Origin of the sequence: Cupriavidus sp. HMR-1 (assembly GCF_000319775.1) — a bacterium.
Taxonomy (GTDB): domain Bacteria; phylum Pseudomonadota; class Gammaproteobacteria; order Burkholderiales; family Burkholderiaceae; genus Cupriavidus; species Cupriavidus metallidurans.
Genome location: NZ_ANKP01000029.1, coordinates 1 through 97,423, shown reverse-complemented (window position 1 = coordinate 97,423; position 97,423 = coordinate 1). Strand labels below are relative to the sequence as shown.

Sequence of the window (97,423 nt, the reverse complement as noted above, 5' to 3'; positions counted from 1 at the left end):
GCCGCCGCCGCGCGCGCCGCGGAGGTCGTGAGCGAGGAATGGGGCAATGGCCTGATCCGCAGCTGGAACACCGCGGGCTGGTTCGACCTGCCGCGCCGCCTGGGCAACCTGCTGGCTCCGCTGATCGGCGCCGGCAATGACGAGGTAGTGGTCACCGACACGACATCGATCAACCTGTTCAAGGTGCTGGCGGCCGCGCTGCGCGTGCAGCGCCTGCGCGATCCGGCCCGGCGCGTGATCGTGTCCGAAGCCAGCAACTTCCCGACCGATCTCTATATCGCCCAGGGCCTGGCCGATCTGCTGCAGCAAGGCTACGAGGTCCGGCTGGTCAACAGCCCGGACGAGATCGACGCCGCCGTAGGCGCAGACACCGCGGTGCTGATGCTCACGCATGTCAACTACAAGACCGGCGAGATGCTCGACATGGCCGGCCTGACCGAGCTGGCGCACGCACGCGGCGTGCTGACCGTTTGGGATCTGGCCCATTCGGCCGGCGCCGTGCCCGTGGCGCTCAACGTGGCCAAGGCCGATTACGCGATCGGCTGCACCTACAAGTACCTCAACGGCGGCCCGGGCTCCCCGGCTTTCGTCTGGGTAGCACCCGCGCTGCGCGACCAGTTCTGGCAGCCGCTGTCGGGCTGGTGGGGCCACGGCGCGCCGTTCGCGATGTCGCCGCAGTACGAACCGGCGCAGGGCATCGGCCGCTTCCTGTGCGGCACGCAGCCGATGACGTCACTGGCCATGGTCGAATGCGGCCTGGATATCTTCGCGCAGACCAGCATGACCGTGCTGCGCGCCAAGTCGCTGAAGCTGACCGATCTGTTTATCGATCTGGTCGAGGCCCGCTGCGCCACGCACCCGCTCTCATTGGTCACACCGCGCGACCACACGAAACGCGGCAGCCAGGTCAGCTTTGCGCACCCCGACGCCTACGCGCTGGTGGCCGCGCTGATCGAGCGCGGCGTCATCGGCGACTATCGCGAGCCGGGCATCGCGCGATTCGGCTTCACGCCGCTCTACACGAGCTTTACTGAAGTGTGGGACGCCGTCGAGATCATCCGCGACGTGCTCGACAGCGGCGTCTATCGTGACGCGCGCTTTGCCGTGCGGACGGCGGTGACCTGAGCGGGAGTCGATCATGAGCGAATTCAAGGGATGCCCGATGGGGCACGGAACCGCCCCGCAAAACGGTGATGGCGGTGATAGCGGCGATGGCTGGCACGGCGCGCAGATGGATTTCGCGCGCGACATGAGCTATGGGGACTACCTGGGCCTGGACCAGATCCTGAGCGCCCAGCATCCGCTGTCTCCGGATCACAACGAGATGCTGTTCATCGTCCAGCACCAGACCACCGAACTCTGGATGAAGCTGATGCTGCACGAGCTGCGTGCAGCGCGTGACGGCGTCAAGTCCGATCAGCTCCAGCCGGCATTCAAGATGCTGGCGCGCGTCTCGCGCATCATGGATCAGCTTGTGCAGGCGTGGAATGTGCTGGCGACGATGACGCCGCCCGAGTACTCGGCGATGCGGCCGTACCTGGGGGCGTCGTCCGGCTTCCAGTCATACCAGTATCGCGAGATCGAGTTCATCCTCGGCAACAAGAACGCAGCCATGCTGCGTCCGCACGCGCATCGGCCCGAACATCTCGAACTGGTGGAGACCGCGCTGCATACGCCGTCGATGTACGACGAGGCCATCCGGCTGATGGCACGGCGCGGCTTCCAGATTGACCCCGAGGTCGTGGAACGTGACTGGACCCAGCCGACGCAGTACAACGCATCGGTGGAAGCGGCCTGGCTCGAGGTCTACCGCAACCCGTCGGCCCACTGGGAGCTCTACGAACTCGGCGAGAAGTTTGTCGATCTGGAAGACGCGTTCCGGCAATGGCGCTTCCGCCACGTGACCACGGTCGAGCGCGTGATCGGATTCAAGCGCGGCACCGGCGGGACCGAAGGCGTCAGCTATCTGCGCAGGATGCTGGACGTGGTGCTGTTTCCGGAACTGTGGAAACTGCGGACAGACTTGTAATGCCCGCTGGTTTGCTCCCCTCCCCCCAATTCATGGGCGAGGGGAGCGCATAGCGGCGGCACTCAGACTTGTCGCCCTGCCGGGTCCGACAGCCGCGTGGCCAACGCCTGCAACGCAGGCGCCAGCTTCTCCCGAAACACCTCCTCGCCGACGGCGCCATACGATGCGCTGCAGCTGAGCATGTGCAAATCCTTCTCCCCCACCGGACGAAACGCCACCGCGCACGCGTGAATGGCGGGATGCCAGTCACGGAACGACGCCGCATAGCCGTCGCGCTCCGCCGTCGCCAATGCAGCGCGCGTCAGTGCTTCCTGTGCCTTCCATTGTTCCGGGAACGCCTGCGCGAACTCGGCCAGCACGCGATCGCGCCGGGCCTGCGGCAGTGCAGCCAGATAAGCCCGCCCCATCGAACTCGATACCAGCGACAGGCGCGATCCCACGCCCAGGCCGAGCATCGCGCCCGCGTCGTTCCGGATCGACTCCAGGTAGATGACTTCCAGCCGCTCGCGCTTGCCCAGCGACACCGACACGCCGTGCTGCTGCGCGAATGCCAGCATGTGCGGACGCGCCAGCGCCACCACGCCGGAGGCCGACAGGTACGAGAACCCGAGTGCCAGCACGCCGGCATCGAGCGCATACTTGCCCAGGCTGTCGTCATAGCGAAGGTAGCCAAGCTGCACCAGCGTGCCGGCCAGGCGGCTGACCGTCGCCTTCGGGAAGCCGGTGCGGCGCACGAAATCCTGATTGCCGAGCATGGTCTCGCCCGTGCGGAAACAGCGCAGCAGCTCCAGTCCGCGCGCCAGCGCAGTAACGAAGTTCGGATCGCTTTCGCGTTCACGCGGGGCCGGCTCTGCGGCTGGCGCGACGGAATTGGATGAAATGTCCAAGGCGAAACTCCAGATGGGGTTGGTCGATTGCCGAACGCAAATCTCCGGGGCGCGAGATTTCCCCTGTTGCGCCGCGGATCGGTTCGGCTATACTAGCTCATCGGAACAAGGTTCCGCAATGCGGAACCAAAGAAATTCCACCCGATTCCCACTTCGTGTCGTTTTTCCCGGATTGTGTGAAGGCTCCAGGCCTTCCTCGCCACATCAAAGAAGGAGACCTCCATGGCTGCCAACGCCGAATTCAACTGGGCTGACCCGCTGTTGCTCGACCAGCAACTGACCGCCGACGAACGCATGGTGCGTGACGCCGCCGCGGCTTACTGCCAGGACAAGCTGATGCCGCGCGTGCTGCAGTCCTTCCGCAACGAGAAGACCGATGTGGAGATCTTCCGCGAGATGGGCGAACTGGGCCTGCTCGGCCCGACCATCCCCGAGCAGTACGGCGGCCCCGGCCTGAACTACGTCAGCTACGGCCTGATCGCGCGTGAAGTGGAGCGCGTGGATTCGGGCTACCGTTCGATGATGAGCGTGCAGTCGTCGCTGGTCATGGTCCCGATCTACGAATTCGGCACCGAAGCCCAGAAGCAGAAGTACCTGCCCAAGCTGGCCACCGGCGAGTGGATCGGCTGCTTCGGCCTGACCGAACCGAATCATGGCTCGGACCCGGGCTCGATGGTCACGCGCGCCAAGAAGGTGGCTGGCGGCTACGAGCTGACCGGCGCCAAGATGTGGATCACCAACTCGCCGATCGCCGACGTGTTCGTGGTGTGGGCCAAGCTGATGGGCGACGATGGCAAGGAAGCCATCCGCGGCTTCATCCTGGAAAAGGGCTGGAAGGGTCTGTCGGCCCCGGCCATCCACGGCAAGGTTGGCCTGCGCACGTCGATTACCGGTGAAATCGTGCTGGACCAGGTATTCGTGCCGGAAGAGAACATCATGCCGGGCGTCAGCGGCCTGAAGGGTCCGTTCACCTGCCTGAACTCGGCCCGATATGGCATTGCCTGGGGTGCGCTCGGTGCTGCCGAATTCTGCTGGCATACCGCACGCCAGTACACGCTGGACCGCAAGCAGTTCGGCCGCCCGCTGGCCGCCACCCAGTTGGTGCAGAAGAAGCTGGCCGACATGCAGACCGAAATCACGCTGGGCCTGCAAGGCTGCCTGCGCCTGGGCCGCATGAAGGACGAAGGCACCGCCGCGGTGGAAATCACCTCGATCATGAAGCGCAACTCGTGCGGCAAGTCGCTCGACATCGCCCGCGTGGCGCGTGACATGCTCGGCGGCAACGGCATTTCCGACGAGTTCGGCGTGATCCGCCACGTGGTCAACCTCGAGGTGGTCAACACCTACGAAGGCACGCACGACATCCACGCGCTGATCCTGGGTCGCGCGCAAACCGGCCTCCAGGCATTCTTCTGAAGCCGGAAGCATGAAAAAAGCCCGGTCTTGAGTCATCAAGCCGGGCGGAAGCACACTACCAAGGAGACGACGGGCGAGCCCGCCGTTTTACGACATCATTCGAACGGTCAGTGGCACTGAACCGGGCCCGGGGGCAAACCCCGGGCCCGGTTTTTTCACTTGTTGGGCTGCGGCGTCAGACGCAGGTACGGACGTACGGCCTTGTAACCCTTCGGGAATTTCTGGCGGATGACCTCTTCGTCCTTCAGCGAGGGCACGATCACCACATCGTCGCCGTCCTGCCAGTTGCCCGGCGTGGCCACGCTGTGATTGTCGGTGAGCTGCAGCGAATCGATGACGCGCAGGATCTCGTTGAAGTTGCGGCCGGTGCTGGCCGGGTATGTAATGATCAGGCGGACCTTCTTCTTCGGGTCGATGACGAACAGGGAACGCACCGTCAGGGTTTCGTTGGCGTTCGGGTGAATCATGTCGTACAGCTCGGACACCTTGCGGTCGCCATCGGCCAGGATCGGGAAATTGACCGAGGTCGACTGGGTGTCGTTGATGTCCTGGATCCAGCCGTGATGCGATTCCACACTATCCACCGACAGGGCGATCGCCTTGACGTTGCGCTTTGCGAATTCCTCTTTCAGCCGGGCGGTCAGGCCCAGCTCGGTCGTGCACACCGGGGTGTAGTCCGCCGGGTGCGAAAACAGGACACCCCAGCCATCGCCGAGCCAATCATGGAAGCGGATACGGCCTTCGCTCGATTCCTGTTCAAAATCCGGTGCGATATCGCCAAGACGCAGTGCCATCGGGGGTCTCCTGAAACAACAGTAAATAAACGTAAGGAACGACGTGTAAACACAGGGAACCGAGCTTAGTTGGATTGCCTTCCAACCCAAACGAATATAAAGTCACTACAAAATCACTCGAAGTCATAAAGACTTGTGGTGACCACGCTTTGACGTCCCCTGCCTTGGCGCGCTACGGCCGAAACGGGGGCGTGGCAAGTGACAGCAGCATGGATTTGCGGATTCAGGCTTGAAACGATGGCAGGCCGCCACATATGCTACTTGGACGACAAGAAACGCCACAAGCCAGGGCTGGCAAGGCAAAATGTCACCACTTGAACCAACCGCCCGCAAACAGGAGAAACTAATGAGCGATGTCAAGACCGTTCTGTCCGATGCCGAGGAACTGCTGAAGCAAGCGGCCTCGACCACCGGGGAAAAAGCTGCCGAACTGCGCGAGCGTGGCATGGGCCTGCTGAAGCAAGCCAAGGAAAAGGCCCAGGATCTGCAAGACGCCGTGGTCACCAAGAGCAAGGCCGCCGCACGCGCCACCGACGACTACGTGCATGACCACCCGTGGCGCGCCGTGGGCGTGGCAGCCGGCGTGGGCCTGCTGATCGGTCTGCTGCTGAACCGCAAGTAATACCCATCGCAGCACGGCGTCCTGGCCGCGCATCTGCGCCGGACGCCCTGGTCTGAGGCCCGGTCCGCGGCACCGCCCGCCGCACCGGGACCTTTCCATTGCAGATGCCGCCACTGCGAGCGCATCGATCCTTCGCCGGAGCCGCATGAGCGAATCCCCTTCCCCCAAGTTCCTGGAGTCCGTTCGCAACCTCGCCAGTTCCGTGGTGTCGATGCTCCAGACGCGCCTGGAACTGGCCAGTGTGGAATTGGCCGAGGAGCGCGGCCGGCTGATGAAGGTTGCGCTGCTGGCGTGCTTCGGACTTGTCTTCTTCAGCATGGCGCTGATGACGTTCACGCTGCTGGTCGCCATCGTATTCTGGGAAACCTACCGCTGGCAGGCCCTCGGCATCATCATCCTGGCCTACCTCGCCTGCGCCGCGATCTGCCTGTTGCTGGCGCGCCGCATGGTCCGACGCGCGCCGCCGCTGTTCGAAGCCACGCTGGCCGAGCTCGATAAAGACAGGGAGATGCTGCGCCGATGACCACGCCCGCCGACGATTCGACCAACCCGGGCCAGCGCCACGAGCATGCGCGTCCAGTCCGATTCTCCAAGGAAGTCCGGCTGCCGCTGGAGATCCGCAAGGAACTGCTGATCACCCGCGCGGCGCTGGAACGCTACGACGCCGTGCAGGCGCTGCACAACGTCAAGGGTGGCGTGCGCCGGATGACCAGCCTCGGCAACTGGCTGCCAAACCTGACCCACACACCTGGCTGGCTCAAGCTGCTGGGTCTGACGCGCGAATATCCGATGGTCAGCACGGCGATCACGCTGGCGTTACCGCTGCTGCGGCGCACACCGATCGGCCGTGTCGCCTGGAAGGTCTCGAAGCTTGGGGTCGTGGCCGGCGCCGGCTATTGGGCCATCAAGACCTGGCAGTCCGTGCGGGGCGTACCGGCGAATGCTGGTGCATCAAAAGCGTCCACCCCGACTGCACCGACCGCACCGACCGAGGTCGTCGACACCGGCTTCCGCGATCCGCTGGTGAAATCCCCACCGGCAACCTCCACCCCACCCCAATCCTGACTAGCTGACCTCCACGCGATTCCGTCCGGCACGCTTGGCCCGATAGCAGGCCACATCGGCGGCGCCGAGCGCGTCTTCCGTGCTGGAGGTCCGCTCATCGAGCCGGATCAGCCCCACGCTGACGGCGACCGAGAACACGTGCCCCCGACAGGTAAAGCGGAACGCAGCAATCGCCTGACGCAAGGATTCCGCCACCCGTTCGCCATCACTCGGCGAGCAGTGTTCGAGCAGCACCGCGAATTCGTCACCACCCAACCGCGCCAGCGTATCGCTACGGCGTAGCTGCTGGCGCATGAGATCGGCGATCTGGCAGAGCAGTTCGTCCCCGGCGGCATGGCCACACGTATCGTTGACAGCCTTGAACCGATCCAGATCGAGGTACATCAGCGTGTGCGTGCAGCCCTCCTGCCGGGCCCGTGCAATTGCCGTTTCGAGCCTGCGCTCGAACTCGGGCCGATTCACCAGACCGGTCAATGGATCATGGCTGGCTTCATAGGCCAGCTGGGCCGCGTGCGCGCGTTCCAGGCTGACGTCGTGGAGCACGACCACCACGCCAATGGCTTGCCCAACCTTGTCCCGGATCAGCGCCACGGAGGGCTTGACGACCACTCTCGCCGAAGACTCGCCCGCCGAACGCCGGCTCAGGACCGTGACGGTCTGGCTCGGCCACGTCCCGGCCAGCGCGCGTGGCACCAGATCGGTAACCAGATCGCACGTGACTTCATCGGTCAGCGGACAAACCTGAGGCAGGAAGCAACCGGCGGCTTCAGCCTCGGTCCAGCCCGTCATCGCCTCGGCCACCGGGTTGAGCGATTCGATCCGTCCCCAGACATCGGTCGTGATCACTGCCTCGCCAATTGCCTGAAGCGTGACCTGCGCCCGCTCCTTCTCCGCATGCAATTGCGCCTCGAAGCGCTTCCGGTCCGAGATGTCGCTGAGCGAGCCTGCCATGCGCACGGCCTTGCCAACCGCGCTGCGCACCATGCGGCCCCGCGCCCGCGTCCAAAGATATCCCCCCGCCTTCTTCCGTAGTCGCAGTTCGATGTCGTACGGCGTGCCCTCGCGCATGTGCCCCGACAGGCGGCGCCCCAGTTCGGTGACGTCGTCGGGATGGGTCAGCGCCATCAGGGTCTCGACCGCGTGCGGGAGTTCGGTGGCGCGATAGCCGAGCATTTCCGCGCACCGAGGGGAAAAATAGAGTTCTCCGCGATGCGGATGCCAGTCCCACAGGCCATCGTTGCTACCGGCCACCGCTAGTTGCAGGCGTTCCTCGCTAGTCGCAAGTGCGGCGCGTAGCTGCCGCTCCTTGATCATCATGCTGCGTGACACCCACGTGACCCACGCAAGCAACGCCACCGCCACCGCAATCGAGCTCCACGTCAGCAGTGCGCGCACGCGCCGCGAAGCTCTGCCGAGTGTCGAGGAGAACGCCGCCTCCTGGGGTGTCAGCCGATTGTCGATATCGACGATCTCGCGCTGGATAGGCGCCACACAGCGAGCATCGCAGTCGCCAGCACGAAAGCGCTCGCGCAATGTCCGGGACAGCGTGTCGAGCCGGGCGATATCGACATCGGCCGTCGCCCAGATCTCGATAGCTTCGTCAATCTCCGCGACATCGCGGAACGTGCGGTAGAGCCGGATCATTCCGGAAATGTCGTCGGTATGATTGCCGCCGATCAGCAGCCCTTCGACGGCCCGCGTATGGTCATAGCGCGGATGCTTTTCCAGTTCGATACGCGCCTGACGATCGCCAAGCGGCACGGCGATGGCGGCAAGGTATGCGTCGTAATCGGTATCGAGCTGGCTGCGCGAATAGTTGAGCAGGTGCAGGACCGCGGCCTTCTGTCCCTTGGTCCAGAGGCTTTCCCCGGCGACGAAGCTGCGCGCGGCGGATAGCACGTCCACGCTGGCAACGCAGAACAAGGCCAGCGCCACAACCACCGGAACGAACGGCCAGATGAGGTTCGATACGTGCTCACCGACCGGCAGGCTACCCTCACCAGCTCGCTGCATTGGAGACTTCCCGTGCCGGACGTTCCGGCACCATCAAACGACTACGTCGCGCCAGATGTGGCGCAGCGTAGTCATTGTCAGCGAGCCCGCCCGGGGTGTCTCTAACTCAGACTGGGTAATTGAAACGGTTCAACCGGCACGTCAGCCCATCAAGACGATCAACAGCATGACGCCATTGACGACGGCGAGCGCGCCGAGGACGAACGCCGCATGTGACACGTGGTGCAACCGGTCGGCCAGCAACCGAACCGATGTTGGCGCCACGTTGCGGCCCCTGCCGTGTGCCAGTACCCAGGCGCACATGCAGAGAACGGCCACCGGCAGGATCAGCCAGGCGAGCACCCAGGGCGGAACGTCACGCGCCGCACGTGCCGGGACGGCAGATGTCGCAATCGTCACAGGCTCGCTGCGGACAGGAGGCGAGAGCGCCGGGGGCGGCGCCGTCGACGCGACGGACAATGCCTTGATCGCTGGCGACAACATCGGGGCCGGCGCGGGTGTGGGTGCAAGTGCAGGTGCAGGTGCAGGTGCAGGTGCAGGTGCAGGTGCAGGTGCGATAGTCGGCGGACGGTTCGCCGTCGAAGCCATGGTTCGCGCGGTCACGGGATGCTCGACAGGTCGCCTCGCAGGCATTCGCCGCCAGTCCGCGAACACCTCGTCGACGCACGTGACCGTCTCGCAGCCATTGCGCTTCCTGCGCCAGGCCGCAAGATCGGCCGTGCTCAGCGTGCCCGCATGCAGCATCCGCTGCTGGTCCGCGTAGATGCGTTCGTAGGCAACATTGAGCATCGCGTACTCGCAGATCAGCCGCTCGCCTGACGCCAGCCGGGCAGCCGGGCGCGCGCAGTAACTGACCGACGGATCGACACATCGGACGGTACTGGCCTGATAGTTCGGCGGACAAACGATCTCGGACGCCCGCGCGCTGCTGATGGCTGCGAGGCCCAGGGCAAGAAGAATGGCCAGCCGGCGTGCAAGCCGCTTCATGACATCCTCTCATCGGTCCTTCGCCATGTTGCGTGCGACGACCAGCCTGGAGATATCCGGATTAAATACCATGATCGACTGCGCGCCAAAGCCCGAGACGCTGCCACGCAAGTTGCGCGCAATCGGCGCAACGATCACTTGTGACGCGGCCTGCCCAGCAAGCTCCCGGCCATCGTTGACACACGGACGCCTATCACGCCTATCACGCCCATCACGCCCATCACGCCCATTACGCCCATTACGCCCGAAGCCCCATCATCGGCGATGCAATCGGACTCGCACCCCATTGCCCGAGCGGACAGTGACGCGCCCTACCACCTTGGGCACGTGCATGGGGTCCGCATCCACCCGATAACGACGCACGATGCTGGCCAGGATCAGCACGGCTTCCTGCGTCGCATAAGCCGCGCCGATGCAAACACGTGGCCCCTTGCTGAAGGGGATATAGGCGCACTTTGCCGAGGCCTTTCCGGCTTCCGTTTCGAAACGTTCCGGCGCAAAGTCGTCGGGGCGTTCCCACAGCGTCCGGTGCCGATGCAGCAGCCACGGCGAGATCAGGATCGGCGACCCCGCCTTGACGTCCTTCTTGCGTATGCACTGCGATTGCGTGGCTTCACGTACGAAGAAGCCGACCGGCGGATACAGCCGCAGCGTCTCGCGAAACACGTTCCCCAGCGCAGGCAGGTCCTTGATATCTCCGGCCACAAACTCCCGATCGCCGACCACTGCCTCGATCTCCGCCACGATCTTGTCTTGCAGATGCGGGCATTGCGACAGCAGATAGAGCGCCCATGTCAGCGCGCTGGCCGATGTCTCGTGGCCGGCAAGGAACAGCGTGCAGACCTGATCCACCAGTTCCTCGTACGAGAGACTGTCACCCGTGACCAGGTCCACCGCATCCATCATTCCGGAGAGAATGTCCTGACGGTCCGAGAGCTTCCCTTCGTCCCTTTCAGCCATTCGCCGCGCGATGATGCCGGAGAGAATTGCACGAATCTTCCGCGCCGCGCGTCGGCTGCCCCAGGTCGACAGCACCGGCGGCAGCCGGTAGATCATCAGGATCATCGCCCGCTGTGCATGATGCTGGAACTCGAGGAACGCGTCGTAGATCTCCTGCGCCGTGGAGGCCTCGAGGTTGTCGGAAAGGATCGTGCGAAAGATGATGTCGGCGGTAACGTAGCTCATCTCGCCATCGACTTCATGGCTGCGCCCGTCCGCCACCGCGTCCAGACGCTGCAGCATCGACGCCGCCGCGTCCGCCATCAGCGAGAACACCAGCTTCAGACGGGCCTGCGCGAACGCCGGCTCCACCAGTCGGCGCTGGCGTTCCCACTCATCGCCGTTGGTCGTGAAAATGCTTGACCCCAGCAGCGGTTCCAATGCCCGTTGCATCAGCTCGTGCTTGGGATACTGGTGGGTATCGCCCAGAATGCGGCGCACCCAGTCAGCATCGTTGACCATGAAGATATCCATGCCGGGCTGCGATATCTTGCCCATCTTCATCGAGTAGCTGCGCTCGAAGAGCACATCGATCCACGAATTCCAGCCACGCAGGAAACGCAGAATGAACGAACTCTTGCGCACATGCGGCTTGGGATACGGCGGCTGGAAACTCATGACGTCGGGTTCAGCTTCAGAAAGTCAGAATGGTTGGATGCGGCTAGGACCAGCCGTCATGCGAAAGTAGTCGTACTCGTTCGGCAACGCGCTCGCCATCAGGTACTGAAAATGCATGCGCTGACGATTGAGCTTCATCCGCGCATAGGTACGCTTGTCGAACATCTTGAACGGGCGCACCACCTGGGCAGTTGGACGGCCACCGCCGCGGATGCCCGAGACATCGAGCGGATTCGCCTGCGAGAAGCACAGGGCGTCTGCCCTGGCATTCATGTCGAGCCACGACATCGCCCGCTCGTCGGCAAGGCGACCCAGATCGTGGTGGAACGGCTTCGCCGTCGGCATCAGGCTCAGCAGCGGAATGCACTGCCCCAGCGTGACAAGCGTGATCCTGCCGCGTTGTTCGTCCGACAACAGCGCCGTCAGCCGGGCCGCGATGGATACCGCCAGGATCGACCCGACGCTGTGGCCCACAAGCAGGACCTCGTCCGACGGTGACGCTTGCTGGTCCAGACGAATCCATTCGGCCAGCGCATCCACTCTCGCCATGACGTCGATGGGTTCCCGCGCGCCCCATGCCTGCACAAAGCAGTAGGTCCGCAATAGCCAGAACACCGCCAGCCGGTTGGCCAGCGCGATGCCGCCCGCGCCCAGCGCCGCGCCGGCGGCAATGCCACCCGCCCACGCCCATCCGGATGCAAGTCCTATCACACCAAGCAAGCTGCCGACGCCGACGCCGCAAGCGATCGCGAGCAATAACAACAGAGCAAGATAAGCCATTGGATACACCGCGCTGAAGTACGGCCCGCGAAACGTTTTCTTCAGCCGGCCCAGCGCGCCGCAGCGGATGTAGTACCCGTAGTCCCGTACCGCCGCCATGATCACGCGCAGCAGGCTCCCCTGCCAGTGGCGGCGCACCAGATCGTCCCAGTGCAGGTAGTGGTAGGTCGTCTCCACGTCGTGCCCGTCCCAACGGCTATCCACATTCCAGGCGCTAACCAGAGGATCGAGCTTCGCACGTTGGCCCACCGAGATCGACGCCCCGTCATGATGCGTGGCCTGCTTGGCCGACTCTTCGCGATACAGGCGGTGATAGTAGCCAGCGCCACGTGGGTCGAAGCCGGCGACGTAATACACCTTGCGGCGCGTGACATCCTTCGGAATCGTTGCCGACGCGGTATGTTTCGCTTTGGTCGTCTGGTTCATTGCGTCCGCTCATGCAGCTTCTTCTTCAGTACCAGATCCACCACGGCCTGCTCGCGCTTGTTGGCACGCCGACAATGGTCCTTCTGAAAAAGATCGGTGACCCAGATGATGGCGCGAGCCCACCAGCGATGCTGCGCGCGCCAGGCGTGGGACGATACCGACTCCCATGCATAGCCGTTGAACAGCGTGGCATTGACGAACTGATCGAGCGCCCTCACGCCAGCGCGGCCACGCTCCGTCTTGCCGAAGAATCCGACATAGACGATCAGCAGATAGCCAACAACCGCGAGCGGCACGATAAAAGTCATCAGCAGGAATCCAGCGATGCGTTCTCTCATATGACAAACATTGAATCTCGATGATCGGTATCGCGCTCGTCATCCAACCACCAGCTCCGCAACGAAACTGATCGTGGTCGTGATATCCCAGGGGCGGCCGCTGTAGGCGTCCGCCAGAATCAGCATCGTCATGCAGACGATACGGGCCGGTGCCGATGCGGCTAATCGCCAACGCTTGTTCTCCAGTGCCGGCAGCAGCGCATCGTCCGCATAGAACGACGAATTGATCTGTGAATTGCGCACCAGGTAGTTGCGGAAGCGCGTGAAGACGCTCATATCCACTGCACCGGGGTTATTCCAGAAGGCACCCAGGGAACCCTGGAACGTCAGGCCGCGCTTGGCATAAAAGCAGCGTCCCAGCGCAATGACGGGCACGCGATGGAACAGCGCCTGCAGCCCGCTGGTGGAGTTGACTGTGACCAGACCCAGGCAGCGATGCAGCAACGACGGCAGATGCGCATCGTGGATATACACGACGCGGTCGGTCACGCCATACTGCACTGCGGATGCCGCGACCACCTTGCCGTAGTCGGTATGCCCGCGGTCCATCGGGTGATGCTTCACCACCAGCAGGCTATCGGCAGGCGCATCCGCGGAAAACGATTGAATGGTCCACTCGATGAACTCTTCCATGCGCCGCCACGGGCTGTGCATGCGGATCTGACTGTCGTTGTGAACCTGCAGGGCGACCATGAAGAAATGCGGATGATCGCTATTCAGCAAGCGCTGGCGAACGCCACGCTCCTGCCACCGGTAGGCGTGCTTCCGGTACCACGCACGCGTCCATAACGCCAGTTCATGCAGGCCGAACGGCTTGTGATGCCGATAGTCCGGGTAGCGGCGCGCGCCGAGCATACCGCCGACGAAATACCAGAAGGAGTACAGCGCCATGTTGCGGAACGCATGTGCGAACCGACGCGGCCTGGTCGGCAGCGTCGTGGCGGGAAGCTCTTCCATCGTGACGGCGGACAGCGGTGAATCGGCATTGACGCCTCCCCGCTCCAGCGTGATGTAGTCCGGACGCACGTAGCCTTCCTCGAACACCCAGAATGGCATCCCAAGGGACTGGGCCACGCGAGCGGCGATGCGATGCTGTCGACGACCGGAGCCGAACACGACGATGGCTTCGATTCGACGTTCGGCCAGCAGCCGGCGCAGCGTAGCCTCCCAGATCACCATCGGATCGGTGAAGCGCACGATATCGCCACTGCGATAGAAAAGATCGTCGCCACCATTGAAGTTCACCTTCACCACCTGACTGCCACGGCCAGTCAGGTAATCACGCAGGCGCGCGAAGAACGGACCATTCGGCCCCTGGAGCAATAACACGCGGCGATAGCAAGCCAGCCGGTCAAACGGCGCGCCCCCGCCGACGCGCTGAAGCTCGGAGGCAACGCTGCCCCCTTGCTGCGGCACGACGGCTGGTTCTCTTCCGTAGATTGCGGACTTCCCGTCCAATGACGAAATCATGCTCGCCTCGAATTCTTGTGGTAACTGGTATGTTCTTGTTTTCTGGATCGTCGCCCGTCAGTCGGGTCTTGGATTGGCGAGCCCCCTGGCCGCTGGTCTCGCCCATCGCCGCAAAAGCGGCTGCATGAGCGTTCGCAGTAGCCGCCCACCGGTCCTCTGGCGTTCGTGCTTCCATGTCAGCAGGTCCGCGATCACCTGCTCCGGCGATGCAAAGCCTGCACCCGGGTAGCGCGACACGTAGCGCGGATACAGAATCAGCGCACCCGCAACCAGTGCTTCCAGCGTCAAGACGCGCTGACGGCGCGGATTGACGCAGCGATCATCGGTCAGGCCCCATCCCGCGTAGAACGGCATCCCATGCGTGGTCACCGGCTTGCCACGCAGCAGCGCCTCGAATCCGGCAAGCGAGGTGAGGACATGCAGCCTGTCCACTGACTCGATCAACTGGTGCATGGGATAGTCGGACACCAGCTCGTCGCACAGCGTGCCAAGCCCCAACTCCGCATCGCGGCTGCCGCGAAGGCCCGCCATCACATCCGGATGAGGCTTGTAGACGATGTAGGCATCCGGCGCTTCCCGACGGGCCGCTTCAAGCAACGCCCGATTGGTGTGAATGCCCGGCGCGCCGAAACGCAGCGATGCGTCGCTTTCCACCTGCCCCACCACCAGCACAACGTCCCCCACGTGCGCGGGCCGTTGCCACGTGCCACCGCCGACGTTGTACTTGGTGATGCCAGTCCGCACGATGGCGTCGCGTAGCCGTGCCGCGCGCGCCAGCGTTGCGGCATCGAACGACGTCTCCGCCAGCAACCGCTCCAGCACCGAGGGCTGCGTCGCGTCGTAGTAGATGCCGACGTCGTCGAACACCCATGACACCGGACGCACGAGTTGCGCGCCCAGGCCAACGGAACGGAGGAATCCGTCCTCGACCGTGACGACGGACCAGTCCGCACGCGGGCAAGGCAGTTGTCCCCTGCCCCAGCGCAGCACGGTCGCCTGTGGCGGAATCGTGCGTTCACGGCGATGAAAGCGAACGGTGTGACCCTGGAGGAATTGCCGGAGGATGGGACGCTTCCATCGGGAGAAGCCGATGGCGTGCACATGTGCGGGCAACTGTTGCCGCGTGCGACGCTGAAGTGCCAGATACTCGATCGCATCCTCGGCATCGCAACGCTGCCCGGTGTGCGGCGATACATATCGCGTGTAGCGCACCAGCGCGGCAAAGGCCAGTTGCGGCAGGGAAACCGGGATTCGGCGCTCTGGCGCGCGCAGGGCGTCCTGCGTCAGTCCCCATCCCGCATAGAACGGCATGCCGAACGTGTGCACCGGCTTGCCGTGCAGCAAGGCCTCGAAGCCCACCTGCGACGTGACCACGAACACGGCGGTTGCCTGCCGAAGCAGCGGGACGACATGAACATCTTCTTGCAGACGCAGCACGTCCCGATACTCGCCACGATCGAGCATGGCGCCGACATAGCCCTGCTTGCGCCCCAACTTGACCTCCGGGTGCTCCTTGACCACAACCTTGCAGCCGGGATACAGCCGCATCGCCGCATCGAGCATCGTCCGGAAACTCTCCGCATCCGCATAACCGTATTGCACGGAGGCATCGTTCGCGGTCTGGTCGATCACGAGCACGTAGGGCGTATCGGTCGTATCAGCCAATTGCGCCGGGTCCGGAGCGTAGTTGTACTTCGATACCCCAGCCGCACGCCATTGCGCGATCAATCGCAGCGCACGTTCGTTTTCCTCCGCGGAAAGCGGCGCGGCGATCATCGACTCCAGACGTGACGGCGTCGTGGCGTCATAGAAGATGCCGAGGTCGTCGACCACGAGCGAGCAGGTCGGCGACGAAGCACCGGGATGCATCGAGCGGAGGAAACCATCTTCAAGGCAGAGCATGCGTTCGATGCCGCGCGCGCGCGCGAACGCCCACGCCTTGCGCGCGGTCGGACGCCGCCCCCAGGCGGCAACGCCTGTCAGCCCCTCAGCCGTGCGCCGCACGGACGAAACCCTGACTACGTTCTCGCCCAGCAGCGTCTGCAGATGCTCGATGCCAAGTATCCCGCGGGAAAGGATACCGATGGCACCGTCACACGGCCGGCTCATCGGCGCCAAGGTCGTGGATCTGAAGAATGCCGACCACGCGGCCCACATCGTTGTTCACCACCAGACCACCGATGCGTGCGGCATGTATGCGCGCCTCGGCGTCCGCGAAGCGCTCATCAGGCGACGCCACCTTCGGATCGACGGACATGATGTCCCTGGCCAGGATCGACCGGTAGTCACGATCGGAATCGAACGCACGGCGGATATCGCCATCGGTAATGATGCCCAGCAACGCTTCACCCTGCATCACGAGCGCCATACCCAGACGGCCACGGTTGACCACATGCACCACGTCGCGGAACGTCGCGTCGGCTGCGCAGACCGGGAGGTTCTCCTTGTGCATGACATCGGCCACGCGCGTCAGTAATCGGCGCCCCAGACTACCGCCCGGATGGAACCGCGCGAAGTCCTCGGGCTGGAAGTTGCGCTTCATCGAGAGCACCACGGCCAGCGCATCGCCCATGACCAGCGCCGCCGTCGTCGAACTGGTTGGCGCCAGGTTGTTGTTGCAGGCCTCTTTTTCGACTGAAACGTCGAGCACGACATCCGCGTGTCGTCCGAGCGTCGAATCCGGACGCCCTGTCATGGCGATCACAGGATTCTTCTGATACTCGAGGAACGGCAGGATACGAATCAGTTCCTCGGTTTCGCCGCTGTTCGAGATCATCAACACCACGTCGATCGGCTTGATCATGCCGAGATCGCCGTGGAACGCTTCGCCCGGATGCACCGAGAATGCCGGCGTACCCGTCGACGCCATCGTCGCCGCGATCTTCTTCCCGATCAGCCCGGACTTTCCCATTCCCACCACGACCACCCGGCCGCGTGCGCCCAACACGATGTCGATGGCGGCTTCGAACGCTGCACCGATGCGACTGGACATGCGATCCAGCGCCTGAATCTCCGTGGCAACGACATTGCGTGCCAGCGAGATGACCCCTTCCATGACTTCTTCTCCTGCTCTTCTTTTCGCTGCTTGTAATTGTTCTGCTTGTCTTTGTTCTACTCGCCCCACGACAACCGGCCCCTTCATGCCGGAATGCCCGCCTCTGTCATCCAGAGGACTGCTTCAGTCGATGACCAGCGGCGTGAACGACTTGACAAGGTCGTCCACCGCCTTGACCTGCGCGAGGAACGGCTCCAGCTTGTCCAGCGGCAACGCGCTCGGACCATCGCACTTCGCGTTGTCCGGGTCCGGATGCGCTTCCAGGAACAGACCGGCAAGACCCACCGCCATGCCGGCGCGCGCCAGATCCACCACCTGCTGCCGCCGGCCGCCCGACGCCGCACCGCCCGGGTCGCGCTGCTGCAGCGCGTGAGTGACGTCGAAGATGATCGGCAAATTGTTCGTCACACGCTTCATGACGCCAAAGCCAAGCATGTCGACCACGAGGTTGTCGTAGCCGAAACAGGTGCCGCGATCGCACAGCATCAACTGATCGTTACCCGCCTCCTTGAACTTCTCAACGATGTTCAGGACTTGCGACGGGCTCAGGAACTGCGGCTTCTTGATGTTGATCGGCTTGCCCGTCTTGGCCAGCGCGACGACAAGATCGGTCTGCCGCGCCAGGAACGCCGGCAACTGGAGCACGTCAACCACCTCGGCCACCGGCGCCGCTTGCCACGGCTCATGGACATCGGTGATCACCGGCACCCCGAACGCCGCCTTGACGGCCTCGAAGATCTTCATGCCCTCTTCCAGCCCAGGCCCTCGATAGGAATGGATCGAGGAACGGTTGGCCTTGTCGAAGCTGGCCTTGAAAACGTAGGGAATGCCGAGCTTCTGCGTCACGCGCACGTATTCCTCGCACGCCCGCATGGCGAGATCGCGCGATTCGAGAACGTTGATGCCGCCGAAGAGGGTGAAGGGGGCGGTGTTGCTGCTTCTCGGTAGATTGGACATTAATTTCTCTTCATCGACTGCTGCTTGGAACGCCAGGATTATGCAAACTACGTATTCAATGCCCCATCACGGGCAATTTTGGCCAGTGCTCGTTCATTTGGAGAGAAACGCGAGATACGTCGAAAGGCGCACAAACACTCATGCAACTGGAAAACAGATTCAAAGTCATTTATATAGAATCCATGCCGATCATCATCAACGGAAGAGATGCTCATCCATCGATTCCTTATGTCAGCCTTAATGAGACACTTAATATTTTCCACATCGAGCACATTTCGACCGTGAATTAAATGAATCGCTGAATCTCGGTAGTTATCAGGCATCCAATCATCCAGATTGATACATTCTTTCAATCTCGAAATTGTATTTCTCAATGCCGGCCAGCAGTACTCTTTTGTCACCTCAAAATTTATCTGAGGATTGGATGCAATTACATTGCAGTTCAATCGCACACCATGTAAAAGTGCACCATATCCAGCCATTGATGATCCAAAAAATGTGACATTCTTTGGATCAAAGAGACTGATGCAATGGTCAAACAGTTCCTCATACGAGCATCTGCCATTGGCGCCCAAGTAGTAACTATTATCAGGGTCAGTTACAAATAACAGACTTGCGCTCTTGTGTTTTCGTAGGGCGTCTATAGCAAAATAGCGATCTCCATTATTGTGGGTAGCCATCACAATAATTAGCCCTTTATCCGCCAAAACTTCTCCGTCGTCACTCAACAACGGCCAGAATACATAGCGCCGTCCGTTGAATTCACACTCCTCAATAGCACCCCATTGAGTAAAATAACGTGAGCCCATTATTACCCCAAAAAAACTGATTCTTGCCTAGGAATCCGTAGAACGGAAGATTCTCAGAAATCTTGAGTCTTTGAGGAACTGAATAGGATCTTTGCGCAACTTTCTGAGTTTCCGTGAGCGCAAAGCTTGCCGTATCGGATTTTGTGGAATATCCATTGCTCCGATTGGCTTCTTCATTTCCACTTTATTAACAAATGCAATACTCGTCTTTTCTTCCGCTTTGATAGTCGATCCTGCCTTCTGCCAATTGATCCGCCGCCCTACTGCATTGATCAATGGCTTCAGTCCAATTGAAGCATCGAGAGATTCCGTCGACTTCAGCAATATCTCTGCCACATTTATTTGACGGTCCTTGAATGCCCTCATTAATGCACGACGATGCTCAACATCACAGCTAAGCTCAGTCCGCCATCTGCCAGCAAGGTTACCGTCGTCGCAACAGATCGCGACACCTTTGTTATCTATAAGTGATCTTCCGAGCGCATAGATATTAATCGGATAGTCGAGCGCTTGCAGAAGAACAGTGGAGTTCAATCCAATGACAGCACCGGCTTCTCGCAGAGCATCCTCAATAGGCCTATCCGAATCCAAAGATACTCGCTCATTGAGGAATTTATCAATGTAGCCAACATTTCCATCTAATGGGTGCGGACGGATAATTACTTCCCAGTCCTGTGGAATTTGCGATAGAACATGACGCAGGAAATTCTCGTTTCCCTTAAAATTTGGAGAATTCACGATCAAGTTCGTGTCATTCTCGAGTTGCATTGTTACGAGCGCAACTTTCGGCAAGACAATCGTTTTTTTTACATTAGTGGGAAGTTCATAACCACATAGGGATCTAAAACCTAGAGTCGCCAGACGGGAAGCACCATTTGTGCCAACCTCGTCAAAGTAAATATTCCCTTTCTGCGGAAACCAACCCAATTCAGTATAGACAATGGGAATTCCTAACGCCTTTACTTTATTCAGCGCACCCTGATAGCGGGGATGCAGTCCGTTGTGAAAAATCAGAAAATCAGGTTTGAAGTTCTGAATATTCTTAATGAGTCGATCCGTATGCTTGATCCAATCGTAGACCGCGTATGCTTTATCCTCAATATCGAAGGCCTGATCGAAAAGGCGACGGTGCCCCTTCTCCCTTAGGCAAACATAGCGACGATCCATATCCAATGCGCGAGCCACCGGCTCCCACATCTCTTGAATATGCTCATTACTTATGCTGAAACCGAGAAAACGCCGGCCACGCAGTCTACTAACGTCAATAGACTTCGGCACCGTCACATTCACGCTTCTCCTAAAATCGAGTGCCATCCATTGGCGATGCTGAGTCAAACGATCAATAACGGAACCCATCCCGTTCCTAAAGTCTGCCCGAAGTGAATCCAGGGCACGACGAAAATCACTCCGCTCTGGATAAGGGAAGTCCTTCTCCAGTACGTTGATCACACTTTCGCTTATAGCATCGACATCTTCAAAATCAAATGCATTTAACAATGGAGGTGGCGCTATTTCGGCATTCCCCCCTACATTCCAGCAATGAACAATAGTGCCTGCTGCCAACGCTTCTAAGATGACCATAGAGCAATTTTCGAATTTGCTCAGCATCAACAGGGCCTTCGCTCGTCCCACATAATCCAACCGCTCAGGGCCTTCGATGTGCTCGTGGCATTCGACTTGACACTTGATTGCACGACTCAGGACAAACTGTGAGGATCCACGGCCAATCAGCACCACCTTAACGTGCTCAGGCAATCTCTCCAGAATCGGATTAATGTAGGCTACTCCCTTCAGCTCCTGGAAGCGACCTAGAAATACTACGTCCAGATCTTTTTGTTCGGCACCGCGCATTGGGATCGAATCATCAACCGGATTCTTGAATACCGCTCCACTTCGGGGGTTGAATTCTGGGCTTAAATGTTCCAGCAATGCATGTGACGGCGATGAAACGAGCGTCGCCTTGTACATAACCCGCAGTTCGTTCGAGAAGGCGTCCTGATTCACGTCATGCCCGTCATATTTCTGCGCAATTGCAAGCGGACAATGAAGCCGAATATGGGTTTTGTACTGCCGCGGCAGGAGTAAAGTTGATGCCTTTGCCTCCGGAGCTTCGATAATTACGTCCTCATAGCCGTAGCGCGAAAGAACGTACTCTCGGACCGCAATCCGAAATTGAGCGGGGCTCAGGTTTTCGCTGTTTTGAAAATAATCACACTGAATTCCGATCTGCTGTAGCTGCGGAATTAGAGCTCTCGTGTAATTATCAATTCCACTTGAGCCGCCAGACAAAGGATTAATCAGGAGATATTTCATGCAGTTCACCCGTTTTGTTATAGCCCGAGGACAACCTTGGCACTAATCGCAATCTGATAAAGAATCTGGAACACGTCCTTGGCGAACTGGCGCGTCTTGAAATCGATTTTCGGCAACACCATGATTTCATCGCCCGGATAAACTGTGCCGTCCTTCTTGCCGTCCGAGAAACTGCCGTCGCGATGCGCGATGATGATTCGCGACGTATCGGCGTTCTGTGAGAAGCCGCCAGCCTGCTGAATCAGGTCGTCCAGATCCATGCGCCCGTCGAAGGCGATGGCATTCGGGAAGAGCACCTCCCCGCTCACCAGCACGAGCCCATCCTTGACCGGCACACGCAGGACGTCGCCGTTTTCAAGCAACAGGTCATCCCGCGCGGCGGATTTCGAGATCAGGGTCTGGCCGGACGCTTCAATCTTCTTGGCGCGTTCCACCCACTGCAGCACCAGCGCGGCTTCTTCCTTGCGCAGTTGGGCCTCTTCGGCGGTGCCCGAACGGGCGGTCAGCACGCTCGACTCCAGGCTCTTCAGGGTGGTGGCCAGCAATGTCTGCTGGCGATCCTTCACGCTCAGACGGAACAGCTGAATGCTTGCGGCATCCGATTCCGGCGTGAATTGCACCTGCTTCAGCAGTTGCCCCATGCGGCTGCCATAGGGCAACACGAACTCTTGCGGGCCAGTGTGCTCCCCCTCGACGCGCACCGTGATCGTGCCGGGACGTTTGTCGGCTGTGAAATCAATCTCGTCGCCGTCATGCAGCACGATCTGATGACCTTCGGAGATCCGGAAGTACTCGACGTTCTTCACCGTTCCGGTATTGCGGACCACCCGCACGTTGGTGGCCGACGGCAAGGGCCTGGCTAGCCGAACGAACTGGTCGAGACGGGCGATATCGCCCATGAACTCGAAGCGCTTTGCGTTCTCGGCCAAGCCGCTCACCTTTACGGTTTTCTTGCGGGCCTGCACGAAGATCACGTCGCCGTTGTTGAGTTGCCGTGCCGTGAGGTCCCCCTTGAGCAGGAAGTCGTAGAGATTCACGACGTCCAGCGTCTGGTTGGCCCGCTTGATCGCAACGTCCAGGAACGATCCACGATCCGGGTCGATGCCGCCCGCCTGATCGAGATAGCGCAGCACGCTGTCGCTCGATGTGCCGTCGTACATGCCAGGGCGACGCACGGCGCCGGTCACGTACACCCGCACCGGCTGCGCGGCCAGCAGGCTGGCGTAGATCGATACCTTGCTGGCAAACGCGCGGCGCAGTGCATTGCCGACGGCGGTCTGCAGGTTGCCGTTGGTCGTGCCCTGGACGTGGAAGGGGCCAACCTCGGGCAGCAGGATGTTGCCGCCGGCATCCACCACAAGCACGGTGTCAAGGTTGTAGCCGTTCCACATGCGCAGCTGGATGCGGTCCCCGACCGAAATCACATGGCTTGGATTGAAGAGCGCCGAGCTGTCTCGACTGAACGCCCCCGTGAACAGTTGCGCGCCAAAGGCGTCGCTCGCCATATTGGCCGCGTAGTCATTGTTCTGCGGCGCGTTGGCCGGCGCTGCCGTGTCCAGGCGGGCGGGCACCACCGGCGCGGCGGCAGGCACCGCAGGCACTCCGCCGCTGACCGGCATTCCTGTCAGCAACGTGCCACCTTGCGCTGCCAGGGCGGCGTATTCCATTTGTCCGACACCGAGCGAGCGCGACGAAGTCTGCGCGTGTACCGGCATGATTGCGAGGCTGGCGGCAACCGCGCCAGTGGCGATGATTCTTCTGAGCATGTCAGTCTCGGTGGTCGCGGATGATGGCGCTCAGCAGTTGCACTACACCTGCCAGCATTGAGGTCGCCAGCACGAACACCACAATGTTGTAGAGCCGTCGGGGCTGGAGCGGGTACTCCGGCCGGGTCGGGCTCTGCACCACGGCAACGTTCTTGAGTTTGCGGGTAGCTTCGATACGCGCCTTTTCAAGGGCGCCGATGGCCGTCTTGTAGATGTCGAACGCGAATTCGGCTGCCGCCTGCAGGCGATCGTGCTCTTCGACCACGCGGTTCAGGCCACGTCCCTTGGTCGACACCATCCGGCCATGCTGCTCGGCAATCTGCCGCTCCACGGCGGCGATCTGCGCATCCAGGTGCTGGATGGTCGGCGACTGTGCCGTGTAGATTTCCTTGAGGGAGTTCCGCTTGACGTTGAGCTCGGCAAGCGTGGCTTCCGCGTTTGCCACCACGCCGGAGAGGCTTTCGACTTCGCCACGCGGCGACACCAGACCGTTGGCGTTCTGGTAGGCCACCAGCGCCTGACGCGCCGCTTTCAGCCGCTCGCCCTGGTCGTGCACCTGTTTCTCGATGTAGACCACCTGCTCGCTGGCGATGCGATGGGTCATCTCGTTCATGAAGCGCTCGCCTTCGGACACCAGTTCCTGGGCGATGTCGTGGGCCATGTCAGCGCTGAATCCCTCGACCCGGATCACCAACACGCGCGCGAAGTCATCGTAATCGACGCTCACGCGTTTAAGGTAGTAATCATGAAAGCGCTCCAGCGAAGCATCCTCAAACCACAGCCGCGACAACGGGTCACGATGGCTATCCGCGTAGTGCTTGCGCAGGCCGAGACGCGCGTCCAGCTTCTTGAGCATGTCCACGGAGAGCAGGTATTCGCGCAGCAACAACAGGTCCTGCGGCGCGGAGGACGTGCCGGTCAACAGCGACGTGAAGTCAGAAGCGCTAGCGCCCACGCCATCGCTGCGCTCCACCACGACGCGCGCTTCAGACACATAGCGGTCGGAGGCAATTACGCTCCAGTACACAACAGCCAACAGGCAGGCGCCGAAGGCCAACTGCCAAATGCGGTTCAGGCGCGTAATGCGGCCAACCTGGCCGACCGCGCCCGACGTAATCGTCTTCATCATCCCGAAATACTTCCCCTGTACTCCCGCAGAGCCTCCTCGACGGAATCGAACCAATGCGCGCGGCCCTGATGCAGCCAGACCGCCGATTGGCAGAAATTTTTCAACGTGGATTCGCTGTGCGAAACCATGACCAGGCCCGCTCGCCCGACAAGGTCCTCGAAGGCCTTCTGGGACTTGCGCTTGAACGCCGCGTCGCCCACCGACGTCAGTTCGTCGACCAGATAGGTGTCGAAGTCGAAAGCGAGCGACAGCGCGAAGGCGAGTCGCGACCGCATACCCGACGAGTAGGTCTTCACCGGGTCATCAAAGGCGTCGTTGAGTTCGGAGAACTCGCGCACGAACTCAAGCTTCTCGTTCAGTTCGTCCCTGACGCCGTGAATGCGGCAGACGAACTTGGTGTTCTGCCGTCCGCTGAGCGACCCCTGGAATCCACCACTCAACCCAAGCGGCCAGGACACGCGGCAATTGCGGACAATCTTTCCGCCGTTTGGCTGATCGATGCCGCCCACCAGGCGCAGCAGCGTCGATTTGCCCGCGCCGTTAGCACCGATCAGCGCCACCCGGCTATGCCGGGCGATCTTGAGCGACACGCCCTTGAGCACCCACTTCGAGCCATGTGAGGTGCGATAGCGCTTGTGAACGTCGGAGACCTCGATCATTGCGCCGTCAGCCTTGTCGCGTATCGCACGTGCAAGGCCAGCCCCAGGAACATCGTCGACAAAGCACAAAAGCCCAGGTAACCCAGACTGATCTGTGTTGCGCCGTGATACGCGGCGAACCATCCAATGCGCATTGCTTCCACGCCATGCGTGATCGGATTGGCGAGCACCGTGTCACGCATCCCGCCTTGCGGCAGGTTCGACACCGAGTACATGACGGCGGACAGGAAATATAGCGGCGTGAACAGAAGCCGGACGATCTTGCCGACCTCGGGCAATAGCGTCTCGACCACCGAGAGAATCAGCCCGAGACCGAGTCCGAACGTCCAGAGCAGGCCACCCGCACCGATGACCAGCAACGGATTCGAGGGCCGTATGTCGATGTCGAACAGCGCCAGCGCAGTCAACAGAATCGCGCCAACGATGAGGTACAGGAATGCCTCGACAGCGGCGCGCACCAGCACAGTGTCCACGGGCCGCACCTGCCGGTAGGAGAACAGCGCAGCGTTCGCCTGAATCGCATCCATGCCGCGCTGCGCGATATTCCGCACCAGGAAAAAGCTCCACACACCAACCAGCACGAACACCTCGATATTGGCGCCCCGAACCACGGCATGTCTCAGCACGCCGATCACCACCATCAGAAAAACGAGGTGTGCCGCCGGTTCGAGCAGGATCCACAGCCACGCGGAACGACCAGCCGCCAGGCGGCCGTTCGCCTCGCGCAGGAACAGCGCCTGCCAGACGGAAAAAGCAACGGAGAAGTCGGTGCGGACCGATGTCCGGTTCATTGTTCGTATTTTTGTGTTGTGTTCACCAGTGATGCGGCTTCACCAAAGGCGAAGCAACGCCGAGCGGACGCCTGACTCCCCGGGGACGAGGAGGTCGGCACAGGACGCGCCCATCGCAGCAGAAAGCGCGCGAAGGCTGATGATCAGAAACCGGGTGAGAGAACGGAGGAACAGACAGGAGCCGGTCCTAGCCACGCCTAGAATGGCAGGCAGGCTCCAGCAAGGAGCAGCGCGCTCCTTTTGACGTGCCTACTTCATTTGGCCATGGCAGCAGCCTGCCTGACCGGCAAAGACTACGGACTTCCAATCGCTTTTTCCAATGCACACGACAGTCCTGTCTAGACAGGACTGTCCCAAGCAACTTCCCAATTCCTCAAGTTTCCTGAACGATCCGAGACTTGATGGCTATATCCACTACGACAACGGCCGCAATGCTAATGCACGAATTGATTAAAGTGCAACAAAAACTGACAATTTGACATATCCCCCATATGAGGCTTGACACCTCTCTTCCGCATACATGGCAGTGATCGCGATTTGCGATTATGTTGATGAATCAACGAAATTCAGGCAATGAATTCCGACGCTGCCACTGATTACCAAGGAACATCAGGCAATACCGGCGATAATGCGAATTTATAATGAGGGTATTGCGCGCACCTTTACGGGGGAACAGATGAACAACCAGAGCGCTCATCATTATTTAAGTCATTGATTCTTATAGAATAAATCCGCATAAATGGCCAATGTACCGGCGGAATATTCGCTAAGAAATGGCGACATTGGACACAGCGATGAAGAATAGGCCACAGCCGCTCTGGAGCGAGTCCGCTCCTCGTCATGGATTATCTTGATGTCAAGCCGTTCCCGACCTGGAAATTACGTTTTATCGACCATCAAACGATGCCGGAGAATAACCGGGACGGCCATCGTATTCACTGTACTCAGGGCGTCGCCCTGCAATCTGTACTTATGAGATGGAGAACACGTAGCACAGGGAGCCCGATTAATTACCCCCCATTGCGGGGGTATAAAAACAAAAAGGGCCTGTGACTTTCGCCACAGGCCCTTCGTAATACTGGTGGGTCGTGCGTGACTCGAACACGCGACCAACGGATTAAAAGTCCGCTGCTCTACCGACTGAGCTAACGACCCGCAAAAACTGAATCGGCGATTATAGGGATACTCCTACTGACTGTCAAGCATGACGGCTCGCCCGGCGCTTTAGGCCATGCGTTCGAGCCGCCAGATCTGGTACTTGAACGCCAGCACTGCCCCGACGATGATCGCGGCGAAAGCGATGAACGAGCCGACTGCCAGCGTCGACACACCCGACAGCCCCTGCCCCACGGTGCAGCCCAGCGCCGTGACGCCGCCTGCCCCCATCAGGATGCCTCCGACCATATGGTTGGCCACGTCCTCGGCATTGCCGAATCCCTCCCAGCGGAACGTGCGCGAGGCCAACGCATAGGCTGCCGCGCCAGCGATTACGCCGAACACGCTGACAATGCCGATCGTCAGCACCTTGCTCTTGTCGCTGAACATCATCAGCCAGTCCAGGGTGTACGCATACGGCGCCACGAAGCTCAGGCTTTCCATGCGACCGCTGTTGCTGGCCACGAACAGCTCTTCGAGCGTGTTCGGGTCCTCGGACACATAGCCGATATGTCCCGATACGTACCACATGCCAACGATGATCAACCCAACCGCCAGCCCGCCCAGCAGGTTGTCGAACGTGCGAAAGCCGTTGCCGAGCAGCGCCCAGATAACCAGCACGGCGCCGATCACCACACCCAGCGCCAGTTGCAACGTGCCGCGCGCCAGGCCGGTGCCATGCGCGATAAGCGACGGCAGATCCTGCGTCGCCGGCAGTGTGACAGCCACGGTATCGACCGTGCTCACTCGCACCACGCCGAACAGGCCACGCAACGTCATATAGGCCGAGAGCCCCAGGAAGGCGAACACCACCAGCGACTTCAGGTTGCCGGCACCAATCCGTACAAGCGTCTTGCTGCCGCAGCCCGACGCCAGCACCATGCCGAAGCCGAACATCAAGCCGCCCACTGCCGCAGACAGCCAGCCGAGCCTGGCCGAGGTGTAAATCGTCTTGGTCGGGTCGATCAGGCCAGCCCAGGCCAGCACGCCAGTGCCGATCATTGCCACGCCAATGGCCATGATCCACATACGCATCCGGCTCCAGTCACCGATGTTGACGATGTCGGAGACGGCGCCCATCGTGCAGAAATGCGTGCGCTGCAGGATCGCGCCAAACAGGAAGGTCAGAACGAAAGTGCTCAGCAGCACGGTGCGCGTAAGCGCTGGGATATCGATATCGGGCATGTCGGACCGGGGGTGGCTCGTGGATTTCTGTCTGGAGGGGGCACTCTGGCGGCGCCCCTCTCTTCTTCAATCAGTTGGAGGTCTGGTAACGGGTCGGGTCGGGCACGCCGGCGGCCTCGAACCCTGCCCGGCGAATCCGGCACGAATCGCATACGCCGCACGCGCGGCCATCGTCATCTGCCTTGTAGCACGAGACGGTCAAGCCGTAGTCGACGCCGAGCTTCACGCCCGCGAGAATGATCTCGGCCTTGGTCATGTCGATGATCGGCGCATGCACGTGAAAACGATCGCCTTCTACGCCAGCCTTCGTAGCCAGGTTGGCCAGCGCCTCATAGGCGGCGACATATTCGGGCCGGCAGTCCGGATAGCCGGAGTAGTCGACGGCATTCGCGCCGAAAAACAGGTCGCGTCCGCCAATTGCCTCGGCCCAGCCAAGCGCCAGCGACAGCATAATCGTATTGCGCGCCGGCACGTAAGTGATCGGAATTCCGCCTGCGGTGCCGTCGGTGGGCACGTCTAGCGCGTCATCGGTCAGAGCTGACCCCCCGAAACGGCGCAGGTCGAGGTCGATGATTTCGTGGCGCTTCGCGCCGAGTTCGGCCGCCACGCGTTTGGCCGCTTCAAGCTCGGATGAATGGCGCTGGCCATAGCGCATGGACAGCGCATAGGTTTCGAAGCCGGCCGCGTTGGCCATGGCGAGGACGGTGGCGGAATCAAGGCCGCCGGAGAGCAGAACGATGGCGCGTTTGGTCATGATGATTGCGCGCGGAACAAGCGCGCTGTAATACGCCCGGATTGGGCGAAGCGCGTATTTTAGCGCGGTGGCCGGATCAGCAGGATCAGGCACGGCTGATGGCCTGAATCCCACGGCAATTGATAAGCGCCAGCCCAAAGAAAAAGGCCCGCTCGCGCGGACCCTTTCCTGGACTACATACCGGTATCGGTTACTTCAGCGTCTTCAGCCGGTTGCTCGCGGCCTGGGCGCCTTCAGTCCCCGGATATTTCGCCACCACGGCTTCCAGTGTCTTCTTGGCTGCGGCCTTCTGGCCAGATTCGAACTGGTTGTTGGCGATGGCGATCATGGCGTCCGGCGCCTTAGGGTGCGTCGGGAAGTTCTTCACCATGGTATCCAGCACGTAGGTCGACCCCTTGTAGTCGCGCTGCGCGTAGAGCGAATTGCCGAGCCAGAACTGCGCCAGCGGCAAGTACGGGCTTTGCGGATACTTCTTCGCAAACGCCGAGAAGGCATTGCCCGCGCCCTTGAAGTCGCCCGACTGGAACTGCTTCAGCGCTGCGTCGTACTCCGGCTTCTCGGTCGGTTGGGCGATGCCCTCGCGCCCTTCCACGGTCACCTGCTGCGGCTCGAATTTCTTCAGGCGCGCATCCAGGTCAGCGTAGTAATCCTTCTGCTGCTTCTGCAGCGTATCCACCGTGTTTTGCAGCACTTCATTCTGACCGCGCAGTCGGGCAACCTCCTGGCGCAGACCTTCGAGCTGGTTCTGCGCGTCGAGCAGGGTCCGGCTGTTCTGGTCGATACGCTGGGATGCCGTGGCCTGGAAACCGTTGAACTGGTCCCGGATCTGGATCACCGCACGGCGCGCCTCGTCGTCGTCAAAGACGCCGGCGTGCGCGGGAATGGCTGCCAGCAGGCCACCGCCGGATACAGCGGCCAGCCATAGCAGCGTGGAAACGCGAGCATTCATGAAGAATTATCCGTGGATCAGTAAACGATATCGGCGCGACGGTTCTCGGCCCACGAGGCATCATCGTGCCCGGTTGCCTTCGGCTTTTCCTTGCCCAGGCTCACAGCTTCCATCTGCGAGTCAGGCACGCCCATCGCAGCCAGCGAACGGCGCACGGCTTCGGCACGCTTCTGGCCCAGTGCCAGGTTGTACTCGCTGGTGCCACGCTCGTCGGTGTTGCCCTGGATCAGGATCTTGCGGCTCTTGTTGCTGCCCAGGTACTGCGAGTGGGCTTGCAGCATGCCTTGGTAGTCCTGCTTCACCGAGTAGCTGTCGAAATCGAAGTACACGCTGCGCTTGGCCAGCGGGCCGTTCGGGTCGTTCAGCGGGTCACGCGAAACATCAACCGGCGCCACATTGCGTGCGTCGGTGGTCGCGCCGGTGCCGGCGCCGGACTTCGATGCGTCGTCGAGCTTCACACCCGAGCTGCAGGCGCCCAGAGCCAGCAGAGCAGCAATGGCGAGCGATTTGGTCATCATTTGGGACATGGCGAGAGACTCCTCTTTTTTACTGCATGAAAGGCCCCCAGGACGGCTCTCGAACAGCGCCGGACTGGAGAGACAGAACCTGCTTGGTGCGTCCGTCCGTGGAGACTGCCGCCAGTACGGAGCGGCCGCCCACGCGGGTGGCATAGAGAATGTACTTGCCGTTGGCCGCGAAGCTCGGGGATTCATCGTTGGTCGTATCGGTGAGCGACGTCACATCACCGTTCGACAGGTCCTGTAGTTGCAGCCTGAAGCCACCGCTGCGCGAAATGTAGGCCAGGTACTTGCCGTCCGGCGAGATACGCGGGCTGACGTTGTAGCTGCCCTTGAAGGTCACGCGCTGCGCTGCGCCGGATTCCTCGCCAGACGCCGGCATACGGTAGATCTGCGGCGCGCCGCCGCGATCGCTGGTGAAATAAATGCTGCGGCCATCCGGGGAGAACTGCGGCTCCGTATCGATGGCGCTGCTGCGGGTCAGGCGACGCAGGCCTGAGCCATCGGCGTTGACCTGGTAGATCTGCGTGTTGCCGTCGCGGGAGAGCGACACGGCCAGATGCTGGCCATCGGGCGACCAGGACGGCGCGCTGTTATTGCCCTTCTGATTCGACACCACAACACGCTTGCCCGTCGCCAGGTCATGCACGTAGACCACCGGTTTCCTGGCTTCGAACGAGACATAGGCCACGCGGCGGCCATCGGGCGACCACGCGGGGGAGATGATCGGTTCGGTGCTGGTCAGCGCGATCTGGGCGTTCTGGCCATCCGAATCGGAGATCAGAAGCTGGTAGCGATTGCCCACCTTCGACACATACGACAGGCGCGTGGCAAACACGCCGCGCTCGCCGAGCAGCTTCTCGTAGATGTAGTCGGCGATCTTGTGCGCGGTCACGCGGAGCTGGCCCTGCGTGACGGTGAATGCCAGACCGCCAAGGCTCTGCCCCTTGGCGGTGTCATACAGGCGGAAACGCACCTCGTACTGGCCATTGCTGGTCGGCGTCACGCTGCCGGCCACGAACGCATCAGCACCTTTCGCCTTCCAGCTGCCCAGGTCCACCTGGGCCGATTCGGCCACGGTGGCACCTGCGGGGTCGACGTTGCGGAAGCGTCCGCTGTTCGTCAGGTCGCTGCGGATGATGGCGGTGAGGTTCTGCGGGGCCTGGGCCTCGCCCTGGAAGTTGGCGGTCGCTACCGGGAACTGGTTCGAGCCGACTCCGGTGATCTCTACGTTCAGTTGCGCGTGCGCCGCGCCCGCCGACATCAATGCCACAGCCAGCCACGCCATCAAGGCATGGCGGCTCTGGTCGCGGGTGGGATTGGCGTTCTGGCGTCGGGATAGCCAGTTGGGGGCCCAAAGCTTTCGCATGCTGCTCCTCAGTCGATTTCAGGTTTCATCGTTGCGGCGGCACAGCAAACACGGCGAGACGGGCGACATGCGGCTTGGCATGGCCCCACAAGCGTACGTATTGCACGCTGCCGGCCGCGTCAGGCAACCATTCATGGTAGCGGTGGGACCTAACGCCCACGATGAAGGTTGCATTATGTTGCAAAACATGGCGCTATCGACACGGTTCGCCCGCTCAATCCTTCGGTTTGAACGTAATCGTGAAGTTTGCGGGTGCCTTGCCGTCCTCATCGCGCGGCAGCGGATCGGAGCGCTGCACTGCACGCAGCACGGCGTTGTCCCAGTCCGAGTTACCGCTCGACTTGGTCAGCCGCGCCGACAGCAGCGAACCATCCGGCGCCAGCGAGACCGACACCACGGCTGCGGGATTGCCCTCGACATCGCCACCAAAAATGATGTTCGGCTTCACACGGCGACGCACGCGGTCAGAGTAGCCCGGCGAGGCCTTGCCTCCCGAACCGGCGCCCGAACCTGCGGCGCTGCCGACTCCACCGCCGGAAGAAACGCCGCCACCGGCCATTGCCTGCAGGCGGGCCAGTTCGCTCTTGCGCTGGGCATTGGCCGCGGCGTCACGCTTGGCCTTGGCATCGGCGTCGGCCTTGGCCTTGGCTTTTTGCTCGGCATCGGCCTTCGCCTTGGCATCCGCGTCAGCCTTGGCCTTCGCCTTCTGATCAGCCTCTGCCTTCGCCTTGGCGTCCGCGGCTTCCTTGCGTTCCTGGTCGGCCTTCTTCTTCGCGTCTTCCTTGCGCTGCGCCTCGAGTTGCTGCTGACGCAGGTCTTCCTTGCGCTGGGCTTCCTTCTTTTCCTGGTCTTTCTTTTCCTGTTCCTTTTTCGCCTGGTCCTTGCGCTCCTGCTCCTTGCGCGCGGCCTCCTGCTTCGCCGCTTCGCGCTCGGCGGCCTCTTCGGCCTGCTTGCGCTTCTGGCGTTCCAGGGCGATATCGGCCGCTTCCTCGACCTTGCTGCGCACGGCAGGCTCGGGCGGCGTGGGACGCGGCTGCTCCACCGGGCGCGGCGGAGGCGGTGGTGCAGGCGCGACGTCCGGCACCTCTTCCCAAAGCTCCGCCTCGGCTCCCACCGGCGTGCTGCTCTGCCAGTGCACACCGTAGTACAGCACGATACCGAGCAGCAGATGCATCACCAGCGCCAGCAGGAACGAGCGAAGCGTGCCACGTTCCTTGACTGGCTGGTACGGATAGGCGGCGGCTTCCACCGCGCGCGCGGGCCGTTGATGCGGATGACGGGACGAAAGGCTGGCCACTTTGAGTTGCGACGTTGAGGCGCTTACTTGGACTTCACCATCAGGCCGACGCGCTTGACGCCATCGGCCTTCAACACGGACATCACGTCGAGCACGGCTTCGTACTTGACGGAGCGGTCGGCGGCAATCACCACCGGCTGGTCCGGATTTTCATTCTGACGCTGGTGCACGAAATCGATCAGGCCACGCTTGTCGAGCTTGCGCTCGAACGCGTTGCCGGCGTTGTCCTTGCCACGCGCGGTCAGCTCGCCGTCCTCGTGCACGGTGACGATGATCGGCGGCGTCTGTTGCTGCGGCGTGGCATTGGCCACTGACGGCAGGTCCACCACGGCCGGGTTCACGATTGGTGCTGCCACCATGAAGATAACGAGCAGCACGAGCATCACGTCGATATACGGCACGACGTTGATTTCCGCACTGGCCCGACGGCGTGATCCGCCGCGGCGCTGAATGGCTGCCATGACTGGTGCTCCCCCGCTCTCGGTTTAACGCGTCTGGCGCTGAAGGATGTTCAGGAATTCTTCCATGAAGCTTTCGAACCGGATGGCCAGACGGTCGATTTCCGTGGCATACCGGTTGTAGGCGATCACGGCCGGGATAGCTGCAAACAGGCCGATCGCGGTGGCCACGAGTGCCTCGGCGATACCGGGCGCCACCGATGCAAGCGTTGCCTGCTGCACATTCGACAGACCGCGGAATGCGTTCATGATCCCCCAGACCGTGCCGAACAGGCCGATATAAGGGCTGACCGAACCGACCGACGCCAGGAACGGCAGGTGCGATTCGAGCACGTCCATTTCACGCTGGTACGCGGCGCGCATCGCGCGGCGGGCGGCGTCGAGCAGCGCGCCGGCCTCGTTGCCACGCTCGCGTGCCTTCAGGAACTCGCCCATGCCCGATTCGAAGATCCGCTCCAGGGCGCCGGTGTTGTGACGATTGTTGACCGCACTGTTATAGAGCGCCTGCAGGTCGCCGCCTGCCCAGAAATCGCGCTCGAAGCCCTCGGTCTGCGTGCGCGCGGCGCGCAGTGCCAGGTGCTTGCGGAAAATGTAGGTCCACGAGAACAGGGACATCACCAGCAGCAGGGCCATGACGGCCTGTGCCAGCAGACTGGCGTGAAGTACCAGCGAAATGATCGACAGGTCTTGCGTGACGGTCACTGGATTCATCGAGCGTTTTTGATAGTGGCGAGAACAGGGGCAGGAATTGGGGTCGGCCGGAACGTGCTTTTATCGACACATCCGACTCGAATTTGGCCGGCGGCCAGCATCAGCTCGCCACGCCAGGCTTCCTGGGCAAATTGGACCGACGCCGGTCCGACGCGTTCGATATGCGTACGGATCTCGAGCTGGTCGTCCAGCCGGGCGGGCGCATTGTATTCCACAGTCGTGCTGCGGACGATGAAGACCACGCCGGACGAATCCGCGAGGCTCTGCTGTTCGACGCCGAGCGAGCGCAGCCATTCGGTCCTGGCCCGCTCGAAGAATTTGAGGTAGTTGGCGTAGAACACCACGCCGCCTGCGTCGGTATCTTCCCAATACACGCGCAGCGGCCATACGAAATTTGGCATGGCGGGCATTGTAACGGAGTGCACTGGTAAACCCGTGTGTGACTTTGCAACAGCAAGTTGCGAGCCAATCCTCGCCAGGCCTTGCCGGATCAGGGCCGGGCGCGCATCCGGGCCGGCCGTCGTCTTGCAGCAAGCCGCTTGCTCGCGTAAACTCTGCGGCAACCATTCCACCTTGCGCGACTGGCGAAGTCAGTGGGTACTACCACGAGGAAGCGCAAGTTCATTGGGCGTGATATTCGATGCGCCTGCCGCTCGCCTGGGCAGCGAATGGGAAGCAGGGTGCGCCCTGCACCGGCTGGTCGCGTTTTCGCGCCCCCGGTGCTGGACGCCAGTGCCTTCCCCGCGCGCCCTAATACGCGAAAATTCCGCAATACAGAGTAGCGTCGACAGGCATCCGGTTTCCGTACCGGCCGTGCCATCCGCTCTCCCTTTTAAACAGACGAGTCACGCCATGTTTGAACGTAGCCGCTTCACGATCGAGCAAATCGACCCCGAAGTCTTTGCCGCAATCCAGAAAGAAAACCAGCGTCAGGAAGATCACATCGAACTGATCGCTTCCGAGAACTACACCTCGCCGGCCGTGATGGCCGCCCAGGGTTCGCAGCTCACCAACAAGTACGCCGAAGGCTATCCCGGCAAGCGCTACTACGGCGGTTGCGAGTACGTGGACGTGGTGGAGCAGCTCGCCATTGACCGCGTGAAGCAACTGTTTGGCGCCGAAGCCGCCAACGTGCAGCCGAACTCGGGCTCGCAGGCCAACCAGGGCGTGTTCTTCGCCATGCTCAAGCCGGGCGACACGATCATGGGCATGAGCCTGGCCGAAGGCGGTCACCTGACCCACGGCATGGCGCTGAACATGAGCGGCAAGTGGTTCAACGTGGTCAGCTACGGCCTGAACGCGCAGGAAGACATCGACTACGACGCGCTGGAAAAGCTGGCCCACGAGAAGAAGCCGAAGCTGATCATCGCCGGCGCATCGGCTTTCGCGCTGCGCATCGACTTCGAACGCATCGCCAAGGTTGCCAAGGCAGTTGGCGCCTACTTCATGGTGGATATGGCCCACTACGCCGGCCTGATCGCCGCCGGTGTGTACCCGAACCCGGTGCCACACGCCGACTTCGTGACCACCACCACCCACAAGAGCCTGCGCGGCCCGCGCGGCGGCGTGATCCTGATGAAGGCCGAGCATGAGAAGGCCATCAACTCGGCCATCTTCCCGGGCATCCAGGGTGGCCCGCTGATGCACGTGATCGCCGGCAAGGCCGTAGCCTTCAAGGAAGCGCTGCAGCCGGACTTCAAGGCGTATCAGGAACAGGTGGTCAAGAACGCCGCCGCACTGGCCGAAACGCTGATCGCCCGCGGTCTGCGCATCGTGTCGGGCCGTACGGAAAGCCACGTGATGCTGGTTGACCTGCGCGCCAAGAAGATCACCGGCAAGGAAGCCGAGAAGATCCTCGGCGACGCCCATATCACGGTGAACAAGAACGCGATCCCGAACGATCCGGAAAAGCCGTTCGTCACCTCGGGCATCCGCCTGGGCTCGCCGGCCATGACCACGCGCGGCTTCAAGGAAGAAGAAGCCCGCCAGGTGGCCAACCTGCTCGCCGACGTGCTGGACAACCCGCACGACGAGGCCAACATCGCCGCCGTGCGCGAACAGGTTGCCGCACTGACCCGTCGCTTCCCGGTCTACGGCTGATTCGCCAGTCGATCGCGCTATAGTTAGCGCACACGAACGGCGCTGTCACCTCTATGGTGACAGCGCCGTTTCAACAACCGCAGGACCGCAACAGAAATCGAAGATGCAAAATGCGGTCAGGCTCTTACATTCAGGTGGTCAGGCATGAAATGCCCCTTCTGCGGTCATTCCAGCACCCAGGTTCTTGACAGCCGCGTCTCGGAAGATGGCGATACCGTGCGCCGCCGACGCCGCTGCGAAGCCTGCGACCGCCGCTTCACCACCTACGAGCGGATCGAGCTGTTCTTTCCCGCCATCGTCAAGAAAAATGGCTCGCGCGTGGACTACGCGCGCGCCAAGCTCAAGGATTCGATGCGGCTGGCACTGCGCAAGCGGCCAGTTTCCGCCGAGGCCATCGACGAAGCGATCACTCGCATCGAAGAAAAACTGCTGGCTCTGGGCGAGAAGGAAATCCCGAGCAGCCAGGTCGGCGAGCTGGTCATGCGCGAGCTTCGCAAGCTCGACAAGATCGCCTATATCCGCTTTGCATCCGTGTATCGCAGCTTCGAGGACGTTTCCGAATTCCGGGACATGCTCGACGAATTCTCGTCATCCACCCCGCGAAAGGGGTAGGAAGGACCGCAGAAGCGCTGTCTCATCACCACTTGCTGCTCTTGGGTAGAGCGAGGCAAGCGAGCGCGCTTGCAGGTCCGCCTCACGGCCTGTGTGCAACCCGGACCTCGAAAGCCAGACTTGCGTGATGTCACGCCCCTGACGACTCTGGCACTGACTCGGATGTTTCCGGGCTCGACTCGGAAACACACTGACACCAATCCTCCACAGCCAGACACGTCCTGACACCATCCCCGCCGTTATCGTGGCCTTCCGTTCCAATCGAACCGATACGCCATGGTTGCCCGCCTTCACCCCCGTTCCCCTTCATTGACTTCGTGCCGAGGTCACGTCCTGTTCGAGGCATTGCTGAGCCTGGCCGTCATCGGCCTCGGCGCGATACCGCTGGGGATGCTCGGCACGGTCTGCCTGCGCTGGACCGGTGAACAGGAACACCTGACCACCGCCCTGATGCGGGCCGCTGAACTGGCCGAAGCAAGTGCAATGGCACTGCAGCCACCCGGCAACGACGCGCTCCCGATCCCGCTTTGCGGATTGGCCGGGCAGCAAGAGCGTTGCGTGCCAGACAAACGCCTCGCGATCGCGACCATCGAGAGCCGTTCTCCGACGGATGCAGCCGGAATTGACACCATGCCTACCCGGCTGGCATTGTGGGTAGCACCATGAGGCCAAGATCGCAGCAACACGGCTTCACCTTGGTGGGCATGATGATCGGTGTCGCGCTTGGCACGATTGCAATGCTCGCTGCGCTGACCATGTGGCAGGTCATGCGGGACGCCTATGCCAGTGTGGCAGACGGGATCGAGATCGAAGAGCGCGGTCAGCGCGCATTGGCCATCATCGCGCATGCGATCCGGCATGCGGGCTGGATTCCCACGCAGGTTGCGCTGGAGCCCGCACACCCTGCCCCACAGGGGCCGCTTGAAGGCCATGACGATTGTGGTGCGCCGTCGATCGATGACGGGCTGGAATGTGGGCGACGCGGCGTCCGTGGCAGCGATGCACTGCTGGTGCGATTTTCCGGCAGCGGCCGGGCAACCGACCCAAGCCTGGCCGACGGCACGATGACTGACTGCAGTGGCTACGCGCTGCCTGCAAAAACAGTTGGCGACGGCATCGCGCCGCCAGCACACCATGCCGCGACCAACGTCTTCTATATCGGCAACGGTAGCGATGGCGTTCCCCAGTTGCTGTGCCGTTACCCGCGCCGCAGCGACAACCGCGCGCAGGCACACGCCTACACATCCGGCACCCTTGTGCGCGGCGTCGAGTCGATGCAATTGCGTTTCGGCATGGTCGATGAGGGCGATGGCCAGGGCGAGAGTGATCGCGTCCCCGCTCTGCTCGACGCTCAAGACGTGGCGCGACAGCGACAACTCGCCTGGCATCACGTGCGAGCGGTACAGGTCACGCTCGTCGTCCAGGGACACCGCCCGACTGTCAGTCGCGCGCCGAGACAACGAACCTTCACCACGACCGTTCGTCTACGCAATCCGTCTCCATGCCGGGAAGCCCTATGCTGAACCTCCGCCCACATTCCGGTGCGGCGCTACTGGCATTCCTCTCCAGCCTGCTACTGATGATGGGTAGCATCGGCGCCGCCGCCGCGCACCTGCTGTTTGCCGGGCGAAGCATGACGAGCCAGTGGCTGGACCGCGAGATCGCCTTCCGCGCGGCCGAGGTGGCGCTGCTCGACGCGGAAGCAGATCTGATCGCCGCCATCGCGGACGTCGGCGGCGGGCGACTGGCGTCATGGCCAACGCCCGGAACGTGTGGGACGGGAGCACAACGCGGACTGTGCATGGCCGATGGCGACATGACGGCATGGATGCCATGGCTCGAGGGCAATTTGCCCGCAGATCTCGGCATCGAAACCGGCACGTTCACGCGTATCACCATGCCAATCCTGCCCGCCGATGTCATCGGAGCGACCACGGCACCTCGTTACGTGATCGAACCCCTTGATGATCGAACCGGCCTGACAGCCGACGCCTGGCCGCGCTTTCGCATCACGGCGCTAGGCTTTGGGCGCGACACCGGCGTCCGGGCTCTGCTCCAGACGGAGTTTCAGCCGTGATGCGCCATCGCACATGCTTCGACGGCATCGTCATCCTTGCACTTTGGCTGAGCATGACCGCCCCCAGCCATGGCTCCACGACCGGTCAGCTTCCGCTCAGCTACCGCATCTCGGCAGGCAGTTTTCCATGGACCGGCCGGCTCCATGCAATCGTCTTCCGCACCGCGCGCATCCACACTTCCACCGTGCTCACGAAATGGGAGGCGGGCGCCGAGCTTGACCTGCGCGATACCGCCTCGCGCAGGCTATACCTCGGTGGCGATCGTCTCGTGCCATTCCATTGGCGCTCCATCGACGCCGACGCCCAGGCAGAACTTCACACCCCCGAGCCCAGTGGCAATGGCACGAGACGGCTCGCATGGTTGCGAGGCGACAGGACGGACGCCACACTTCGCCCGCGCGACACGCGATTGGCCAGCGGCGCTGGCGCCCGCGTGCGCGTTGTGGCAGCCCCAGCCTGGCTGCCGATGCAACCGGGCCACGCCCAATTTCGCCTGCGTCACGCAAACCGCGCGGTCACCGTCTGGATCGGTACACGCGACGGCATCGTGCATGGGTTCGATGCCGTGACCGGCAAGGAACTTGCAGGATTCCTCCCGCGCGCCGCGCTGGCCGGTTCCGCCGCCCTCACCGTACCGGGCAGCGCCATGCCCGTGGCGCCTTGCCCGCGCCCGGATAGCATCGATGCGGATCCATCCGGCGTCTGGCGAACGCTGTTGTTGTGCGGCATCCCGTCGACGGACAGGCGGCCGGCCGCCGTGTTCGCCCTGGATGTCTCGTCACCGGAAAGCGAAGCGCCGATCCGGCTGCTCTGGGAAATTCCTGCTTCCGAGGCGTTGCCATTGACAGGCCAGGGCCCGATCCGCGCACTCATGTGGATCGAGCACGGCGCACGTCGCTGGGCCGCGCTGACCATCATCACCGCGACACCGGAAACCGGCTCACCCGCCGGGATTGCATTGCTGCCGCTTGATCGGCCCATCGTGAATGGACTCCCATCCGGCACGGTGCCAAGGCTATATCTGCCCTCGACCGGATGCGGTGCAGACACCACCAGGACTCGGCTGCTCGCAGCCAGCGTGCTTGCCAACGCAAGTGGCCACGCCCGTGCCGCATACGTCGTCGACGACACCGGCAGACTCTGGCGATTCGGACTCGATCACCTCGGCGCCGCGCAGCAGGCGGAGCCAGCACGATGCCTGCATCGTCAGCGCGGAAGTGCCACCGCCGAGGCGCCAATCATCATGCATCCGTCCAGCGGACCGCTCGTCATCTACGCGGGCGGTGGCGAGCTTTCCGCAATTCCCGATGGGCGCGGTCCGCGCGGCACCCCCTCACGGATCGACGCCATCGTGTCAGGCAATGGCGTGATCCTCCGTGCGGGCCAGCCCCAGTTGGACACCGATGCGAATGGCTGGACTCTGCCACTCCCCCATCCTGGGGAATCGATCACGACGCTGGACAACGTTGGCCCGGCGCATCTGAGCTTCACCACGTTAACACCCGACGGGCGCACTCGCAGCTACCTGATCGAAGCGGCCAGCGGAGAGTCGGTCATGCAGACGGAGCCGGATGGCACGCTCGTGCGCGCCGTAACCGGTGTGCCGTTCGATGACCGGTTTGGCACGCCAATCGCCGTGGTATCGCCAACCTTGAACGGGGGGCCGGTCGTGCCCGGCAAGTCGACCTTCGATACGTTCGAGCTCGGTATGTGGCAGGTCGACGGCGACACCGCGCATCTCGCGCAGAACACGCACTATCGGCGCCGGTGCGGACGCCTTGGCTGGCGCGAACTGATCCGGACCGAGCCATGAACCTCGCTCATCTCGCTCATCTCGCTCCCCTCAGACGCATCAGTCGCCGCCAGACCGGCTACAGTCTCGCCGAACTGCTGGTGACCCTGCTGATCGCCGCGATCCTGTCGATGCTGGCGATGCCCGCATGGCGGCATCATCTGGAACGCGCGTGGCGCGTACAGGCACGGGCCGAGCTGGTTTCCGCGATGCTCGCACTCGAGCGGCACGCTTTGCTCACCACCTCGTTCGCCAGCACACCGGGCGCGGCGACACCAGCCGGCCAGTGGCCGCGTCCCGTACCGCCCCCACCAGCCCGCACGCGCCACTGGCTGACTGCCACAAGCTGTGCCGGACTCGATCTGTCGCGTTGTGTGGAGATACGCGCCACCCCAGTCCATGTGGACAAAGCGTGTGGCACGCTGATCCTGCGCAGCAATGGCGAGTGGCTTTCGATGCCCACGGCGGATGCCACCGCCATTCCCCTGCCCTGGGAGTGCTGACATGCGAATTACCGGCCATGCGTCCCGAAACGCCAAACGCGGCGCCACCTTGCCCGAACTGCTGATCTCGTTGGCCGTCAGCGCGATCCTGGCGATCGCCGCGTGGCCGGTGCTTCGCGACCTGACTGCGGAGCAGACAGTGGCCCATGCCGCTGACCGGCTGGCCGCGTCACTGGCGCTGGCACGCACAATCGCGGCCAGTCGCCGTCTTGAAGTGCGTATCAGCCCCCTCGCAGGCGCCCAGACGCTGGATGGCGGCTGGCAGTTAGACAGCGACACGGAGCCTTCGCTCGCAGTCGTCAGAGCCAGCGACCCGTGCCTGCGGATCACGCTCCGTAGCACGGCGGGCCATGCCGGCGCACAAAGCCTGCGCTTGACACCTGTGGGATACTCACGGTCTGAGCAAGGCGGCTTTCTGGCCGCCACGTTCCAGTTGCGCTGCTACCGCGCGCAGCGTCAGGTCCGGCTCGGTGCCCAGGGGCGCATCCGGATCTGCCGGCCCGGCATCGATGTCGATTGCGACTGACCGGACCGGATTCCCGACAAACCCTTTGGCCAGAATCCCACGCCATGTTTTCCGCCGCTGACTACACCGCCATGGAACAGGCCCTCGCGCTCGCCGCGCGTGGCATGTTCACCACCACGCCGAACCCTCGTGTCGGCTGCGTGCTGATGAAGGACGGAATGGTCATCGGGGAAGGCTACACGCAACCGGCCGGCCAGGATCATGCCGAGATCCAGGCCATGAAGGACGCGATCTCGCGCGGCCATGATCCCGCTGGCGCCACCGCCTACGTCACGCTGGAGCCGTGCAGCCACTTCGGCCGCACGCCACCATGTGCCGACGCGCTGGTGCGCGCAGGTATCGCGCGCGTGGTGGCTGCCATGGAAGACCCAAATCCCACCGTATCCGGCCGTGGCCTGCAGCGCTTGCGCGACGCGGGCATCGACGTCCGCTGCGGGCTGCTGGAAAAGGAAGCGCGGGATCTCAATATCGGCTTTATCTCGCGCATGACGCGCGGACTTCCCTGGGTGCGAGTCAAGGTAGCTGCATCCCTCGACGGCGGCACTGCGCTGCACGATGGCACAAGCCAATGGATCACCGGCCAGCCGGCACGCGACGACGGGCACGCCTGGCGCGCCCGGGCCTGTGCCATCCTGACCGGTATTGGCACCGTCCGCGACGACAATCCGGCACTGACCGTGCGTGCCATCCCGACGCCGCGACAGCCGCAGCGCGTGCTTGTCGACTCACGGCTTGAAGTGCCGCTCGACGCGCAGATCCTCAACCGCGATACCGGCGACTTCGCCAAACCCGTGCTGGTCTTTTGCGCCATCGAAGACAAGGCCCGCCAGCGCGCGCTCGAGGCACGTGGCGCCGAAGTCGTGGTGCTGCCCAATCCGCATGGCAAGGTGGAACTGCGCCGCATGCTGGAAGAACTCGCGCGGCGAGGCATCAACGAACTCCACGTGGAAGCGGGTTTCAAGCTCAATGGCTCACTGATCCGCGAAGGCTGCGCGGACGAACTGCTGGTCTACCTGGCGCCGAAGCTGCTTGGCGACGCGCAGGGCATGTTCAATCTGCCGCCGCTGTCGAAGCTTGAAGACGCGACCGAATTCCGCTGGCACGAAGTGCGCCAGATTGGCGACGATCTGCGCCTGATCGCGCGCCGCGCCGACACCCAACGCTGAACAAACACACACACATCGAAGAGGCAAGCATGTTTACTGGCATCGTGGCGGCGGTTGGCCGCATCGAATCCGTCTCCCCGCTCGGTGACGTCAACGCAGGCGTGCGCCTGCGCGTGGCGGCCGGCGACCTCGACCTGACAGACGTCGGCATCGGCGACAGTATCGCCATCCAGGGCGCGTGCATGACCGTGGTAACGCTGGGCGCGGGCCAATTCGACGTCGACGTCTCACGCGAATCGCTCGACAAGACCGTCGGCCTCGACCAGCCAGGCCGCGTCAATCTGGAAAAGGCGCTGCGTCTGGCCGACCGCCTGGGCGGGCACCTGGTGTCGGGTCACGTGGACGGACTTGGCGAGGTCGTTCGCTTTGCACCGGTGGGCGAATCGCATGAACTCCGTATCCGTGCGCCGCGCGAGCTGGGCCGCTATCTGGCCTACAAGGGATCGGTGGTGGTCAACGGCGTGTCGCTGACCGTCAACAGCGTCAGCGATGAAGCCGACGGCTGCGTGTTCTCGATCAACCTGATTCCGCATACCGTGGAAGTCACCACGCTCAACGAACTGGCACCGGGCAAGCGCGTGAACCTCGAGATCGACCTGATCGCGCGGTACGTGGAGCGAATGCTGTCGGCTTCCGCCGAGGCGGGACAACCGCTCGTCTGACAATCGATGGCGCCGGTAGCTGCCGGCGCCTCCTCCCGGCGTCCACTCGACGGCCACCGGCGCAATGCAGAACGGCCACTGGCAATTCGATTGCCAGTGGCCGTTCGCACTTGCTGCGCTGCCTGAGGCTCAGACCTTGATGTCGATGTTCTGACCCAGATGCGGCGGATTGCGGCCAGCCGATCCAACACCGGGCATGGATTGCAGCAGTTGAGCCACGCCCTGCGACTGCATGTCGAGCGTCTTGCGCAACATCGTGATCCCGACGGGATCGCTACCTGGGTCTGAGGCGTTCAGCGAACTGACGATGGAATTGATCATTGGGTTCTGCCTGATTCAAGTTTGACAAGTGCGGCACGGCAGGCACAAGCACTTGCGCCATTCAGCCGCATCCATGTTGTCGGCAGAATTCCGGCATGACTTGAGCGCGGGTCTTTCACTCGTCGCCCTTCTCGCCCACCGTCTCCACAACCTTGCGCGTGCTAATCCAGTCGCCAATCGCCCGCATGACCACCTGTTCGCGCCCTACGAAGCCGTGCTGCGAGAACGCCTCGCAAGGCTCTCCGCGCGCCCCCTTCGACCCCTGCACCGTGATCAATGGAATGTTTCCACGCCGGGCCGCGATACTCCGGTACTGCGTCAGCGGACACGGGTCATCCTGATGATGGACAAACAACTGATCGACATGCGTCGCCGTCCAGTCAAAGTTCCACATCGGCAGACCGTGCGCATTGCGATTGCGGCCTGCGCGAGGGTCAGTAATGGTGGACGTGTGCACCGCGCCGTCGATGCGACCGTCGAGCTTGCGCGCCAGGAAGGCGCTCGACACGGTGCCATAGCTCGTGCCGACCAGATAGACCTTGCCAATGCCAAAGTTCGCCTTGAGCTTGTCGATCGCCGCACCTACGTCGACCGCATACTGGTCCGACGTCCGGTATTCGTCATCGCAGTTGCTCCAGTGGTCCTTCGGGCAGTCGACCATCACCGTCATCACCTGATCGCTCACCAGATGCCGGCGCGCGCGCACCAGGAAGTTGCCGCGAAGCTGATAGACCGGCGCCCCGTTCTGGACTTCGACCCGCAATACGCCGGGATAGCCCGGGAACAGTAGCGCCGCCGTCGAAGGGCTGGAGCCGGGCTTCTTGCTGACCACGAGACTCAGCTCGGTGCCTCGCGGCAGGCTTACCGTCGTGACGCTCTCATCGAGCGCGGCTTCCTGCGCCATCGTGCAGGGGCTCATGAAGACACCCAGACACAGTGCGACGATCGTCATTACGTATCTCATGTTCTCCCCCTCTCCGCTCGATGCGCGCCGTGCGCATTCGCTCCAGTCAGGCCGCCCCTGACGGCGCAAACCTCGGCGCGCCCGCCACGTCCAGCGCCCCATCCTCCTGGGCGATGAACACGCCGCGCGCCACATTGTGTGGGTGCCGCGCCGCTTCCGCGATGCTCAGCACCGGCGCATAGCAAACGTCAGTGCCGCCAAGCAGCGCGTCCCAGTGCGCGCGCGGCTCGCTCGCGAAGAGCCTGGTGAAACGCTGCTTCAACGCGGGCCAGGCCGCGTGGTCATACTGCGCGGCGGGATCGACGTCGGTCATGCCGAGCCGCTCCAGCAACAACGCATAGAACTGCGGCTCCAGCGCGCCGATCGTGATGAATCCACCATCGGCACAGCCATACACATCATAGAACGGCGATTGATGGAACGGGCTGGGTGTCGGGCCATCGAGCTGGCCGTTATTGCGCACCCACATCGCGATGCTGCCGAGCATCGCCACCATGTCGACGATGGCGCCATCGACCACACGCCCGCGCCCCGAGGCACGGGCGTCAAGCAGGGCGCAGACGATACCGAACGCCAGCCCCAGCGCGCCGCCCGCATCGCCGACCACGGTGGGCGGGATCATCGGCGCCTCACCCGGGCGGGCCGAGAGCGACAACATGCCCGTCAGCGCCACGTAGTTGAGGTCGTGTCCGGCGGTCTGCGCGAGCGGGCCGGACTGGCCCCACCCCGTCATGCGCCCATAGACCAGCTTCGGATTGCGGGCGGCGCAGTCGGCCGGGCCCAGGCCCAGCCGCTCCATCACACCCGGACGATTTCCTTCGATCAGGGCATCGGCGCCGTCCACCAACCGCATTGCCTCGGCCAGATCGTCGGGCTGCTTCAGATCGAGTGGCACGATGACCTTGCCGCGCCGCAGCGGGCTGGGTTTGTCACCGCCTAGCTGGTCGGCCACGGCCACACGCTGGCGCCGCGCGATGACCGTCACTTCCGCCCCCATGTCGGCCAGCATCCAGCCCGCCAGCGGCCCAGGGCCGATTCCTTCAAATTCGACAATGCGGATGCCCTGCAGCGGCGGTGTCATGCGCGATCTCCTTGGTTGGCAAAAATCATGGCTCTAGGTATGGCGCTTCGCGCACACCGATGCAACCGGGACCAACCCGGATGCGGTGGCGTCGGGGCGCCCGGGGCCGGAGCCGGCCCGCCATGCACGGCTTGGCGTACAATAGCGGCCTTGATTTCGCCGGCATCGTCGCATCCCGCCGCCGGCCCTGCCCGCCGAAAAGCATCCCGCTCGCCATTCATACGTCGCCCCAACCATGACTATCTCTCGTATCGAAGACATCATTGCCGACATTCGTGCCGGCCGCATGGTCATCCTTGTGGACGAGGAAGATCGTGAAAACGAGGGCGACCTTGTCCTGGCGGCCGATTTCGTCACGCCGGAAGCCATCAACTTCATGGCCAAGTACGGCCGCGGCCTGATCTGCCTGACGCTGACCGCCGAACGCTGCCGCCAGCTCGAGCTGTATCCGATGGTGTCGCGCAACGGCACCGTGCATGGCACCAACTTCACGGTATCCATCGAAGCCGCCGAAGGCGTGACCACCGGCATCTCGGCAGCCGACCGTTCCCGCACCGTCCAGGCCGCCGTGGCCCGTGACGCCCGCGCGAGCGACCTGGTGCAGCCCGGCCACATCTTCCCGCTGACGGCCCAGCCCGGCGGCGTGCTGATCCGCGCCGGCCATACCGAGGCCGGCTGCGACCTTGGCACCCTGGCTGGCCTGACGCCCGCCGCGGTGATCTGCGAAATCATGAAGGACGACGGTACGATGGCCCGGCTGCCGGACCTGATCGAGTTCGCGCGCGAGCACGACCTCAAGATCGGAACGATTGCCGACCTGATCCACTACCGCAGCCGCACCGAAAGCATCATCGAACGAGTGGGCGAGCGCGACATGCAAACGCCGTGGGGCACGTTCCACAGCGTGCTGTATCGCGACAAGCCGTCCGGCCGCGCCCATGTGGCGTTGATCAAGGGCAAGCCCCAGCCTGAGCGCGAGACGCTGGTGCGCGTGCACGAGCCGTTGTCGGTGCTCGACCTGCTGGAAGCCGGCCACACCACCCATTCGTGGAGCCTGCCCGCCGCGCTGGAAGTGCTGCATGGCGCCGAACATGGCGTGATGGTGCTGCTGAACTGCGGCGACTCGCCGGAAATGCTGTTCGAGCAATTCGCCGCGCTGGAGGCCCCGGAGAACCGTCCGCGCCGCAAGCCGGACTTGCGCACCTACGGCGTGGGCGCGCAGATCCTGCGCGACGTCGGCGTGGGCAAGATGCGCGTGCTGGGTTCGCCGCAGAAGATGCCGAGCATGACCGGTTACGAACTCGAGATCGTTGGCTGCCAGCCGATGAGCGGCGAGTCGAATCGCGGCTGACCGGGAACGGATCGTACCGATTGACCCGGCAGCGGCGCATCCGCGCGGCTGCCTGACCGAATCACTGGAGAAATAACAATGGATCACGGCTTCTACGAGAGCAACCTCGACGGTGAAGGCCTGCGTATCGGCATCGTGCAGGCACGCTTCAACGAGCCCGTCTGCGACGAACTGCGCGAGGCCTGCATGGCGGAACTGGAAAAGCTGGGCGTCGAAGGCGAAGACACGCTGCTGGTGACCGTGCCGGGCGCACTGGAAGTGCCGCTGGCGCTGCAGAAGATGGCCGAGAGCGGCCAGTTCGACGCGCTGGTCGCGCTGGGCGCGGTGGTGCGTGGCGAAACCTATCACTTCGAGCTGGTCTCGAATGAATCCGGCGCCGGTATCACCCGCGTGGGCCTCGATTTCAACGTGCCCATCGCCAACGGCATCCTGACCGTCGACACCGACGCCCAGGCCCATGCCCGCACCCGCGAGAAGGGCCGCGATTGCGCCCGCGCCGCAGTGGAAATGGCCAACCTGGTGGTCGCGCTCGATTCGCTTCGCGAGCATGGCGCCGAAGACGCAGAAGACGAGGAAGATGATGAGTGACGCGCCCGACACCGGCGACAAGGGCGAGGCAGCCGGCAAGCCGGCTGGCGCCAAGCCGCGCACCGAGCCGAAGGCACCGCCGAAGAGCGCGCGTCGCCGTTCGCGCGAACTGGCCTTGCAGGGCCTGTACCAGTGGCTGCTGAATCGCAACGATATCGGCGCCATCCAGGCCCATCTGCACGATGCCCAAGGCTTCAACAAGGCCGACCGCGAGCACTTCGACGCCCTGCTGGGTGGCGCCGTGCGCGAGGAAGCACGTCTGACGGCGGCCTTCGAGCCGTTCCTGGACCGCACCGTCGACGAACTGTCGCCGGTTGAGCGCGCCGCGCTGCTGGTTGGCAGCTACGAACTCGTGCACTGCCTGGACATTCCGTACAAGGTCGTGATCAACGAAGCTGTCGAACTGACCAAGACCTTCGGCGGCGTGGAAGGTTACAAGTACGTCAACGGCGTGCTCGACAAGCTGGCCGCGCAGGTGCGGGCGCCGGAAGTATCAGCTCGTCGTTAATTCGAGCATTTAAAACAGATGTTGCATTTCGGTGCGTGGCATTCGAATATGCTCAGCACCGGCAAGACACCCGCCCCGGCGGGTGTTTTTGTTTGGTCACCCGATGTTCGGCGGGCGTAGCCGATGACGATGCGCCATGCCACCCCTTCTCTGACTCTCTGACGGGCCAGTCCCGATTGCCATGGATCTCCAGCGCCTTGCCACCGCTTCCCGCCTCGCCAACATCGACGCCTTCCACGTGATGGAGTTGGCCAAGCAGGCCGCCGAACTCGAACGCGCCGGGCGCCACATCATCCATATGGGTATCGGCGAGCCGGACTTCACGGCTGCCGCGCCGGTTATTCACGCTGCCGAAGCCGCGATGCGCCGCGGTGTCACGCAGTACACGGGCGCGCTTGGCATCCACGCGCTGCGTGAGGCGATCGCCGGCTATTACAAGACGGCCTATGGAATCGATGTCCCGGCCCGGCGCGTGATTGTCACGGCCGGCGCCTCGGGCGCGCTGTTGCTGGCCTGCGCCGTGCTCGTCGAGATCGGCGCCGAGGTACTGATGCCGGATCCGAGCTACCCGTGCAACCGGCATTTCGTGGCGGCGTTTGACGGCCACGCGAAGATGATCCCGAGCGGCCCGGAAGAACGTTTCCAGCTCACGGCGGCCCAGGTGGTCGAGCACTGGGGCGAGAACACGCGGGGCGTGCTGTTGGCATCGCCGTCGAACCCGACCGGCACGTCGATTCTGCCCGACGAACTCAAGGCCATCCTGGCCGAGGTTCGCAAGCGCCAAGGCTTCGCAATTCTCGACGAGATCTACCAGGGGCTGTCGTACGACGCGCCGCCGGTCTCGGCGCTCTCGCTCGACGACAACGTCGTGACCGTTAACAGCTTTTCGAAGTACTTCAATATGACCGGCTGGCGCCTGGGCTGGCTCGTGGTGCCCGACTCGCTGGTGCCGGCATTCGAAAAGGTCGCGCAGAACCTGTTCATCTGCGCGTCGGCCGTGGCGCAGCACGCCGCGCTGGCCTGCTTCACGCCCGAGGCGCTGGCGATCTATGACGAGCGCAAGGCGGAATTCCGCCGCCGCCGCGATGCCATCGTCCCCGCGCTCGAAGCACTCGGCCTGCGCGTACCGGTCAAGCCGGACGGCGCGTTCTACGTCTACGCCAACTGCCGCCACGTCAATCATCCGGCTGCCGGCAACGCCGACCGTCTGACGCAGGCCATCCTGCACGATGCCGGCGTGGTCATGGTGCCTGGCACGGACTTCGGCCCGCATACCGCCAACGACTACATCCGGATTTCATACGCGACGTCGATGCAGAACATCGAGGAGGCGATGCAGCGACTGCATCATTTCCTGCGGTAGAGGTAGAGGTAGCGCCTGCGCGGATTGCCTGGGTTGCTCACCGTTCCACAGGCATCAAACGAAAAAGGCACCCCAAGGGGTGCCTTTTTCATGAGCGACGAGAATCCGCTGCTCAGGCCGACTGGGCCGTATTGCCGGACGCCTCGAGCTTCTCGGTGCCTTGATGATGCTCGGCCTGCGTCTTGGTATCGGAAACGGCCGGTGCCTTCTCCGTGTTCGGCAGACCCAGCAGGGCACGCAGACGCGCGCGCTCGGCCAGCACCTTTGCGCCATAGCCGCCGTCGGTATTGGTCGTGGCACCCACGTAGTACTTCAGCCCGCCTTCGATCGAACCGGCACGCGCGATGCAATCCTTGAGCACCAGCGCGCCAATCTTGATGTTGGCGTACGGATTCAGCGCGGCGGACACGCCGCCCACGGCCTCGTACTTGTCCTGGTGGACCTTCGTCATGACCTGCATCAGGCCCTGCGCGCCAACGCCGCTTTCCGCGTACGGATTGAAGCTCGACTCGATCGCGATCACGCCCAGGATCAGCAGCGGATCGATACCGACCTCGCGCCCCGTCATATAGGCGGCCTTCACGAGCTGCGCAGTCGCCTGCGTCGCCACGCGGTACTTGCGGGCGATGTACTCGGCCACGGCAGCCTGCTCACGCGCGGAGCCAAGCGCAGCCGTGTTGCGGGCGTCCAGCGCCACGCGCTGGACCGGAATCTGCGCGGCCAGATGCGCCACGGACGGCACCTTGCCGGCAGCCGTCTGGCTCCATTCGTCCACGCCCGACACGGTCGGCAGGCCCGAGCTGCCATGGCTGGCTACGGCGGCCATCAGGCGCGACGCGGCCACATCCGCCGACATGGGCGGCACATGGCTGATCGAATCCTTCGACATGGCAGCATCCACCAGCACGGCAGGGGCTTCGTTGCCTGCCAGCGCACCGGCGAGCGAGGTCCGCCATTGCTGGCTGACGGTCAAGGTGACCGCTGCGGCCACCGACAGCACCCCGAGACTGTTCAGGGTGTATTTCAAGGTTGTGCGGCTGCCGCGCAGCAACGCGCGGCCTGCCACCGGATGGGCCAGTCGCACTTGCAGTGCGCGGCTCACACCGGGAACCGGTTGTCTGAAGCGGACCTGCAATGCCCGCCCGATACCGGGAAGATGAAGGGTTTTCCAACCGCTCATGCTTACCTCCATCCGCTGCCCGCTGCGCGCGCCTGACAACTGCGCGAGCCCGATCTCAACGTACTCAAGTAAGGATGCTGCGTCACCTAGCAGGGGTGTCCAGCACCTGTTGGCGGGCGCTCCCCATGCGCCCAACGAGAAACAGGGTACGAACCTGGGGAGCCGCACCCTGCCACTAAGCACTCATTCATGCCCCGGCATCCCGCCAGGGTGATCGTCGATCGGGCCACTCCCGGCAGCCTCGTGATCGCAATCAATTGAGGTGTTGTATTCGCAGCGATTCGGCAGACATCCTATTGACAGAGGACAAAAAGCCATGTTGCGGCGCAACACCTCGAAGAGCAGACCGGATTGTAGGAACGCTTTTATAACCCGTCAAGCATAACAAAACAAATTAACACTACTTTTATATATATGTAACAGCGGCCTCCGGGCGGCCGTCAGCGCACCCGCAAACCCGGAATCATAAGCCGGGCCTAGTATTGCTCCCCCTCCCCGACCTGACCGAACTCGCAATTTACTTACAATTTCAACTCAGTCGCTGGCACGATTTTTTTGCGCCTTTGCGGTGGCGTGTGTATCGTCACACACATTGGAAACGTCGCGCCATGACCCCTCGCGACACCGCACCCCAAATCGATTTCACTATGCAATACAAAGACTTGCGCGATTTCATGAGCCAGCTCGAGCAGCGTGGCGAGCTGAAACGCGTGGCAGCACCGGTGTCACCGAACCTCGAAATGACCGAGATCTGCGACCGCCTGCTACGCGCAAACGGCCCGGCCGTCCTGTTCGAGCAACCGCGCCGTGACAATGGCGATATCTATAAAGTGCCTGTCCTGGCAAATCTGTTCGGCACGACACAGAGGGTGGCGCAGGGCATGGGCGCATCGTCGCTTGAGGATCTTCGCGACATTGGTCGCGTGCTCTCGGCCCTCAAGGAACCGGAGCCGCCGCGCGGCCTGCGTGAAGCCGGCAAACTGTTTACGCTGGCCAAGTCCGTATGGGACATGGCGCCCAAGCGCGTGAACAGCCCCGCGTGCCAGGAGATCGTCTGGGAAGGCAACGACGTCGATCTCGCGCGCCTGCCGATCCAGACGTGCTGGCCCGGTGATGCGGCACCACTAATTACATGGGGCCTGGTCGTGACGAAGGGCCCGCACAAGAAGCGCCAGAACCTGGGCATCTATCGCCAGCAGGTCATCAGCCGTAACCAGGTCATCATGCGCTGGCTCGCCCACCGTGGCGGCGCGCTCGATTTCCGCGAGCACGCGCTGGCCAACCCGGGCAAGCCGTTCCCGATCGCCGTGGCGCTGGGCGCCGATCCGGCCACGATCCTCGGCGCCGTCACACCCGTGCCCGATACGCTCTCCGAGTACCAATTCGCCGGCCTGCTGCGCGGCAGCCGCACTGCGCTGGCCAGCTGCATCACGCCTACGCTGTCCGAACTGTCGGTGCCCGCATCGGCGGAGATCATCCTCGAGGGCCACATCCAGCCCGATCCGAACCACCCGTCTGGCTACCAGCACGCGCTGGAAGGCCCGTATGGCGATCACACTGGCTATTACAACGAGCAGGACTGGTTCCCGGTCTTCACGATCGATCGCATCACGATGCGCCGTGACCCGGTCTACCACTCCACCTATACGGGCAAGCCGCCCGACGAGCCGGCAGTGCTCGGCGTGGCGCTGAATGAGGTGTTCGTGCCGCTGCTGCAGAAGCAGTTTCCCGAGATCACCGACTTCTACCTGCCGCCGGAGGGCTGCAGCTACCGCATGGCACTGGTCCGCATGAAGAAGCAGTACGCCGGCCACGCCAAGCGCGTGATGTTCGGGGTGTGGAGCTTCCTGCGCCAGTTCATGTATACGAAGTTCATCGTCGTGGTGGATGACGACATCGACGTGCGTGACTGGAAGGAAGTGATCTGGGCGATCACCACGCGTGTGGACCCGACCCGCGACACCGTGATGGTCGACAACACGCCGATCGACTACCTCGACTTTGCCTCGCCGGTCTCGGGCCTGGGATCGAAGATGGGTATCGACGCCACCGACAAGTGGCCCGGCGAAACCACGCGCGAATGGGGTACGCCGATCACCATGACCCCGGAGATCAAGGCCCGCGTGGATCAGATGTGGGGCTCGCTGTTCGAGGAAGGCCCCGGCAAGTAGCGCGATTGCCCGCTATCATCGCTTTTTGACCGGCAATCCAGGACAACACTCTCATGGCCCGCGCAGACGGGCTCCGGAGGAGACAAATGACGCTTGCAACCCAGGCCGGACAGCCGGCATGGACGCCGTCCGCGGCATTCACCGAAAGCAGCCATCTGGCCGCCTATATGAAGTGGTTGCGCGGCGCGCGCGGCCTCGACTTCCGTGACTACGCCAGCCTCTGGCAATGGTCGGTCACCGACATCGAAGCGTTCTGGCAGACCATCGTCGATTACTTCGACGTACGCTTCGACACGCCCGCGCAGCGTGTGCTGGATCGCCGCACCATGCCGGGCGCGCGCTGGTTCGAGGGCGCGACGCTCAACTACGCGCAGCAGATCTTCCGCCACGCCGGCACCGGCCTGGCACGCCAGCGCACCGCCATTCGTCATGCCGGCGAGGCGCAACCGCTAGCCGATATCAGTTGGGACACGCTGGAATCACAAGTCGCCTCGGTTGCCCACGCCTTGCGCCAGATGGGCGTAACGCGCGGTGACCGCGTGGCTGGCTACCTGCCCAACGTGCCGGAAACGATCGTCGCATTCCTGGCAACCGTCAGCGTAGGCGCGATCTGGTCCGGCTGCGCGCCGGACATGGGCCAGGTGGCTGTGATCGACCGCTTCCGCCAGATCGAACCAAAGGTGTTGATCGCTGTTGATGGCTACCGATACGGCGGCAAGACGTACGATCGAGCGCCTGTGGTCGCCGATCTGGTTGCCGCGCTGCCCTCGCTGACCGACCTCGTGATCGTGCCGTCGATCGGCAGCAACGTCACGCCCGAGCCACATGCCCGGCGCCACACCTGGACCGACGTGCTGGCGCACGACGTGCCGCTCGAGATCACGCCGGTCCCGTTCGATCATCCGTTGTGGATCGTCTATTCGTCCGGCACCACCGGTATGCCAAAGCCAATCGTCCACGGGCACGGCGGCATCGTGATCGAGCAGCTCAAGCTGATGGCATTCCACAACAACCTGGGCACAGAAGACGTGTTTCACTGGTACAGCAGCAGCGGCTGGATCATGTGGAATGCGCAGGTGGCTGGCCTGCTGCTGGGTACCACCATCGCGCTCTACGACGGCAACCCGGCGTGGCCCGATGCCGGCGTGCTCTGGCGATTCGTGGATCAGGCGCGTGTGACGATGTTCGGCGCTGGCGCCGCATTCTTCACCAATTGCATGAAGGCTGGCGTAGAACCGGCGCAGATCGCCGATCTGTCACGCCTGCGCGGTCTGGGCTCGACGGGATCGCCACTGCCGGAGGAAGCGTACGACTGGATCTACGGGCACGTGCGCGCCGACATCTGGCTAGCGCCGATGTCCGGCGGTACTGACTTCGCCGGATCGTTCGTGGCCGGATGCCCCCTGCTGCCGGTCTATCAGGGCGAAATGCAGTGCCGTTGCCTGGGCGCCAAGGTCGAAGCCTTTGACGACAACGGCAAGTCCCTGATCGACGAAGTGGGCGAACTGGTCTGCACCGAGCCGATGCCATCTATGCCGCTGTTCCTGTGGGGCGATGCCGACGGCAAGCGCTACCGCGACAGCTACTTCGACACCTATCCGAACGCGTGGCGCCACGGCGACTGGATTCGCATCACACCGCGCGGCGGCGCCATCATCTACGGTCGGTCCGATGCGACGATCAACCGATACGGCATCCGCATGGGCACGAGCGAGCTGTATCGCGTGGTGGAAGAGTTGCCCGAAGTGCTCGACAGCATGGTGGTCGATCTCGAATACCTCGGCCGCGAATCGTATATGCCACTGTTCGTGGTGCTGCGAGAGGGCATGGCGCTGGACGATGCCCTGCGTGACACCCTGCGCGCGCGCATTCGCGTTGCATTGTCGGCGCGGCACGTGCCGAACGAGATCCTGCAGGTGCCCGGCGTGCCGCGCACGCTCTCGGGCAAAAAGATGGAAGTGCCGATCAAGAAGCTGCTGCTCGGTCATGCACCCGAGAAGATCGCCAACCGCGATGCCATGGCGAATCCCGAGTGCCTGACGTGGTACTTCGCATATGCGGAGGACTACCTGACGCGCGCGGCGCAGCCGGCGTAAGGCGCTGCGTCAGAACTCGACGTCGAGCTCGCTGATCTCGTCGGGCTCCTCGCGGGCGGCATGGATCCATTCCTGCATCTCGGGCATGGCCAGGATCGTTTTGCAGAACTCGACGAGTGGCGCGTCGAGCTTCACGCCGTACGTGATGAAACGCGTCACCACCGGCGCGTACATCGCATCGGCAATGGTGCGGCGCTTGCCGAACAGGTAAGGGCCGCCGTAGCGTTGCAGGCACTCCGCCCAGATCGCGGTAATGCGGTCGATATCGGCCTGCGCGCGCGACCAGACCTTCAGACCCGGGAAATGCCCCTTCAGGTTCATCGGCAGCGCCGCGCGCATGGCGGCAAAGCCGGAGTGCATTTCGCCGCAGATCGCGCGGCAGTGGGCGCGCGCGACCAGATCGTCCGGCAACAGCTTCGCCTTGGGCCGGATCTCGTTGAGGTACTCCGCAATCGCCATCGTGTCCCAGACGGTCACGCCCTCATGGCGCAGGCACGGCACCAGGATCGACGGCGACAGCAGCAGGATCTCCGCCCGCGCGGCCGGGTCATCCGGCGGCACCAGCACTTCCTCGAATTCAAGCCCCGCAAACCGGGCCAGCAACCATCCGCGCAGTGACCAGGACGAATACGTCTTGCTGCTGATCGTCAGCGTTGTCTTCGACATCGTGCCTCCTCTGCCCCCGGGGCATTGTGCGATGTTCGCTTGCAGTATCGGCGGCGTGCGGACCTAATGCCAGCACGCACCCGCGCGGTGCGTGCCGCCGGCGCGTCCGGCACCAGTGCGAGGCCGCCTGTCGTCGCCGCTACGGGGCCGCTCCGCCACTCCGCACCCTTTGCGTGCCCTCACCCACCAAGCCAGACAAAATTTGCAAACGGCGTGCCAACATCGACGCCCGTGGCATATATATTGCGGCAATGGGGCTCGACGGACGTGGGGGGACCGAGCCATGCTCTACCAGACCTATCAGCTCTACGCGGATATGATGCAGCCGGCCTGCTCGCTGGCCGACATCGCCTCCACGCTCATCTCGGGATACCGTCGCGCCGACAACAGCGAGACGCTGCGCGCGCTACGCGCCTGGTGCGAAGTGCTGGCACTGGCACGTCTGACTCACTACCGCCCTCCTTTCGGCATCGACCGCGTGCGTATCAATGGTCGTGGCGAGTATGTGCCCGTGACCGAAGAAATCGTCATACGTACGCCGTTCTGCACATTGCTGCGTTTTCGCCGCGAGGGCGCGCCCCAGCAACCGCGTGTGCTGCTGGTGGCGCCGATGTCCGGCCACTTTGCCACGCTGCTGCGCGGTACCGTGGAAACGATGCTCCGCGACCATGACGTCTACATTACCGACTGGCATAACCCTCGTGACATCCCGCTCGTCTGTGGCCGATTCGGTTTCGACGAATTCGTGCATCACCTGATCACGTTCCTCCACGTATTGGGTGGCAACACGCATGTCGTGGCCGTGTGCCAGCCGACTGTGGCGGCGCTGGCAGCCGTCGCGCTGATGGCCGAGGACAGCGACCCGGCACAGCCGCCGAGCCTGACGTTGATGGCGGGCCCGATCGATGCGCGCGTGAATCCCACCCGCGTCAACGCGCTGGCTACGAGCCGCCCAATCGAGTGGTTCGAAAACACGTTGATCGGATACGTGCCGCTGCGTTTCGCCGGCGCGCTGCGACGCGTGTATCCGGGCTTCGTCCAGCTCATCGCGTTCATGAGCATGAACCGCGAGCGTCACGAACAGGCGCTGCGTGATCTGTATGACCTGCGGGCTCGCGGCGAGCATGGCAAGGCCGACGAAATCCAGACGTTCTATAGCGAGTACTTCGCGACCATGGACCTGACGGCCGAGTTCTATCTCGAGACCATCAGCCTGGTCTTCCAGCGCTTTCTGCTGGCCCAGAAGCTGCTCGACGTGGCGGGCCGGCGCGTATCGACCGACGCGATCCGCCGCACCACCCTGCTAACCGTGGAAGGAGAGCGCGACGACATCTGCGCGATCGGCCAGACCATGGCCGCGCAGGACCTCTGCGCCAGCCTGCGCCCGTACATGCGGATGCACCACATCCAGACCGGCGTGGGCCACTATGGCGTGTTCAACGGCAAACGCTGGGAATCGCAGGTCTACCCGCTGCTGCGAGAGACCATCCACATGAGCGACGAGATGTTTGGCTGAGCGATGGCGCCTGAATGGGCCGAAGAAATGAGCCGAAGAAATGGGCCGAAGAGGCAGGGTGCTAACCTTCGGTTCTCCCCTCATCTTCCGCAGTCGACATGCCCACCACCTCCACGCAGCGATACCAGGGTCAGGATCTTCTCAGGATCGGTAACGACCACAGCTATCTGCTGCTGGCCCCCGACCATGGTGGCCGGCTGGTGCGTTGGGTCCATCATGGGCAGGACATCCTGTTCTGGCCCGATGACGCCGACTGGTCGCGCGTTGCCAAGATCCGTGGTGGCAATCCCTTGCTGTTTCCATTTATTGGACGCCATTTCGTCGACGGCGAGGTTGGCAAGTGGCGCGACGCCGACGGCACAGTGCACAGCCTGCCCCAGCACGGTTTCGCCCGCGATCTGCCGTTCTCGGTGACCGCGCACTCGGACTCGTCCATCAGCCTGACATTGACGTCGTCCGACGCCACCCGCGCGGGATATCCCTACGATTTCGCGTTCACAGTCACCTATCGCCTGACGACCAACGGGCTCGAGGTCACGCTCACCACACGCAATCTGGGCAGCCACCCCCTGCCCTACTACGCAGGCCACCACTTCTACTTCGCCCTGCCACACGAGCAACGCGCGCAAAGCCGCCTGTCGATGCCACCGTCCGCACGTGTGCGCCAGAAGGACGATGGAAACCTAACCGCCACCGAAGCTGGCGATAGCACCTACTCCATCGCCGATCCGCGGCTGCAGGACACCTTTCACCTCCTCCAGGCAGCGGGGTCCGTTTGTCTCGCGATGCCATCCCGCACGATTGATATCGAACTGGTCACTGAAAGGGAAAGCGACACGCGCTGGTATGCGGTCACCACATGGACCGAACACAATGCATCCGACTTCTATTGCGTGGAGCCGTGGCTCGGCCTGCCGAACGCAATCGCCCACGGGCAGGGACTGCGCTGGCTCGACGCCAACACTGAAGCCCACGCGACCTGCAGGCTGGACGTGAAACCCTGAGCCAATCGCATCAGAAAAGTGGCATTTGGACGCACTGAACGGCCCCTCGGCGCACATCTGACGCAAGAATCTGGCGGTGGTTACCGAAGCAGGTGCTCGAAATCGAGTCCGCCAAGCAGCACGGTGGGGTCGGCTTGCGTACGCGAATTGAAGTCGATCTGTCGCGCGTCCTGCCACGCATTGAGCTTGCCCGCCAAGGCGCCCAGGTACTCGGCAAACCGCTGATCGCCACCCGAGGCAAACAAGCGGTCGACTTCGTAGCTATCCCACGACAACGTGATATCGAGCGGGCACGCGTAGCGCCCGCCACCAGCACGCGCCATGGCCCAGATACGAAGCCGCGCGGGTTGGTCTGCCGATGTGTGAGGAACCAGTTCGACATTCAGCGTGCCATGGAATATCGATTGCACGCGCTCGGCGATGCGGGGCAGGAACTCCGCGTTGAAGCGATGGGCAGGAATCGGATGCACGGGAGCGGGGGCGCTTGCATAGAGGTAGGCGGTATTGTGCGCTGGGTTGGCCGTGACAGTAAGGTTTTTGATAAGGACGAGATTGAGTCGCGAACTGGGCGAGATCATGCCGGGCAATGATTCGGCAAAGACGGGCGACCGAAGGATCTCCTGATGGCAGTGTTCCACGCCGCCTTCGTGCGCGAACTCTTGAACGGCCTGGATGGACCAGTCTTCCCATGGACACAGGACCGCCCTCCTCCATTCGCCAGCCATCAGCCATGCGCCGCAAACGACACTTCATCACGGACCCATGCCGGCCCCCGATACCCTTGCCGAATGCAAGCGCCTGCAGCCTGGAATCACCCAACGAATCTTCGAGTTGGCCGAGCGGCGGGCAATCTATCGACAGGCGCCAGATGAAAGAGGCCGGCTTGCAGATATCGCCGCCCGAAACGCTGAGATCGAGCTTGCGCGCAGGCACCTCCGGGGACCACACATCGATGAGCGGCTGAGATATCCACTCGGCTGAACAATAGGTGCCGGCTGTGTGCCGGGGGCTATCTACTGCGCGGCCATAGATCGCGGCGCGGGCTGGCCTCTCGGCCCCGTCATGCTACAATCCGCCCCCAGTAAGCCATAGCGGGCGTCGTATAATGGCCATTACCTTAGCTTCCCAAGCTAAAGACGTGGGTTCGATTCCCATCGCCCGCTCCACTCTCACTACGCAAGCCGCCTCTGGCACCCGGTCAAAACGATGATCGGCGATCCGCCCGGCGGCTTTTTGTTGCCATGCTTCCCCAAGACATGAACACCGATCCGCTGCCGGGCGACGATGCCGAAAGCGCTTCTGGAAAGCCCGCCGACGCCTCCCAAGGCACCCCCAACCCGGGCGACGAAGTCGCGCATCCGCGCAGAATCCGCTCGTTCGTCAGGCGTGCCGGGCGCACCTCGACCGGGCAGCAGCGGGCGATGGACGAGCTGGGACCGACCTATATCGTTCCCTACCAACCCGAGCCGCTGGACTGGACGGCCACGTTCGGACGCGAGGCGCCCTCGATCCTCGAAATCGGATTTGGCATGGGCGAGACGACGGCGCATATCGCCGGCCTCCGGTCACAGGACAACTTCCTGGGCTGCGAGGTGCATGAGCCCGGCGTTGGCGCCCTGCTCAAGCTGATCGGGGAACGTGGCCTTCAGAACGTGCGCATCATGCAGCACGATGCCGTCGAAGTCGCCGCGCACATGCTCACCGAGAACTCGCTCGATGGCGTGCATATCTACTTTCCCGACCCGTGGCACAAGAAGCGCCACAACAAGCGTCGGCTGGTGCAACCGCCACTAGTGAAGCTGCTGGCCAGCCGGCTCAAGCCGGGGGGCTACATTCACTGCGCGACCGATTGGGAAGAGTATGCCCACCAGATGGTGGAAGTGCTATCCGGCGAGCCGGCCCTCGAAAACACCTCGAAGGCCGATGGCGGATTCGCGGATCGGCCCGATTACCGGCCTGTGACCAAGTTCGAAAAGCGCGGCCTGCGCCTTGGCCATGGCGTGTGGGACGTCGTATTCCGGAAGAAGTAAGCGGATATCGACCATCGAATCGCAACAAAGCAAAAGAGGGGCAATCGCCCCTCTTTGCATTTCCGATGCCGGGACAAGCCCGGCAGCGATCAGGCGTGCCAGGAAATGACCCCGGTCCACGCGGTCAGGAGCACGATGATGCCAAAGGCGATGCGGTACCACGCGAATGGCTTGAAATCATGCGTGGCCACGAAACGCAGCAGCCAGCGCACACAAAGGAACGCCGACAGGAACGCGAAAACGAAGCCCACCGCGAAGATGCCGAGATCATCAGCGGACAACAGCGCGCGCGCCTTGTAGAGTTCGTAGACCGTGGCGCCGAAAATCACCGGAATCGCCAGGAAGAACGAGAACTCCGTGGCCACCTGGCGCGACAGACCGAACAGCATGCCGCCGATGATCGTCGCACCGGAGCGCGAGGTACCAGGCACCAGCGCGAAGCACTGGGCCAGACCCACCTTCAGCGCATCGCGCCAGTTCAGGTCATCCACCGATTCGATGCGCGGCGCGCCCGCCTTGGCGGCCTCCAGCAACGCATTGCCTTGCGGGGCTGACACCGTGCCGCGACGCGCCTCGCGCCATTCAGCCAGCAGGATCACCACGCCACCGATGATGAACGCCGTCGCCACGGTGATCGGATTGAACAGATGGGCCTTGATCCATTTGCCGAAGACCAGAGCCAGCACGATGGCCGGTACCGTGGCCACGATCACGTTGATCGCAAAGCGCTGCGACTTGACATCGCTGGCCAGGCCGCTGATCACGGTGCCGATGCGCTGTCGGAATTCCCAGCAAACAGCCAGGATGGCGCCGAACTGGATCACGATCTCGAAAATCTTGCCCTTCTCGTCGTTGAAATCGAGCAACTGACCCGCGAGGATCAGGTGGCCAGTACTGGAGATGGGAAGGAACTCTGTCAGTCCTTCGACAATGCCAAGGATGACGGCTTTCAGGGCGAGTGCAATATCCATGCGGAATCAGGAGAGGGAGGCGCGAAAAGTCTGCGCAAGACCCGCCGGTATGGGCGCGGGCACGAGCATTATTGTTGATTCGGATTTATGGCCGATTAATCTTGACGTTGATACCGTCCGGCAGGACCGTGATTGTACCGGGCTCGACGTTAGTGCCGGCCAGCCGAAGCTGTTCCGGCTTGAACGTATAGAGCGGATAGCCCTGCAGCAACTGCTCCGAGAGAATACCGCCAAGCGCATTGAGCTGGCGAGAAAACTGGCTTGGGAGCCCCTGCACGTCGAACTGTTTGACCTCGGGGTCCTGCAGGACCAGGGACCGCGTTGGCTGGTCGTACCGCAGGGCGCTGTCAAGCGCGAAGCGCCCGGTCAGCGGCTGCCGGAAGAACAGGCGATTGTCGATCGTCGCATCGAATGCCACCGTCACACGATTGCGCGTGGCGTCGAGCATGAGCTGCGGATTGGCAAGCTGGATATCGAACAACTCCATATACCGCTTGTTGAACGGAAATTTCTTCTCCAGCGCCGACTGCAACTGGCTTTGCGAGAAGGTGTATTCGTCGCGGAACACACTACATCCACCCAGCCATCCGGCCGTGGCAAGCGCCGCGACACCTGCAGCCGCCAGCCAGCGCCGGCGCGTTACGCCAATCATCGATTTACCTCCGTCAAGCATGGCCACCATCCGAACGGGATGCCGGCGCCGTCATCGCTTCCAGCTGCGTCAGCCACAGCAGCGCCGCCTCACGCGATTCGCCGCACATCTCGTGCGAGGGACGCAGCCCGCCGCAGAAATCCGGCCTCTCGGGCCGCCCAAACACCGCGCAACGCATGTCGGGCAGCAACTGGGCGCATGCCTGCCCTGCGGCCTTGCCAGCGGGCATTCCCGGCAACGGGGAGGTGATCGACGGCGCGATGCAGCAGGCGCCACAGCCTTCGCGGCAGGTCAAAGCGGATTGGCACGTCATGGTGAAGATTTCTGCGGCAACTGCCGAAAAACAGCATTCGAAGCCGATCAGACCTAAGAAAGCCGCAATTGTGCCCCAGGCTGGCGCGAGTACCTGAAACAAAGGGCAACTTCGATCGGATGAATCCAATGGGTCACTTTTAAACAAGCCGTCGCCTTGTCCATATTGTCTGCTTGACCATACGTAAGCGCCCCCCTACATTACTGACCCATAGGTTATTAATATCGGTCCCCGCGACGCCTCGCTCCGCCTGGGGGCCCTGCCATTCCCGCACACCGTGACCGCCGCCCTGCCAAAGAAAGACCCTGACACCCGGCGCTGGAGCCGGCGCAAGGCTGCCCGCCCCCAGGAACTGGTTGCCGCGGCGCTGGACCTCTTCGTCGAGCGCGGCTACGCGGCAACACGGCTCGAGGATGTCGCCGCCGCCGCGGGCGTATCCAAGGGCACGGTCTACCTCTACTTCGCCAACAAGGAAGAGCTGTTCAAGACCGTGGTCCGGGAGAACATGGTGCCCGCGCTCGTGCGCGGCACGGATCTGGTCGATCGCTACGAGGGCTCCACGCCCGAGTTATTGCGCGAATTGCTGCTTGGCTGGTGGGGCCTGATCGGCGCCACGCCCGTGGCCGGCCTGACCAAGCTGATCATGGCCGAATCGCACAATTTCCCCGATATCGCCCAGTTCTACCAGGACGAGGTCATGGGACCCGGCGACGAACTGTTCGCTCGCGTGCTGGCCCGTGGCGTGGCGCGCGGCGAGTTCCGCGCCGCGCCGGCAAACCCCACCACCACGCTGATCTGCGCCCCGCTGGTATTCCTGATGCTCTGGCGGAGCGCATTCGGACAACTGGACTGCCGGGTCATCGACCCCGAGGCGTTCGTCGACCAGTTGCTCCAGGTACTGCTGTTCGGCCTGACCACCGGGCCATCGCGCGATACGCCGCTACCGCCGGTCCAGGGCCCATACATATGGGAAAGGATCCGCGACGAGCTGCTGGCCGAACGCGCAGCGGACCTGGCGCCACCTGCGGAGAGGGGCCAATGACCGACCTTGTCGCCCGCAAGATGGCGTCTCGACACCACCGTGGCGCAAACGCATCCCGCCGCTCGCTTCTAATGTTTTGTAAACATGCCATTCGGGTGCAAGAGGGTAAAATAGTGGGCTTTTGCGTAACTTCCCGGCAGGCGGCGGCTTCGGCACCCGTCGGGACGTCACCCGGCATCAACCGCAACGACAGCGCTGACGGCAGCATCACCCGCTAACCGGCAGCGCAACCCCGCAAGCATTTGGAAGGAAAGGCAAGATGGATCTCGAAAAAGCCCGCTTCAACATGATCGAACAGCAAATCCGCCCATGGGACGTGCTGGACCAGGAAATCCTGGACCTGCTGGCCGTGGTCAAGCGTGAGCAGTTCGTACCGCAGGCCTACGCCGCATTGGCTTTCGTCGACATGGAGATTCCGCTGCCGTGCGGCGAGAACATGCTGCCCCCGCGCGTCGAGGCCCGACTCCTGCAGGACCTGAACGTGCGCAAGCATGAGAATGTGCTCGAAATCGGCGCGGGCTCCGGCTACATGGCCGCCCTGTTGGCCAACCGCGCCCGTCACGTGCTCACCGTGGACGTTCATCCCGAACTGGTTGCCCTGGCTCGCCAGAACCTGACCAACGCCGGCATCACCAACGTGGACGTGGCAGAAGGCAACGCCGCCGAAGGCTGGGCGGTCGCCGCGCCGTACGACGTGATCTGCATCTCGGCGTCCGTGCCGGAAATTCCGAGCGCGATCCTGTCCCAGGTGAAGGTCGGCGGTCGTATCGCTGCCATCGTCGGCACGGCTCCGGTCATGGAAGCCCGCATCATCACGCGCGCCTCCGAGACCGAGTACCAGGTTGTCGACCTGTTCGAGACGCTGGCCAAGCCGCTGGAAGGCGCCGTCCAGCCGTCGCGCTTCAAGTTCTGATCAGACGCCAGACATGCAAGTCATTACCGCTCCCGAACTCGCCCAATGGCTGGCGGATGCCGCCCGCGCGAAACCGGTGCTGCTCGACGTACGCGAGGACATCGAGATCCGGACCGCCGCAATGCCCGGCATCACGCATATCCCGATGGGCCAGATTCCTGGCCGGCTGAACGAACTCGACGAAGACGCCGAAATCGTCTGCATTTGCCATCACGGCGCGCGCAGCATGCAGGTGGCGAACTTCCTTGAGCGCCAGGGTTATGCCAAGGTCTACAACCTGACCGGCGGCATTCACGCTTGGTCGACGCAAGTCGACCCGTCAGTCCCGCAGTACTGACCCGGGAACCGGCCCCGGGACGGCAACACCGCCCCGGGACCATCCCGCCCTGCAGCACCTCCGCAGTCCTTGCCGTACCACCCGTCGATGTAACCGAACATTGGCCGCGCCGCGTCGCAGGCCGCGCTGGAGATGTCATGAGTTTTCCGCTTTCCGCCGTGCCCGGTGCGGCCAGGAGATCCCTGCCGCTCGCGGCTGCTCTTGTGGCCCTGCTGCACTTGCCGGCCGCGGAGTCAGCCGATCTGCTGCAGGTGTTTCGCGATGCGCAATCCAATGACGCCCAGTTCGCCAGCGCACGCGCGCAGCTCGTCGCCACGCGCGAGAAGCTGCCCCAGGCGCGCTCCGGCCTGTTGCCGCAGATCTTTGGCACGGCAGGTGCGCAGCGGACCCAGGCAGACTACACGTCGCCGGTCGACGTCACCCGCTACTTCAACGCCAACACCTGGCAACTGCAGCTGACACAGCCGCTGTTCCGCTGGGATCGGTGGGAAACCTACAAGCAGGGAGAATTGGCCGCACTGGCGGGCGAGATCACCTTCCAGCAGGCACAGCTCGATCTGATCACACGCGCCTCGCAGGCGTATTTCGATGTGTTGGCCGCGCAGGACAACCTCTACCTGGCAGGTGCCCAGAAGAAGGCCATTGGCGAGCAACTCGAGCAGGCCAAGCGCAATTTCGAGGTAGGCACCGCCACCATTACCGACGCCAACGATGCCCAGGCGCGCTACGATCTGGCCACCTCCACGGAGATTGCTTCGCAAAGCGCGCTCGAGGTGTCCCGCGCCACGCTGCAACAGATCACCGGCAAATCCGTCGACGAACTGATGGGACTGCGCTCAGAAGCAGCGATTCCGGGCCCGGCGCCGGCCGATGTCAACGCATGGGCGGCCCAGGCCGAACAGGCCAATCCGCAAGTCAGCCTGGCCGGATACAACCTCGAAACCGCGCAGCGCGAAACGAACAAGGCCAAGGCCGGCCACCTGCCTTCCGTCGACCTCGTCGCGTCATACGGTTACACCAACGCCCAGGGCACGGCCACGCAGCTCAGTAACGTGGGCAGCCGGTACAACTCGGGCGTGGTGGGCGTGCAGTTGAGCATCCCTATCTTCACCGGTGGCCAGATCCAGTCGCGCGTGCGCGAAACCCTGGCGCTTGCCGACAAGGCCGCAAGCGATCTCGAATTCGCGCGCCGTACCGCCGCGCAGACCGCCCGACAGACCTACTCGGGTGTGTACAACGGGCTGGCGCAGGTCAAGGCGCTCGAGGCAGCCGAACGCTCGGCGCAAAGCGCGGTCGAATCGAACCAGCTTGGCTATGAAGTGGGCGTGCGCATCAATATCGACGTGCTGAACGCGGAGGCGCAACTGTTCCAGACCCGCCGCGACCTGGCCAAGGCGCGCTACGACACGATCATGAATGGCATGCGCCTGAAAGCTTCCACCGGCGCGCTGTCAGAAGACGACGTGGTGCAGATCAATACGCTGCTGACGTTGGCGCCAGGAGCAATGTACAAGTTGCCGCGGAAAACGAGCTTGGGTGCCGCACCCGCTCCCACCAAGTCCGCACGCGGCGAACGCGGTCGGCGCGAGAGTCTGGCGCCGGTGGCTACGCCCCGTTCTTGACGACGGCAGACGTATCAGAAGGAGCCAGAGTCGCACCGCGATATGCCGCTCGAGCTTCGCGCCCTGCCATGCCTAGCAACAGACCGATCAGGCCAGCGTAGAACACAACGTTGGCCTGATGCGCCATCGTCACCTGTGTCAGACCAGAAATCAGCGAAGCGAGTACCACCCCCAAGCCGGCGCCGGCCAGACTCGTACCCGAATCGCTGTGGTCAGTTCGGCAAGCACGCAGAATCCGCCAGAACAACGCCGCTGGCACCAGGAAGAGTCCCAGCATGACTAAGAGTCCCGGAATCCCGGTCGTGGACGCAGCCTCGACCACGTCGTTATGAGCATGTTCGAGAACACATGCAACAGACTCGGTACGGTGCTCGCAATACGGCGCGGCATGCAAGATTCGGGCGAATTGTCCTACACCCACGCCCGTCCATGGGTGGTCAGCGAAGTATTTGAAACCGATCTCCCAAATCTGTAGCCGAGCACCTACCGAAGTTTCCGCGTCCCCTTGCCGGAAATGCTGGACCTCCAAAACCGCCTGGTCGACACGTTTTGCTACCGGGCCCCCAGGAAGCATGTACAGGCCAGTCACCAGCACAACGATCCCAAGGGCTGCTATCAGGAACATGCGCAAACTGAACCGCCGATAACGGACAAGTAGTAGCGGGAATAGCGTCACGAGCAGCGCGACCATGCCACCCCGAGTGCTATTCATGACCAGGATTGGTACGGCACAAAGCACGTTGAACCAAGCCTCCGCATGCGTTCCGAAACTACACCCAGGGCGTGAGAAACCAACCAACGCGAGCGCGGCCACAATGTTAGCAAACGCAATGGCTTGAACAAACGCTGACGGCCGTCCATCAGCCAGCATGAAATACTGATAAGTAACAATCACCAGTGCCAAGCACAAGCCGACGGTAATCCCGCGCCAGAGCCACGTCGAATTCGGCGCCGCGCGCACGATCACCCAGCACGTCAGAATAGCCAGCAACATCCGCGAGGGATTGTCGATAACGTTCCACGGTGTGTGGAAGTAGAGCTTCGAGCCGACGTAGACAAGCATGAAGGCCAGCACGGCGATGGCCAGCGGTGTCAGGACCTTGGAATACTCGCGCCATGCCCGTCCCATGCCCCGCCAGCCGAGCAGCGCCAGTACGCCGACCCCCGCCAGGAACACGCCCGCGCCTCGCGGCACGCATAGGATCAACACGGGGAAGGCGAAGACGAGGATGGTAGCCATCCTCGACAGGAGCTTGCTGCTATCGGTCATAGTGGGATACTTGATGCGCCGGTATCGCCACTGCGCCGTGGCGTTCCTGAAAACAGGCCGGATTCTATCTGATCAGGCGCCCCGCCCCCCAGCAGGCGTCTCATCCGACCGGCCCTGAGCCAATCACTTTGCCCGCGTGCGCTCTTCCACATCGATCAATTGCCAGCGGATCGACGAGGCATCTGCGGGTGGATTCGGCACCTGATACTCCCGCACGCGCAGCTTGTAGCTGACGCCGGGCTCGAAATCGAGCCCCTCGATCGCCCCGTACCAGAGCTGCCACGGGGCATCGGGCGACTCGCGCCAGCGATAGCACTGCATCTTGCCCACGCCCGAGCATTCCACGCGCTGCGAATCGATATAGACGATCTTTTCCTTGCCGGATGCCGCATCGATCTTCGCACCGCGCCGGCCCACGCCTTCACGCTCGACGAACTGCAGCAGATCGCCATCGGCCGTCTTCCAGACGATCTGCCGCCCGGTCGAGCCCGCCGACGGCTGCGTGCCGACCGTGGTGAACGGCGACGCCATCGCCTTGAGCAGCGCCGATTCGAGCTCCATGCGCGGCCCCGGGCAAGCCATTCGCGTGCCGGCAATGCGATCAAAGCGAATGCCGGTGCTGGTCTTGCCGTAGCCGCCCGTGAAGCGGTTGCAGCCGCTGGTGCCGCTTACCGTGCCTTGTGGGGAATCGATGCCGTCGTTGAAGTCGAATATGATCGGCTGGCCATTGTCGCCGTGGGGGATATCGCGCAACGTGCCGTCGGGACGCTGCCACCGCACAAGTTCCCAGCGGCTCGGACCGCCCGAGCGCGTTTCACTGAGGCTGGTATTGGCCGATGGCGTATCGGGAGGTTGGCCGCTAGCGCAAGCTGACATGATCGTGGCGGAAGCAAGGGCCAAAGTCATGGCCAGGGGACGAAGAATCTTCTGCATGGGTCGACTCCTTTGCTTGAAACGCCTGTGGCTCGAATGCCTTGCGCGCTTCTCGCCGAATGGGAGGCATCCGGGAGAGAACGCAAGCGCTTGAAGAGCCTCAGGCAACACTCAGTCTAGTGGAACGGCGCTTATGCCGCATCAGCGCAACACCGGTGCCAGCGCGCCCAGTGTGCGTGCGGTTGCGCCACGATGGAGGCCGGCGAAGGTCAGCGCGTGCTCGCGCATGTCCGCAAGCCGCGTTGCGTCACCGAGGATGGCAGCGGCGGCGGCTATCAGTTCGTCCGCATCGGCCACGCGCTGGCACGCGCCCGCGGCAATCGCGTCCTCGGTCGCCTGCGCGAAGTTGAACGTGTGCGGCCCCATCAGCACCGGTGTGCCCACGGCGCAGGCCTCGATCAGATTCTGACCGCCGAGCGGGATCAGGCTGCCGCCGATATACGCAATGTCCGAGGCAGCGTAGTACATCGCCATCTCGCCCATCGAGTCACCGAGCACGACGTCGGCGGTGATCGGCCCCGCCAGCTGTTCGACGTCGAGCGCGCTGCGCCGCTGCACGCTGAAGCCGGCGCGCGTCGCCATCGCGGCCACCTCGTCAAAGCGCTGCGGATGACGCGGCACCAGCAGCAATGCGGGGCGATCCGTGCCCGGCCAGCGCGAGAATGCCTCCAGGATCAACGGCTCCTCGCCCTCGCGCGTGCTCGCTGCCGCCAGCACATGCCGGTTGCCGAAGGCCTGCCGCAGAAGCTGTCCGCGTGCCACGCCGGCCTCGGGCGGCTGCATATCGAACTTCAGGTTGCCCGTGACCTGCACCGATTTCACGCCCAGCGCGCGATAGCGTTCGGCGTCGCCGGCGGTCTGGGCCAGCACCATTGTGAAGTCGTTGTAAAGCGCTGCGGCAGCGCTACCGAATCGCGCGGTACGCCGATAGCTGCGCGGCGACAGCCGAGCGTTGACCAGGAACAGTGGCACGCCCACACGGCGCGTGACGTGCACCAGGTTCGGCCAGACTTCCGTTTCCATGATCAGGCCGGCATCCGGTTGGAAGTAGGCCAGAAAGCGTCGGACCAGCCAGGGCAGGTCATACGGCAGATAGCACTGCTGGACGCGTGGGTTGGCACCGTAGAGCTGCGCGCCAGTCTGGCGGCCGGTCGGCGTCATGTGCGTCAGCAGCAGCCGGTGCCGCGGATAGGCCGCCAGCAGCGCGTCGATCAACGGTTGCGCCGCCCGCGTTTCGCCAACGGACACCGCGTGGACCCACAGCCATGGGCCGGCAGCCGATAGATCGCCATAGCGCCCCAGCCGCTCGCCAACATGCTGGATGTAGCCCGCCTCCTTGCGCGAACGCCAGACCAATCGCAGCAACGCCAGTGGCAAGATCAGCAGCCACAGCAATGAATAGACGAAACGCAGCATCACGCAGTCACTCCGCGCACGCGCATCGCTGCCTCATGGACTTCGTCGACGGTCGGCACGATGCCATCGTCACCGACATTGGTAATACGATCGGACCAGTAGCCTTCAGTTTTCCAGCGCCATGTGGCCGTGTAGATCTCGACGGTCGGGCGGCACAAGGCGGCGGCGATATGCACGAGCCCCGTGTCGACGCCGATGACAACCTCGGCGCGATTGATCAGTCCGAATCCCTGCATGACCGAGAAGCGCGGCAGCACGCGCGCGCCGGGAATACCGGCGGCCAGCGCCTCGGCGTCGCGGCGCTCCGACTCACTGCCCCACGGCAGCAGCACGGCCAGCCCCTCCGCTTCGAGCCTCCGCCCCAGCGCATGCCAGTTCTCCACCGCCCAGCGCTTCTTCGCGCCAGCCGTCGCATGGAAGCAGACCACATAGCGCGCGGGCAGGTCCGCCCACAACGGATCATCGACGCTCAACGTATTGGCCGCGGGGCCGAAAAAGCGTGGCGGCTCGGGCGGGGTGATGCCGGTCAGCGCGGCGCCAAGCAGTCGCGAGCGCCGCACCGAGTGGGTCTGGCGCGGTACCTTGACGGGGGCCGTGTAGAACAACCGGGCGGCCGGCTCGTAGCCCGATCCTTGCGTGGCGTTGCCCAGGCCGATCACCGGTGCCCCGGCCGCGCGCGCGGCGGTGCGGGCCACGATGGCGGTCTTCAGAAGCCCCTGCGTCTCGAGCACGGCGTCATATGGCCTCGCCTGGATGGCATCGCGCAGCGCGCCGATCTCCGCCCAGGTCTCGCCACGCCAGAAGCGCTTGCGCCAGCGGCGCAGCGCGAACGGAATCACGCGGCCCACATCGGGCAGCAGCCGCACCAGATCGACATAGCCTTCCTCGACCACCCAGTCGATCTCGGCATCGGGCCAGCGCGCGCGCAGATCGTGCACGAGCGGCATGTTGTGCACCACATCGCCCAGCGACGACACCTTGACGATCAGGATACGAGGCCGCGCGGGCAGCCCAAACGGAGACACCGCCGCTTGCGGCGACGGTGTCTCCTGGTTCGATGCCTGCACTACGTCAGAACGGGAGCTTCGCATCCGGTTTCTCAGCCAGGATCACACGCTTGAATTCGGCCTGGATTCGGGCCAGCGCAGCATCGTTGTCGGCCTCGAAACGCATCACTACCACCGGCGTGGTGTTGGACGGACGCGCCAGGCCAAAGCCGTCCGGGTACTCGACGCGAACGCCGTCGATCGTGATGACTTCCTTCGCCCCGTCGAACTTCGCATTGGCGCGGATCTTGTCGAGCAGCGTGAACGCCTCGCCCTCGGCGCACTTGAGCTGCAGCTCGGGCGTGCAATTCGAGTTCGGCAGTGCGTTGAGCACGGCGCTGGCGTCGGCATGGCGCGACAGGATCTCGAGCAGCCGCGCGCCCGTGTACAGGCCATCGTCGAAGCCGTACCAGCGATCCTTGAAGAACACGTGACCGCTCATTTCGCCGGCGATCGGCGCGCCCGTTTCCTTGAGTTTGGCCTTGACCAGCGAATGGCCCGTCTTCCACATCAGCGGTTCGCCACCGTGCTGGCGGATCCACGGGGCCAGCTTGCCCGTGCATTTGACGTCGTAAATCACCTGCGCGCCGGGATTGCGCGAGAGGATCTCCTCCGCGAACAGCATCAGTTGCCGGTCCGGGAAGATGACCTGCCCGTCCTTGGTGACCACGCCCAGGCGGTCGCCGTCACCATCGAACGCCAGTCCCAGCTCGCAATCCGTGTCGCGCAGGCACTGGATCAGGTCCTGCAGGTTCTCCACGTGAGCGGGATCGGGATGGTGGTTCGGGAAATGGCCGTCGACATCGCAGAACAGTTCGGTCACTTCGCAACCGAGCGCGCGGAACAGGTCGCCCACGAACGCGCCGGCCACGCCGTTGCCGGCATCGAGCGCGATCTTCATGGGGCGCGCCAGCTTCACATCGCCGACGATGCGATCCAGGTATTGCTGGCGCACATCGACGAGCTTGTAGCCGCCGTTACCCTTGGCGAAGTTGCCCGCCTCGATGCGTTGGCGCAGCGCCTGGATCTGCTCACCGTAGATCGCCTTGCCGCCGAGCACCATCTTGAAACCGTTGTAGTCGGGCGGGTTGTGGCTGCCCGTGACCATGATGCCGGACGTGGCGCGGCGGCCGTCCAGCTCGATATTGGTGCCGAAGTAGACCATCGGCGTGGCGACCATGCCCAGATCGATCACGTCGAGCCCGGCGGCACGGAGGCCTTCGACGAGCCCGCCAAGCAGGTCAGGGCCCGACAGACGGCCGTCGCGGCCGACAACGACTGCGCGCTCGCCTTGCTCGGCTGCGGCAGACCCAAACGACAGGCCGATGAAACGGGCCACTTCCGGGGTCAGCGTCTTGCCCACGATGCCGCGGATGTCGTAGGCCTTGAAGATCGAAGGTTCAATTTGCATATGGCTTCCCATGTCTGAAGTTCACGATGCGATACCGACCGGCAACAGCTAGCCGGACGGGGCGCGGGCAGGGCGCCAAAAACTCGTATTGTGCCGGATTGCGGGCGACACAGGCGGTATAATGCGAAGCCGCCACCCAACCGTGGGTTGTTCGCGCTCTCCTCCCCGCTTTCGGACTGTCTGAGCATGCGCCACATGCGCCCTACCTGACTGGCGGCTGATTGGAAGCAGTTGCTTTGCGACGGGACTTCCCTGTTCAACACTTCCACCACCCACCATTGCCCTTGCCCACGTTGCCCAGACGGCCACGCATCGCCTACCTAATAACGAATTCCGAGATCGGCGGCGCTCAGGCCCATGTCGCGGAATTATTGCGCGCGATGCACGATCGGGCGGACGTCACGCTGCTCGCGGGAGGCGGAGGGCCATTATTTGATCTCGCCGTGGATCTGGGGATTCCGACGGTACGGCTGGCAACGATGGACAATGCCTTGTCGCCGGTCAAGGCCATCATGGCCATGCAGGAGCTAATGCGGGCACTACGGCAAATCTCGCCGGATGTCATACATACGCACAGCGCCAAGGCAAGCGCGCTCGGACGCGTCGCTGGTTGGTTGCTCCGCATCCCCGTGATTTACACGGTTCATGGGTTCGCATTCAAACCCGAAGCGCCATGGAAGCAGCGCACCATTGCCAGAATCGTCGAATGGTGTCTGGCGCCTCTTACCAGCCGCGTCATTTGTGTTGCCGACGCCGAACGCGCACTGGCAGCCGGCCTTCCTATTCCCAGCGAGCGGATCATTGTCATCCCGAACGGCATTGCCGATGTCGCGATCCGCAGCACGCCGACAGAGCATGTGAACCGGATCGTGACAGTGATGCGCCTGGCTGCCCCCAAACGCCCGGATGTCGTCATTAGTGCATTTTTCGCCGCGCAACTACCGGATTGCGAACTTGTCATTGCCGGGGACGGCCCGCTTCGTGACACGCTGGAGGAACAGGCCGGTCAACTGGTACCAGGGCGAGTCCGTTTTGTAGGAAGCGTCAGCGAGATTCCGAATCTGCTTGCTAGCGCACAGGTCTTTTTGCTGGCGTCCGACCACGAAGGCTTCCCAATATCAGTTCTTGAGGCCATGCGGGCTGAACTCCCGGTAGTCGCCAGCGATCTGCCAGGCATCCGCGAGCAGCTCGCCGGCGGACGTTGCGGAATACTGGTGCAAGGCAACGAACCCCAAGCATTCGCCCAGGCTTTGGAACGACTGGCCGAAGACACCCAACAACGTGCGGCACTGGCAAATGCGGCTCGGGTTCGCTGGGAGGAGCAATTCGGCCTGACGCCAATGGTGAGTGCAACCTGGAATGTCTACGAGCAAGTGCTCGCCGAACGCAAGCCCCAACGCATGCGAACATCCGTATTATGAGCTCCACCGACAGCACCCCCATTCGACGCAACTTGCGTCATGCCCGCACCGCTAGGTCGGAGACAATCCGCAGAGCGAGCCGAATGATCGGATGGGCGGTGATAGGCCTCGCATTGTTTGGCATCAATGCGGCGCTATCCGAAATTGCACACCATGCTGGCCTTGTGACGCACGTCTTCCCGCGCACGTTGCTCTGGTCCGCCCTCCCCTACCTCGCGGCTTTTGTCTTGTTGCACCGCTCGCTACATCTTCCGCCCATGGAGGGCAATAGCATCGTCGGCTTGGCCGCAACTTTGCCGTTTGCGCTATTGCTGATCGTTTATGCCGGATTCCATATCGAATACTCGCGCGGCGCCGTGTTGATCAGTTACGTCACCACGCTTGCCTGGATCTGGTTCGGATACCGTCGCTATGTGCAAAAGTATGTGCCTGTTTATGGCTACATGGATCCGGCCATACTGACGCAGCTCGACAAGATAGTCTCGATGCCAGGTGCCAATCCGCCAAACGTAACCCGCTTCGAACACATCCGGTCGATCGAAGATGCATTGCATTGTGACGGTATCATGGTCGAACGTGGAGTGACTGCGGACCCGGCGCGCACCCGGATGCTGACCCAATATAAGCTTGGACACCTGCGAATGTATTCCGTGGAGCGTATCGGCGAGATGTTGACCGGCCGTGTCGGGCTGGACCACATCGACGAGAATTTTTTTGACGATTACGCCGACCACTATCTCTACGGCTTTGCCAAGCGGCTGATCGACATCGTTGGTGTCATAGTGCTGGCGCCGTTCGCGTTGCCGATCGGGGTTATCGTGGCACTGGTCGTCCTCATGGAAACAGAGGGCGGCGCCCTGTTCCGTCAGCGCCGCGTGGGCCTGTTGGGCAAGCCATTCACGATGCTCAAGTTTCGGAGCATGAGCGTTGACAATCAGGCCCCAGCACAGTTCGCTAGCCGCATGGACCCGCGCGTCACTCGCGTGGGTCGCTTCATCCGCAAGTACAGGCTCGATGAGATTCCGCAGCTCTGGAACGTGTTTGTGGGTGACATGAGCTTTATCGGCCCGCGCCCAGAACAGGTGCCTATGGTAGAGGCGTTCACGGAATCAATCCCGTACTATCCGTACCGTCACCTGGTACGTCCGGGGTTGTCGGGCTGGGCTCAGGTACAGCAAGGATATGTGGGATCGGAACAAGAGACTGTGACCAAGCTGAGCTACGACCTGTACTACGTCAAGCACTGCTCCATCGCGCTGGATCTGTTGATTGCAGTGAAAACGGTGAGAACACTTGTCACCGGCTATGGGGCTCGCTGACATACTCAAGAGAGCGAACACCTCTGCTGATTGTCAGATGCGAATTTTGTTCATCACCACAGGTCTGAAATTAGGCGGCGCGGAGCAGCAGATTGCCGCGCTGGCACAAGCATTTGTCAATCTCGGCCACAAGATTGCGGTCTTAAGTCTGACAGACGGGTGCGAAGTCAAACTGCCATCGGAAGTGACTGTCATTTCGCTGGGAATGCGCAAATCACCTCTATCGATGCTCCATGCAATCGGCCGCGCCAGACGCTTCATACGCCAATGGTGTCCAGACATCATTCACGCGCACATGATTCATGGCAATCTCTTCGCGCGCGCACTGACAAGCTTCGGTTCGATGCCTCCGCTCGTCTGCTCCGCGCATAGTGCACGCGAGGGCGGCCGACTGCGTGCGCTCGCGTATCGCCTTACGGATCGGTGGTGCGCATTGACAACGCACGTTAGCCAGGCAGGTCGCAACGCCATGGTCCAGGGCGGCGCGATTCGCGCGGATCGCATTACCGTGATGCCCAATGGTATCGACACATCGCGCTTTGCGCCCGAACCCTCGGCGCGCCAACGCGTCCGGCAAAGTCTTGGGCTTGATGCGAGCGAGATCGTCCTGCTTAGTGTCGGCCGGCTGGTGGCCGAGAAAGATCATGCGCTGTTGATCGATGCATTTGCCGAGGTGCTGCGCACCGATCTCCAGATCCGCCTGCTGATCGCTGGGGACGGCCCTTTGCGTAACGAACTGCAGGCGCAGATAGGGCGGCTGCAGCTGGGTCACTCCGTGCAATTGCTCGGATCCCGAGAAGATATTCCGGACCTCCTGCGCTCTGCGGACGTTTTTGTGCTTTCATCAAACATCGAGGGCATGCCGCTGGTGGTCTGCGAGGCCATGGCGACTGGCTTGCCCGTGGTGGCTACTGACGCCGCGGGCGTCAGGGAGATCGCTGGCGATCTGGCGATCATCACTCCGGTCGGCGATCGGATAACACTCGCCCAGGCACTGCAGCGAGCGATCTCGCGATTGCCCACCGCACCCGGCATGCGCGCACGCTATCGCGAACGCATCATTGAAAATTTCGACGTCACCACCATCGCCCGACGTTGGCTGGCACAGTACCGACGATTGATGGAAGGTTGCAGATGCGCCGCGTAGTTGCAAGCAATCTTCTCTGGATGCTCGCTGACCGTGGCATTCAGGTCGGCGTGGGAATCGCTGTAGTCGGCATGCTGGCCCGGGCACTGGGGACCGAAGGCTTTGGGCATTTCCAGTACGCGCAGTCACTGGTTTATATTGCAGCAGCGATACCACTGATTTGCTCAGCAGAAGTGGTTGTGCCGCGACTGGTTGCATCGCAGACGGCCGAAGACAAGCATTCGCTCATCGCGCATGCATTCATGATCAGGTTCGCGGCTGGCGTATGCGGATACGCACTGATCGGCGCCTATCTGTTCCTGACACGGCAGTCCGTCGATACATGGGTGCCTGCCATGATTCTCGGCACCATGATCATGCTGCGCGAGCCATTTGGCGTCGTGACCGCGTGGATGCAGGCTCGGACGCATAACCGGCCGAACGTCGTCTTCAATCTCATTGCACTTGCCGCCAAGGCCGCCATGGTGGGCACGTTGTTTATCCTGGGCATTCGGTCCACTGCCCCCTACGCGAGTGCGTTTGCGCTTGAGGCAGTTATCGCCGCCCTGCTGCTAACTTGGTACTACCTCTCCCGTGCATCGAGGAGCTTCCCGCTCCTTGCGCCCAGGCTGACGCGAGAGCTCGTTCGCGATGGCGCCCTGTTCTGGATCAGCTTCATACTGATGTTTGCGGCACGTCGCGCGGATCAGCTGATCCTGAAGCCACTCGTACATGTGGCTGATCTCGGCGCCTATTCGGCGACGATGCAGATAATGGACAACTTCACCACTGTGGCCGCGATTCTGGCGGCAGGCCTCGCGCCTATGTATGTATATGCACAGACAAGCGCTGCGGCTGCGCGCCGCAACATCCTCTACGTCGCAGGTGCCATGACGGCTGTCGGGCTCTTCGGCGCCGTTGCTCTCGCACTGTCCGCCGAATGGGTGGTCAGGCTGCTGTATGGCTCCGCATTCGGCGCCACCGCCGACCTGTTGCGGCTGGCGGCGCTGGCCTCGACCCTGGTCTTCGCCGACGTCGGCCTGAGCCTGCTGCCGGTCTATTTGCGCAAGCCCCGCTGGATTGCCCTGAAATGGGTATCGGTGCTGCTGACCACGATTATTGTGGACGTCATCGCCATTCCGCACCTGGGAACCACTGGCGCGGTGCTCGGCTACGCCATCGCCAACAGCGTGGCCGTTGCCTTCGGCGTGATTCTCTGGCTTATAGTTGCCAGGCAACCAGGTACCGCTGAGCTCCGCACGAATTCATGAAAGATTCGATTGCCTTCCTGACCGGCACCCTCAATGCGTTAGCCGGCGCCGAGCGCATGACCGCAACAATTGGCAATGCACTTGCCGAACGTGGGCACCGCATCATTATCATCAGCCTATGGGATGCGCGTAGTGCCTTTCCGCTTCATCCAGCGGTCACGCACATTGCACTGTTCGCGCAACGCCCGTCGCTCCGGGCACAGTATCCTGCGACGCTTCGCAAGCTTCGCGCATTATTGCGCAAGCATCACGTTCACACGCTGATCGAAGTCGACACCATGCTGGCCTGGTTCACCCTGCCAGCAACACTGGGGTTAGGCATCCGCCGTATCGGCTGGGAGCACTGCCATTACGACGAAGACCTGGGGCATCGGGCCCGCCGAGTGGCCCGACACCTGACCGCGCGCTTTCACGATGCCGTCATCGTACTGACTGAGTCGGATCGGAAGCGCTGGATTGATGCCGCACGTCCTCGCGGTGACGTACTCGCGCTGCCCAATCCACTGCCATTTCCGCTTCCCGACTCGCCGTCGATTCGCTCTGCCAAGCAGGTGCTGGCGGTAGGCCGGCTGGTCGACGCAAAAGGGTTCGATATTCTGATACGCGCGTGGGCCGAGATTGCACCGCTAGCGCCAGACTGGACGCTGGTCATCGTTGGAGAGGGTGAAGCCCGCCCCATGTTGGAAGCGCTTCGCGAGTCACTTGGCATGACTGGATTCGTCCAATTACCGGGCGCGCGTAGCGATATCCGTGATGCCTATCAGCAAGCGTCGATATTTTGCCTGAGTTCGCGCTACGAGGGATTCGGCCTCGTGCTCATTGAAGCAATGGCGTTTGGCCTGCCCGTGGTGTCGACCGATTGCGAAACAGGTCCTCGGGCCCTGCTGGAAGACGGAAGGAACGCGCTGGTCGTTCCTGTCGACGATGCACAAGCCCTAGCAAAGGCTCTGCTAACGCTCATGCGCGATGAAAAGCTCGCCGCCCAGCTTTCAAGCGGTGCACTGGCATGCGCCATGTCGTTCGAATTGAACGGTATAGTGGACCGATGGGAGGTGTTACTGAATCGAGTTTACAACCTCAGCGAACGCGAAGCGCACTGACCTGGTAGGTGCCACGTGACGAGATCAAATGCCGGGCTTCCGCATTCGCCCGTACACCCGTGTGCGAATCCACGATGCAATCGTCACCAATACTGATACGCGGATAGATTGTTGCCCGGGTCCCAAGGAAGCAGCCCGCGCCAACAACGGCATCGCCGTTGAGCGCAGCATACGGTGAAAGCACTGAATAAGCACCCACGCGCGCGCCGTGGCCAATGCTGCAATGCACGTTGGCCACCGATGCATCGTCCATGATTGCGTCGCGATTGACAATCGTATAGGGGCAGATCAGAACGGCCGATCCAAGCTTCGCGGCTGGCGACACAATGGCTGACCCGTGGACATATGCGGGCGTGGCAACGCCGTTCTCGGCCAGTTTTCCGAGCACGAGCTTGCGGCCCTTCACCGAACCGATGGCGACGACAACGACCTGCCCCGCAGCCGAACGGAAATCGCCGATGCCACCCAGGTGCGGCACGTCGATACCGGCAGGCACTTTTCCACCAGGCGTGTCATCGATGAAACCAGCGATAGGCACGCCACCCTTGGCGGCTTCTTCCTGCAGGTAATCAAACAGTTCCAGTCCAAAACCACCGGCGCCAGCGATTACAACGGAGGAGATCGGCGAGGAGTGAATCAAAGGCATAGCGAAATGCGACAACTGTCGACAGAAAAAGGTTGCCAGGTGTGCCGTCAGGCAACAGTAATCTCGCGCATAAACACGCGAAGCAAATCAAAGCCATCCCATACGGGTGCGAAATCGAGCGCACGACCGAACGGAACAATCCGGTCGATGCCCGCCAGCGGTTCCGCGGCAACAAACTCGCTCAACGCCCGAGTCTCGATTCCAGCATAGGAAAGCGTCTGCACCGTCCGGCTCAACAACGGTCGCATTGCCTCGAGCCTGTCGATTGAAGACTCGAAAAACAAGCCAGCGCCGCAATGCAGTGCATCGTGCAGAGCAGGCTTGTCAAGCCAGACCCGCACCAGATCGTTGCTCGACGTGGCCTGGATGGACACATCGGCCTCGATTGCGAGCGCATCCTCGGCTACGCGCTTGTTCACATAGTCGGCATCCCCAAACCGCTCCTGATTGCCAGCCAGATATTGCTCGAAGCGCGCCCAGAAGTCTGCGGAGGCAGATTTGACAAGTGTCGAGTCTCCAAGCCAAAGCACGAGCCGCGGTGACGAGCACGCCATCTGGTCAAACCAGTAGGCATCGTTGTAAAACGCCTCGATCCACTGGGCCCGCTTGCTTTCCGTTGCCTCGGTCCAGCCTGCTGCACCAATCAGCGCCAGTGAGTACTTGTTCGCAAATGCGACCTCGGTAGCCGTGCCCGGTAGCGGCAGCCTGCGAATCTGCTCCACCGTCGAGTTACCGCCCCAGATCACCCGGACATCGCACACGGAAGAGAAGCGCGTCGTGACACGGTCGTCCGGAGCATAGCGTACCAATAGGGTTCGACGAGCAATCTCACAATGTGCCGGTTCCTGCAATAGCTTGGCAATCGCCCCGATTAGTAGATCGGCTTGCGGCGAAGGCTTCGACGAGAGACGGACAATATTCCGATTCCCCGTCAGCAGCGACAGGAACCACGAGTACACGAAAATGGTGTCGACGTTGGACGGCGCAATGTGAAGCACCGTGCCGCGGGGGACCAGCAACGCACCACCTGCGCGTTGCTCCATCTCGGCACGCAGACGCACAAGGTTCGCACGCCGCATCCAGAAACCCAGAGCGGTAAGCTCGGGAAACGTCCGTGCTTCGGGCATCCGTACCAGCAGGCCCGACAACGCCTCCACGAAATCAAGCGATGCCTGCGCGAAGGCGGACAGCGGCGGCACGTCGGCCAGAGCCTCAGGCTCTGGCGCCCTCGGGATCAACGATTCGTAGTCAGCCATCAGGCACTCACTTTCTGCATTTGCGCGTCGGCCGCATGGGTGTCACTGCATCCGCGCAATTCAGCTTTGGCGACACGTCCGTGCACGCGGAACGTACGTCCGAGACGCCCGCATGGGCAATCATCGACGCCAGTCCACTCGCCGATATCTTCAGTCAGCAGACTATGGCCGGGATAGCTCGTGGGTAGTACCGACAGCACCTGGATCAAGCCTGTCTTGCCTTTCGGCCGCACCTCCCAGGTACGAGCGTCACGAATCAGCACATCGGCAAACACGGGAGCATGCAGCCGCCCATGCTCGCATTCCATGAATACCGAACCGACCTGCTCCACCATGCCATAGAAATTGTGCACGGCACGAATGTTCAGCTTGTCCGCGAGTGCTGCCTTGAATGTGTCGTTATCGACTGCTTCTTCCAGCAGCTTCTTCCATCCGCCACTGTGGATCAGGATAGCGTCGTCGAAACACGGCGCATCCGGCATGTCTTTCAGCGCTTGGTAGAAGTACTTCCAGACCATGAAGGTGAAGCCGAAGATAAAGACACGCTGACCCCGATGCCGCTCAAGAAATGCGCGAATCACCTCGACGTCGGGAGCCATGTCCTCGTCACGCAAGGCGTATGTGTGATCACGCCCAAAATTCGAGAGCCCCAGGATCCCCGCGCCGCGAGCAGAAAACGACTGACGGTTCTTGATTACGCCCGGATGGTCGATGATCAGCATGGGCAGCCGTGCCTTACCAAGGAACTGCTGCAGAATCAGCACCAGCGTCTTGGTTTGTGCCATAGCGGTATCGCGATCCAGGATAATCCGCGAAACGCGCTGCGACGTCGTACCGGACGATGTCAGCACCTTGAACTCGTCATCCTTTGCAACGGAGCTGAGCTCGTATTCCTTGAACAGCCGAACGGGGATGAATGGAATCTCTTCAAGCTCGAACTGCTGCCCCTCCTGGTAGCCATGTGCGCGCAGGATCCGGCCATATGGCTCACAGCGACCTGCATGCTGCCAAGTCAGCGAAGTCAGCGATTCGGCAAGATAGCGAGACTTGTCGCCGTGCGCCATGCCATAAACAGGCCAATTGAAGTACGGGCGTTCGGTTGTCATGTCGTTTGTAGTGTCTTGGACCTCAAGGACAAAGGGTCTTGAGCAATTCAGCGTACTGGACCTTGCCTGATGTCGACAGCGGGAACTTGTCTACTGCATACACCCGGATTGCCGAAAGATGCAGCCGATACTTCGCGCTGATATGCGACCCAAGCGCACCTGTGTCGTTACCTTCACCAAGCCAGGCAACAACCATCAAGTCATCGCGGCCCGTGACGGCGACGTCATAGCCGTCCTCACGCAACTGGGCTTCAACCTCGTCCAGGCCGACACGATTGCCGAACACCTTGATGAAACGCTTGAGGCGACCCACGATGTGGTAATAGCCATCATCATCACGACGTGCTAGGTCACCCGTCAACAGAACACCGCCTTGACCATCCGCATCCGCCAGATCAGCGGCGCAGGCCGCATACCCCATCATGACGTTCGGGCCCCTGTAGCGAAGCTCACCGGTTTCACCAGCCGTGTCGACAGGGCGCCCATCTTCACCAACCAGATCGAAGCAACCCCCGGGGATGGAGATGCCGATCGAGCCAGACTTCTCCAGTGCCCTGTGCGCGGGAACATACGACATACGCGCGGTCGCTTCGGTCTGGCCGTACATGACGAAAAAGCGCTGCTCACGCGAGGCGGCGAGCTCGGCGTACCAACGGATGGTTTCCGGTGCGAGGCGGCCGCCAGCCTGCGTCATGGTGCGCAGCGACGGCAAATTCATGCGTTCGAATCGCAACTGCTTGAGCATCGTATAGATCGTCGGCACGCCAGCAAGGCTAGTGGCCTCATGCTCCCGGAACATATCCCAGAACTTGCGTGCGGTGACTGGTTGCCCCGTCAGCACGATAGTTGCGCCAACGGAGAGGTGGCTGTTGAGCACAGAAAGCCCATACGAGTAATGCATGGGGAGCGTCGTAATGGGTCGCTCGTGTTCGTCGAGCTCAAGGTACTGCGCAATGGAACGCGCATTGGCATCAAGACTCCCCGCCGTAAGCTTGACGAGCTTCGGCGAACCCGTGCTCCCCGACGTCGAGAGCAGGATAGCGACATCAGGATGCACTACGGGCGTAGCATGACCCAGCGTCTTCCATTCACCTGCCCTTCGAACACATGACACGGAAAAATGCGAGTAGAGCCGTTCACGCAGGGCAGCATCCAATTGCCCATCTACCAGCAAGACCGGGAAGTCGTTGCGCAGGGCCCCAAGATAGGCCAGTACGGAGTCGACGCTATTTTCGCATTCCAGCGCGAGCAGCTGGCGTGGTGCGAATGTCGCCTCAGTGAAGAGGCCATCCGCACGGGCAGCCAGTTCTGAGTAGGCCAGACTCTGCCCATCTTCGGCTATAAGTGCGGTGCGATCCCCGAACGACTCTAAGCTCTTTGCGAACATCAGATCAGCATCCCACCATCGACGCCAATGACCTGGCCAGTAACGTATGACGAAAGGTCAGATGCCAGGAACAACGCAACCTTGGCAATTTCTTCAGGTGTACCGACGCGCCCCATGCGTACAGACGCGACTCGTTCAGCGAACTTTTCCGCGCCAATGGAACGCGCCATGTCCGTGTCGATAAAACCCGGCGCGATTGCATTGACACGGATGTTCTGTGGGGCAAGTTCCTTCGCGAGCGATTTGGTGATACCAATCACCGCCGCCTTGCTGCCGGCATACACCGCCTGTCCAACATTGCCATTCGTGCCGATGATCGATGCCAAGTTGATGATGCTGCCACCCTTGTTGCGCGCCATCAGACGACTTGCGTATTGCGAACAATACAGCACACCGTAAGTATTCGGCTCAAACACCCGCTGGATCTGCGCTTCGGTCACCATGCTGATCAACGCATCGTCCAAGACTCCTGCATTGGAAACCAGCACATCAAGTCGCTTGGTCTGCTTGAACAGCGCCTGGAATGCGTCGCGCACGCTGTCCGGGCGCGCAACATCAAGCTGCAGCAAAGTAGTCTGAACACCAGGCACCGCCTCGCCCAAGCGAGCTTGCGCAGCTTCAAGATGCTCGACTGACCGGCCAGACAGCACCACATGGGCTCCCTCATGGGCGAACAGTTCCGCGGTCGCATAACCGATACCGCGGGCGGCCCCCGTCACCAGCGCGATCTTGTCCTTGAGCAGCATGACGTCCTTCAAAAGGTTACGTTGTACTTGGCAAGAATTTCCTTGGCCTTGCCCACGGAGCTCATATCCACGATGTCATCGGTGTCCATCATGATCTCGAAAGCATTCTCGATTTCAGCCACGAGCGCCATGTGTGCAACCGAATCCCACTCGGGGATCGTGTTATAGGTCAGTTCATCAGTGACCTTGTCCAGGCCAATGTTGAGTGATTGCGCAAATACGCTGTAGAGCTTCTCGCTGTTGTTCATGACTTGATTAATTATCGGCTTGACTTTGAAACGCCATCGGCAGCGCCACCCGACGCGCCGGCTCACAACCCCGGCACGCAAGAGGCGCAATGGACTCGCAATTGTAATCTATTCAGTAAGCCTCGAAGTCCGACGCCGCCAACGGCAACAATCCTTACAGCAGGTAACACCCCGTATGGCACCAGCAAATGTTACAGGCCTCGCTGCCGCGTAAATCGCCGACCAATCCGCAACAGTTTCCAGGCGTTGCGTACCATCAGAAAATGCCCGGCACTCATCCCCAGAAAGAGCAGGAACATCCACTGCTCCGGCATGCCGAGCCTCCACGCGGTGACGCCAACCAGACCAAACAGCGCATTTGCCAGCCAGATCACACAAACCACCTGAGTGGGATTGAGCCCCAGACGCACCAGTACGTGATGCAGGTGCGTGCGGTCTGCAGCCAACGGATTGCGCCCCTTGATCATTCGCCTGAGGACAACCGCCAGAAGATCCACAAGAATCAGGCCGAGTACCCACAGCATGACTACGGGCGGCACATGCCCCGACGGGTTGTATGTGGTTTGGGAAAGTTCGACTGCAAACCACACCATGACGTAGCCAAGCAAGAGACTGCCCGCGTCACCGAGGAAAACACGTCTGGCGCCACGCAGCGGATGGTTCACGTTCAACAAGAGAAAGCCGACCAGCGCACCGCAGAAGATCATTGCGATACGCAAAGCCATCATGTTGCCGACGACTCCCGCAAGATATGCCATCCATCCGAGGACGATCACGCTGAGACCGCCGGCCAGTCCATCAAGGCCATCGCTCATATTGAGCGCATTGACCACTGACAAGACCGCGAAGATGGTCAGTGGAATACCCCAGTTAAGCAGCTCGATCTCGCGACGGCCAAACAGGTCGCCCAACGACGACAGGTAGACGTTGCCCCATGACGTCATCAGGATCGCAGCAAAGAACTGGAACGCCAGCTTGGTCAATGGGCGCATGCCACGCAGGTCGTCGACCAATCCGACGATTGCGAGCAGGGTTACCCCGGCGTACAGCGCAACGTACCGGTCAAAGGTTCGCAGATACATCAGTGACCCGACCCAGACAGCGACAAGGACCGCGACGCCGCCGATCAGCGGAACTTCTCCGACATGGCGTTTGCGCCCGCCCGGACTATCGACCAGACCAATCCTGACAGCGTACGGCCTCAGCACCAGCAGCGCGACCAGGCAAATCAACCCGCAGGATGCGGGCACCCAGAAGTAGTCAAACATAACAATGAAGGCTTACGTGGCAGCCTGCCTTGCGCCAGCACGCTGGCGTAGGAAGGCAGAGTAACTACGTGACAGGAACAGGCGCGTCATGCTTTCGACATGCCAAGCCAGGTATTTCCACTTCCTTCGGCTATCGCGCTGCGCGTCATGCAAAACGCAGGCAGCGGTCACCCAGTGCACCGTGAAACCCTCCAGGTGCGTACGCAGGCATATGTCAACGTCCTCGCAATAGAGGTGAAATCGCTCGTCAAATCCCCCAAGCCTCCGGAAAACCTCCACATCGAAAAGCATCAACATGCCGGCTACCCAGTCCACGGTTTTCTCTGCGCCGCCTGGCGCATAATCCGCTTCCCGCTTTCGAAGGATCGCCCGTCGGGCGAGGCGCCACAGCGTCGGAACCTGGCGCGCGCTGTCCTCGAGCCCACCTGTGGAATTCCTCACGCACGGGGCTGCAACACCAGATGCCCTTTGCAAGGCGGCCACAAGGGCGCTGAATGGCTCCACGGGGCCGAGCCGGATGTCAGGATTGATGACGCAGAAGAACGGAGTGTCGCAGTTTGCGAACGCTGCGTTATGGTTCTCACCGAATCCCTTGGGCTCCGGATTAACGATCAGTGCATCGTAAAGTGGCAACGCCGTTGGTTTGAAAGCCCCTACGGATGCTGGCAGGTTCTCGGTCACAATTACACGCAGTGCTATCTCGCCCTCAAGCTCGGCGAGTTGCTGTAACAACGGCAACACGAGATCACCCTGCCCGTGACTGATAACGGATACAGTGATTTGCGCATTCGACGCTAGAGTCGCCGCGTCAGAGCTTGCCTGTACGCCCCGCGATGCCATGCCCAATTCCCTTCATCATCAAACGTGCGCGCAAACCGCGTGGCGGTATGCCGATCACGAAGAACACCATGAACTGCAGCAGCCGATACAGGTGCGCACTCTGCCAGCCTAGTGGCATCGGCACGTCTCGCAACATCGCGATCGTGTTCCGGAAGATGTAATAGTTACGCAACGGCGAATGCACGGGCACTTCGCGCATCCGGCCAAACCAGACGCGAACCACGTGATCCCCCAAAGAATGGTCCAGCAGCGCATCGCAGATACCGAAGATGCGGTACCCCTTGTTCAACGCCCGTAAGCACCACTCCGTATCAACATGATCGATGAAATACGCCTCGTTCATGAGCCCAATGTCGGCGAGAACATCTAGGCGAATAAGGGTCCCCGAGGAGATCAGGAAATCTGCCTCCACCCACCTCTTGCCTTCGGCACATTCCACCCGGCCAACGATGCCGCCGCGAATCTTGACAAACTTTGAGCGAGCATGGGTACGCCGATCAATTGTGACCGGCCCCACGGCCGCAAGCTTGACTCCCTCAAGCCTCAACGCCTTGTCGGCGGACAACAAATTCTCGACCATGCCATCCAATGGCAAGCTGTCATGGTCCATCAATAGCCCATACGAAACGCCGTTGGCTTTCAGGCGCATCAAGCCCTTGTTGTGCGCGGCCGCAATGCCAAGGTTGCCGCCGCACTCGATCAGCGTGACGGGTGCACCGAAGCTCCCCCCACTTATGTCAGGTACAACGCTCGAGCCGTTGTCCACCACCACGATCTGTGCAACTTGCGGACCCAGCGCTTGCAGGAGCCGCATCAGATGCAACACATCCGGGTTGTACGTTACGACAACCGCGCCTACCGAACTGATTGCCGACTCCTCAGCGCCGGCTTCCTCGTGAACCGCCATAGTCACGACTTCCGGTACAGCATGCGTCTCGCGGTTGGAAGAGGATGCCTCAGACATCATGCAAACCGCTTGCGAATCCGCTGCTTCAACTCTCGCAGCAGATCCCTGCCGGACACCGTCTGCAGTGGATTACCCGGTCGGAATGCATCCGCCTCCCCCGTCATCCGATGGAACGAGCGATCATCAATGCCATAGTCGCGCTTGAGCACAGCACAATGCGGCTGGCTGGCCAGCAGATCGAAAATCTTGTCGATGCCAACGATCCGGTACATGTGCCCGAGCCACTGGTTGTAACCGAAGAACATCAGCGCCTTCTCGATATCGGCGTGCTCGGGCGACGTCGTCGGGTCACAAACAAGGCGATCCGCGAATGCTTCCTTCAGCAAGTCAGCAGAGACCCCCTCGAAAAAGCTCCGCGCAATCATGTAATGCTCATTCATCGTGCGGATCGAATTCGCAGGCGTGTGACTGCTGGCATTCTCTCCCGGGAGAATGCGGAATAAAACAAGCTCCTCCTGCGAAATGTGGAGTTGCCAGTGGCGGATGAATCTCACCCACATTTCGAAGTCCGGAAGTTGGCGGTACCGATTGTCGTAAGCGCCTACCTGTCGGTACACCTCGCTGCGAATCAGCATTGACGGGTGGCAAAGGCAGTTACCGTGATCGAAAAACCGCTTCAGCCATTCACCGCGTGACCGGTTCTCCTGATCGAAAATGTGGCCGAACTGCATGGTCGATTTGTCGATCGGCGTACCGTCTCGATCGACATATCTGGCACGACCAAAGACAGCGCCCAACTCAGGATTCTCCTCGAGCATCCCAACCTGAAACGACAGCTTTCCTGGCAGCCAGGCGTCATCCGAGTTGATCAACGCAATGTACTTGCCCCGACAGCGGGAGATGAGGTCATTGGTCACAACGCCCGCACCACGGTTCACCTCGTGGGCAAACAGCTGGAGACGCGGATCTGAAACAGTGCGGATTGCATCCGCGGTTCCATCGCTTGAGCCATCATCACCAATCAGCAACTCCAAGTCACCGAAATCCTGAGACAGGACACTTCGAACTGACTCCACCACGAACGGCGCATGGTTATACGCCGGCATGATGACCGAAACAGTAGGCAACTTCATGCACGCCTTCCAATAAACTTGTACACCACGCGCCAGCAGACTGGCGGCACCAGTTGCTTCAGAATCGTCACGAGCAAAGGGGGAATGAACTGAATCAGCAGACTGGTTCCCCGCCGAGCTATTCGCCGAAGCTGGAAAGCTGGAACGTGCCCCTCTCCGGCGCCGGCGGCACGTAGCCGCGCCGCGAGTGCGTTGAAATCCTCCGCGAACACGCCATCGGTAATGGCATCGTACTGAGGCAGCACTTCTAGCTGCGAGGTCAGCTTCTGGCGATGCGAAAGGAGACTCCAGGTGCCGGCACCATGAATGCGGTAGATCGACATTGGCGTGTTCAGGAAACCAATCAGGCCGAACCTGCCCATTACGATATTGACGGCCCAGTCATAGGCGCGCATGTCGAATAGCTTTGCCGGCAATCGCTTCAGCGAGTCTGCACGGTACATGCAGGTCGAAAAATTTCCGATCAGGTTGTCCGCGATCAGCTGGCGACTGTCCAGATAGCGGAACCCCTCTCCGCGCTCAACGCGTTCCGTGTAGCGAGCTTCCTCTTCCAGATACACGAAATAGTTGCAGCCACAAACCGAACATTCGCGGTGCGCCTCCAGGAATGCCAGTTGCTGAGACAGCTTCTGCGGACTGCACCAGATGTCGTCACCCTCGAGAGTCGCCACGTACTCCGATTCCACGGCCGCGAATCCGCGCTGGTAATTGCGGGTCACGCCCATGTTTGGAGCATCGGCCAGAAACCTGAAGCTTATCCTTGGATCCTTGCCGACATACTCGGCAACAAGCTCGCGCGTATTGTCGGTCGACGCATCGTCGCACACCACAACTTCGAACGGGAAGTCGATGTCCTGCCAAAGCACGCTGTCCAGCGCCTCACGAATGTACCTGGCGTGGTTATATGTAATCAGCAGAACGCTAAGCTTCAATCCGTGCTCCTTTTCAAATCGACGTAGGGCAATATGCCCCCACTCAATACTTGAGCGTACGATGAATCAGCCGGGAGATCATATCGATCTCCTCGAACGACAGGGAGTGATAGAGCGGCAGGCAAAGCACACGTGACGCGATGTCGTCGCACACCGGCGTCGGCGCCTTGTCCGCAACGTAGTTCAGCGACCCCAGTGACGGATAGAAATACCTGCGTGGGAAGACGCTATGCAGATTGAGCGCTTCAATCACGGCAAGGTTCGTCGCCTCGCTTTCAAATACCACCGGGTAATAGGCATGGTTGTAGCCGCAGTTGTCCGGCAGCTGCGGACGCCGAACCGGCAGGCCGCGCAGGTTTGCGTCATATCGCTCAGAGAGAATCCGGCGCGACTGAAGGATATCCTCGATATGGTTCAGGTTGCACAAACCCATCGCAGCATGGAACTCGGAGTTCTTTCCGTTGATGCCCACGCCATCAAAAGCAGTCGGAGATACATGCCCGAAATTCCTCATACGGGCGAGCACCTTCAGCAACTCGGGATCCTGCGTTACAACCGCACCACCTTCGATCGTGTGGAAAAGTTTGGTGGCATGGAAACTCGTCGTGGATATGTCTCCAAACGCGAATAGCGATTTGCCACGATATGTCGTACCAAAGGCATGAGCAGCGTCATAGATCACCTTGAGATTGTGACGCTGCGCAATACGCTCGATCTTTTCCACATCGCATGGCGTGCCATACACGTGGGTTGCAAGAATGGCGGATGTTCTCTCGGTGATGCGATCTTCGATACGAGCCGGATCAATATTGAACGTATGCGGACAAATATCCGCCATGACCGGGACACAATTTTCCCAGACAATGCTGGAGGTGGTGGCAACGTAGCTGAAGGGCGTCGTAATGATTTCGCCGCTCAGGTTCAGTGCCTTGATGGCGATCTGAAGGGCCACCGTACCGTTTGAGACGAACAACAGGTGATCGAGCTGGAGCCATTCCTTCAGACGCAATTCAAGCTCATTGACCAGCGGACCATTGTTGGTCAGCCATTCGCGAGCCCAGATCTCGTCGACGTATTTTTGATAATCTGCCTTGGCAGGCAAGAAAGGTTTCGTGACGTTAATGTTCATCTGTGAAATCCACCAGCATCCTCAGGAAGACCCGCAGCCGACGGCCAGCGGGTCCGCTTAGCGGGTTGTTACTCGAAAACCTCAGCTGCCTCGAGCAGGGGGGCATTACGGTCTTTTTCAGCCAGCAGCAACTCCCCGACGCTGGGCCACGCGATGGCAAGTGCCGGATCATTCCAGCGAATGCTTCGCTCATGCTCCGGATACCAGTAGTCAGTCGTCTTGTATTGCACCTCGGCATCTTCCGAGGTCACAACAAAACCGTGGGCGAATCCCTCGGGCACCCACATCTGTCGCTTGTTTTCCGCCGACAGCAGCGCACTGGTCCATTTGCCGAATGTAGGCGACGAACGCCGCACGTCGACTGCAACGTCAAAAACTTCGCCCGCAGTCACGCGAACCAGCTTGCCCTGTGCCTGGCGAACTTGATAGTGCAATCCACGCAAGACGCCGCGGGACGAACGAGAGTGATTGTCCTGCACGAATGGAGCATCCATCCCGGTAGCGATGGCAAACTCGCGCGCATTAAAGCTCTCGAAAAAAAACCCACGTGCATCGCCGAAAACCTTCGGCTCAAGTACCAAGACCCCTTCCAGGCTGGTTGAGATCACGTTGAGCTTCATGGCGCGACATCCTCGATAATCTGACGGAGGTAAGCACCGTATCCGTTCTTTGCCAGTTGGGCCGCCATAACCTCGATCTGTTCGACACCAATCCAGCGATTGCGGTACGCGATCTCTTCAGGACAAGCCACCATCAACCCCTGGCGGTGCTGCAGCGTCGCAATGAAGGTGGCGGCCTCTAGGAGCGAATCATGCGTGCCTGTATCTAGCCAGGCATACCCACGCCCCATGATTTCCACATCGAGCTTGTTGGTCTGAAGGTAGTGCTTGTTAACATCCGTGATCTCCAACTCGCCTCGCGCGGACGGGCGGATGGAGGCCGCGATATCGCAGACCGTATTGTCATAGAAGTACAAACCTGTCACCGCGTAGTTCGAACGCGGCTTGACAGGCTTCTCTTCAATCGACAACGCGCGAAACGCACTGTCGAATTCCACTACGCCGTAGCGTTCAGGATCGTGCACGTGATAGGCAAACACGGTTGCACCATCTTGCCGTTCACACGCACGCGTCAACTGGCCCTGCAGATCATGGCCATGGAAGATGTTGTCGCCGAGGATCAGTGCGGACGGATCGTTGCCGACGAAATCCTTGCCAATAATGAATGCCTGCGCCAGCCCGTCAGGCGACGGCTGCACTGCATAACTCAGATTCATGCCCCACTGGGCGCCGTCGCCAAGCATCTCCTGAAACCGCGGTGTATCCGAGGGCGTGGAGATGATGAGAATGTCCCGGATGCCCGCCAGCATCAACGTGCTCAGCGGGTAGTAGATCATTGGCTTGTCGTAGACTGGCAGCAACTGCTTCGAGACAGACCGAGTGATTGGATACAAGCGTGTGCCGGAACCACCGGCCAGGATAATGCCCTTGCGCATGATGAGCGCCCCTCAGGAATAGATCTGGTCAACCAGGCGATGAACACCATCGCGCCAGTCAGGAATGGTCAGCCCAAAAGTGGCCTTGAGCTTCGACGTGTCCAAACGCGAATTCAATGGACGGGCCGCCGGTAGCGGATACTCGGAGGCAGGAATCGGCTGCACTTGCCCGCCGGTCACGCGCAGTGATGCCCCGCGCTGTTCGGCCCTGTCCAGCAACGTCTGTGCATACCCATGCCATGACGTTTCGCCCGCCGCACACAGGTGATAGACGCCGTCGGCAGCGCGGGCTGGCGCGAAGCGCGACCATCCACGGGAGATTGCCTGCGCTGTCACATCCGCGATCAGCGCGGCCGACGTCGGAGCACCAAATTGATCTGCCACCACCCGCAATACGTCGCGATCGGATGCGAGACGCAACATCGTCTTCGCAAAGTTTCCGCCGTGCAGTCCGAACACCCAGCTCGTGCGGAAAATCCAGTAAGGACACCCAGCATTCGCCACCGCCCGCTCCCCCTCAAGCTTGCTGCGGCCATAGGCTGAGCGTGGCGACGTCGGGTCCTCCTCCACATACCAGCCGGCCTTGTCTCCGTCGAAGACATAGTCGGTGGAATAGTGAATCATCCGTGCACCCGTTCGAGCGGCGGCCTGTGCCAGATACCCTGGCGCACGCGCGTTGATCGCAAAGGCCTGGTCCGCTTCCGATTCTGCCTTGTCCACGGCCGTGTATGCGGCAGCGTTGACAATCAGATCCGGACGTTCCGAATTGACAAGCCCGGCGATCGCCACAGCGTCCTGGAGGTTGCAACGGGCACGATCAGCCAGTACTAACCGGCCGAGCGGTGCAAGGCTCCGGGCCAGTTCGAAACCGACTTGGCCAGTGGCACCGATCAGCAGAATCCTTGGATGATCAGGCAACTCACGCACTGTACTGCTCACTTACCCATTTGCGATACTCGCCCGAGGTGACATCCGCCACCCAGCTCTGATTCGACAGGTACCACTGGACCGTCTTGCGCAGTCCGGTTTCGAAAGTCTCAGCGGGACGCCAGCCCAACTCGCGTTCGAGTTTGCGTGCATCAATGGCATAGCGCCGGTCGTGACCTGGGCGATCTTTCACAAAGGTAATCAGATCCCGATAACTGCCGGTCGGGGTTGGCTTCAACTCATCGAGCAGATCACAGATTGTGTGAACGACTTCGAGGTTGGTCTTCTCGTTCCAGCCACCAACGTTATAGGTCTCGCCGAGGCGACCTCGCTCCAGAACCGTACGGATAGCGGTGCAGTGATCCCCAACATACAACCAATCCCGCACATTCTGACCATCTCCATAGATCGGCAGCGGCTTGCCAGCCAGTGCATTGGCAATCACCAGCGGTATCAGCTTTTCGGGAAATTGATACGGGCCGTAGTTGTTGGAACAGTTCGTGGTCAGTACTGGCAAACCATAAGTATGGTGGTAAGCACGTACGAGATGATCGGACCCTGCCTTGCTCGCCGAATAAGGGCTATTCGGTGCATACGGGGTGGTCTCGGAAAACTGCGGGTCCGTCGGCCCCAGCGAGCCGAACACTTCGTCGGTCGACACGTGCAGGAAGCGGAACGCCTCGCGCTCGGCGCCATCCAGGGCCGACCAGTACTGGCGTGTAGCCTCCAGCAACGTGAACGTACCCACCACATTCGTCTGCACGAAGTCAGCGGGGCCGTGAATTGACCGATCAACATGACTCTCCGCCGCAAAATGCACCACGGCCCGGGGGCGGTGCTCTGCAAACAGCTGGTCGAGCGTGGTACGGTCGTTGATGTCCGTCCGCGAAAAAACGTGTTTCGGGCTGTCGGCAACACTCGCCAGGGTCTTCAGGTTCCCCGCATAGGTGAGCTTGTCGATGTTCACCACTGCGCCATGCGCGTCGGACAGCCAGTCCAGGACGAAATTAGCGCCGATAAAGCCAGCGCCTCCAGTAACAAAGACCTTACTCAACATCTTCTCCCGAGGGGAACATCTGACAAACAGGAATTCTTAAAAGAGATCTATGGGGCACTTAATTTTATTCTTATCACCGCTCTTTGCCCGTGCGAAACATCGTAGGCGCGAAGCGAGCTCCGGCATCTGAATGAAGCGGGATTCTATCGCACAGCAGCCACTGCCTTGCATTCAAAAGGAGGGGAATGAGAAAAAAGTGTAACTGCCCCTTCCTGAGGATTGCCTCCTTCCGCGTCTGTGGTAGGAGCTTTCGCAGAATGCTCCCCCCGACAGGTAGACTAGTGCACCACTGCGCACGGTGCCACTTTCTCTCCTTTACAAAATGACACGAAAAACCCCCTATGCCATCGGCGACGTTCAAGGTTGCGCCTCTTCACTGGATGCACTGCTCGAGCTTCCCCAGCTGGCTGACGCACCGCTGCGATTCGTCGGCGACCTCGTCAATCGGGGACCCGATTCACTAGGAAGCCTGCGGCGCCTGATGTCGCTCGGTGAGCGCGCCAGATGCGTTCTCGGCAATCATGATATTCATCTGCTCGCGGTTGCCGCAGGTGTACGAAAGCCCGGGCGGAGGGATACCATCAACGACATTCTCGCCGCATCGGATCGTGACGACCTTCTCGACTGGATTCGGCACCGGCCGCTTGCAATTGAGGAGAATGGGTTTCTTTTAGTCCATGCCGGCGTGCTCCCTCAATGGAGCGTGGAGCAGACTCTGGAATTGGCCAGGGAAGCGGAGAAACTGCTGCGCTCGGAAAACTGGCAATCCCGGATTGGGGACATTTTCGGGAATCAGCCGTTCAAATGGAAAGGGACGCTGAAGGGTACCGAACGTCTTCGGGTCGTGATTAATGCGCTCACGCGCCTACGCTTTTGCACGGAAGCGGGGGAAATGGAGTTTTCCTTCAATGGTCCGCCCGCGGATGCGCCCCAAGGCTATGTCCCCTGGTTTGACGTCCAAAACCGGCGATCGTCAAATGCGACGATAGTGTGCGGACACTGGTCAGCCCTGGGCCTGATGCTTCGTCCAAATATCATCGCGATTGATACGGGCTGCGTCTGGGGTGGAAAACTCACGGCAGTCAACCTGGATACCGATCCTTCGATCAGGAACGCAATCCAGGTCAACTGCAGTGAGGAAGGACTGCCAATTGAGATCAAAGAGTAAGCGCTGCTCTGGAGTTCCCCCTGCGCTCCGCCCAGATCAAGGCCGCGCGAAGCACGGCAGTGTCAACGCTGTAACTGCGATGAAATGCATGCACTGCGTGCTGGCCAGGCGCCACGGGACTCTGAACGAACAATATCGACGCGCCGCCAGCATCGCTATAGCTCGAGTAGCCTCGAAAATTGAAGCTCGGTTCGTCATGGATGAGGCCGATCACCGGCGTGCGATCCGGACAGTAGAGCGTATTTGAAAGCGCAGAACTGCACGACCCCACAACCATGGATGCAGACCGGAAGGTATCGACCTGTTCAATGAACGACATTTCCTCCGGATATATGGTTTCGAATCCATGATCAGTCAACATGGAGCGGACCTCGGCTTCATTAAGCATTTGACGGCTCGCAAACGCGTGCCGGGAGATGAAGAGTCGCCGCCCGCGTCTGGCTGGCACGCCCAAACGTCGCTCCACGGCTTTGAGCACCATCTCTTTCATCGCCCGAAGCACGTCTCTCGGCCATACCGCGTCATATGAATAGCCACCAACACCATCAAGGGGGAAGTAGGTGGGTACGGGCGCCATCGCAAGCTGGCCAAATGTCACCACCTGCTCCGGCTCCAAGGTAATAACCTCGCGCCCGAACTCGTTTAAAAGGCTCAGACTTTCCAGATGGGTCTTCGGCATTCCCGAATCAACGATGATCGGGAATTCACGAAGCTCGGGCAAAGAATCATAGGCGAGCAGCCGTGGGAGGTATTCGCAGCCCCAGTGGCCAAAATTACGACTTTGGACGCCGAACATCATCAATCCGCACGGAATGTGCAGCGACTCCTTGGTCGGCCACTCAATCAGAACGTTTCCGCCATGGCGCGCACGGATTACCTGATGCTCGTTCAGCCGGTCTCCGAAGACCGCCTTCCCGCTTCGAGGGTGCGTTGCCTGGTCCGAGACTAACGTACCTTGATGCAGGACTACATTGCAGCGGCTCGCAGCCGTACATTCATCAAGTACGGCAAGGTAGAACGGGGGGGCAGTCAACGTGCCTGACTCAGATTCGAGGGCGGTCGGGGGACGCAGAAACTCTGGCTCAATCGGTTCGATCGGCCTTTCCGGGAACAATTCGAAGTATCTCCCAATACCTTGGGCGCAATGCTCCGTGACCGATGTCAGCGGCATATCGATTACCCGGGTCGAACCGTCCTTTGCGCGCGCTGCCAGCAAGTTCATGGCCATGTCCCGGTCCCCGCTGGCGAACACCAGATTTGCTAAGCGCTCGCGGATCAACTGGGCTTCCTTGAGGCCCTTGGTCAGCGCCATTCTGTAGCTCGCCTCGGCGATCTTCAACTCGCCACGCATTTCCGCCCGATAGCCCTCACGGGCAAGCACCGAGGCGACATTCGCATCGATATGAAGGGCGTCTGTACCCGATAGCGACTCCGAAAGCGAGTATGAAGTGACGGCAGCGTCGATGTTCCCCGTCTGCTGCAAAGCTTGGCCAAGCAGGTTCTCCAGAAGCGGCCGCGGCAGTTTGTCTTCTAGTTCATTAAGCGCCGCCACGGCGCCGGATCCTTCACCACGTGCCAGCAAGCACTCGATCCACAGGCGTAGTGCATAAGGATGATTGGGCACTTCTGTCAGCACCTGCAAGATCCGAGCCTCTAGATCGGCACGCTCGAGCGAGATCGGGAAACGACCTTCCCTCTCGCCCCAACGTACAAAATGCTCAAACGGGTCGACGCCGGACATCGCCACATCAGGATTCATCGCCAGATAATCAGCCTGATCAAAGAGCAGGGACGGAGCCTGGCGCTTGGTAATCTCGGCAGTCAGGAAATGCTCGATCCATGTGACGCCTGTCGGCAGTTCGTTCAGACCCGTTTCCATACGGTAGTGCCTGGCATCGAACATCGGATGCGGGCTCATCTCCGGATCGCCGCCGTGGTTGACATAGTGCGCCAGCGGCGACTCAGTTACTCCATGGCGAGACCGATAATATGCTTCATCAATAAAATACGAGAGCCGCGTCGCAATGATCCATCGTGCGTAGCGGTTTCCCTGATCTCCGTTCAAGACGCCGCGCGCGATCGCGAGCATCTCCGGTGCCTCGCTATCGAACCACCGTCGGCCTTCGCGCTCCCCACTCTTGACGAAATGCTCCAGTGGATTTACTCCTGCAGCAGCGACATCAGGGTTGAACATCAGATACGCTGATGTGCTGAAAAGCGGCGAAGGGTCAAACCCTTGCGCCGCACCTTCCGCCAAGTAGTGATCAAGCAAGGTCATACCGACGGGGATATGGCACCCGCGCAATTGAGCTGCATAGAACTCGCTATCGAACAGAGGCAGTGGGTCGAACGCAATACCACGCCCGTTCAGCGTGTAGTGGTAGCTCGGTGATTTTGAGCTTGCCCCCGCAAAACGAA

General features: G+C 61.8%; 92 protein-coding genes, 2 tRNA genes and 1 riboswitch. Of the genes, 36 read left to right on the top strand and 58 right to left on the bottom strand.

Annotation, left to right across the window (positions count from 1 at the left end; translation table 11 throughout):
- A partial coding sequence (kynU, locus tag D769_RS03980) for a kynureninase (RefSeq protein WP_008642315.1) occupies positions 1 to 1,125 on the top strand: 1,125 nt, incomplete at its 5' end.
- A gap of 37 nt (positions 1,126 to 1,162) precedes the next feature.
- Positions 1,163 to 2,029 (top strand): tryptophan 2,3-dioxygenase, encoded by an 867-nt coding sequence (gene kynA / locus D769_RS03975; RefSeq protein ID WP_085959049.1) that lies wholly within the window; start codon positions 1,163 to 1,165, stop codon positions 2,027 to 2,029.
- A 62-nt stretch (positions 2,030 to 2,091) separates the two neighbouring features.
- Here the strand turns inward: kynA and D769_RS03970 are convergent, their stop codons facing one another.
- Complete coding sequence (locus tag D769_RS03970) at positions 2,092 to 2,916, bottom strand: IclR family transcriptional regulator (RefSeq protein WP_008642311.1); 825 nt, start codon at positions 2,914 to 2,916, stop codon at positions 2,092 to 2,094.
- Positions 2,917 to 3,138: 222 nt separating this feature from the next.
- Here D769_RS03970 and D769_RS03965 point away from each other — a divergent pair, with 222 nt between their 5' ends.
- Entirely contained in the window at positions 3,139 to 4,332 is a 1,194-nt protein-coding gene (locus D769_RS03965; RefSeq protein ID WP_008642309.1) for an acyl-CoA dehydrogenase, read from the top strand.
- Positions 4,333 to 4,487: 155 nt separating this feature from the next.
- Here the strand turns inward: D769_RS03965 and D769_RS03960 are convergent, their stop codons facing one another.
- The gene (locus tag D769_RS03960; protein ID WP_008642307.1) at positions 4,488 to 5,126 is read right to left on the bottom strand and encodes a peroxiredoxin; all 639 of its coding nucleotides are present in this window, start codon (positions 5,124 to 5,126) and stop codon (positions 4,488 to 4,490) included.
- A gap of 304 nt (positions 5,127 to 5,430) precedes the next feature.
- On the opposite strand from D769_RS03960, the gene D769_RS03955 reads away from it, so the two are divergent.
- From D769_RS03955 to D769_RS03945, 3 genes are all read left to right on the top strand, one after another.
- Entirely contained in the window at positions 5,431 to 5,748 is a 318-nt protein-coding gene (locus D769_RS03955) for a DUF883 family protein (RefSeq protein WP_317915246.1), read from the top strand.
- A 145-nt stretch (positions 5,749 to 5,893) separates the two neighbouring features.
- On the top strand, positions 5,894 to 6,271 hold the full coding sequence (locus D769_RS03950; RefSeq protein WP_008642301.1) for a phage holin family protein: 378 nt from the start codon (positions 5,894 to 5,896) through the stop codon (positions 6,269 to 6,271).
- Positions 6,268 to 6,813, top strand: a complete 546-nt coding sequence (locus D769_RS03945) for a DUF3318 domain-containing protein (protein WP_008642299.1) — start codon at positions 6,268 to 6,270, stop codon at positions 6,811 to 6,813. The genes D769_RS03950 and D769_RS03945 overlap by 4 nt, the downstream gene beginning before the upstream one ends.
- On the opposite strand, the gene D769_RS03940 is transcribed toward D769_RS03945, so the two are convergent.
- The 25 genes from D769_RS03940 to ybgC form a co-directional block, all read right to left on the bottom strand.
- On the bottom strand, positions 6,814 to 8,826 hold the full coding sequence (locus tag D769_RS03940; protein ID WP_008642296.1) for a diguanylate cyclase: 2,013 nt from the start codon (positions 8,824 to 8,826) through the stop codon (positions 6,814 to 6,816). It lies immediately after the preceding gene.
- A 141-nt stretch (positions 8,827 to 8,967) separates the two neighbouring features.
- Entirely contained in the window at positions 8,968 to 9,813 is an 846-nt protein-coding gene (locus D769_RS32220) for a hypothetical protein (protein WP_008642293.1), read from the bottom strand.
- Positions 9,814 to 10,068: 255 nt separating this feature from the next.
- Positions 10,069 to 11,430 (bottom strand): cytochrome P450, encoded by a 1,362-nt coding sequence (locus tag D769_RS03930; protein ID WP_008642287.1) that lies wholly within the window; start codon positions 11,428 to 11,430, stop codon positions 10,069 to 10,071.
- A gap of 24 nt (positions 11,431 to 11,454) precedes the next feature.
- Positions 11,455 to 12,636 carry a hypothetical protein gene (locus D769_RS03925; RefSeq protein WP_008642286.1) on the bottom strand — a complete coding sequence of 394 codons (1,182 nt, stop codon included), beginning with the start codon at positions 12,634 to 12,636 and terminating at the stop codon, positions 11,455 to 11,457.
- Positions 12,633 to 12,974, bottom strand: a complete 342-nt coding sequence (locus tag D769_RS03920) for a hypothetical protein (RefSeq protein ID WP_008642285.1) — start codon at positions 12,972 to 12,974, stop codon at positions 12,633 to 12,635. The genes D769_RS03925 and D769_RS03920 overlap by 4 nt, the downstream gene beginning before the upstream one ends.
- A gap of 39 nt (positions 12,975 to 13,013) precedes the next feature.
- Complete coding sequence (locus D769_RS03915) at positions 13,014 to 14,390, bottom strand: capsular biosynthesis protein (RefSeq protein WP_008642284.1); 1,377 nt, start codon at positions 14,388 to 14,390, stop codon at positions 13,014 to 13,016.
- A 111-nt stretch (positions 14,391 to 14,501) separates the two neighbouring features.
- Positions 14,502 to 16,553, bottom strand: a complete 2,052-nt coding sequence (locus tag D769_RS03910) for a capsular polysaccharide biosynthesis protein (protein WP_008642283.1) — start codon at positions 16,551 to 16,553, stop codon at positions 14,502 to 14,504.
- The gene (locus D769_RS03905) at positions 16,537 to 17,499 is read right to left on the bottom strand and encodes a KpsF/GutQ family sugar-phosphate isomerase (protein ID WP_008642282.1); all 963 of its coding nucleotides are present in this window, start codon (positions 17,497 to 17,499) and stop codon (positions 16,537 to 16,539) included. Before D769_RS03905 ends, D769_RS03910 begins: the two co-directional genes overlap by 17 nt.
- Positions 17,500 to 17,622: 123 nt before the next feature.
- Positions 17,623 to 18,456, bottom strand: a complete 834-nt coding sequence (gene kdsA, locus D769_RS03900) for a 3-deoxy-8-phosphooctulonate synthase (RefSeq protein ID WP_008642281.1) — start codon at positions 18,454 to 18,456, stop codon at positions 17,623 to 17,625.
- Positions 18,457 to 18,503: 47 nt separating this feature from the next.
- Positions 18,504 to 19,265, bottom strand: a complete 762-nt coding sequence (locus D769_RS31730) for a hypothetical protein (protein WP_152414925.1) — start codon at positions 19,263 to 19,265, stop codon at positions 18,504 to 18,506.
- A 27-nt stretch (positions 19,266 to 19,292) separates the two neighbouring features.
- A complete protein-coding gene (locus D769_RS30850) occupies positions 19,293 to 21,578 on the bottom strand; it encodes a glycosyltransferase (protein WP_081596764.1) in 2,286 nt (761 codons plus the stop codon).
- 17 nt (positions 21,579 to 21,595) lie between these two features.
- A complete protein-coding gene (locus D769_RS03895; protein ID WP_008642280.1) occupies positions 21,596 to 23,344 on the bottom strand; it encodes an SLBB domain-containing protein in 1,749 nt (582 codons plus the stop codon).
- Between the two features lies 1 nt (position 23,345).
- The gene (locus D769_RS03890; protein ID WP_008642279.1) at positions 23,346 to 24,473 is read right to left on the bottom strand and encodes a capsule polysialic acid export protein; all 1,128 of its coding nucleotides are present in this window, start codon (positions 24,471 to 24,473) and stop codon (positions 23,346 to 23,348) included.
- Positions 24,470 to 25,132: an ABC transporter ATP-binding protein gene (locus D769_RS03885; RefSeq protein ID WP_008642278.1), complete on the bottom strand. Its 663-nt coding sequence runs from the start codon at positions 25,130 to 25,132 to the stop codon at positions 24,470 to 24,472. Before D769_RS03885 ends, D769_RS03890 begins: the two co-directional genes overlap by 4 nt.
- Positions 25,129 to 25,923: an ABC transporter permease gene (locus tag D769_RS03880; protein WP_008642277.1), complete on the bottom strand. Its 795-nt coding sequence runs from the start codon at positions 25,921 to 25,923 to the stop codon at positions 25,129 to 25,131. Before D769_RS03880 ends, D769_RS03885 begins: the two co-directional genes overlap by 4 nt.
- A gap of 1,079 nt (positions 25,924 to 27,002) precedes the next feature.
- Positions 27,003 to 27,078 (bottom strand) — tRNA-Lys (locus D769_RS03875).
- A gap of 69 nt (positions 27,079 to 27,147) precedes the next feature.
- Positions 27,148 to 28,263: a YeeE/YedE family protein gene (locus D769_RS03870; RefSeq protein ID WP_008642276.1), complete on the bottom strand. Its 1,116-nt coding sequence runs from the start codon at positions 28,261 to 28,263 to the stop codon at positions 27,148 to 27,150.
- A 70-nt stretch (positions 28,264 to 28,333) separates the two neighbouring features.
- A complete protein-coding gene (queC, locus tag D769_RS03865; protein ID WP_008642275.1) occupies positions 28,334 to 29,017 on the bottom strand; it encodes a 7-cyano-7-deazaguanine synthase QueC in 684 nt (227 codons plus the stop codon).
- Positions 29,018 to 29,207: 190 nt separating this feature from the next.
- A complete protein-coding gene (gene ybgF, locus D769_RS03860; protein ID WP_008642274.1) occupies positions 29,208 to 29,966 on the bottom strand; it encodes a tol-pal system protein YbgF in 759 nt (252 codons plus the stop codon).
- 17 nt (positions 29,967 to 29,983) lie between these two features.
- Positions 29,984 to 30,493, bottom strand: coding sequence for a peptidoglycan-associated lipoprotein Pal (pal, locus tag D769_RS03855; protein WP_011517248.1), 510 nt, complete (start codon positions 30,491 to 30,493; stop codon positions 29,984 to 29,986).
- Positions 30,494 to 30,512: 19 nt separating this feature from the next.
- Positions 30,513 to 31,853 carry a Tol-Pal system beta propeller repeat protein TolB gene (gene tolB / locus D769_RS03850; protein ID WP_008642271.1) on the bottom strand — a complete coding sequence of 447 codons (1,341 nt, stop codon included), beginning with the start codon at positions 31,851 to 31,853 and terminating at the stop codon, positions 30,513 to 30,515.
- A 214-nt stretch (positions 31,854 to 32,067) separates the two neighbouring features.
- Positions 32,068 to 33,150 carry a cell envelope integrity protein TolA gene (gene tolA / locus D769_RS03845; RefSeq protein WP_008642270.1) on the bottom strand — a complete coding sequence of 361 codons (1,083 nt, stop codon included), beginning with the start codon at positions 33,148 to 33,150 and terminating at the stop codon, positions 32,068 to 32,070.
- Positions 33,151 to 33,173: 23 nt separating this feature from the next.
- On the bottom strand, positions 33,174 to 33,611 hold the full coding sequence (tolR, locus tag D769_RS03840; RefSeq protein WP_008642269.1) for a protein TolR: 438 nt from the start codon (positions 33,609 to 33,611) through the stop codon (positions 33,174 to 33,176).
- 24 nt (positions 33,612 to 33,635) lie between these two features.
- The gene (gene tolQ / locus D769_RS03835; protein WP_011517252.1) at positions 33,636 to 34,319 is read right to left on the bottom strand and encodes a protein TolQ; all 684 of its coding nucleotides are present in this window, start codon (positions 34,317 to 34,319) and stop codon (positions 33,636 to 33,638) included.
- Positions 34,316 to 34,720, bottom strand: a complete 405-nt coding sequence (gene ybgC / locus D769_RS03830) for a tol-pal system-associated acyl-CoA thioesterase (RefSeq protein ID WP_008642267.1) — start codon at positions 34,718 to 34,720, stop codon at positions 34,316 to 34,318. Before ybgC ends, tolQ begins: the two co-directional genes overlap by 4 nt.
- Before the next feature lie 166 nt (positions 34,721 to 34,886).
- Positions 34,887 to 34,989, top strand: a riboswitch (ZMP/ZTP riboswitch).
- Positions 34,990 to 35,171: 182 nt separating this feature from the next.
- Here ybgC and glyA point away from each other — a divergent pair.
- The 10 genes from glyA to D769_RS03780 all read left to right on the top strand — a co-directional run bounded on the left by glyA (position 35,172) and on the right by D769_RS03780 (position 43,758).
- Positions 35,172 to 36,419 carry a serine hydroxymethyltransferase gene (gene glyA / locus D769_RS03825; RefSeq protein WP_008642266.1) on the top strand — a complete coding sequence of 416 codons (1,248 nt, stop codon included), beginning with the start codon at positions 35,172 to 35,174 and terminating at the stop codon, positions 36,417 to 36,419.
- 144 nt (positions 36,420 to 36,563) lie between these two features.
- Positions 36,564 to 37,031, top strand: a complete 468-nt coding sequence (gene nrdR, locus D769_RS03820; protein ID WP_008642265.1) for a transcriptional regulator NrdR — start codon at positions 36,564 to 36,566, stop codon at positions 37,029 to 37,031.
- A 309-nt stretch (positions 37,032 to 37,340) separates the two neighbouring features.
- Positions 37,341 to 37,697, top strand: a complete 357-nt coding sequence (locus D769_RS03815) for a hypothetical protein (RefSeq protein WP_241227836.1) — start codon at positions 37,341 to 37,343, stop codon at positions 37,695 to 37,697.
- On the top strand, positions 37,694 to 38,554 hold the full coding sequence (locus D769_RS03810) for a PilW family protein (RefSeq protein ID WP_040010863.1): 861 nt from the start codon (positions 37,694 to 37,696) through the stop codon (positions 38,552 to 38,554). Before D769_RS03815 ends, D769_RS03810 begins: the two co-directional genes overlap by 4 nt.
- Positions 38,548 to 39,108: a pilus assembly protein gene (locus D769_RS03805; protein ID WP_008642259.1), complete on the top strand. Its 561-nt coding sequence runs from the start codon at positions 38,548 to 38,550 to the stop codon at positions 39,106 to 39,108. The genes D769_RS03810 and D769_RS03805 overlap by 7 nt, the downstream gene beginning before the upstream one ends.
- Positions 39,108 to 40,922: a hypothetical protein gene (locus D769_RS03800; RefSeq protein WP_008642257.1), complete on the top strand. Its 1,815-nt coding sequence runs from the start codon at positions 39,108 to 39,110 to the stop codon at positions 40,920 to 40,922. Before D769_RS03805 ends, D769_RS03800 begins: the two co-directional genes overlap by 1 nt.
- A complete protein-coding gene (locus D769_RS03795; protein ID WP_008642255.1) occupies positions 40,919 to 41,404 on the top strand; it encodes a prepilin-type N-terminal cleavage/methylation domain-containing protein in 486 nt (161 codons plus the stop codon). The genes D769_RS03800 and D769_RS03795 overlap by 4 nt, the downstream gene beginning before the upstream one ends.
- A 1-nt stretch (position 41,405) precedes the next feature.
- Entirely contained in the window at positions 41,406 to 41,930 is a 525-nt protein-coding gene (locus tag D769_RS03790; protein WP_008642254.1) for a GspH/FimT family pseudopilin, read from the top strand.
- Positions 41,931 to 41,974: 44 nt separating this feature from the next.
- Entirely contained in the window at positions 41,975 to 43,096 is a 1,122-nt protein-coding gene (gene ribD, locus D769_RS03785) for a bifunctional diaminohydroxyphosphoribosylaminopyrimidine deaminase/5-amino-6-(5-phosphoribosylamino)uracil reductase RibD (protein WP_008642252.1), read from the top strand.
- Positions 43,097 to 43,125: 29 nt separating this feature from the next.
- Positions 43,126 to 43,758 (top strand): riboflavin synthase, encoded by a 633-nt coding sequence (locus tag D769_RS03780; RefSeq protein WP_008642251.1) that lies wholly within the window; start codon positions 43,126 to 43,128, stop codon positions 43,756 to 43,758.
- A gap of 129 nt (positions 43,759 to 43,887) precedes the next feature.
- Here D769_RS03780 and D769_RS03775 read toward each other — a convergent pair whose 3' ends face one another.
- The 3 genes from D769_RS03775 to D769_RS03765 all read right to left on the bottom strand — a co-directional run bounded on the left by D769_RS03775 (position 43,888) and on the right by D769_RS03765 (position 46,124).
- Positions 43,888 to 44,079, bottom strand: a complete 192-nt coding sequence (locus D769_RS03775) for a YjfB family protein (RefSeq protein ID WP_008642249.1) — start codon at positions 44,077 to 44,079, stop codon at positions 43,888 to 43,890.
- Between the two features lie 115 nt (positions 44,080 to 44,194).
- Positions 44,195 to 45,031 (bottom strand): alpha/beta hydrolase, encoded by an 837-nt coding sequence (locus D769_RS03770; protein WP_008642248.1) that lies wholly within the window; start codon positions 45,029 to 45,031, stop codon positions 44,195 to 44,197.
- A gap of 58 nt (positions 45,032 to 45,089) precedes the next feature.
- A complete protein-coding gene (locus D769_RS03765; protein ID WP_008642247.1) occupies positions 45,090 to 46,124 on the bottom strand; it encodes a CaiB/BaiF CoA-transferase family protein in 1,035 nt (344 codons plus the stop codon).
- A gap of 235 nt (positions 46,125 to 46,359) precedes the next feature.
- Here D769_RS03765 and ribBA point away from each other — a divergent pair, with 235 nt between their 5' ends.
- The 4 genes from ribBA (at position 46,360) to D769_RS03745 (ending at position 49,934) form a co-directional block, all read left to right on the top strand.
- Positions 46,360 to 47,475, top strand: a complete 1,116-nt coding sequence (ribBA, locus tag D769_RS03760) for a bifunctional 3,4-dihydroxy-2-butanone-4-phosphate synthase/GTP cyclohydrolase II (protein WP_008642246.1) — start codon at positions 46,360 to 46,362, stop codon at positions 47,473 to 47,475.
- A 78-nt stretch (positions 47,476 to 47,553) separates the two neighbouring features.
- A complete protein-coding gene (gene ribH / locus D769_RS03755) occupies positions 47,554 to 48,063 on the top strand; it encodes a 6,7-dimethyl-8-ribityllumazine synthase (RefSeq protein ID WP_008642245.1) in 510 nt (169 codons plus the stop codon).
- Positions 48,056 to 48,571 carry a transcription antitermination factor NusB gene (nusB, locus tag D769_RS03750; RefSeq protein ID WP_008642244.1) on the top strand — a complete coding sequence of 172 codons (516 nt, stop codon included), beginning with the start codon at positions 48,056 to 48,058 and terminating at the stop codon, positions 48,569 to 48,571. The genes ribH and nusB overlap by 8 nt, the downstream gene beginning before the upstream one ends.
- 181 nt (positions 48,572 to 48,752) lie before the next feature.
- Positions 48,753 to 49,934, top strand: coding sequence for a pyridoxal phosphate-dependent aminotransferase (locus tag D769_RS03745; protein ID WP_008642243.1), 1,182 nt, complete (start codon positions 48,753 to 48,755; stop codon positions 49,932 to 49,934).
- A 112-nt stretch (positions 49,935 to 50,046) separates the two neighbouring features.
- On the opposite strand, the gene D769_RS03740 is transcribed toward D769_RS03745, so the two are convergent.
- Positions 50,047 to 51,114: a lytic transglycosylase domain-containing protein gene (locus tag D769_RS03740; RefSeq protein ID WP_040010861.1), complete on the bottom strand. Its 1,068-nt coding sequence runs from the start codon at positions 51,112 to 51,114 to the stop codon at positions 50,047 to 50,049.
- Positions 51,115 to 51,761: 647 nt separating this feature from the next.
- Here D769_RS03740 and ubiD point away from each other — a divergent pair.
- Together ubiD and D769_RS03730 are read left to right on the top strand one after the other, a co-directional pair.
- Positions 51,762 to 53,285, top strand: a complete 1,524-nt coding sequence (ubiD, locus tag D769_RS03735) for a 4-hydroxy-3-polyprenylbenzoate decarboxylase (protein ID WP_008642241.1) — start codon at positions 51,762 to 51,764, stop codon at positions 53,283 to 53,285.
- A gap of 86 nt (positions 53,286 to 53,371) precedes the next feature.
- The gene (locus D769_RS03730) at positions 53,372 to 55,381 is read left to right on the top strand and encodes an acetoacetate--CoA ligase (protein WP_008642240.1); all 2,010 of its coding nucleotides are present in this window, start codon (positions 53,372 to 53,374) and stop codon (positions 55,379 to 55,381) included.
- A 9-nt stretch (positions 55,382 to 55,390) separates the two neighbouring features.
- On the opposite strand, the gene D769_RS03725 is transcribed toward D769_RS03730, so the two are convergent.
- Positions 55,391 to 56,047: a glutathione S-transferase family protein gene (locus D769_RS03725; protein ID WP_008642239.1), complete on the bottom strand. Its 657-nt coding sequence runs from the start codon at positions 56,045 to 56,047 to the stop codon at positions 55,391 to 55,393.
- Between the two features lie 283 nt (positions 56,048 to 56,330).
- Between D769_RS03725 and phaZ the strand changes: the two genes are divergently transcribed.
- Together phaZ and D769_RS03715 are read left to right on the top strand one after the other, a co-directional pair.
- Complete coding sequence (gene phaZ, locus D769_RS03720) at positions 56,331 to 57,563, top strand: polyhydroxyalkanoate depolymerase (RefSeq protein WP_008642237.1); 1,233 nt, start codon at positions 56,331 to 56,333, stop codon at positions 57,561 to 57,563.
- Positions 57,564 to 57,661: 98 nt separating this feature from the next.
- Complete coding sequence (locus D769_RS03715; protein ID WP_008642235.1) at positions 57,662 to 58,567, top strand: aldose 1-epimerase; 906 nt, start codon at positions 57,662 to 57,664, stop codon at positions 58,565 to 58,567.
- Positions 58,568 to 58,647: 80 nt separating this feature from the next.
- Here D769_RS03715 and D769_RS32595 read toward each other — a convergent pair whose 3' ends face one another.
- Positions 58,648 to 59,292 (bottom strand): DUF5594 family protein, encoded by a 645-nt coding sequence (locus D769_RS32595; protein ID WP_008642232.1) that lies wholly within the window; start codon positions 59,290 to 59,292, stop codon positions 58,648 to 58,650.
- 366 nt (positions 59,293 to 59,658) lie between these two features.
- On the opposite strand from D769_RS32595, the gene D769_RS03705 reads away from it, so the two are divergent.
- Positions 59,659 to 59,733: transfer RNA gene (locus D769_RS03705), tRNA-Gly, on the top strand.
- 75 nt (positions 59,734 to 59,808) lie between these two features.
- A complete protein-coding gene (trmB, locus tag D769_RS03700; protein ID WP_008642230.1) occupies positions 59,809 to 60,597 on the top strand; it encodes a tRNA (guanosine(46)-N7)-methyltransferase TrmB in 789 nt (262 codons plus the stop codon).
- Between the two features lie 89 nt (positions 60,598 to 60,686).
- Here trmB and D769_RS03695 read toward each other — a convergent pair whose 3' ends face one another.
- From D769_RS03695 to D769_RS03685, 3 genes are all read right to left on the bottom strand, one after another.
- Entirely contained in the window at positions 60,687 to 61,568 is an 882-nt protein-coding gene (locus tag D769_RS03695) for an undecaprenyl-diphosphate phosphatase (protein ID WP_008642228.1), read from the bottom strand.
- 85 nt (positions 61,569 to 61,653) lie between these two features.
- Positions 61,654 to 62,220, bottom strand: coding sequence for a DUF1439 domain-containing protein (locus tag D769_RS03690; protein ID WP_008642226.1), 567 nt, complete (start codon positions 62,218 to 62,220; stop codon positions 61,654 to 61,656).
- 13 nt (positions 62,221 to 62,233) lie between these two features.
- Entirely contained in the window at positions 62,234 to 62,533 is a 300-nt protein-coding gene (locus D769_RS03685) for a YkgJ family cysteine cluster protein (protein ID WP_040010860.1), read from the bottom strand.
- 277 nt (positions 62,534 to 62,810) lie between these two features.
- On the opposite strand from D769_RS03685, the gene D769_RS03680 reads away from it, so the two are divergent.
- The 4 genes from D769_RS03680 (at position 62,811) to D769_RS03665 (ending at position 66,447) form a co-directional block, all read left to right on the top strand.
- Complete coding sequence (locus D769_RS03680) at positions 62,811 to 63,575, top strand: TetR/AcrR family transcriptional regulator (protein WP_008642223.1); 765 nt, start codon at positions 62,811 to 62,813, stop codon at positions 63,573 to 63,575.
- Between the two features lie 259 nt (positions 63,576 to 63,834).
- Positions 63,835 to 64,488: a protein-L-isoaspartate O-methyltransferase gene (locus tag D769_RS03675; RefSeq protein WP_008642221.1), complete on the top strand. Its 654-nt coding sequence runs from the start codon at positions 63,835 to 63,837 to the stop codon at positions 64,486 to 64,488.
- Positions 64,489 to 64,501: 13 nt separating this feature from the next.
- Positions 64,502 to 64,825 carry a rhodanese-like domain-containing protein gene (locus D769_RS03670; protein WP_008642220.1) on the top strand — a complete coding sequence of 108 codons (324 nt, stop codon included), beginning with the start codon at positions 64,502 to 64,504 and terminating at the stop codon, positions 64,823 to 64,825.
- A 137-nt stretch (positions 64,826 to 64,962) separates the two neighbouring features.
- Positions 64,963 to 66,447 carry a TolC family outer membrane protein gene (locus tag D769_RS03665; protein WP_008642219.1) on the top strand — a complete coding sequence of 495 codons (1,485 nt, stop codon included), beginning with the start codon at positions 64,963 to 64,965 and terminating at the stop codon, positions 66,445 to 66,447.
- Here D769_RS03665 and D769_RS03660 read toward each other — a convergent pair.
- From D769_RS03660 to D769_RS03640, 5 genes are all read right to left on the bottom strand, one after another.
- Positions 66,431 to 67,717 (bottom strand): O-antigen ligase, encoded by a 1,287-nt coding sequence (locus D769_RS03660; protein WP_008642218.1) that lies wholly within the window; start codon positions 67,715 to 67,717, stop codon positions 66,431 to 66,433. The two genes, D769_RS03665 and D769_RS03660, sit on opposite strands and share 17 nt — an antisense overlap.
- A gap of 123 nt (positions 67,718 to 67,840) precedes the next feature.
- On the bottom strand, positions 67,841 to 68,623 hold the full coding sequence (locus D769_RS03655) for an META and DUF4377 domain-containing protein (RefSeq protein ID WP_085959048.1): 783 nt from the start codon (positions 68,621 to 68,623) through the stop codon (positions 67,841 to 67,843).
- A gap of 168 nt (positions 68,624 to 68,791) precedes the next feature.
- The gene (gene waaA, locus D769_RS03650) at positions 68,792 to 70,066 is read right to left on the bottom strand and encodes a lipid IV(A) 3-deoxy-D-manno-octulosonic acid transferase (RefSeq protein WP_008642216.1); all 1,275 of its coding nucleotides are present in this window, start codon (positions 70,064 to 70,066) and stop codon (positions 68,792 to 68,794) included.
- The gene (gene waaC, locus D769_RS03645; protein ID WP_040010859.1) at positions 70,066 to 71,157 is read right to left on the bottom strand and encodes a lipopolysaccharide heptosyltransferase I; all 1,092 of its coding nucleotides are present in this window, start codon (positions 71,155 to 71,157) and stop codon (positions 70,066 to 70,068) included. Before waaC ends, waaA begins: the two co-directional genes overlap by 1 nt.
- Positions 71,138 to 72,523, bottom strand: a complete 1,386-nt coding sequence (locus D769_RS03640; protein WP_008642214.1) for a phosphomannomutase/phosphoglucomutase — start codon at positions 72,521 to 72,523, stop codon at positions 71,138 to 71,140. The genes waaC and D769_RS03640 overlap by 20 nt, the downstream gene beginning before the upstream one ends.
- Positions 72,524 to 72,807: 284 nt before the next feature.
- Here D769_RS03640 and D769_RS03635 point away from each other — a divergent pair, with 284 nt between their 5' ends.
- The 5 genes from D769_RS03635 (at position 72,808) to D769_RS03615 (ending at position 78,760) form a co-directional block, all read left to right on the top strand.
- Positions 72,808 to 73,944: a glycosyltransferase family 4 protein gene (locus tag D769_RS03635; protein WP_040010870.1), complete on the top strand. Its 1,137-nt coding sequence runs from the start codon at positions 72,808 to 72,810 to the stop codon at positions 73,942 to 73,944.
- An 83-nt stretch (positions 73,945 to 74,027) separates the two neighbouring features.
- Positions 74,028 to 75,263, top strand: a complete 1,236-nt coding sequence (locus D769_RS03630; protein ID WP_008642211.1) for a sugar transferase — start codon at positions 74,028 to 74,030, stop codon at positions 75,261 to 75,263.
- A 37-nt stretch (positions 75,264 to 75,300) separates the two neighbouring features.
- Positions 75,301 to 76,410 carry a glycosyltransferase gene (locus D769_RS03625; RefSeq protein WP_040010858.1) on the top strand — a complete coding sequence of 370 codons (1,110 nt, stop codon included), beginning with the start codon at positions 75,301 to 75,303 and terminating at the stop codon, positions 76,408 to 76,410.
- Complete coding sequence (locus D769_RS03620; protein WP_008642205.1) at positions 76,398 to 77,660, top strand: oligosaccharide flippase family protein; 1,263 nt, start codon at positions 76,398 to 76,400, stop codon at positions 77,658 to 77,660. Before D769_RS03625 ends, D769_RS03620 begins: the two co-directional genes overlap by 13 nt.
- Positions 77,657 to 78,760, top strand: a complete 1,104-nt coding sequence (locus D769_RS03615) for a glycosyltransferase family 4 protein (RefSeq protein ID WP_008642202.1) — start codon at positions 77,657 to 77,659, stop codon at positions 78,758 to 78,760. Before D769_RS03620 ends, D769_RS03615 begins: the two co-directional genes overlap by 4 nt.
- Here D769_RS03615 and D769_RS03610 read toward each other — a convergent pair.
- From D769_RS03610 to rfbB, 16 genes are all read right to left on the bottom strand, one after another.
- Entirely contained in the window at positions 78,738 to 79,406 is a 669-nt protein-coding gene (locus tag D769_RS03610; protein WP_008642200.1) for an acetyltransferase, read from the bottom strand. The genes D769_RS03615 and D769_RS03610 overlap by 23 nt on opposite strands.
- 47 nt (positions 79,407 to 79,453) lie before the next feature.
- The gene (locus D769_RS03605; protein WP_008642198.1) at positions 79,454 to 80,662 is read right to left on the bottom strand and encodes an acyl-CoA reductase; all 1,209 of its coding nucleotides are present in this window, start codon (positions 80,660 to 80,662) and stop codon (positions 79,454 to 79,456) included.
- Positions 80,662 to 81,768 (bottom strand): acyl-protein synthetase LuxE, encoded by a 1,107-nt coding sequence (locus D769_RS03600; protein WP_008642196.1) that lies wholly within the window; start codon positions 81,766 to 81,768, stop codon positions 80,662 to 80,664. Before D769_RS03600 ends, D769_RS03605 begins: the two co-directional genes overlap by 1 nt.
- Positions 81,769 to 81,790: 22 nt before the next feature.
- Positions 81,791 to 83,155 carry an AMP-binding protein gene (locus tag D769_RS03595; protein WP_040010857.1) on the bottom strand — a complete coding sequence of 455 codons (1,365 nt, stop codon included), beginning with the start codon at positions 83,153 to 83,155 and terminating at the stop codon, positions 81,791 to 81,793.
- Positions 83,155 to 83,901: an SDR family NAD(P)-dependent oxidoreductase gene (locus D769_RS03590; RefSeq protein WP_008642189.1), complete on the bottom strand. Its 747-nt coding sequence runs from the start codon at positions 83,899 to 83,901 to the stop codon at positions 83,155 to 83,157. The genes D769_RS03595 and D769_RS03590 overlap by 1 nt, the downstream gene beginning before the upstream one ends.
- Before the next feature lie 8 nt (positions 83,902 to 83,909).
- Positions 83,910 to 84,149 (bottom strand): acyl carrier protein, encoded by a 240-nt coding sequence (locus tag D769_RS03585; protein WP_008642187.1) that lies wholly within the window; start codon positions 84,147 to 84,149, stop codon positions 83,910 to 83,912.
- Between the two features lie 191 nt (positions 84,150 to 84,340).
- Complete coding sequence (locus D769_RS03580; RefSeq protein ID WP_008642185.1) at positions 84,341 to 85,417, bottom strand: MraY family glycosyltransferase; 1,077 nt, start codon at positions 85,415 to 85,417, stop codon at positions 84,341 to 84,343.
- 12 nt (positions 85,418 to 85,429) lie between these two features.
- Positions 85,430 to 86,257 (bottom strand): glycosyltransferase, encoded by an 828-nt coding sequence (locus D769_RS03575; protein WP_008642183.1) that lies wholly within the window; start codon positions 86,255 to 86,257, stop codon positions 85,430 to 85,432.
- Positions 86,226 to 87,224, bottom strand: coding sequence for a glycosyltransferase family 2 protein (locus D769_RS03570; RefSeq protein ID WP_008642181.1), 999 nt, complete (start codon positions 87,222 to 87,224; stop codon positions 86,226 to 86,228). Before D769_RS03570 ends, D769_RS03575 begins: the two co-directional genes overlap by 32 nt.
- Positions 87,221 to 88,297, bottom strand: a complete 1,077-nt coding sequence (locus tag D769_RS03565) for a glycosyltransferase (RefSeq protein WP_008642178.1) — start codon at positions 88,295 to 88,297, stop codon at positions 87,221 to 87,223. Before D769_RS03565 ends, D769_RS03570 begins: the two co-directional genes overlap by 4 nt.
- A complete protein-coding gene (locus D769_RS03560) occupies positions 88,294 to 89,229 on the bottom strand; it encodes a glycosyltransferase (protein WP_008642177.1) in 936 nt (311 codons plus the stop codon). The genes D769_RS03565 and D769_RS03560 overlap by 4 nt, the downstream gene beginning before the upstream one ends.
- A gap of 43 nt (positions 89,230 to 89,272) precedes the next feature.
- Positions 89,273 to 90,358, bottom strand: coding sequence for a DegT/DnrJ/EryC1/StrS family aminotransferase (locus tag D769_RS03555; protein WP_008642175.1), 1,086 nt, complete (start codon positions 90,356 to 90,358; stop codon positions 89,273 to 89,275).
- Between the two features lie 68 nt (positions 90,359 to 90,426).
- Positions 90,427 to 90,978, bottom strand: a complete 552-nt coding sequence (gene rfbC / locus D769_RS03550) for a dTDP-4-dehydrorhamnose 3,5-epimerase (protein WP_008642173.1) — start codon at positions 90,976 to 90,978, stop codon at positions 90,427 to 90,429.
- Positions 90,975 to 91,853 carry a glucose-1-phosphate thymidylyltransferase RfbA gene (rfbA, locus tag D769_RS03545; RefSeq protein ID WP_008642171.1) on the bottom strand — a complete coding sequence of 293 codons (879 nt, stop codon included), beginning with the start codon at positions 91,851 to 91,853 and terminating at the stop codon, positions 90,975 to 90,977. The genes rfbC and rfbA overlap by 4 nt, the downstream gene beginning before the upstream one ends.
- A gap of 12 nt (positions 91,854 to 91,865) precedes the next feature.
- The gene (gene rfbD, locus D769_RS03540) at positions 91,866 to 92,780 is read right to left on the bottom strand and encodes a dTDP-4-dehydrorhamnose reductase (RefSeq protein ID WP_008642169.1); all 915 of its coding nucleotides are present in this window, start codon (positions 92,778 to 92,780) and stop codon (positions 91,866 to 91,868) included.
- Complete coding sequence (rfbB, locus tag D769_RS03535) at positions 92,773 to 93,837, bottom strand: dTDP-glucose 4,6-dehydratase (protein ID WP_040010855.1); 1,065 nt, start codon at positions 93,835 to 93,837, stop codon at positions 92,773 to 92,775. The genes rfbD and rfbB overlap by 8 nt, the downstream gene beginning before the upstream one ends.
- Positions 93,838 to 94,159: 322 nt before the next feature.
- On the opposite strand from rfbB, the gene D769_RS03530 reads away from it, so the two are divergent.
- Positions 94,160 to 95,005 carry a symmetrical bis(5'-nucleosyl)-tetraphosphatase gene (locus D769_RS03530; RefSeq protein ID WP_040010854.1) on the top strand — a complete coding sequence of 282 codons (846 nt, stop codon included), beginning with the start codon at positions 94,160 to 94,162 and terminating at the stop codon, positions 95,003 to 95,005.
- Here the strand turns inward: D769_RS03530 and D769_RS30620 are convergent.
- Positions 94,995 to 97,423: glycosyltransferase 61 family protein (locus D769_RS30620; protein ID WP_008642163.1), on the bottom strand; the 2,429-nt coding region annotated here is incomplete at its 5' end. The genes D769_RS03530 and D769_RS30620 overlap by 11 nt on opposite strands.

Bases quoted from the DNA above. Each gene is read 5' to 3' on its own strand.
- D769_RS03795 (WP_008642255.1), top strand. From the start codon at position 40,919: ATGAACCTCGCTCATCTCGCTCATCTCGCTCCCCTCAGACGCATCAGT.
- D769_RS03910 (WP_008642283.1), bottom strand. From the start codon at position 16,553: ATGAGCCGGCCGTGTGACGGTGCCATCGGTATCCTTTCCCGCGGGATA.
- waaA (WP_008642216.1), bottom strand. From the start codon at position 70,066: ATGCTGCGTTTCGTCTATTCATTGCTGTGGCTGCTGATCTTGCCACTG.
- D769_RS03920 (WP_008642285.1), bottom strand. From the start codon at position 12,974: ATGAGAGAACGCATCGCTGGATTCCTGCTGATGACTTTTATCGTGCCG.
- D769_RS03630 (WP_008642211.1), top strand. From the start codon at position 74,028: ATGATCGGATGGGCGGTGATAGGCCTCGCATTGTTTGGCATCAATGCG.
- D769_RS03675 (WP_008642221.1), top strand. From the start codon at position 63,835: ATGGATCTCGAAAAAGCCCGCTTCAACATGATCGAACAGCAAATCCGC.
- ubiD (WP_008642241.1), top strand. From the start codon at position 51,762: ATGCAATACAAAGACTTGCGCGATTTCATGAGCCAGCTCGAGCAGCGT.
- rfbB (WP_040010855.1), bottom strand. From the start codon at position 93,837: ATGTTGAGTAAGGTCTTTGTTACTGGAGGCGCTGGCTTTATCGGCGCT.
- D769_RS03715 (WP_008642235.1), top strand. From the start codon at position 57,662: ATGCCCACCACCTCCACGCAGCGATACCAGGGTCAGGATCTTCTCAGG.
- D769_RS03665 (WP_008642219.1), top strand. From the start codon at position 64,963: ATGAGTTTTCCGCTTTCCGCCGTGCCCGGTGCGGCCAGGAGATCCCTG.
- D769_RS03870 (WP_008642276.1), bottom strand. From the start codon at position 28,263: ATGCCCGATATCGATATCCCAGCGCTTACGCGCACCGTGCTGCTGAGC.
- glyA (WP_008642266.1), top strand. From the start codon at position 35,172: ATGTTTGAACGTAGCCGCTTCACGATCGAGCAAATCGACCCCGAAGTC.
- D769_RS03625 (WP_040010858.1), top strand. From the start codon at position 75,301: ATGCGAATTTTGTTCATCACCACAGGTCTGAAATTAGGCGGCGCGGAG.
- phaZ (WP_008642237.1), top strand. From the start codon at position 56,331: ATGCTCTACCAGACCTATCAGCTCTACGCGGATATGATGCAGCCGGCC.
- D769_RS03565 (WP_008642178.1), bottom strand. From the start codon at position 88,297: ATGAAGTTGCCTACTGTTTCGGTCATCATGCCGGCGTATAACCATGCG.
- D769_RS03745 (WP_008642243.1), top strand. From the start codon at position 48,753: ATGGATCTCCAGCGCCTTGCCACCGCTTCCCGCCTCGCCAACATCGAC.
- D769_RS03925 (WP_008642286.1), bottom strand. From the start codon at position 12,636: ATGAACCAGACGACCAAAGCGAAACATACCGCGTCGGCAACGATTCCG.
- D769_RS03770 (WP_008642248.1), bottom strand. From the start codon at position 45,031: ATGACGATCGTCGCACTGTGTCTGGGTGTCTTCATGAGCCCCTGCACG.
- D769_RS03895 (WP_008642280.1), bottom strand. From the start codon at position 23,344: ATGCTCAGAAGAATCATCGCCACTGGCGCGGTTGCCGCCAGCCTCGCA.
- nrdR (WP_008642265.1), top strand. From the start codon at position 36,564: ATGAAATGCCCCTTCTGCGGTCATTCCAGCACCCAGGTTCTTGACAGC.
- tolQ (WP_011517252.1), bottom strand. From the start codon at position 34,319: ATGAATCCAGTGACCGTCACGCAAGACCTGTCGATCATTTCGCTGGTA.
- ribH (WP_008642245.1), top strand. From the start codon at position 47,554: ATGGATCACGGCTTCTACGAGAGCAACCTCGACGGTGAAGGCCTGCGT.
- kynA (WP_085959049.1), top strand. From the start codon at position 1,163: ATGGGGCACGGAACCGCCCCGCAAAACGGTGATGGCGGTGATAGCGGC.
- ybgF (WP_008642274.1), bottom strand. From the start codon at position 29,966: ATGAATGCTCGCGTTTCCACGCTGCTATGGCTGGCCGCTGTATCCGGC.
- nusB (WP_008642244.1), top strand. From the start codon at position 48,056: ATGAGTGACGCGCCCGACACCGGCGACAAGGGCGAGGCAGCCGGCAAG.
- D769_RS03880 (WP_008642277.1), bottom strand. From the start codon at position 25,923: ATGAACCGGACATCGGTCCGCACCGACTTCTCCGTTGCTTTTTCCGTC.
- rfbA (WP_008642171.1), bottom strand. From the start codon at position 91,853: ATGCGCAAGGGCATTATCCTGGCCGGTGGTTCCGGCACACGCTTGTAT.
- D769_RS32220 (WP_008642293.1), bottom strand. From the start codon at position 9,813: ATGAAGCGGCTTGCACGCCGGCTGGCCATTCTTCTTGCCCTGGGCCTC.
- D769_RS03955 (WP_317915246.1), top strand. From the start codon at position 5,431: ATGTCACCACTTGAACCAACCGCCCGCAAACAGGAGAAACTAATGAGC.
- D769_RS03805 (WP_008642259.1), top strand. From the start codon at position 38,548: ATGCTGAACCTCCGCCCACATTCCGGTGCGGCGCTACTGGCATTCCTC.
- D769_RS03965 (WP_008642309.1), top strand. From the start codon at position 3,139: ATGGCTGCCAACGCCGAATTCAACTGGGCTGACCCGCTGTTGCTCGAC.
- D769_RS03790 (WP_008642254.1), top strand. From the start codon at position 41,406: ATGCGAATTACCGGCCATGCGTCCCGAAACGCCAAACGCGGCGCCACC.
- D769_RS03940 (WP_008642296.1), bottom strand. From the start codon at position 8,826: ATGCAGCGAGCTGGTGAGGGTAGCCTGCCGGTCGGTGAGCACGTATCG.
- D769_RS03670 (WP_008642220.1), top strand. From the start codon at position 64,502: ATGCAAGTCATTACCGCTCCCGAACTCGCCCAATGGCTGGCGGATGCC.
- D769_RS03725 (WP_008642239.1), bottom strand. From the start codon at position 56,047: ATGTCGAAGACAACGCTGACGATCAGCAGCAAGACGTATTCGTCCTGG.
- D769_RS30850 (WP_081596764.1), bottom strand. From the start codon at position 21,578: ATGAAATATCTCCTGATTAATCCTTTGTCTGGCGGCTCAAGTGGAATT.
- D769_RS03890 (WP_008642279.1), bottom strand. From the start codon at position 24,473: ATGATGAAGACGATTACGTCGGGCGCGGTCGGCCAGGTTGGCCGCATT.
- D769_RS03575 (WP_008642183.1), bottom strand. From the start codon at position 86,257: ATGGCATCGCGGGGCGTACAGGCAAGCTCTGACGCGGCGACTCTAGCG.
- D769_RS03570 (WP_008642181.1), bottom strand. From the start codon at position 87,224: ATGATGTCTGAGGCATCCTCTTCCAACCGCGAGACGCATGCTGTACCG.
- D769_RS03765 (WP_008642247.1), bottom strand. From the start codon at position 46,124: ATGACACCGCCGCTGCAGGGCATCCGCATTGTCGAATTTGAAGGAATC.
- kdsA (WP_008642281.1), bottom strand. From the start codon at position 18,456: ATGTCCAATCTACCGAGAAGCAGCAACACCGCCCCCTTCACCCTCTTC.
- rfbC (WP_008642173.1), bottom strand. From the start codon at position 90,978: ATGAAGCTCAACGTGATCTCAACCAGCCTGGAAGGGGTCTTGGTACTT.
- D769_RS32595 (WP_008642232.1), bottom strand. From the start codon at position 59,292: ATGGCTGGCGAATGGAGGAGGGCGGTCCTGTGTCCATGGGAAGACTGG.
- D769_RS03775 (WP_008642249.1), bottom strand. From the start codon at position 44,079: ATGATCAATTCCATCGTCAGTTCGCTGAACGCCTCAGACCCAGGTAGC.
- D769_RS31730 (WP_152414925.1), bottom strand. From the start codon at position 19,265: ATGGGCTCACGTTATTTTACTCAATGGGGTGCTATTGAGGAGTGTGAA.
- D769_RS03610 (WP_008642200.1), bottom strand. From the start codon at position 79,406: ATGCCTTTGATTCACTCCTCGCCGATCTCCTCCGTTGTAATCGCTGGC.
- D769_RS03690 (WP_008642226.1), bottom strand. From the start codon at position 62,220: ATGATTGGCGTAACGCGCCGGCGCTGGCTGGCGGCTGCAGGTGTCGCG.
- D769_RS03930 (WP_008642287.1), bottom strand. From the start codon at position 11,430: ATGAGTTTCCAGCCGCCGTATCCCAAGCCGCATGTGCGCAAGAGTTCG.
- D769_RS03810 (WP_040010863.1), top strand. From the start codon at position 37,694: ATGAGGCCAAGATCGCAGCAACACGGCTTCACCTTGGTGGGCATGATG.
- D769_RS03905 (WP_008642282.1), bottom strand. From the start codon at position 17,499: ATGGAAGGGGTCATCTCGCTGGCACGCAATGTCGTTGCCACGGAGATT.
- D769_RS03600 (WP_008642196.1), bottom strand. From the start codon at position 81,768: ATGACAACCGAACGCCCGTACTTCAATTGGCCTGTTTATGGCATGGCG.
- tolR (WP_008642269.1), bottom strand. From the start codon at position 33,611: ATGGCAGCCATTCAGCGCCGCGGCGGATCACGCCGTCGGGCCAGTGCG.
- tolB (WP_008642271.1), bottom strand. From the start codon at position 31,853: ATGCGAAAGCTTTGGGCCCCCAACTGGCTATCCCGACGCCAGAACGCC.
- ybgC (WP_008642267.1), bottom strand. From the start codon at position 34,720: ATGCCAAATTTCGTATGGCCGCTGCGCGTGTATTGGGAAGATACCGAC.
- D769_RS03655 (WP_085959048.1), bottom strand. From the start codon at position 68,623: ATGACTTTGGCCCTTGCTTCCGCCACGATCATGTCAGCTTGCGCTAGC.
- D769_RS03595 (WP_040010857.1), bottom strand. From the start codon at position 83,155: ATGTTCGCAAAGAGCTTAGAGTCGTTCGGGGATCGCACCGCACTTATA.
- D769_RS03660 (WP_008642218.1), bottom strand. From the start codon at position 67,717: ATGACCGATAGCAGCAAGCTCCTGTCGAGGATGGCTACCATCCTCGTC.
- D769_RS03960 (WP_008642307.1), bottom strand. From the start codon at position 5,126: ATGGCACTGCGTCTTGGCGATATCGCACCGGATTTTGAACAGGAATCG.
- D769_RS03695 (WP_008642228.1), bottom strand. From the start codon at position 61,568: ATGGATATTGCACTCGCCCTGAAAGCCGTCATCCTTGGCATTGTCGAA.
- D769_RS03885 (WP_008642278.1), bottom strand. From the start codon at position 25,132: ATGATCGAGGTCTCCGACGTTCACAAGCGCTATCGCACCTCACATGGC.
- D769_RS03580 (WP_008642185.1), bottom strand. From the start codon at position 85,417: ATGTTTGACTACTTCTGGGTGCCCGCATCCTGCGGGTTGATTTGCCTG.
- D769_RS03530 (WP_040010854.1), top strand. From the start codon at position 94,160: ATGACACGAAAAACCCCCTATGCCATCGGCGACGTTCAAGGTTGCGCC.
- ribD (WP_008642252.1), top strand. From the start codon at position 41,975: ATGTTTTCCGCCGCTGACTACACCGCCATGGAACAGGCCCTCGCGCTC.
- D769_RS03730 (WP_008642240.1), top strand. From the start codon at position 53,372: ATGACGCTTGCAACCCAGGCCGGACAGCCGGCATGGACGCCGTCCGCG.
- D769_RS03780 (WP_008642251.1), top strand. From the start codon at position 43,126: ATGTTTACTGGCATCGTGGCGGCGGTTGGCCGCATCGAATCCGTCTCC.
- queC (WP_008642275.1), bottom strand. From the start codon at position 29,017: ATGACCAAACGCGCCATCGTTCTGCTCTCCGGCGGCCTTGATTCCGCC.
- D769_RS03590 (WP_008642189.1), bottom strand. From the start codon at position 83,901: ATGCTGCTCAAGGACAAGATCGCGCTGGTGACGGGGGCCGCCCGCGGT.
- waaC (WP_040010859.1), bottom strand. From the start codon at position 71,157: ATGCGAAGCTCCCGTTCTGACGTAGTGCAGGCATCGAACCAGGAGACA.
- ribBA (WP_008642246.1), top strand. From the start codon at position 46,360: ATGACTATCTCTCGTATCGAAGACATCATTGCCGACATTCGTGCCGGC.
- pal (WP_011517248.1), bottom strand. From the start codon at position 30,493: ATGTCCCAAATGATGACCAAATCGCTCGCCATTGCTGCTCTGCTGGCT.
- D769_RS03620 (WP_008642205.1), top strand. From the start codon at position 76,398: ATGCGCCGCGTAGTTGCAAGCAATCTTCTCTGGATGCTCGCTGACCGT.
- D769_RS03640 (WP_008642214.1), bottom strand. From the start codon at position 72,523: ATGCAAATTGAACCTTCGATCTTCAAGGCCTACGACATCCGCGGCATC.
- trmB (WP_008642230.1), top strand. From the start codon at position 59,809: ATGCTTCCCCAAGACATGAACACCGATCCGCTGCCGGGCGACGATGCC.
- D769_RS03585 (WP_008642187.1), bottom strand. From the start codon at position 84,149: ATGAACAACAGCGAGAAGCTCTACAGCGTATTTGCGCAATCACTCAAC.
- D769_RS03605 (WP_008642198.1), bottom strand. From the start codon at position 80,662: ATGGCTGACTACGAATCGTTGATCCCGAGGGCGCCAGAGCCTGAGGCT.
- D769_RS03740 (WP_040010861.1), bottom strand. From the start codon at position 51,114: ATGAGCGGTTGGAAAACCCTTCATCTTCCCGGTATCGGGCGGGCATTG.
- D769_RS03945 (WP_008642299.1), top strand. From the start codon at position 6,268: ATGACCACGCCCGCCGACGATTCGACCAACCCGGGCCAGCGCCACGAG.
- D769_RS03555 (WP_008642175.1), bottom strand. From the start codon at position 90,358: ATGAACATTAACGTCACGAAACCTTTCTTGCCTGCCAAGGCAGATTAT.
- D769_RS03800 (WP_008642257.1), top strand. From the start codon at position 39,108: ATGCGCCATCGCACATGCTTCGACGGCATCGTCATCCTTGCACTTTGG.
- D769_RS03615 (WP_008642202.1), top strand. From the start codon at position 77,657: ATGAAAGATTCGATTGCCTTCCTGACCGGCACCCTCAATGCGTTAGCC.
- D769_RS03685 (WP_040010860.1), bottom strand. From the start codon at position 62,533: ATGACGTGCCAATCCGCTTTGACCTGCCGCGAAGGCTGTGGCGCCTGC.
- D769_RS03950 (WP_008642301.1), top strand. From the start codon at position 5,894: ATGAGCGAATCCCCTTCCCCCAAGTTCCTGGAGTCCGTTCGCAACCTC.